139 protein-coding genes (1 of these 139 running past the window's edge) are annotated in these 114,296 nt (G+C 40.2%); 4 read left to right on the top strand and 135 right to left on the bottom strand.

Going from position 1 to position 114,296, the window contains the following annotated elements:
- The 91 genes from BM377_RS00685 to BM377_RS00250 all read right to left on the bottom strand — a co-directional run.
- Positions 1-484, bottom strand: partial view of a GH25 family lysozyme gene (locus tag BM377_RS00685; RefSeq protein WP_092242171.1) — the 5' portion only. Its footprint begins 317 nt before the window's first position; the window shows 484 of its 801 coding nt (coding positions 1-484); it begins with the start codon at positions 482-484; the stop codon falls past the left edge of the window.
- Between the two features lie 20 nt (positions 485-504).
- Positions 505-828, bottom strand: a complete 324-nt coding sequence (locus BM377_RS00680; RefSeq protein WP_143104441.1) for a hypothetical protein — start codon at positions 826-828, stop codon at positions 505-507.
- Positions 758-1,057 (bottom strand): hypothetical protein, encoded by a 300-nt coding sequence (locus BM377_RS16100; RefSeq protein WP_143104440.1) that lies wholly within the window; start codon positions 1,055-1,057, stop codon positions 758-760. The genes BM377_RS00680 and BM377_RS16100 overlap by 71 nt, the downstream gene beginning before the upstream one ends.
- A gap of 231 nt (positions 1,058-1,288) precedes the next feature.
- On the bottom strand, positions 1,289-1,654 hold the full coding sequence (locus BM377_RS00670) for a hypothetical protein (RefSeq protein WP_092242161.1): 366 nt from the start codon (positions 1,652-1,654) through the stop codon (positions 1,289-1,291).
- Positions 1,655-1,670: 16 nt separating this feature from the next.
- Positions 1,671-2,132, bottom strand: coding sequence for a hypothetical protein (locus tag BM377_RS00665; protein WP_092242158.1), 462 nt, complete (start codon positions 2,130-2,132; stop codon positions 1,671-1,673).
- A 12-nt stretch (positions 2,133-2,144) separates the two neighbouring features.
- On the bottom strand, positions 2,145-2,894 hold the full coding sequence (locus tag BM377_RS00660) for a hypothetical protein (protein WP_092242157.1): 750 nt from the start codon (positions 2,892-2,894) through the stop codon (positions 2,145-2,147).
- A 14-nt stretch (positions 2,895-2,908) separates the two neighbouring features.
- Positions 2,909-3,118, bottom strand: a complete 210-nt coding sequence (locus BM377_RS00655) for a hypothetical protein (RefSeq protein WP_092242154.1) — start codon at positions 3,116-3,118, stop codon at positions 2,909-2,911.
- The gene (locus tag BM377_RS00650; protein ID WP_092242151.1) at positions 3,111-3,551 is read right to left on the bottom strand and encodes a hypothetical protein; all 441 of its coding nucleotides are present in this window, start codon (positions 3,549-3,551) and stop codon (positions 3,111-3,113) included. Before BM377_RS00650 ends, BM377_RS00655 begins: the two co-directional genes overlap by 8 nt.
- Before the next feature lie 20 nt (positions 3,552-3,571).
- Positions 3,572-3,874 carry a hypothetical protein gene (locus tag BM377_RS00645; protein WP_242948055.1) on the bottom strand — a complete coding sequence of 101 codons (303 nt, stop codon included), beginning with the start codon at positions 3,872-3,874 and terminating at the stop codon, positions 3,572-3,574.
- Positions 3,875-4,027: 153 nt separating this feature from the next.
- Complete coding sequence (locus BM377_RS16210; RefSeq protein ID WP_177223751.1) at positions 4,028-4,186, bottom strand: hypothetical protein; 159 nt, start codon at positions 4,184-4,186, stop codon at positions 4,028-4,030.
- The gene (locus BM377_RS00640; RefSeq protein ID WP_092242146.1) at positions 4,179-4,586 is read right to left on the bottom strand and encodes a hypothetical protein; all 408 of its coding nucleotides are present in this window, start codon (positions 4,584-4,586) and stop codon (positions 4,179-4,181) included. The genes BM377_RS16210 and BM377_RS00640 overlap by 8 nt, the downstream gene beginning before the upstream one ends.
- Before the next feature lie 84 nt (positions 4,587-4,670).
- On the bottom strand, positions 4,671-5,447 hold the full coding sequence (locus BM377_RS00635) for a hypothetical protein (protein WP_092242145.1): 777 nt from the start codon (positions 5,445-5,447) through the stop codon (positions 4,671-4,673).
- A 1-nt stretch (position 5,448) separates the two neighbouring features.
- Complete coding sequence (locus BM377_RS00630; RefSeq protein WP_092242144.1) at positions 5,449-6,168, bottom strand: hypothetical protein; 720 nt, start codon at positions 6,166-6,168, stop codon at positions 5,449-5,451.
- A 15-nt stretch (positions 6,169-6,183) separates the two neighbouring features.
- Entirely contained in the window at positions 6,184-7,257 is a 1,074-nt protein-coding gene (locus tag BM377_RS00625; protein ID WP_092242141.1) for a hypothetical protein, read from the bottom strand.
- Between the two features lie 4 nt (positions 7,258-7,261).
- A complete protein-coding gene (locus BM377_RS00620; RefSeq protein ID WP_092242138.1) occupies positions 7,262-8,338 on the bottom strand; it encodes a siphovirus ReqiPepy6 Gp37-like family protein in 1,077 nt (358 codons plus the stop codon).
- Between the two features lie 3 nt (positions 8,339-8,341).
- Complete coding sequence (locus BM377_RS00615; RefSeq protein WP_092242135.1) at positions 8,342-9,265, bottom strand: phage tail family protein; 924 nt, start codon at positions 9,263-9,265, stop codon at positions 8,342-8,344.
- Positions 9,262-16,272: a hypothetical protein gene (locus tag BM377_RS00610; protein ID WP_092242133.1), complete on the bottom strand. Its 7,011-nt coding sequence runs from the start codon at positions 16,270-16,272 to the stop codon at positions 9,262-9,264. Before BM377_RS00610 ends, BM377_RS00615 begins: the two co-directional genes overlap by 4 nt.
- Complete coding sequence (locus BM377_RS00605; protein WP_143104439.1) at positions 16,269-16,634, bottom strand: HK97 gp10 family phage protein; 366 nt, start codon at positions 16,632-16,634, stop codon at positions 16,269-16,271. The genes BM377_RS00610 and BM377_RS00605 overlap by 4 nt, the downstream gene beginning before the upstream one ends.
- Before the next feature lie 7 nt (positions 16,635-16,641).
- A complete protein-coding gene (locus BM377_RS00600; protein ID WP_092242125.1) occupies positions 16,642-17,202 on the bottom strand; it encodes a hypothetical protein in 561 nt (186 codons plus the stop codon).
- Between the two features lie 11 nt (positions 17,203-17,213).
- A complete protein-coding gene (locus BM377_RS00595; protein ID WP_177223750.1) occupies positions 17,214-17,732 on the bottom strand; it encodes a hypothetical protein in 519 nt (172 codons plus the stop codon).
- Positions 17,733-17,818: 86 nt separating this feature from the next.
- Entirely contained in the window at positions 17,819-18,529 is a 711-nt protein-coding gene (locus BM377_RS00590) for a hypothetical protein (protein ID WP_092242122.1), read from the bottom strand.
- Between the two features lie 283 nt (positions 18,530-18,812).
- Entirely contained in the window at positions 18,813-19,163 is a 351-nt protein-coding gene (locus BM377_RS00580) for a DUF7253 family protein (RefSeq protein WP_177223749.1), read from the bottom strand.
- A gap of 77 nt (positions 19,164-19,240) precedes the next feature.
- Positions 19,241-21,151 carry a hypothetical protein gene (locus tag BM377_RS00575; RefSeq protein WP_092242111.1) on the bottom strand — a complete coding sequence of 637 codons (1,911 nt, stop codon included), beginning with the start codon at positions 21,149-21,151 and terminating at the stop codon, positions 19,241-19,243.
- A 20-nt stretch (positions 21,152-21,171) separates the two neighbouring features.
- Entirely contained in the window at positions 21,172-22,404 is a 1,233-nt protein-coding gene (locus BM377_RS00570; protein WP_242948060.1) for a phage portal protein, read from the bottom strand.
- A 56-nt stretch (positions 22,405-22,460) separates the two neighbouring features.
- Positions 22,461-23,279 (bottom strand): hypothetical protein, encoded by an 819-nt coding sequence (locus BM377_RS00565; RefSeq protein ID WP_092242095.1) that lies wholly within the window; start codon positions 23,277-23,279, stop codon positions 22,461-22,463.
- A gap of 11 nt (positions 23,280-23,290) precedes the next feature.
- Positions 23,291-25,021, bottom strand: coding sequence for a terminase TerL endonuclease subunit (locus tag BM377_RS00560; RefSeq protein ID WP_092242092.1), 1,731 nt, complete (start codon positions 25,019-25,021; stop codon positions 23,291-23,293).
- Positions 25,022-25,034: 13 nt separating this feature from the next.
- Entirely contained in the window at positions 25,035-25,616 is a 582-nt protein-coding gene (locus tag BM377_RS00555; protein WP_092242089.1) for a hypothetical protein, read from the bottom strand.
- Between the two features lie 18 nt (positions 25,617-25,634).
- Complete coding sequence (locus BM377_RS00550) at positions 25,635-25,955, bottom strand: hypothetical protein (RefSeq protein ID WP_092242086.1); 321 nt, start codon at positions 25,953-25,955, stop codon at positions 25,635-25,637.
- A gap of 21 nt (positions 25,956-25,976) precedes the next feature.
- A complete protein-coding gene (locus BM377_RS00545; RefSeq protein ID WP_092242083.1) occupies positions 25,977-26,324 on the bottom strand; it encodes a phage head-tail connector protein in 348 nt (115 codons plus the stop codon).
- A gap of 60 nt (positions 26,325-26,384) precedes the next feature.
- Positions 26,385-26,771 carry a hypothetical protein gene (locus BM377_RS00540; protein WP_092242080.1) on the bottom strand — a complete coding sequence of 129 codons (387 nt, stop codon included), beginning with the start codon at positions 26,769-26,771 and terminating at the stop codon, positions 26,385-26,387.
- A 2-nt stretch (positions 26,772-26,773) separates the two neighbouring features.
- The gene (locus BM377_RS00535; protein WP_092242079.1) at positions 26,774-27,193 is read right to left on the bottom strand and encodes a hypothetical protein; all 420 of its coding nucleotides are present in this window, start codon (positions 27,191-27,193) and stop codon (positions 26,774-26,776) included.
- A complete protein-coding gene (locus BM377_RS00530) occupies positions 27,186-27,533 on the bottom strand; it encodes a hypothetical protein (protein WP_092242078.1) in 348 nt (115 codons plus the stop codon). Before BM377_RS00530 ends, BM377_RS00535 begins: the two co-directional genes overlap by 8 nt.
- Positions 27,534-27,801: 268 nt before the next feature.
- On the bottom strand, positions 27,802-28,074 hold the full coding sequence (locus BM377_RS00525) for a hypothetical protein (RefSeq protein WP_092242077.1): 273 nt from the start codon (positions 28,072-28,074) through the stop codon (positions 27,802-27,804).
- 75 nt (positions 28,075-28,149) lie between these two features.
- Complete coding sequence (locus tag BM377_RS00520) at positions 28,150-30,948, bottom strand: terminase gpP N-terminus-related DNA-binding protein (RefSeq protein WP_092242074.1); 2,799 nt, start codon at positions 30,946-30,948, stop codon at positions 28,150-28,152.
- A gap of 4 nt (positions 30,949-30,952) precedes the next feature.
- Entirely contained in the window at positions 30,953-31,537 is a 585-nt protein-coding gene (locus BM377_RS00515) for a hypothetical protein (protein WP_092242071.1), read from the bottom strand.
- On the bottom strand, positions 31,473-31,799 hold the full coding sequence (locus tag BM377_RS00510) for a hypothetical protein (RefSeq protein WP_092242064.1): 327 nt from the start codon (positions 31,797-31,799) through the stop codon (positions 31,473-31,475). The genes BM377_RS00515 and BM377_RS00510 overlap by 65 nt, the downstream gene beginning before the upstream one ends.
- 105 nt (positions 31,800-31,904) lie before the next feature.
- Complete coding sequence (locus BM377_RS00505) at positions 31,905-33,125, bottom strand: hypothetical protein (RefSeq protein WP_092242062.1); 1,221 nt, start codon at positions 33,123-33,125, stop codon at positions 31,905-31,907.
- Between the two features lie 3 nt (positions 33,126-33,128).
- Positions 33,129-33,614, bottom strand: coding sequence for a hypothetical protein (locus BM377_RS00500; protein ID WP_092242060.1), 486 nt, complete (start codon positions 33,612-33,614; stop codon positions 33,129-33,131).
- A 20-nt stretch (positions 33,615-33,634) separates the two neighbouring features.
- Positions 33,635-37,591, bottom strand: coding sequence for a DUF5906 domain-containing protein (locus BM377_RS00495; RefSeq protein WP_092242057.1), 3,957 nt, complete (start codon positions 37,589-37,591; stop codon positions 33,635-33,637).
- Between the two features lie 207 nt (positions 37,592-37,798).
- Entirely contained in the window at positions 37,799-38,308 is a 510-nt protein-coding gene (locus tag BM377_RS00490) for a hypothetical protein (RefSeq protein WP_092242056.1), read from the bottom strand.
- Positions 38,309-38,474: 166 nt separating this feature from the next.
- Positions 38,475-39,239: a hypothetical protein gene (locus tag BM377_RS00485; RefSeq protein WP_092242055.1), complete on the bottom strand. Its 765-nt coding sequence runs from the start codon at positions 39,237-39,239 to the stop codon at positions 38,475-38,477.
- 4 nt (positions 39,240-39,243) lie between these two features.
- Positions 39,244-39,441, bottom strand: a complete 198-nt coding sequence (locus tag BM377_RS00480; RefSeq protein WP_092242047.1) for a hypothetical protein — start codon at positions 39,439-39,441, stop codon at positions 39,244-39,246.
- A gap of 26 nt (positions 39,442-39,467) precedes the next feature.
- A complete protein-coding gene (locus BM377_RS00475; protein WP_092242040.1) occupies positions 39,468-39,965 on the bottom strand; it encodes a cell wall hydrolase in 498 nt (165 codons plus the stop codon).
- Positions 39,966-40,006: 41 nt separating this feature from the next.
- A complete protein-coding gene (locus BM377_RS00470) occupies positions 40,007-40,966 on the bottom strand; it encodes a DUF6353 family protein (RefSeq protein ID WP_092242037.1) in 960 nt (319 codons plus the stop codon).
- 15 nt (positions 40,967-40,981) lie between these two features.
- Positions 40,982-41,278, bottom strand: coding sequence for a hypothetical protein (locus BM377_RS00465; RefSeq protein ID WP_092242034.1), 297 nt, complete (start codon positions 41,276-41,278; stop codon positions 40,982-40,984).
- A gap of 21 nt (positions 41,279-41,299) precedes the next feature.
- Complete coding sequence (locus tag BM377_RS00460; protein WP_092242031.1) at positions 41,300-41,872, bottom strand: hypothetical protein; 573 nt, start codon at positions 41,870-41,872, stop codon at positions 41,300-41,302.
- Positions 41,865-42,113 carry a hypothetical protein gene (locus tag BM377_RS00455; protein ID WP_092242028.1) on the bottom strand — a complete coding sequence of 83 codons (249 nt, stop codon included), beginning with the start codon at positions 42,111-42,113 and terminating at the stop codon, positions 41,865-41,867. Before BM377_RS00455 ends, BM377_RS00460 begins: the two co-directional genes overlap by 8 nt.
- Positions 42,114-42,125: 12 nt before the next feature.
- On the bottom strand, positions 42,126-42,305 hold the full coding sequence (locus BM377_RS00450) for a hypothetical protein (protein WP_092242025.1): 180 nt from the start codon (positions 42,303-42,305) through the stop codon (positions 42,126-42,128).
- A 96-nt stretch (positions 42,306-42,401) separates the two neighbouring features.
- The gene (locus tag BM377_RS00445; protein WP_092242022.1) at positions 42,402-42,707 is read right to left on the bottom strand and encodes a hypothetical protein; all 306 of its coding nucleotides are present in this window, start codon (positions 42,705-42,707) and stop codon (positions 42,402-42,404) included.
- Positions 42,708-42,775: 68 nt separating this feature from the next.
- The gene (locus BM377_RS00440; RefSeq protein ID WP_092242019.1) at positions 42,776-42,988 is read right to left on the bottom strand and encodes a hypothetical protein; all 213 of its coding nucleotides are present in this window, start codon (positions 42,986-42,988) and stop codon (positions 42,776-42,778) included.
- Between the two features lie 200 nt (positions 42,989-43,188).
- Positions 43,189-43,722 carry a hypothetical protein gene (locus tag BM377_RS00435; protein WP_092242016.1) on the bottom strand — a complete coding sequence of 178 codons (534 nt, stop codon included), beginning with the start codon at positions 43,720-43,722 and terminating at the stop codon, positions 43,189-43,191.
- A 12-nt stretch (positions 43,723-43,734) separates the two neighbouring features.
- A complete protein-coding gene (locus tag BM377_RS00430; protein ID WP_092242013.1) occupies positions 43,735-43,962 on the bottom strand; it encodes a hypothetical protein in 228 nt (75 codons plus the stop codon).
- A complete protein-coding gene (locus BM377_RS00425; RefSeq protein WP_092242010.1) occupies positions 43,962-44,810 on the bottom strand; it encodes a DUF6353 family protein in 849 nt (282 codons plus the stop codon). The genes BM377_RS00430 and BM377_RS00425 overlap by 1 nt, the downstream gene beginning before the upstream one ends.
- A gap of 223 nt (positions 44,811-45,033) precedes the next feature.
- Positions 45,034-45,168 (bottom strand): hypothetical protein, encoded by a 135-nt coding sequence (locus BM377_RS16605; protein WP_278289924.1) that lies wholly within the window; start codon positions 45,166-45,168, stop codon positions 45,034-45,036.
- Between the two features lie 100 nt (positions 45,169-45,268).
- On the bottom strand, positions 45,269-45,607 hold the full coding sequence (locus tag BM377_RS00420) for a hypothetical protein (protein ID WP_092242007.1): 339 nt from the start codon (positions 45,605-45,607) through the stop codon (positions 45,269-45,271).
- A gap of 61 nt (positions 45,608-45,668) precedes the next feature.
- Entirely contained in the window at positions 45,669-45,947 is a 279-nt protein-coding gene (locus BM377_RS00415) for a hypothetical protein (protein WP_092242004.1), read from the bottom strand.
- Positions 45,948-46,511, bottom strand: a complete 564-nt coding sequence (locus BM377_RS00410) for a hypothetical protein (protein ID WP_092242001.1) — start codon at positions 46,509-46,511, stop codon at positions 45,948-45,950.
- Positions 46,512-46,513: 2 nt separating this feature from the next.
- Complete coding sequence (locus BM377_RS16205; RefSeq protein WP_177223748.1) at positions 46,514-46,657, bottom strand: hypothetical protein; 144 nt, start codon at positions 46,655-46,657, stop codon at positions 46,514-46,516.
- Positions 46,654-46,974, bottom strand: coding sequence for a hypothetical protein (locus BM377_RS00405; RefSeq protein ID WP_092241998.1), 321 nt, complete (start codon positions 46,972-46,974; stop codon positions 46,654-46,656). The genes BM377_RS16205 and BM377_RS00405 overlap by 4 nt, the downstream gene beginning before the upstream one ends.
- A complete protein-coding gene (locus tag BM377_RS00400; protein ID WP_092241995.1) occupies positions 46,964-47,866 on the bottom strand; it encodes a DUF6353 family protein in 903 nt (300 codons plus the stop codon). Before BM377_RS00400 ends, BM377_RS00405 begins: the two co-directional genes overlap by 11 nt.
- On the bottom strand, positions 47,859-48,044 hold the full coding sequence (locus BM377_RS00395; RefSeq protein ID WP_092241992.1) for a hypothetical protein: 186 nt from the start codon (positions 48,042-48,044) through the stop codon (positions 47,859-47,861). Before BM377_RS00395 ends, BM377_RS00400 begins: the two co-directional genes overlap by 8 nt.
- A gap of 2 nt (positions 48,045-48,046) precedes the next feature.
- A complete protein-coding gene (locus BM377_RS00390) occupies positions 48,047-48,265 on the bottom strand; it encodes a hypothetical protein (RefSeq protein WP_092241989.1) in 219 nt (72 codons plus the stop codon).
- A gap of 3 nt (positions 48,266-48,268) precedes the next feature.
- Complete coding sequence (locus BM377_RS00385; RefSeq protein ID WP_092241986.1) at positions 48,269-48,517, bottom strand: hypothetical protein; 249 nt, start codon at positions 48,515-48,517, stop codon at positions 48,269-48,271.
- Between the two features lie 224 nt (positions 48,518-48,741).
- Positions 48,742-48,984 (bottom strand): hypothetical protein, encoded by a 243-nt coding sequence (locus BM377_RS00375; protein ID WP_092241980.1) that lies wholly within the window; start codon positions 48,982-48,984, stop codon positions 48,742-48,744.
- Between the two features lies 1 nt (position 48,985).
- Positions 48,986-49,162: a hypothetical protein gene (locus tag BM377_RS16200; protein WP_177223747.1), complete on the bottom strand. Its 177-nt coding sequence runs from the start codon at positions 49,160-49,162 to the stop codon at positions 48,986-48,988.
- On the bottom strand, positions 49,162-49,326 hold the full coding sequence (locus BM377_RS16195; RefSeq protein ID WP_177223746.1) for a hypothetical protein: 165 nt from the start codon (positions 49,324-49,326) through the stop codon (positions 49,162-49,164). Before BM377_RS16195 ends, BM377_RS16200 begins: the two co-directional genes overlap by 1 nt.
- A 25-nt stretch (positions 49,327-49,351) precedes the next feature.
- Positions 49,352-49,540 carry a hypothetical protein gene (locus BM377_RS00365; protein WP_092241974.1) on the bottom strand — a complete coding sequence of 63 codons (189 nt, stop codon included), beginning with the start codon at positions 49,538-49,540 and terminating at the stop codon, positions 49,352-49,354.
- Positions 49,537-49,893, bottom strand: a complete 357-nt coding sequence (locus BM377_RS00360) for a hypothetical protein (protein WP_092241964.1) — start codon at positions 49,891-49,893, stop codon at positions 49,537-49,539. Before BM377_RS00360 ends, BM377_RS00365 begins: the two co-directional genes overlap by 4 nt.
- A complete protein-coding gene (locus tag BM377_RS00355) occupies positions 49,886-50,101 on the bottom strand; it encodes a hypothetical protein (RefSeq protein WP_092241961.1) in 216 nt (71 codons plus the stop codon). The genes BM377_RS00360 and BM377_RS00355 overlap by 8 nt, the downstream gene beginning before the upstream one ends.
- Positions 50,098-50,535 carry a hypothetical protein gene (locus BM377_RS00350; protein ID WP_092241959.1) on the bottom strand — a complete coding sequence of 146 codons (438 nt, stop codon included), beginning with the start codon at positions 50,533-50,535 and terminating at the stop codon, positions 50,098-50,100. Before BM377_RS00350 ends, BM377_RS00355 begins: the two co-directional genes overlap by 4 nt.
- A 220-nt stretch (positions 50,536-50,755) precedes the next feature.
- On the bottom strand, positions 50,756-50,911 hold the full coding sequence (locus BM377_RS16190) for a hypothetical protein (protein ID WP_177223745.1): 156 nt from the start codon (positions 50,909-50,911) through the stop codon (positions 50,756-50,758).
- Complete coding sequence (locus BM377_RS00340; RefSeq protein ID WP_092241954.1) at positions 50,908-51,204, bottom strand: hypothetical protein; 297 nt, start codon at positions 51,202-51,204, stop codon at positions 50,908-50,910. Before BM377_RS00340 ends, BM377_RS16190 begins: the two co-directional genes overlap by 4 nt.
- Before the next feature lie 124 nt (positions 51,205-51,328).
- A complete protein-coding gene (locus BM377_RS16600; RefSeq protein ID WP_278289923.1) occupies positions 51,329-51,463 on the bottom strand; it encodes a hypothetical protein in 135 nt (44 codons plus the stop codon).
- Between the two features lie 178 nt (positions 51,464-51,641).
- Positions 51,642-51,887: a hypothetical protein gene (locus BM377_RS00335; RefSeq protein WP_092241951.1), complete on the bottom strand. Its 246-nt coding sequence runs from the start codon at positions 51,885-51,887 to the stop codon at positions 51,642-51,644.
- A complete protein-coding gene (locus BM377_RS00330) occupies positions 51,868-52,155 on the bottom strand; it encodes a hypothetical protein (protein ID WP_092241948.1) in 288 nt (95 codons plus the stop codon). Before BM377_RS00330 ends, BM377_RS00335 begins: the two co-directional genes overlap by 20 nt.
- Positions 52,142-52,597: a hypothetical protein gene (locus BM377_RS00325; protein WP_092241945.1), complete on the bottom strand. Its 456-nt coding sequence runs from the start codon at positions 52,595-52,597 to the stop codon at positions 52,142-52,144. The genes BM377_RS00330 and BM377_RS00325 overlap by 14 nt, the downstream gene beginning before the upstream one ends.
- Before the next feature lie 241 nt (positions 52,598-52,838).
- Positions 52,839-53,654, bottom strand: coding sequence for a DUF5688 family protein (locus BM377_RS00320; RefSeq protein WP_092241943.1), 816 nt, complete (start codon positions 53,652-53,654; stop codon positions 52,839-52,841).
- A gap of 23 nt (positions 53,655-53,677) precedes the next feature.
- Positions 53,678-53,899: a hypothetical protein gene (locus BM377_RS00315; protein WP_092241940.1), complete on the bottom strand. Its 222-nt coding sequence runs from the start codon at positions 53,897-53,899 to the stop codon at positions 53,678-53,680.
- 99 nt (positions 53,900-53,998) lie between these two features.
- Positions 53,999-54,190: a hypothetical protein gene (locus BM377_RS00310; RefSeq protein WP_092241937.1), complete on the bottom strand. Its 192-nt coding sequence runs from the start codon at positions 54,188-54,190 to the stop codon at positions 53,999-54,001.
- 422 nt (positions 54,191-54,612) lie between these two features.
- Positions 54,613-54,906 carry a TFIIB-type zinc ribbon-containing protein gene (locus tag BM377_RS00305; RefSeq protein ID WP_092241934.1) on the bottom strand — a complete coding sequence of 98 codons (294 nt, stop codon included), beginning with the start codon at positions 54,904-54,906 and terminating at the stop codon, positions 54,613-54,615.
- Positions 54,899-55,156, bottom strand: a complete 258-nt coding sequence (locus BM377_RS00300) for a hypothetical protein (protein WP_092241931.1) — start codon at positions 55,154-55,156, stop codon at positions 54,899-54,901. The genes BM377_RS00305 and BM377_RS00300 overlap by 8 nt, the downstream gene beginning before the upstream one ends.
- 415 nt (positions 55,157-55,571) lie before the next feature.
- The gene (locus BM377_RS00295; RefSeq protein ID WP_092241929.1) at positions 55,572-55,934 is read right to left on the bottom strand and encodes a hypothetical protein; all 363 of its coding nucleotides are present in this window, start codon (positions 55,932-55,934) and stop codon (positions 55,572-55,574) included.
- Positions 55,935-56,018: 84 nt separating this feature from the next.
- On the bottom strand, positions 56,019-56,243 hold the full coding sequence (locus BM377_RS00290) for a hypothetical protein (RefSeq protein ID WP_092241928.1): 225 nt from the start codon (positions 56,241-56,243) through the stop codon (positions 56,019-56,021).
- 62 nt (positions 56,244-56,305) lie between these two features.
- Positions 56,306-56,647 carry a hypothetical protein gene (locus BM377_RS00285; protein ID WP_092241927.1) on the bottom strand — a complete coding sequence of 114 codons (342 nt, stop codon included), beginning with the start codon at positions 56,645-56,647 and terminating at the stop codon, positions 56,306-56,308.
- Positions 56,648-56,739: 92 nt separating this feature from the next.
- On the bottom strand, positions 56,740-56,958 hold the full coding sequence (locus BM377_RS00280; protein ID WP_092241926.1) for a hypothetical protein: 219 nt from the start codon (positions 56,956-56,958) through the stop codon (positions 56,740-56,742).
- Positions 56,959-57,025: 67 nt separating this feature from the next.
- Positions 57,026-57,253, bottom strand: coding sequence for a hypothetical protein (locus tag BM377_RS00275; protein WP_092241925.1), 228 nt, complete (start codon positions 57,251-57,253; stop codon positions 57,026-57,028).
- Positions 57,254-57,290: 37 nt separating this feature from the next.
- Positions 57,291-57,722: a hypothetical protein gene (locus BM377_RS00270; RefSeq protein WP_092241924.1), complete on the bottom strand. Its 432-nt coding sequence runs from the start codon at positions 57,720-57,722 to the stop codon at positions 57,291-57,293.
- Positions 57,723-57,921: 199 nt separating this feature from the next.
- Positions 57,922-58,989: a dual-specificity RNA methyltransferase RlmN gene (gene rlmN, locus BM377_RS00265; protein WP_092241921.1), complete on the bottom strand. Its 1,068-nt coding sequence runs from the start codon at positions 58,987-58,989 to the stop codon at positions 57,922-57,924.
- Positions 58,990-58,991: 2 nt separating this feature from the next.
- A complete protein-coding gene (rsmB, locus tag BM377_RS00260; protein ID WP_092241918.1) occupies positions 58,992-60,389 on the bottom strand; it encodes a 16S rRNA (cytosine(967)-C(5))-methyltransferase RsmB in 1,398 nt (465 codons plus the stop codon).
- Positions 60,390-60,397: 8 nt separating this feature from the next.
- The gene (locus tag BM377_RS00255) at positions 60,398-61,180 is read right to left on the bottom strand and encodes a histidine phosphatase family protein (protein WP_092241916.1); all 783 of its coding nucleotides are present in this window, start codon (positions 61,178-61,180) and stop codon (positions 60,398-60,400) included.
- A gap of 18 nt (positions 61,181-61,198) precedes the next feature.
- Complete coding sequence (locus BM377_RS00250) at positions 61,199-61,906, bottom strand: 4'-phosphopantetheinyl transferase family protein (RefSeq protein ID WP_177223744.1); 708 nt, start codon at positions 61,904-61,906, stop codon at positions 61,199-61,201.
- A 307-nt stretch (positions 61,907-62,213) separates the two neighbouring features.
- Here BM377_RS00250 and BM377_RS16185 point away from each other — a divergent pair, with 307 nt between their 5' ends.
- Positions 62,214-62,354, top strand: a complete 141-nt coding sequence (locus BM377_RS16185) for a hypothetical protein (RefSeq protein WP_158588862.1) — start codon at positions 62,214-62,216, stop codon at positions 62,352-62,354.
- Positions 62,355-62,469: 115 nt separating this feature from the next.
- On the opposite strand, the gene BM377_RS00245 is transcribed toward BM377_RS16185, so the two are convergent.
- The 27 genes from BM377_RS00245 to lepA all read right to left on the bottom strand — a co-directional run bounded on the left by BM377_RS00245 (position 62,470) and on the right by lepA (position 99,643).
- Positions 62,470-63,384 carry a helix-turn-helix transcriptional regulator gene (locus BM377_RS00245; RefSeq protein ID WP_092241907.1) on the bottom strand — a complete coding sequence of 305 codons (915 nt, stop codon included), beginning with the start codon at positions 63,382-63,384 and terminating at the stop codon, positions 62,470-62,472.
- Between the two features lie 16 nt (positions 63,385-63,400).
- Positions 63,401-64,213 (bottom strand): hypothetical protein, encoded by an 813-nt coding sequence (locus tag BM377_RS00240; protein ID WP_092241903.1) that lies wholly within the window; start codon positions 64,211-64,213, stop codon positions 63,401-63,403.
- A gap of 33 nt (positions 64,214-64,246) precedes the next feature.
- Positions 64,247-64,954 (bottom strand): zinc metallopeptidase, encoded by a 708-nt coding sequence (locus BM377_RS00235; protein ID WP_092241900.1) that lies wholly within the window; start codon positions 64,952-64,954, stop codon positions 64,247-64,249.
- Between the two features lie 35 nt (positions 64,955-64,989).
- On the bottom strand, positions 64,990-65,955 hold the full coding sequence (gene fmt / locus BM377_RS00230) for a methionyl-tRNA formyltransferase (protein ID WP_092241897.1): 966 nt from the start codon (positions 65,953-65,955) through the stop codon (positions 64,990-64,992).
- Positions 65,952-66,452 (bottom strand): peptide deformylase, encoded by a 501-nt coding sequence (gene def / locus BM377_RS00225; protein WP_092241894.1) that lies wholly within the window; start codon positions 66,450-66,452, stop codon positions 65,952-65,954. The genes fmt and def overlap by 4 nt, the downstream gene beginning before the upstream one ends.
- A gap of 98 nt (positions 66,453-66,550) precedes the next feature.
- Positions 66,551-68,809 carry a replication restart helicase PriA gene (priA, locus tag BM377_RS00220; protein ID WP_092241892.1) on the bottom strand — a complete coding sequence of 753 codons (2,259 nt, stop codon included), beginning with the start codon at positions 68,807-68,809 and terminating at the stop codon, positions 66,551-66,553.
- 45 nt (positions 68,810-68,854) lie between these two features.
- A complete protein-coding gene (locus BM377_RS00215) occupies positions 68,855-70,348 on the bottom strand; it encodes a UDP-N-acetylmuramoyl-L-alanyl-D-glutamate--2,6-diaminopimelate ligase (RefSeq protein ID WP_092241891.1) in 1,494 nt (497 codons plus the stop codon).
- Between the two features lie 284 nt (positions 70,349-70,632).
- Complete coding sequence (recJ, locus tag BM377_RS00210; RefSeq protein ID WP_092241886.1) at positions 70,633-72,456, bottom strand: single-stranded-DNA-specific exonuclease RecJ; 1,824 nt, start codon at positions 72,454-72,456, stop codon at positions 70,633-70,635.
- Positions 72,457-72,565: 109 nt separating this feature from the next.
- Entirely contained in the window at positions 72,566-74,863 is a 2,298-nt protein-coding gene (gene secD, locus BM377_RS00205) for a protein translocase subunit SecD (RefSeq protein ID WP_092241883.1), read from the bottom strand.
- A 30-nt stretch (positions 74,864-74,893) separates the two neighbouring features.
- Positions 74,894-76,324, bottom strand: coding sequence for a thioether cross-link-forming SCIFF peptide maturase (gene scfB, locus BM377_RS00200; RefSeq protein WP_092241881.1), 1,431 nt, complete (start codon positions 76,322-76,324; stop codon positions 74,894-74,896).
- Between the two features lie 94 nt (positions 76,325-76,418).
- Positions 76,419-76,565 carry a six-cysteine ranthipeptide SCIFF gene (gene scfA, locus BM377_RS00195; RefSeq protein WP_092241878.1) on the bottom strand — a complete coding sequence of 49 codons (147 nt, stop codon included), beginning with the start codon at positions 76,563-76,565 and terminating at the stop codon, positions 76,419-76,421.
- An 87-nt stretch (positions 76,566-76,652) separates the two neighbouring features.
- Positions 76,653-77,924: an HlyC/CorC family transporter gene (locus BM377_RS00190; RefSeq protein WP_092241876.1), complete on the bottom strand. Its 1,272-nt coding sequence runs from the start codon at positions 77,922-77,924 to the stop codon at positions 76,653-76,655.
- A gap of 12 nt (positions 77,925-77,936) precedes the next feature.
- A complete protein-coding gene (hisS, locus tag BM377_RS00185; protein ID WP_092241875.1) occupies positions 77,937-79,235 on the bottom strand; it encodes a histidine--tRNA ligase in 1,299 nt (432 codons plus the stop codon).
- A 71-nt stretch (positions 79,236-79,306) separates the two neighbouring features.
- Positions 79,307-81,265, bottom strand: a complete 1,959-nt coding sequence (locus BM377_RS00180) for an EAL domain-containing protein (protein WP_177223743.1) — start codon at positions 81,263-81,265, stop codon at positions 79,307-79,309.
- Between the two features lie 2 nt (positions 81,266-81,267).
- Positions 81,268-83,109: an EAL domain-containing protein gene (locus BM377_RS00175; protein WP_177223742.1), complete on the bottom strand. Its 1,842-nt coding sequence runs from the start codon at positions 83,107-83,109 to the stop codon at positions 81,268-81,270.
- Positions 83,110-83,283: 174 nt separating this feature from the next.
- A complete protein-coding gene (locus BM377_RS00170) occupies positions 83,284-85,479 on the bottom strand; it encodes a beta-galactosidase (RefSeq protein WP_092241864.1) in 2,196 nt (731 codons plus the stop codon).
- Between the two features lie 53 nt (positions 85,480-85,532).
- A complete protein-coding gene (locus BM377_RS00165; protein ID WP_092241861.1) occupies positions 85,533-86,555 on the bottom strand; it encodes a LacI family DNA-binding transcriptional regulator in 1,023 nt (340 codons plus the stop codon).
- A gap of 46 nt (positions 86,556-86,601) precedes the next feature.
- Positions 86,602-87,453, bottom strand: a complete 852-nt coding sequence (locus tag BM377_RS00160) for a sugar ABC transporter permease (protein ID WP_092241858.1) — start codon at positions 87,451-87,453, stop codon at positions 86,602-86,604.
- Entirely contained in the window at positions 87,453-88,829 is a 1,377-nt protein-coding gene (locus BM377_RS00155; protein ID WP_092241855.1) for a carbohydrate ABC transporter permease, read from the bottom strand. The genes BM377_RS00160 and BM377_RS00155 overlap by 1 nt, the downstream gene beginning before the upstream one ends.
- Before the next feature lie 93 nt (positions 88,830-88,922).
- Positions 88,923-90,155 (bottom strand): extracellular solute-binding protein, encoded by a 1,233-nt coding sequence (locus tag BM377_RS00150; RefSeq protein ID WP_092241848.1) that lies wholly within the window; start codon positions 90,153-90,155, stop codon positions 88,923-88,925.
- Positions 90,156-90,349: 194 nt separating this feature from the next.
- A complete protein-coding gene (gene dprA / locus BM377_RS00145) occupies positions 90,350-91,606 on the bottom strand; it encodes a DNA-processing protein DprA (protein WP_092241843.1) in 1,257 nt (418 codons plus the stop codon).
- The gene (locus BM377_RS00140) at positions 91,603-93,177 is read right to left on the bottom strand and encodes a YifB family Mg chelatase-like AAA ATPase (protein WP_092241840.1); all 1,575 of its coding nucleotides are present in this window, start codon (positions 93,175-93,177) and stop codon (positions 91,603-91,605) included. Before BM377_RS00140 ends, dprA begins: the two co-directional genes overlap by 4 nt.
- Before the next feature lie 543 nt (positions 93,178-93,720).
- A complete protein-coding gene (locus BM377_RS00135; protein WP_092241835.1) occupies positions 93,721-94,782 on the bottom strand; it encodes a type IV pilus twitching motility protein PilT in 1,062 nt (353 codons plus the stop codon).
- Between the two features lie 15 nt (positions 94,783-94,797).
- On the bottom strand, positions 94,798-95,919 hold the full coding sequence (locus BM377_RS00130) for an HD-GYP domain-containing protein (protein WP_092241833.1): 1,122 nt from the start codon (positions 95,917-95,919) through the stop codon (positions 94,798-94,800).
- 77 nt (positions 95,920-95,996) lie between these two features.
- Positions 95,997-96,590 (bottom strand): 5'-deoxynucleotidase, encoded by a 594-nt coding sequence (gene yfbR / locus BM377_RS00125; RefSeq protein WP_092241831.1) that lies wholly within the window; start codon positions 96,588-96,590, stop codon positions 95,997-95,999.
- Between the two features lie 58 nt (positions 96,591-96,648).
- Entirely contained in the window at positions 96,649-97,791 is a 1,143-nt protein-coding gene (hemW, locus tag BM377_RS00120; RefSeq protein ID WP_092241828.1) for a radical SAM family heme chaperone HemW, read from the bottom strand.
- A 43-nt stretch (positions 97,792-97,834) separates the two neighbouring features.
- Positions 97,835-99,643, bottom strand: coding sequence for a translation elongation factor 4 (gene lepA, locus BM377_RS00115; protein ID WP_092241827.1), 1,809 nt, complete (start codon positions 99,641-99,643; stop codon positions 97,835-97,837).
- A 220-nt stretch (positions 99,644-99,863) separates the two neighbouring features.
- Here lepA and rpsT point away from each other — a divergent pair, with 220 nt between their 5' ends.
- Positions 99,864-100,127, top strand: coding sequence for a 30S ribosomal protein S20 (gene rpsT, locus BM377_RS00110; RefSeq protein ID WP_092241825.1), 264 nt, complete (start codon positions 99,864-99,866; stop codon positions 100,125-100,127).
- An 80-nt stretch (positions 100,128-100,207) separates the two neighbouring features.
- Here the strand turns inward: rpsT and BM377_RS00105 are convergent, their stop codons facing one another.
- The 4 genes from BM377_RS00105 to BM377_RS00090 form a co-directional block, all read right to left on the bottom strand.
- Positions 100,208-101,239 carry a putative ABC transporter permease gene (locus tag BM377_RS00105; RefSeq protein ID WP_092241822.1) on the bottom strand — a complete coding sequence of 344 codons (1,032 nt, stop codon included), beginning with the start codon at positions 101,237-101,239 and terminating at the stop codon, positions 100,208-100,210.
- 57 nt (positions 101,240-101,296) lie between these two features.
- Positions 101,297-102,238 (bottom strand): TIGR03943 family putative permease subunit, encoded by a 942-nt coding sequence (locus tag BM377_RS00100; protein WP_242948054.1) that lies wholly within the window; start codon positions 102,236-102,238, stop codon positions 101,297-101,299.
- A gap of 17 nt (positions 102,239-102,255) precedes the next feature.
- A complete protein-coding gene (locus tag BM377_RS00095; protein WP_092241820.1) occupies positions 102,256-103,554 on the bottom strand; it encodes a GTP-binding protein in 1,299 nt (432 codons plus the stop codon).
- Positions 103,555-103,674: 120 nt separating this feature from the next.
- A complete protein-coding gene (locus BM377_RS00090) occupies positions 103,675-105,801 on the bottom strand; it encodes a hypothetical protein (RefSeq protein WP_092241818.1) in 2,127 nt (708 codons plus the stop codon).
- A gap of 268 nt (positions 105,802-106,069) precedes the next feature.
- On the opposite strand from BM377_RS00090, the gene BM377_RS00085 reads away from it, so the two are divergent.
- Together BM377_RS00085 and BM377_RS00080 are read left to right on the top strand one after the other, a co-directional pair.
- On the top strand, positions 106,070-106,453 hold the full coding sequence (locus BM377_RS00085) for a NusG domain II-containing protein (protein WP_092241817.1): 384 nt from the start codon (positions 106,070-106,072) through the stop codon (positions 106,451-106,453).
- Positions 106,454-106,476: 23 nt separating this feature from the next.
- Entirely contained in the window at positions 106,477-106,986 is a 510-nt protein-coding gene (locus BM377_RS00080; protein ID WP_092241814.1) for a Gx transporter family protein, read from the top strand.
- A gap of 33 nt (positions 106,987-107,019) precedes the next feature.
- On the opposite strand, the gene BM377_RS00075 is transcribed toward BM377_RS00080, so the two are convergent.
- From BM377_RS00075 to BM377_RS16175, 13 genes are all read right to left on the bottom strand, one after another.
- Entirely contained in the window at positions 107,020-107,619 is a 600-nt protein-coding gene (locus tag BM377_RS00075) for a hypothetical protein (RefSeq protein WP_092241811.1), read from the bottom strand.
- The gene (locus tag BM377_RS00070) at positions 107,620-107,988 is read right to left on the bottom strand and encodes a DUF7674 family protein (protein WP_092241810.1); all 369 of its coding nucleotides are present in this window, start codon (positions 107,986-107,988) and stop codon (positions 107,620-107,622) included.
- Positions 107,989-107,999: 11 nt separating this feature from the next.
- Positions 108,000-108,263 (bottom strand): hypothetical protein, encoded by a 264-nt coding sequence (locus BM377_RS00065; protein WP_092241809.1) that lies wholly within the window; start codon positions 108,261-108,263, stop codon positions 108,000-108,002.
- 99 nt (positions 108,264-108,362) lie between these two features.
- Positions 108,363-108,605: a hypothetical protein gene (locus tag BM377_RS00060; RefSeq protein ID WP_092241805.1), complete on the bottom strand. Its 243-nt coding sequence runs from the start codon at positions 108,603-108,605 to the stop codon at positions 108,363-108,365.
- Positions 108,606-108,675: 70 nt separating this feature from the next.
- A complete protein-coding gene (locus BM377_RS00055; protein WP_177223741.1) occupies positions 108,676-109,893 on the bottom strand; it encodes a PoNe immunity protein domain-containing protein in 1,218 nt (405 codons plus the stop codon).
- A 79-nt stretch (positions 109,894-109,972) separates the two neighbouring features.
- Complete coding sequence (locus BM377_RS16180) at positions 109,973-110,395, bottom strand: hypothetical protein (protein ID WP_177223740.1); 423 nt, start codon at positions 110,393-110,395, stop codon at positions 109,973-109,975.
- Between the two features lie 388 nt (positions 110,396-110,783).
- A complete protein-coding gene (locus BM377_RS00045) occupies positions 110,784-111,062 on the bottom strand; it encodes a hypothetical protein (RefSeq protein WP_092241800.1) in 279 nt (92 codons plus the stop codon).
- A gap of 20 nt (positions 111,063-111,082) precedes the next feature.
- Entirely contained in the window at positions 111,083-111,448 is a 366-nt protein-coding gene (locus BM377_RS00040; RefSeq protein WP_092241797.1) for a DUF7674 family protein, read from the bottom strand.
- A gap of 3 nt (positions 111,449-111,451) precedes the next feature.
- Positions 111,452-111,727 (bottom strand): hypothetical protein, encoded by a 276-nt coding sequence (locus BM377_RS00035; protein ID WP_092241791.1) that lies wholly within the window; start codon positions 111,725-111,727, stop codon positions 111,452-111,454.
- A 512-nt stretch (positions 111,728-112,239) separates the two neighbouring features.
- Positions 112,240-112,671, bottom strand: coding sequence for a DUF600 family protein (locus BM377_RS00025; RefSeq protein ID WP_143104437.1), 432 nt, complete (start codon positions 112,669-112,671; stop codon positions 112,240-112,242).
- A gap of 11 nt (positions 112,672-112,682) precedes the next feature.
- Positions 112,683-112,982: a DUF6572 domain-containing protein gene (locus BM377_RS00020; RefSeq protein WP_074461400.1), complete on the bottom strand. Its 300-nt coding sequence runs from the start codon at positions 112,980-112,982 to the stop codon at positions 112,683-112,685.
- Positions 112,983-112,987: 5 nt separating this feature from the next.
- Positions 112,988-113,491 (bottom strand): hypothetical protein, encoded by a 504-nt coding sequence (locus BM377_RS00015; protein ID WP_092241781.1) that lies wholly within the window; start codon positions 113,489-113,491, stop codon positions 112,988-112,990.
- A gap of 1 nt (position 113,492) precedes the next feature.
- Positions 113,493-114,296 (bottom strand): hypothetical protein (locus BM377_RS16175; RefSeq protein WP_092241778.1); only part of this gene is annotated, 804 nt, incomplete at its 5' end.

The raw sequence follows: 114,296 nt of genomic DNA, 5'->3' as shown, positions 1-114,296 counted from the left end.
CGTTTGAAGGATACCTTGCAATCCAGAAATCATAATCCTGGGAAAGAGAATATCCATCAAGTACATTATTGAACCAATCCTTGTTGCAATAGATACCAACATAGTATCCAGCTGCCTTGAAAAGGTTATCGTAGATATGAACTAGTCTAGTAAAGTAATCTTTACCGATGGCTTTTATGTTCTTATCCTCAAGATCAAGCCATATGCCATATTCAAGTCGTCTACCTTTAAGCTTTTCAAGAAGCATAGTAGCATCTTTAACGGGATCTGCTACCGAGTGTCTTGCTATGTATATATATACTCCCCTTGCAAGACCGTTCTTTCCTGCCTCAGCGTAGTTGTATTCGAAACATTCGTCGATACGATGGCTTTGAGCCTCGTACTGTGCTTTCATTACGACGAACTTCTTTCCTGATGCAGCCACCTGCTTCCAATCGATTTTACCGTTGTGATGGCTTACATCTATTCCGAGTACCTCTCCCATATAATTCTCCTCTTTTGTTCTTAAACACCTGATACATAATCAAAGAGGTTCTTATTTGTCTCAATAAGATGTCTCATCTCTTCGAGCGCAATGTCAACCATCTTTGAAAACTGGTTAAATGTGATTATTGCAGACATGATTGGATACTTAGATGTAAACCAGTCATATACTTGTCTAAGCTTGATTGTTCCAGTCTTAGAACCGTACTGCTTTTCTGCTTCAAGGCATACATAAACAAGAAGGTTCTGAATGTTTTCTTTCTTAGACAGAAAACTAGTCAGCCCTACTATTGCCAACAGAATTATCAGTATCATCTCCCAGTTGTTTGCCAAAAATACCATCATCGCCAATTTCTCCTTTCTTGAGTTTTAATCTTTTTATCATTGCAAGCATTAGTAGTTCTCCACCAAAGCATGAAAAAAAGCAGGTTATTAGCGTGCTGCTAAGTTCCTGCTCCATAAGTACTTGAACTACTATTGCTACAATTGTGAATATAATTAAGCTAGATAAGCTGAAAATGACATACTTATCAAGTGCTGATACTTTCTTTTTTGGTTTTTTCTTACTTTTCATATTTATTTCCCCCATTTTGAGATAATAAAGGACATACGAGTATTTCATTCTGAGATTAAGGAGTTTGGCAAGTAGTAATCTATATTTGTAGGAGGTCGGTTGATTTTGGCAGAAATCAAGAGCGCACATGAGGGGTAGTTTGACTCTCGCATGTCCTTTATTAGAAAGAGCCACGTCCAAATGAATGAACGCAGCCCTAGCGCTAAGACACTTAGCGTCTTCTATCAAAAATTATCTGTAATTCTGATTAATCAGCTTACGGATTGCTTCTCTTTCTTGATCAGAGCTAGCATGTTTCATTGCCTCTTCAAGATGAGAATAACTTGATTCGTCACTATCCATGCTATATCCGCCATTTCCATATCGATAGCTCATATTAGAACCTCTTCTAGAGTATCCTCTATTACCACCACGATATGAATTTCCGGATTGATAGTCTCCCATCATATTCATCTCTTTCTCCTCGATTTCAAATAGATCCTTCTTAATATCGACGAGTTTATAGAGATTAGCAAGGAGCGTATCGTTTAGCTCTTTATGATCTGATATTTTATCAATCTCGCAATCTACGAGATCATGTAATTTATCATAATCCATGTCATACCTCCTTTCCTCAGTCTAAATCAGGTCTTGCAAATATGATGTTTGCATTCTGAACCTGAATCGCCTGATCTGATGTGTTTCTGACAGTTACTGTTTCACAACAGCCATTCCATATTTCAACATTTGCTGCTCTGCTTACATTGAAATACTCATCTACTGCTGCAGGAGTAACAATCATTGTAGTTGCAGGAAGTGTTGCGCCGTCAATTGCTATCGCAAGAGAGATTGGTCCAACTGTTCCACCTGTAGGGATAGAAACGTTAGCACCAAAATCTACAAGATATGATGCTGAGCTATTCCTACAACAACCACAATTACATCCACTTTGAGGTATGAAACCGGATAAAAGGAAGTTACCTGTATCGTCTCTGTGTCTTACAAGGCCATTCCTGTTAGGCACAGGAGATTCTGTAAATATTACAGATTCACCAGGGTTAACAACCTGAATAGCATTTGCGCTAAATTCAGACATGTAATCACCCCCTTAAGTCAAGCTGCATCCGCAACCGTTATAACCATAGTTAGTCCAAGGTGCTGGAACCACGTATGCAGGACGAGGAGTAGGGGATAAATACTGCTCGAGAGCAGTTGTCTGTGCTTCGTTATTAGCAAGTATAGCTGCCGTCTGAGCATTCTGAGAGGCTGAAAGCTGTGCCATATTGAGCTGTTGACGGAGATTTTCAATCTGCTCGTTCTTAGCGTCAATCTTATCCTGACACATCTGATCTAATATTCTCTGTGTTGAAGCGTTATTTGCTTCGAGAACATCTCTAAGTGCGTCTGATACTGCTGCTCTGTCAGCGCATGCCTCTCTAGCAATATCTGCTCCAAGGTTTGCAGTTGCTAGTCTATTCTCACAGCAGCAATTAGCGAACTGTGAAGAGAGACTATTCATTGACTGGATATTAGCAATCTGGTTCTGGTATCCCATCTGTATGTCAGCAATCTGTCTTGCATTAGCCGCTGTTTCTGCATTTGCAAATCCGGCAGCCTGCGATGCAGCAAGAGTATTAATACCACTCATAACTGCAGCCTGATCAAATCCCTGCTGAACGAGAGGATAAGCGTTTCCACCAACGCCTCCATTACCATTCCATCCGCCCATAAGTGCGAAAAGGAACAGAACAATAATCCAGATTCCTCCATCACCGGTTAGACTTCCAAAGCCATTTCCATTGTTTCCTACTACTGCCGCAACATCGGCCGCGGACAATTCACCACTTGATAAGCTCATAGATAACACCCTCCTTACTTGAGCACTCCAGTCAGGCTCTTAGCCATATTCTGAAGATAGTCAAATTGTTCCTGTGTCATCCTGCCAGAATTCAATAATTCCTGAACTTGCTGTCTCGGATCTCCTATGAAGTTTTGTTTGAATTGTTTAAAATTGGAAACTAAATTTCCAAAAGGATTGCCCCCATTTTGAGGCATCATCCCGTTAAGCAATGGATTAGCCATTTTCGTCTAATGCCTTTCTGCTTCCTTGTTTGTTACCGTTGTAATTCTTTTGCTTGTTTGAAGAAACCATGGCTTTTAACTCACCAAGCTCCTGAGTCAACTTATCGAATTCCTCCTTAGTAACATAGGAAGTGGTGTCTACTGATATGTTTTCTTCATCGGGTTCCTCAACAAGCTTAAATACTTTAAATTCTTGAGTCTTACCCAATTTGTCAGTGACTTTCCTATATACATATGGTTTCTGATCGTCCAAAAACAATCCAGTTTTCTCAGGAGCCATAGGATAGACCTTGGCGCCTTCCTTTCCCTGCACCCATACGAAGTAGTTATCACCTCGTGGTTGATTAGGGATCTGTTGTGAAGTTGGCATCATTTGGTTTGGTATCAATCCCATATTAGGATATGGATTGAATCCGTAATCGTAATAACTCATACGAAATGCCCTCACGCTTTTTAGGTATGCAGTTTCTTATTTTCCGGTACAAAGAAAAAAGACACCGGAATATCTGCTCCGCTGTCCCATGTATCATAGTAGTTACCATCTATAACAGTTACTAGATGTGTACCCGTAACGACTATATCATTAGCCTTCGTGTAGTCACATGTTGATAAGATGTAAGTCCCTTTATTATTCATTCTTGAGAACCTATCTACGGTTAAGCAGTTCGGACATTCGTTATCGACAAGTTTCTCACGAAGGCCTAGTGACCTTAAATATTCTTTCCAAACTCTGTTGGAAGACGGCATATCTGCCATATCTCTTGATAGAAGGCACAAATCATCATGTACTTTGTACCAATCCATGTTAAGTGCCGTAGATATTGCCCGTATGACGCAATCTCCAACATTTAACATTCGGGGGTTGGCGTTATAGTTAATGAACATGATTTTTAGCCCCCTATTTTGATATTAGTCGTTATCCCAGTCCCTGAAGTCGGGATAGTTTTCTTTAAGGTACTGACGAATCTCCTCTCGCCAAAGCTTTGGAATATCATGAACGTGCCAGATATCACCGGTCATTGGATTGACCTTTCTCTGAATAATTTTATGCACATAATAATTAGTCATTATTCTCGCCTCCAATCACGCTAGCCAGCATGGCAACTGCATCGTCAACGTCACTTACCACTGAGGATAAAGCGTTAATTGTTTCTGCCTGCGCTGATATCTGATCGTTTAAAGAGTTAAGTTGAGTAATGACATCAGCATTACCCAGCTCGATCGAAATAACTGGTGTCTCAGAATCAATATAATTCATAGTGTAGGCAAGAGGTTGTGTATAGCCAGTATACTGACCAACAATCTTACCGTCATCGAGAACTTTTATAATATTACAGTCTTTTGTTGAAGCAACAATCTGTTCCATTGTGTAGTTGCTTGGATAGATTGTAGCTTGGAGTCTGGTAAGATCAACATTTAAATCGTTCACCAGATTAAAAGAAACAGAATTAAAGTTAATGGTTTTCATAAGTAAAATACCTCCATTGGAGAGATGTTTGTTAGGTAATAGATATAATACTGATTAAACTGTGCGTCGCGGTAAGTATTTTGATTAGTTGGCTATTAACTGAAGTGTTGTGAATTTAGCCCATTGCCCCTGACCATAGCTACCAACTTCAACATATAGACCACCGCAATTTGTTATTGCCCATGAACCGCCAGCTACATCATTATACGTCTTTGGATTAGACCATAGAGTAACCCATTGACTGCCGTTATGTACTTGTATATTTGAATTTTGCGCTTTTGGATAATCGCCACTACAGTGATATGCGCCTAGACTCAACGTCTTATAACGACCGGTTGGCCAGTAAAACCACATTTTTGTTGAAGTCGCTCCGTTACCAGACCCTGTACCTTCGCAAGCGATTGACTCCCAGTACACATTAAACTTGGCATCTGCTTTACCTTTGTTATACACATTTGTGGCATTGGCATACCTATATGTATTAGTCGCGCCGAGGTCTTTTGTTCCACCCGTATCATTTGCGGGGAATGTGTAAGTTCCACTGTTACTGTTGGGTACTGATGTGGTTGTTACATATCTATAATTAGATTCCGCACCCATATCGATGTTTGCAGCTCTAGATGTAGGAGTATATGTACCAGTCGGCAATAATGCATTTACAGTAACCTGGTCTAAATATTTTCCTGAATCTGGCGTTACTATCTGTGAACTTCTAGAGCTAGTAACTGTCTTTTGCTGAGCTTCAAAAGTTCCAACCAAATCTATGTCATCCTCATTTGAGAATGTGACCCCTGCTCTTACATCGCCCGGAAGTGCATTACCTGTAGGGCTAACGCCGCCCACACATTCAAAAATAGCCATATCACACCTCCTCAATGATAAGATACACAACCATAGATGCAGTCTGTGCTTTAAATGTCATTGTTACTTCATGTGCTGCCGTAAGTGTCATAGTAAGTGGCATCTTACCAAACGCATTTGTAGCAGGTCTTAATATTTTTGTATTGTCTGACGCATCAGCCGGAATTGCATTGTCGGTAAACACTACTGTTGTTTGATTTGACTCCAATAACTGTTCTAATCTAACAAGTTTTTTCTGTTTGCCCTGCTCTAATGCAAGAATGAGATCAGTAATTGTGTCTGAAAGCTCACAGTTAGTTCCTATAGCCCACGTTGTGCCTTCATACACCGTATCTGTAACTCTGCAAAATGTTCCGTCCATTAAAAATATTCTATCTCCTGCATGGAAGGTCTTAGATGCTGTTTCCGTTCTTTCATATGTAGCAATATCTTCCATAACTTCTTCTGGAGATTGATTGAAAAGGCGATACATAAGATCGGCAAGAGTAGCTTCTTCAACATTTATACCGGGCATAAATGCATGTCCGATTTCTATCTGCTGCGTTGCCCTGTACAATTTTCTGTCTTCCGCCAAATAGAATACCTCATTAATTCTATGCGGTTGACTAGCAACATCTAAAGGTTCAGTTGGTCCAATAGAGCTCCTTGTAGTTGTATCGCGGATGTCCTGATCAACACCGCCGACAGTAATAATATCAACTTCATTATTTAATGATGGCATTTTTCATATTCCTCCTTATGGTGTTGATAAGATAAGTCTGCTTCCAGAAACTGAGCCTGCAGTATTCGGTAAAATAACCCTATTTTGACTTACGTAGATATATTTGATTGCGTCTATCTGATTCTGCAGATTTGTTGCGGCATCTTGCGATAGCTGACCCTGAATGTGCTCATACCACGCTGTGATATCAGCCTGTGTTCTAGATAGATATCCATTCATTCTTGCTTGGAAGTCTGTCCAGAACGAATCAAACTCTGAACCAAGATTAGAAAGCATATCGTCAATGCGAGCATCCCCAGCCTCAACAAAATCTTCGAATCCAGCATCTATTCTTTCCATGAAACTATTAAATGCTGCATTAGACAGATACATGAAATCGTTATAGCTATTCTCAAACTGAATAAGCTCTTCCGATGCATTGTTAGTAAATGCTGTCCACCACTCATCATATGTTGCTTCTGATGTAGCCATAAACTCATCAAAAGTAGCATGACTATTGGACATAAATGTCCTGAACTCATTATTATTTGCATTAAACCATTGCGTGTACTGAGATTCCCATCGAGCAACCAAATCATCAATGTTCATATTCTGAACAGCACCGGTAACGAACGGACAAGCCGATGTACCAACCGTATTTACAATATCTGCTTGGGTTATATATGTAGCTCCTGCTCTTACACGACAATATGCTAAAGGATGCTGATGAATGAGATCAGAATTGACTAGGCTTGGGTATGTTGGATTTGTTGATGGGGTTCCTGCAACGAGGACTAAACTATTTCTTCTAGCCTCATTTCTCTCATCAATCTCAAGACACACAGCGACGTATTTATCAAGTAACACCTCCGGTTGAGGTAATAACATTGCATAAATAGAATCATTAAGTGTCCAGGTATGATCGAACCATGCTCTACCAGTTTCTACATTTACCTGAAATCCATCACCGGAAGCTTTAACCATCATTTTTCCGCCAATCTTCATAAACACTCCATCTTCAATTACACCATCAAAGATAGAGCCGAACTGTTTAGCGGAATATCTCCTATCTCCCTCTCTGGAGTTGAAAAACCCGTATGTCAGTGCCATTTAGTTAATCCTCCGTTTTATAGACTTCGAATGTCGGGTAGTATTTAGACCCATCAGAAGTATTATCTGAATACACGAATTCTATTATTCGCGATGCAGTTTCGAAGCCATATTCATTTCTTATTTGAACTAAATCTCCCATAAAGAAATCTTCCCCATATATGAAAGACTCAAAAGGGTCAGTCTCACCATCAAATTCTTCAGTCATTTTTGCTTCAGATAGTTTTTCTACTCCCCTTTGATCGAGGAGTGCGTTATACTCTGCATCTGATAAATCGTTTCCATCTTCATCTTTAGACTGAATATCTCTTGCGTCTGTGAATAGTTCTCTTCTATTTATTCCAGATGCAGAACCTACTGTTCTAGTCTTTCTTTCCACACCTTCGCCTTCTCCCGCGACAAGTGTTACATTTTTATAAGATTTATCATCTTTTGTATAATTGGAATTCAGTAGATTCTCGAATTTTGGTGAAAAGACAACATAATTATTTGCAGTCTGATTATATGACCGGTCTGCGCCCATATATAAAGAAAATACAAGTTGCTTATTATCGTTCAGAACAAGTTTATATCCTATCTTATTCTGTTCACAGATTTCATTAATAACGTCTAATAGATTATCCCCTGTATACTGAGCAGTTAAAGTTAATGATGTTATTCTTGGATCTGAGCTATCCTGAAATATAACATTTGGAATTCTTCTTGCTGCTATTGATGGCGAAATGACATTCTCATTTAAAAGTCTTTTTACCGCATTTTGAAGATTTGCGTTATTGAAATCTGTTTGTCTCCATATGATACGTCTATCGAGGATAGACTCTAAGCTTCTCCCAGTAACGGTTACCTTATTACCATCCTCGATATCAGTATCAATCTTAATACTCTCGATAATCATAGTTTTATCAGAGTAATTATTTGATAAAAATGCTCCACACTGTATGTATGAAAACAGTTTGGATTCTGCCGGAATATACAGCTCAAATTCTCCAGGCTTGTTATACCTATCAACCCATAAAGCTGACTCGTAGTGATCCATAACCACGATTTTGTCGTAGTTTGAATTGAGCACGTAAAGAATCATAGCTTATACTCCTTGTAATAGTATGTCTGCTTTTATCGTGAATTCCACATCCAACTCTCCTGCCTGACAGGTATAAGAGAAAATATTATCACCAGGGTGAATAGTAAACCAGTCTGCATCCTTATCTATTGTGTTAAGAATATTGGTTGTCCTACCGTCTCTGATAAAATGAATGTATTTATCGTTCTGATAAGTTGAGATTCTAATCTCGTCGCCGTATTTAATAGGCGACCCTATAAGAGTCTCGACTTTATTCGTATCTATTGTCATTCTTTCTCTTGTTGTATTGTTGTAGATTGTCGGGTGTGTAAATCTGCCATAAGCGAACATAGACATAATGATTCCAGAATCAGCTTCTCCTTTATACCTGATAACATTCTCCCTCTTAACCTCAATAGCTGAGAATTCAAGAGTAGGACTTAAGTCATCAGGGTCCTCAAATTCAAACTCAAATCTATGATCTACATCAGAGAATAATATTTCCTGTGAACCTTCAAGACCATGCTTTTTAAGCCATGGGGATTCACATTTTACAGTTATGGCTGTATCAGAATCTTCCCTGAATATATCAGGTTCATTTTCCTCTACATACCCATCTACTTCTGCAGATCGATTATCTGTTTCAAATATGAGATGCACTTTCCTCTTTAAAGGAAAGTATTTATATGTAAGCTGTCTAGAATCTTCTACTGATAAATCATTAGAAGGGATAAATAAGAAATGAAAGATAATATCCCTTTCATTACCCCTTGCTATTTGAAACTTCTTACCATCCATTGTGGCGATGCTTTTCATAATAACATCAGCCTTAGGAGGCCCGAGGCCCTCTATCTCTGTGATAAAGAGCCCCGTTCTAGGTTCAGTGTCGTTAAGAGTAATAGTTATACTTTCACCAAACTCATTGGTGATTGTCACGCCTTTAATCATGCCATTACTCCTTTAAGCTGAGATATTTGATTTTTAGTCTGCCTATAGATTTCATATCTAGACAAAGACTTAGGTGAATAGTTATTCTGAGTGAAATTGATCTGGCTAGGTGAATTCTTTGTATTATTGGCCTCATTTTGACTAACAGCTGCATCGACAGGAATAGCCATGATATCGCTAAGTTCTTCGAGCTGCTCTCTTACATAAGTAAGGTCAAGAATAGGGGTAATAACAGGATTAAAGTCAAATTCTGAATTTAAGATATCCTGAATTCTACCAGAAGAAATTCCATCAATAGCACTTTCTGCTACATTCCTTGCTGCATTGTAAACATTGCCTGCTCCATCTTCAATACCAATTGCATATCCCTGTGAAATAAATCCACCGAGCTTTCTGGTTACCTTTGAAGGTGAATTGATATCAGGAATTGACTCTAATATAGCAATAACTGCTTCAGCCATAGCTCTAGCAGCTGCAATTGCTTCTTCAGCATAGTCATTAATACCGTCTCTAAGACCAAGAGCAATGTTCATACCAACATCGTATGCAATCTGAGGAAGTGTCTTTCCTTCATCACCAAATGGTCCACGAAGTGTATTCATGATTCCAGTTCCAAGCATAAGAAGCTGTGTAAGAAGGAATACCTCATTAGCAACCAGTGCATTAATCATAGACTGAATAATGCCGAAGTTAGCGAAGTTATAGAACCACATAGACTGTCCGCCTTCACCCATTTCAAAGAGTGTATTAAACATCTCTTTCATATGCTCGACAAAGAGTGTAATTGCTTCGTCAATTAAGTCAAATGTGGTGAGTGCTTCACACATTGCTGTGATAATAGGGTTAGGTTCTTCTTCACTTGTCTCTAAGATGCTCGCAAAGAGATTTCCAAGCATTGTAGTTCCAACCTGCTCAAATACTTCAGGCCCAAGTCCAGTCTCAAATGCTTCAACAATTTCTCTGCAAAGCATTCCAATAATGTTTATTGTTATTGGTTGACCCGCTCTAAAACCATCTCTAAATCCAAGCTGTGAGTACCAACCTCTCTGCCACATTACTTTAGAAGGTGAGTGAATCTGAAGTGTTTCATCAACTCCCTCAATAGCAGCCTTTGCAAGACCTTGGGCTGCTGCATGAGCTTGCTTATGATCATCAAGGGCAGTTGAGAATCCCTTAGCCGCCATTTCTCCGGCATAAATAAAGCCAGCCTGAACAATAGATGCTTGAGACTCTGGAAGAGACATTGATGTTGCAAAGAGCTGATTTGCTTCTTGAAGCTGCTCATCTGTCATCTGAACAAACGCTGCAACCGTTTCATAACCCTTAGGTCCCATTTCGGCAAGCTTCTGATAAAGAGCCTGATCAATGCCACGCTCAGCAAGAACAGCAAGACGATGTGACCATGAAGCAAAACCATCAATGTTTGACTTCATGTTTTCAAGCATCTGATTTGCTGTGATTCCTTGCTTAATCTCAAACTTGTTAAAGATATCAAGCTGATTTGTGATGGTGTCTTTGAGGGTCTCGCCAAAATCTTTAAGGTCTTTACCGGCTTTACCGGCTTTACCTCCAGCCCCCTCAAGTGCATCACCAAATCCATTAGCAGCATCAGTGCCACCAAGTAAATTATCAGTTAGATTGCTTGTTTCATCATTTATGAAATCCATGGGATTAGCAAGATCGCCAAAAAGCTCTTTGCCTTTATCAAGTCCTGAGTTAACCTTCTCTTGGATATTAGCGAATAGGCCTGCTTTCTTAGAAGTGCCATCAAGTTGTCTGCCAAACTTCTCAGCTTGAGCTCCTGCTGTTCCAAGGTCTTTACTCATATCATTGGTAGCACCAGAGACACTCGTGCCCATTCCGCTAAAAGCAGAACTAATCATATCACCTACACCGCTAAGCCAAGACGAGAGACTTGATAATAGCGATTTTCCAAATCCATCACCAATCTGTTCTCCTGATTGTTGAGCGGCGGATACAGCCGTTTGATTATTGGCAAATGCTGTTCCTGTGTCTGTAAGTAAATCGTCTACTACACCCGGAGGTGAATGCCACTTTAATACTGAGGCAAGACCACCTATAAATCCTGTATCTGGATTCTTTCCACCAGCTATTTTCTGTGCAAGTGTTGTTGCTGCTGCTATTACTTGAACTGCAGCACCACCTTGGAATGCTGACGCCATATCACTTAGTAAACCATTTATTGCTGTTTTTATATTTTCAACAACAGTAACTATGGTGTTACCAACAAGTGTTATTCCATTTGCAAGCACCTCAAAGCCTGTTCCTATACCAGAAAGCGCAACCGTTAATAGCATAAGAGCACCACTAAACGTAGCAATTCCAATACTTGCAGTTATCATTGACGGGGCAAGCAGAGCAAGAACTACTGCTGTACCACCAAACAATAGTAATTCGCCTGCGAGTTTCACGAATGGAACATTTGCTAAGTTTGTAAGCGCAGGAATAAGTAAATTGATTCCGTCTGCTAAAGCAGGTAGAGCTGCCGCAAATACATTAAACGCAACAGCAATTATAAGAAATGAACCAGATGCCATAAGCATTGCTGCTCCAACTACTAATAGAGCTACTGCAAATAAAGGACAAGCAGCTGAAATACCTGCAAGTATTCCAAGGACTCCACCAAGAACACCAATGGCTGCTGCAAACATACCAAATGTGCCCCAGTCGATACCTTCCATCATGCGTAGGGTATTTCCTATTGCAAGCATTGCCGTTGAGACTAGTAAAATAGCACCAGCTGCAACCACACTATCTATAGGATCGACTTTTCCCAATATCAACAATGCTGCCGAGATTGCCAATACTGCTGCTGACATTGCTCCTCCAGCTGCAGCGATGCTTTCCCAAGGTTGCTCTGCTATTTTGGCTAGTGAGATGCCTACAGTTAATAACATAGCAACCATTGTGATTGCTGTTCCGATGTTTGTTGCTTTAGTAGTCATATTACTGATCTTATCCACAACTACGGTAAACATTGTCATTACCCCGGCCATAGCTATCATAGCACCTATAACACCCTCAAGCGGCATATATGATAGAACGGCAAGCGATGCGCCTATTATTGCGAGTGATGCTGCAAGAGCTATCATCGGACCAGTTTTTACATCTTTTATCTTCTCCATAGTAGCCATTAAAACCACCAAGGAAAGCATAACTCCGCCCATAACTGCTAGTGACTCGTTAATATTTGGAGCAGATGAAATTAAAATGGACATTATAGCTATTTCGCCAATGAGTATACCTATGGCTGTACATGCACCAATAAGTGCTGCAACAGCAGGTATGGCCTTTTTAACGTTTCCAGCGGCATATAATATAACCCCTAAAACCGCTCCTATTCCTATAATAGTTGCGTTTGCTGCTACAAGCCCGTTCATATTAGTTTTTGCAATTATATCAACTGCCTTTGCAATTAATATGAATGACCCTCCGAGACCTATCATAGCAACTGCCATAGATTTGAAATCTTTATCAAGCGTTCCTGTAGTATCAAAACTATTAATAGCTGCTATTCCGGCAAAGAATGACAGTATACCAAGCACCATACCCAAAACTGTTGAAAGTGTTGCTGCCCACTGATTTCCATTCATAGATGAAACCATGACACTTATTTCTTTTATAGCTTTTGTTATTAGGTATATGCCGATACCAAGTCCCGCCATTACACCGCCAATACCTTTAAACACGTTTCCTATTGACGGTTTTGCTTGTGATTTCATCTTTGCACTTATAATTGACACAAATCCTATAAAGCCTATTGTTGCTGCGATAAATGTTTTATTAGCATCCATCTTTTTAAGTGCAGTATCAAGCATTTCTGTAAGTGGAAGTTTATTTATTTCATCCACTATGTCACTAAATGCAGGTAATATCATCTGGAGTGCCTTTGCAAGAACAAGAATTCCTAATGCACTTCCAAGCTTAATCTGACCTGCTGCAGCAATAACACCAGCAAGTCCTGCAAACATAGATATAAATCCAGCCCAATGCTTATCAACATCTTCATACGGAAGTTCTGAGAATTCAGCCAAAGCCTTAACAAGCTGTCTCATAGAAAATGCAAGTGCTAATAAAAGCACAGATCCTTTAGGCAAGGTTGCTGAATATTTACTAAGTGCTATCGCGGCTGCAGTTACTCCTCCAAGAAGTACCAATGCCATTTCAACTTTCCACCAAGCTTCATTTGCACTTTCTATATCTATCTTAGATAAAATAGCAAGTGCTGCTGCAAGCACGGTCATTGAAGCTGACAACATAAGAATTGAACGACTTATACCTGAGAAGTTCTTTCTAAACTGGGCACCTTCAATTTTCTTAGATAATGCGCCAATTACAATTGAAAGGACTGTAAATACTCCAACAAAAGCCGCCATTATTCCTGCTGCATTCTTGAGTTTTGTCTGGTCAACTAATGTAAGGAGTGCTAATGAACCAGCAATCATAGCAAACGCCTTCGCTATATCTGTGATCATTGATGTTTTTGAAAATTGTTTCTTCAGAATCTTATTAAGGCTTGTAAATACTCCTGATATAGCAGCTGCCATATCTCTAAATTTTGATGCAACATCAACAGCAGCTCCAACAAGAGCAAGAAGTGCGACAGATAAAGCAATTGCCAGTATTCTACCTGGTGTAAGATTCTTTATAAGATTAGATAAGGCTCCTGTAATAGTATCGAATGCACCTTTTACTTTAGATGTATCGATTCCGAGACTCTCGAAGAATTCGCCTATCTTTTTGGCTGCATCGCTAAGAAGTCCACCCAATACTACAAACACAGATTTTATATAATCAAATATCGTAGTTGAGTTTTTATTAGCTTCTGCAAATCTGGCTCTCAAACCATCAAATAGTTTGGAGAAATTTGTAAATAGTGTGATTATTCCTTTTCCTATAGTGAGTGCCGCTGCGCCTATTACTGTTGCAACGAGTTTTACGGCATTGCCTAATTTTTGGATTGGTGTAAGTGCTTTATTTGAGTTATCACCTACTCCTTTTGTTACTGTTCCGAATATCACACCACTAGAAGATGCAGATGCAAAATTTTCATCCATCTTCTTTATTACAGTATTTACTTTTTCAATTGGTCGCTCTGTTCCTGATATAATCCTCTTTAAAGAATCAAACCCTTTCTTTATCTTTGAAAGTACTGATTGGATAGTCTTTGAATTCTTTATAAAGTTATCTGTCGCAGAAACCAATTTACCAATTATGCTTATAAACTTCTGTGTACCGAGATATACACCGCCAACAAATAAACCACCAAGAAGCTTTAGTGCGCTTATAAGCTTTTCAAATATTCCTGAAAGTGCTTCTGTTATTGTTCTGAATATGCCCATTTCTTCTGCATATTCGGATATGGCTGTAATAAATGCACCTATATACGCAGTAAATGTCGTGAACATCTCGAGAAGCGACCCAAATGGTCTTGCCGCTGGTATAATGGCTTTAACAATTGCGGTGAATGCGGACGCGACAAGTTTTCCTGCATTAAACAATCCTTGGAATGTCAAATATAAATTTCCAAGCATCTTTTCTGAAGGGATAAGGGTCTTTGTAAATTCCTTAAATGACCTTGTAAGCTTATCCAAAGTTTTTGCTCTTTCGCTTGCTTGGTCTGCAAATAAAGAATACCAAGCTTCTCTTACAGCATTAAGTGGTCCTATTACGACATTAAGCAGATTAACGAATGCTTCGATTAAAGAGTTTCTCTCGCTCCATAGTCTTAGCGTCTCATTTCTTCTTTCTCCACCAGCAGCGAATACATCCCACATTGTATTAGCAAGGCCTGTCCAAAGTTTCTTAGCCTGCTCATAGTTACCAAAGATAAGCTCGAATGTATTCATCCAGCCGGTTGAAACTGCATCCTTTACAGAATCAATTGCTTCCCTGAAAGTCTTCGCTTCCTGACCAGCTCTAAATGCTTTGTTACCAAGCGCAAGAGCATCATCAGATAATGATTGCATGGTACTTTCAAGTTCTTCTGTTGATATATTTAAATAATCTGCAGTTTCTTGTAAATCCAGAACTCCATTCTTATAATCATCGACATAATCAAGAAGTTCTGAAGTTGTAAGGTTGCTTTGTGTTTTTCTTAAAGTATCGTATACTTCATTAAGCCTAACTGAGAAGTCACCATATGTTTCCAAAGCTTTAGACATTACTTGCGCAGTCATCCAACCATCTTTCATGTTCTCTTCAAAGTTGGTTAGTGTTACTTCATGACCTTTAAGGGTTTCAAAGTATCCATCAGCAACCTGCGTAAGTGTTCCAGCTGCTACACCGGCTTCTATTAGTGACTGCTTGAACTGCATTGTATCCATTCTTGCGGTCTGAATCCACTTCCAGTTCTGCCTATCCATTTTTCCCTTGGCGATAGCTTTAGAGAAACCTTCCATCGCATGCGAAGCAGATTCTGCATTACCTCCTGCAAGTGCTGCAGCATTCGCAATACCCATCATCTGTGTTACAGCATCATGTAGCGCAACGCCATTTGATGTGAACTTAGCGATATTGTTTGTCATGTCGACAAGATTATATGAAGTCTCGTCGGTAAACCAGTTAAGCTTATTAATTTCATCTGTTACTGTCTTTATATCTTCTCCTGTTGCGGCAATAATTGTCTGTACTGCCTGTGTCTTCATGGCATATTTATCGAAGCCCATAGACACCTGATCAACAGAAAGAGACTTAACAAGTGCTGTTCCCATGTCCATAGCAGCAGATGTAATCTTAGCAATTGCTGTGATACCTGCTATCTCAAGAACAGAGAACTTGCTTGTTGCTTCTGTGATTGTTTCTGTAATTCCGGCTAAAGAAAATCCCTTAGATGCTTTTCCAAGCTCTTCTAAGGATTTTGCCGAGTCAAAGTTAAGTGACTTTTTTAAACTATCCAAGGTGCTCATACTTTGAGCTACATTTTTCTCAAAGTCAGCGTTATTGAACCGCATCTCAACAACGCGTTCATCAATAACTGTTGTCATGAAGTCACCTCCCTTGCTATTTGTGCAATTATGGGACTAATGGCGTCGTCTATGAAATGTTGTCCAGGAACCCAACTTCCAGATTTTGTACAGTGTCCCCTATCGACAAGTACAACAACATTTATTCCACCTTCTATGTCATCATTAGTCCATATGAGCCTTACCTGCCCATCCTCATTAACTATTTCATAGTTCCATGAGCTTGATGCTAAGCCGGTATCGACAGGAGTAGCTGCACGAAGTGCTTCTACCCCCATCTGACCGTATTTGCTTAAAATTGACGTATAGTCTTTATTTAGAAGTGACTTAAAATACTGATCGGTTTTACTAAAATCCCCTTTTCCTCTAAAGTAAACCCCCATTTTGAAGTCATCCTCCATACCTCTTTCTTGCTGCTTCCATTTGTTTTCTTCTAGAAGCAAGATCCGAAGAAGTCATCTTCTTTTTCTTGTTATCCTTTGGTTTGTTGTTAATTGCGCAAATCTTTACTAGAGTTATAAGTCTGTTTAAATGCCAATATTGACATTCAAAAGGAATATTCTGAGCTGTCATCCAATAATAGATTTCTTCAGACGTTATAAACTTACCTTTCTTAGAACTCTTTGTTGCTTCTTTTTCCTCTTCTTCAGAAAAAGTTGTAGCGGTCATTGGATCGTTTATGTACTTACCTATCTCTTCAACTTGTTCTTTAGAGAGGAGCCTTAATGCTAAAGGGTTTTTTGGCTTCTTACCAATAATCATCATTTCGATGTAATCTAAAGACTCTTCAGCCGTTTTTTCAGATGAAAGAAAAGGTTTATGATACTTTGATTCCCATTTAGATATAGAAACAAGTGAATGTTCTAAAATTAGGTCAACTGCATCAGTCTTAATGAACTCTTCTTTTGTTTCATCCCATAACTCTTTTGCGTCAATATGTAGCGGTAACATTTATTTAATCCTTATACAGTAGGAAGTGGTGAAATAGGTGTCATAACCTCCTGTCCCTCAACCAAAGGAACAGTTGACTCAGCCTGAACCTGAGCTGTATCTTTTGCTGTATCTACAAGTGAAAGACCAGCTTTCTCAGCCATCTCACGCTGCTTATGTGCGGCTTCTACTGCTTCCTTAGGGAATATTCCATTTATAAATGCTGCTGCAGCCTTATCATCGGTTGCAAGGAGCATATAAAGATCAGAATAAGCCTCTGTAAACTTGAAGTTATTAAGAACCTCAGGTGTCTTGATGAATGTTCTTCCATCGGGTCCCTTAACACCATAAGACTTATCAACAAGCATCTTGAATGTGTCTGCGAGAGCCTGTCCATCCATCATAGACATGATGTGTTTCATATAGTTCTCAAGACCTCCGGGTGTTCTCCACTCAAGATCAAGAAGCTCACCTTTTGATAAATTAAAGTAGAATGTTTCTGTTCTTTCATTACCGTTATAGTCGGTATATGTGTGATCCCATTTGTACATAAAATAATGTCTCCTTTCATTTTTCCTTACAAAAAGGGAGCCTAGCTCCTTATAGGAAAGCTAAGCCCCCAATTAAATTACTTAAATTAGCCCTGAGCTGAGAAGAAAGATGCAATCTCATCAGGAAGAGGAAGACGTGCAGGAACTGCATCTGCTGCTTCGATTTCATTAACTGCGTCAGCTTCAACTGCTGCCTTACCATAGAGAATCTCCTCGAAAGCTGTAAGCTTCTCAGAATCAACGTTAGTTGATATAATCTGAAGATGAGCTGTAGGCTTCTTTCCTGCAACATTTACAGGTGTTGTAGCAACTGTCCATGAGAATGTTGTAGGCTCGGGTGACTCATTAACAGTTCCGCGGCTCTTCTCAGAAGGCTGAGCCTTGCAACCATAAGCAATGTGGATAATATATCCTGCATCACCAAGATCATTTACATCATCACCGATAAGTGTTCTCCATGAGAACGCAAATCCCTTTCTTGACTGCTGAGAAACAAGTACTCCAGGAGCAATCTCTGCTGTTCCATCGCACTCGTCGAACTCCTTAGGAGACTGGAAAGCCTCAATTGTAAATCCGAAGTCCTCGGCAGAAAGGATTGATGCATACTTAATATTATCTGCGTAATGCTTGTTCTCCTCTGCACCTGAAGGAGACTCATTAACTGCTGTAAGACCATTCCATACAACACCAGCATCATATGTTCCTGCTGTTGTGCCAGTCTTGAAAAGCATTCCTCTATCTACGCCGGCTTCAAACTTCTTCTCGCCGACAGCATCCCATACTGCAAGTATAGCCATTTTCATTCCTCCTTGTTAATATACCAATCTGAACTGGTCGTAATGTTTGTTATCTGATTGATAATGCCTTTGTTGCACGCTCATAGGAAGTTGTGCAAGTTTCAAAGGTAAATCAGAATCTGGATCGTCATAGATGCATGTAACGTAGTACACTTTATCTATCTTGTAAGGTAAATTGTCTGCGTAATCAGGCTCTAGTTTTGCCCTTTCATATACGATGCATGGAAACTTCATCTTAAAATCTGAAGGCGGTTCAAAGTAAACATTATTTGAGCCTAATAGATTACGGAGTAGATTGCTCAGGTTCAACCGTTGGCCCATTGTATACCTCCCCTAGGTTAAGAATTATTCTTGGATAGTTAGTCTGATCAACAGAAGTAACTTCCCAATAATTATTGTTCCATTTCACATATTTAATTGAAGGGAAATGCTGATTGATATACGGATCTGCGACTATACTTATCCGGCTGTTAATGACAATATTGTCATTTGTTGATGTTGTCACTTCAACTGAACGATTGGTTTTCTGCAACACTTCGCCAGAGTATTCTTTCTCTGATGGAACAGGTTTCCATACATCTGGAGCTGTTTCAGTCTGAATACAAAAGCCTACAAAACCGTGAAATCTCATCATTTCCCTCCAATATTTTTAGGCAAAAAAATAAGAGCTTAAAGCTCTACCGATTTACCCTTATTTTGACATTTCCTTAATTAGCCCTGAGCCTCGTTATTAGCCTGGGTCTCATTGAGAAGGATTGTCATTGCTGAGAAAGGTCTTGTAAGTGCACCAGACATTCTTGTCTCAATGAGGTACTGATACTCATTGAACTTGATGTCGAAATCATCGAACATGCCCTTCTCGCGGTTTGTATCTCCACCTACTGTATAGTCGTTAAGGTTAACGATTACACCAAGGAGATCCTTATTATCAACCTGCTTGCCTTCCATAACTTCTACAGTTACAATTCTAGCAACACGAAGTTTTGTAGCAAGTGCATTGATATCGTTGTAAAGAGGGTGACCCATCTTATCTTCAAGAAGGAGGCACTCTGTGAGAACATCCTCAGTTGTGAAGAGTGTGGGGTTACCTGATCCCTTATACTGCTTACGAGCACGAAGAGTTGCCTTAATGAACTCCTTGTACTTTACATCTTCGTCAGCATTAGATGCAACGTTAACGTTAACCTTGATGTTGTAAAGAGGTACGTCGTTAACGATAGATCTGATGTGATCCTCTTTGATCTTATACTTGTTGTTGGCTGTTCTGCCATCACCGATAAGGATTGCACGAGCCTTCTCCTCATCAAGCATGATCTGCATCTCTTTCTTAATCCAAACTACAACATCGAACTCCTCGATATCAAGGATGTCATCTCTGTCAAGTGTCTGGAACTTATAGATTGTCTGAGGGTCAGTTGTTCTTCCCAAGAGCTCGAATACTTCGGGATCTTTCTCATCACCCTTTGTGTAACCCTTTGCTCTAGCCTCATCTTCAGTGATGTTAGCATACATTGACTTGATTCTCTTGAAAGGAACCTTCTTAACACCACCCATAACAACATCAACCCAAGTTGTATCTCTCTTGATAAACTCAGGAATAGCTGACTGAGCCTTGTAATCAGGGAAGAGCATATCAAGGTCTCTTACACCATAAGTCTGGCTTGCTGTTGAGTTGCTGGGAAGTAAGTTCATTCCTGTTGTGTCAATTGAGTGTGCAAGGCAATAATCGTTGAAAGCCTGCTTGAGTGATCCACCGGTCTTAGCTGAATCGAAGATAGCCTTAACATCTGAGTGCTCAAGAACATTCTCCTGCTTCTTCTCATCAACTTCAAACATATTCTGTTTCATTATTTCTCCTCCTTCGTCTGAGTGTTCTACTTCGTCGTCGGAATCATCAGATGTAACCATTCCAACGAGTGCTGCACATACTTTCTTGTACTTTTTTGGCATCTCTTCGTATGCCTCGGCAAGGGTCTGTCCGCCTTCAGATTCCTCTTTGTTGTCATCTGAGTGCTTCAATTCGTCATCTTCCTTGTCTTCTTTGGAATCTTCTTTATTTTCAGTCTCATCTGCCTGTTCCTTAGATTCCTCTTCTTTAGATTCATCTTTCTCGTCCTCATCTTCCTCATCGTCATCTGAGTGAGAAATGAAATCTTCTGTGAATTCACAATCGCCTTCTGCGTTGTAGAAGAACATTCCTGTTTCTCCATCCACACCATGTTCAAAGAACTCATCTATAAGAGCTTCTTTGTTAGCACCAGCTAACACAAGGCTAACTTCTTTAATATCTCCGTGCATAACGTCACCATTCTGTTCAGAAAGGTTGTTTGCAAAGATTGAGAAGCTTACAAGAGATCCTGAATGAACAAGTTCTTTGGCAGTATTACCCATATCGGTATTAGCGCATTTAGCATAGCCGTATACGCCTTCGTCTCTGTTTTCAAGGTCTACATAACCAAGCACATTATCAAGATCTTCGTGATTATGGTTGTAGACGAGAGAGACTCTCTTACCATCCATGTGGGCAAAAGCATTGTGACGGATTGTTCTGCCATCTGAGCATTTAACGTCGTTCTTCGTTACCCATCCGGCAAAGTCATAATCTTTGGTTTTTGCTCCCATTTTGACTTTTTTCCTCCTTCTTAAAATAATCTGGGTTCCTGAGACTCGTCGTTAACGGGAGCCTCCTCTACTTCATCTGATTCAGTTGGTATCATTGGATTTTCCAGTTCCTGATTAGAAACATTTAGATGCTTATTTCTAAGTTCATTAGCCTTCGGATCATCAATAGGCTTATAACCCATGACAGCTCTGAACTCATTTGAAGTCATTATCTCCGCTGTAGTAAACTTATCAGCGATATCAGCAATCTGAGATACCGGAACAATGCCAAATGGACTATTGAAGTACATTATTGACTGTCCTCTTGTTCTGGCGTTCTTTGATAAGAACTTGCGCTTCATCTCTGTTGTAATAACTTCCAGAATAGGTTTTATTGTATGCTGCTGATAATTAAGAAGTTCCTGCTCTGTGGCAGTACCATTTAAGATACCCTCTGTAATACCCAGCTCTGTAAAAAGCTGTAACTGAAGGTCTTTAACCTGTTCATATAGAGTATTCTCTACTGGACGATTAAGCTGTATTACTCTTTCTGTGGCATCAATGTAACCGATACCATATGGAGAATTCTGCATCTGATCTTCAAGAGCTTTCTTTCTCTTCTCAGCTTGCTTCTCTCTTGTTTCTCCCTTTATCTGATAAGGAAGCTGTACAAGAATATCGAGTCTGTTCGAAGAGTAGTTCTTGCTATCGGCAGAATCTAAAAGTGCCATTTTAGAAACAAGTCTTTTTAATGTTGAATTTGGTGCGTTCATTACTTCGTAGAACGGGTTGTTAATAATAGCCACAACCGATTTAGGCGCGTATAACTCTTCCTTTTTACCTGTTTTCTCGTTATATGCCCTTGCTTTAATCCAATCAGGACCCCATTCTATTATTTCTCCGACTCTCATCGTGTATATGTCAAATGAAGCCGTCTCTGGATTGATGTCAGTATCAATTGGAAGTAATGCTACTGCTCCTTCTTCGCACATTGAATAGACTGCATCTTTAATAAAATCAATGCCTATCTGATCAATGTTTGCTGATAACGTAAGACACTCATTTAATCCATCATTTATAACAGACTTAAAGTTTCCATCTTCATCACACTGGACATGTTGGATTCTATTTGCTGCTACATCTAGAGCAATACGATTATAAATAGTAGAAACTAATGTCTTTTCTGTGGTAGGGTAGAAAACATGTCTATCCTCCCTAGTATATGACCCGCCATAATACGTTCCAGTATAATAATTAGTCGGATCTCTTCCCATAAACGCGTTCCAAGCGTGTTGGAGTCTGTCTCTAACGGACATATCTTCTCCTCCCATTATTTCTTCTTTTTATCAATCCTAAACTCTTGAATATCTTTAAGAGCTGAACTGATCGTTACCTCTTTGTCTGTGTCATAATCCATGAAGGTAATCTGTCCATCGCTCTTTGACCATTTGTAGACTTTATCTCCGGCTAATATATATCCATAGCTATCTTCATCATAAGATTTGAGTTTGTCTAAGAGCTTTGACGTATCTTCATGGGTACGAATATCTTCATCTTTCATACCAAACATCTTCTTTAGAGAATCTGTATTAAATACTCTTGTTGATTGTTTCTTTTCCTCAGTCTTCTTTGCCTGCTTATCTGCTTTAGCTTTGGGCTCGGCCTTTGCTTTCTTTGATGCTCCAGCTGCAGCTTTCTTACTAGCCTTATCTTTTGCAGCTTTTGCAGGCTTAAATTTCTTAGTTGATATATCAGATTTCGATTTCTTAGACGAAGATCCTTTACCTTTCTTTTTGGATTTAGAATCCTTACTTAAAAGTTCTTGAATCTTCTTTTCCCCGTTTTTTATGCTTGTCTTAAGGTTTTTTGTCTTCTCTTCAGTAGTCTTACCCTTTACACCACTACTAATAAGCTTCTTAAGCGTTGGATCACTTTTTGCTTGTTCTTCAACGAGCTCTTTATCGGGGTTTGCCTTTGCATATCTTCCTGGTTCTTTACTCTTGTTTAAATAATTCTGATAAGCTTTGGCATCGTAAAAGTAAAACCATTTGCCCGAAGCGAGTTTAACCTTTGCTATGTATCTGTGATTAGCCCAGGTTTTCCCTTTAGCTGAATGCTCTAAGTAACCGGGGCAAAAATCATTTCGCATGTATTTCTCCTTTACTCAAAAGCATCTAAGTTTGCCTTGTATGCAACCCAGGCATCCATCATTGCAGCTACATTATCGATTTTCTGATCGTAGCGCTTCTTATGGAGTTTACGGTTACCATTTGTATCTTCTATTACGATGCAGTTACCCATTGCAAATTTCATAAGCTCTTCATCAAATAGAAGCATTCTTTCTTCTGAGAGTTTCTTAAGTTCTCCAAGAGGAACGGACTCTGTCTTAGCTCCCTGAATAACCTTAACTATTCCAAACTCTCCATTTTCTCTTCCCCATCTCTCAACGAACTCTTGAGCATTGTACGGGTCGTATCCAAAACAGATAACATCATAATCTTTAGACATTATGTACTCGTCTAAATCTTCATAAACGCTCATCATATTAAGGACTATTCCATCAAGCACAATAAGACTTCCTTCTTGCATAAAGTCGTCATACTTCTGCCTCATGGCAGTTGGAAGTTTCTCAAGTGTATTTGATGATATGTAGCTTCTTGTCTTGATACCAAAGCATCCATTTTTAAGCGGGAAAAGGAATGTGAATGCACAGAAGTCATCACCTTGTGAAAGGTCTGCACCGAGTGCGCAGGGCATCTGCCAATAATCTTTCTTTCTGTGCGGAAGTGTTTCTTCATAAGTAAAGAAATAAGTATATCCCTCCATAGGGATTCCAAATCTCTTTGCCAAAATATCATTTCTCGCCTGAGGAGCGTTTTCTGCTCTCTCAACGTCAAGCTGATACGTCTCATAACTTACAGTCTTGCCAATATTAGGATTTGCTTTAATCCACATATCGGGCTTTGCTACTTCATCTAAGGAGTCAAGCTTATACCACCAAATAGAGATATGGGGTGCTTTAAACTCTCCCTTAAGTATGGACTTAAGCTCCATTTTGATGTCGTCGCCAGCACCATTTCTAACGCACCCCTCAGAACTCATCGCTATAATTAAATAATCATCAAGCTTCGAAGCGGATTGCTCAACGGCACCAATAACATCTTCTCTAATATCGCCAGAAAGCCACTCATCAATAGTTGCATATTTACATCTAAGACCCTGAAGTTTATCAATCGTCATAGGTCTAATCTCAAGTAGAGATCCTGTAAGGAAATTCTCAATTCCTTTCTTAGTAGATGCGAGCTTTACTCTATTTGCCTTGCTTCCTGTGGTATTTTGTAGAGATCCTTCAGTTAAGAATTTAAACAGGGCTCCTCTGGCACGTACAATAGCAGTTCTAATTGGCGAAAGTACTTCGTCAGCCTGCTTCATTGTAGGTGCTGTTGTTATTCCGTGAGTAGTATCTGGGTCGACATTAAGTCCATAAGACTGATGGCAAGAGCCATACATAGATTTCGCAGCGCCTCTGGCCACAATAAGATATTGCTTCTTTGTAAGTCTTCGTTTTAATACTTTTCGCTCATACTTCTTTGTATCTGGATCGTATACAGACCTTTCTTCAAAGTAGTACCAGCCAAAAACTTGTTCTGCCCAGAGTTTAAATGAATCTAAGAGATGTAAATCACTACCATCAGTAAGTGTCATCTCCTCTTCACAGTAAAGAATCCATCCCTCTACTGCATCTTCATCATAATAGACTCCGGGGTTGGCTATGAGCTCATCTATCCTGTTCATTTCGAGCGAAATTTCCTGACATACAGGTATTTCTCCACGAATTACAGCATCCCTAAACTGTCCGTAGTACTTCGGAACTGCTGTATTGGATAACATGGTTTATAGCTCCTTAATCGTCGTCTTTCTTCTTTTCTTTATTACCCTTCTTGATATATCGGATTTGATTATCGGGGTGTCCAAAATTATATAATGTTGCTATTGTGTCGTAGACATCCATACCTGTATCAGCCCAGTTCTTAACGGTTCTTGCCTTAGACATAAGCTGATCAATCTTGTTAAAGCTACTCTTTTCTTCAGCAGCTGTCATCCTATCAAGTTCTGACTCCCACCTAATTCTGTTAAGTGCTTCGCTAAGCTGCTGGTTTGTCATCTGACCTTTATACTTAGCAACTTCAGATGCTTTACCAGATTTGAGTACTTTGTCCTTCTTTTCCTCAAACTCTTTCTCAAGCTTAGCCTGCTTTGCTTTTTCAGCTCTAGCTTTTCTTGCTTTCTCAAGCGCAGCTTTCTGCTTTTTAGCTTTCTTCTTAGCTTCAGATTTAGCTTTTAAAGAACTTCTCCATCCGGCTTTCTTTTCAGAAGAAGAATGGTCTTTTGAATCAAGTGGATACGGAGGTCCATTCTGCTGTCCCCATTTCTGGCCAAGAACACCATGATGGGCTAGATAATTAGAACTATAGTCGTTTCTCATCTTAACCCCCATTTTGAATTATTTTTCTTTACGGTGTAATGGTAACTTGTTTACTTCTGATAATGCTCTTTCTCCAGTGCCATTACCGCCTAGATCTCTGTATGGTTCATAAATGTAATGTTGTAAATCTTCATAATCTTCCACTGAAATCCATCCCTGGTTAATGTAATAATTACATTTCCCCATAAGATTTTCGTGTAAAAGACCAAGAAGCGCTCTTCTTTCTGGAGTCTCCTTGGGTTTTCGTTTCTCTTGATATATATTATTTACAAGTGTCCAAAATCCTGTACTTGCAAACATTGCTACTACGAATGTAGTGAGCAGTTCCGGTGTCAACATAGTTTCTCCTCCTGATGTTTATTAAGAGGACCATTTATCTACAGCTACACTAAGTCTCCATTCGTACTCTGCACACTCTTTGTTCATCTGATCAATCAAATATGAGCTTGCGGTTGATATATCGAATAAGAGCTTAACCTTAAGCACTATATAGGATTTGACCATATTAAGAATTTTATTATCCTGTATGTATTCGCTCCACTCTGTTGTTTCATCACTGATTTCAAAACCATCTTCAGGTCCGACACCAAGCTGTTGAAGTGTAGCAAATGCAGTATTAATATGTAAAATAAGGTCTGGATCAAAGTATTCGTCAGGTCCGAGGAGCTTTCTTACTGATCCTAAAATACTATTTGTGCTCTCAGCCATATTAGTCCTTTCTGAATATGCACGTAACATACTCTTTACTGTTTATATCTGCTTATACTTTTAAAGAAGCTTAATATACTTCTTCATTGCATATCCAACGTTGGTTGGGTCTTTATCATCCGCGCTCTTTGAAAGCTTAACTTTATACCACTTCTCGCCATCGCCCTTGAATTCCTTGTTTGGCGACATAACGATAAGCTTAGTTCCTTTACCGAGAATTGCAATCTGATTGTTAGGCTCAATCTTTGGCTTGCTTCTGATATTAAGATTCATCTTTACTCCATCAACAACTGCTTCAACTTCATCTTCTTTCTTAGGTTCCTCAACAGGAACTTCAGGAAGCTGATCTTCAACTTTACTCACGTCTTCAATAAAGCTCTCAGCAACTTTCTCGGTTGTAACTTCCGGTAAAGGCTGAACGTCTTTGAATTTCTTATTTCTAGCCATTATTATTTCCTCCATAAAATTGTGTCATTAGGTCTTCGTTCTACGATTTCATCAATCATTAGTAGTTCTTCATCACCATAATGAATTGCATTGTGTGTTCTTATAGAAACACATATAACATTTTCTGGATCAAATACTGCAGGACTTTTATTTATGACGTCTTCAACTGTAATTGGATTGATGTGATGAATTATTATTGTGCCTCTAATATCTCTGCCTTCAACACCTAAATCACATCCCATATCCCTGATAATCATCTTCCTGCGAAATGTTTTCCATTCAAATGATTTGTATAGTATCTGATTTAAATATCTTTCATTACCAAAGGTAATCTCTCCAGCTTTCCCACCAAGTCTTAAATATCTATATCGTTCTATATATGAGGGAATCTGGATTAACTCGGAATAAGATCTCTTATTCATCTTTTGAATCGCCTCTATATTTCTGCATGGCACTAATAGCATCTGCATAAAGTATCTCCATTTTCTCTGCAGACTCAATTGCAGATGTCTTAGCAGCAAGAAGTTCATTCTCACGTCTAAGTTTTTCAAGTTCAATCTCGTTCTTGACTGTGCCAAGCTTTAAAAAATGTGTGATAACTTGTGATGAAGCTGTTCCATCACGAAGTTGTTGTTCAGCTCGATCAAAAGCAAGAGCTATCATCTGATTCTCTCGCTCTTCTGGTGTTGCTGCTGGGTGAGATTTGCCTTGTTTTAATTTTTCATCCCCACTTTGTTGTGGGTCTTTGGCTCTTCTACCCATATTATTTCTCCTTTTGTTATACTTCTGGGTGCTTCTCTAGAGGTTTCACTATACTTTCATGAACTTTTTCACTATTGTTTATTGGGTTAGGAAACATTTAATGAAAGAAAGGAGACATCTACAAATGTCAGAGGAAAGAAGTGAAGCCTCCAAAGAAGCACCCAGGGTAAAACCAAAAATATAATTATTCCCTCGGGGAATTTTTAAGGACAGGCGCGAAATCAGGTGGGGGGTGTTTTTCGCCGACCCCCCGCCTCTGTCTTTAAACTCATTTGCGTGCTATCCTATAAAGACCTGGAAATAAATTTAAAATGTCATTAACAGCATGATTAATTGCTAATTCATTTTCTTCATCTGTTAATTCATTTGATGTTACTGCCATACGAGCCAGTAGACCATTAGTGTTGTAATTGTTTTGTTCATCAAAAGCAAGCCAACTTTCATAGTCCTTGAAAGGGTCATAAGGATTGTCCACTGTTGTAAGCATGTATTCACCTTGAATTAATGGGTCATGGGTATCTATGATGTCTACAGTATCCATGTATGACTTCTCCTTTCTTAAGATTAATAGATATTAATAAATAGAAACTGTTAATCAATTCAATAGTTTACCTTGTCAAATGTATTTTGAAACAGTTGAAGGCGAAACACCAATTGCATCGGCTATTTCACGAAGCGAATAACCAGAAGCTGACATTGCTTTCATACGGGATACCTGTGAATCACGTATGGTTCTAGTTTCATGAGGCATGGCAAGTTCTTTGAATTTGTCAGAATCTGTATTGTTAAGTATCTGGATTAGTTTATTATTGGTTATTGCTCCTGCTTGTATAGCTTCCCATTCCTTTTCATTAATATCTACGCGTTGTTTCTTTGCATTGACCTGCTGTCTTGCATCTTGAATAGCCTGCCCCCTAATCTTCTTTTTCTTATCATTAGAAGCTTCCCACTCAGGGTGTGCTTTTAACTGAGCGTTATACCTCTCATTAGCCAGTATAAGGGCCTGCCTCTCTCTTGGTGCATTCTTCTGGGCTATAGCAAGTTTAGCATTAAGTGATTCGACTTCTTTAGCGTATGCCTTTCTTGCAGATGGGTTATACTCTAGATTAGGGGTATCAACATACGACTTACGGGCTTTGTTTGCAAGGTCTTTCATGCTGTTAGCATAGTCGGCATATATGTTCTCTATCTTACTTCCAGAAGAGAGCTTGTATGCATCTTTAGCTTCAGCCATCTTAGTTGATGTGGTCTTTCTTGTAATAACCTTTCCTGTATAAACGGGGGTCTTTGCTCCTGTTTCGGGATCGGTTTCAAACTCATATACATTCTTACCCGTGTCCTTATCCTTATGTTTCTTTACCTGCTGGTATGTTAAATCTTTAATAGGTTCCCATATCTTCTCACCAGTCTTCGGGTCAATCTTGTAGTTGAGTTTTCTTGCATCTACATATTCTTTAGACTTGGCTTTAGAAATTAATGTAGAGGCTCCGCCCCCCTTATCTTTACCTGCTTTTGGCTGCCACTTGTCTTTTAGCTGTTGAATTCCATTGTCTTTCTCAGACTGCTTATAGTTAAGGTTATGCTTCTCTGCATCAATAACAACCATTGAATGTTTAACCGCTCTAGCAATCTCATCCCAACCTGCACCACCAATAGTCATATCAGTAATAAGGTTAGATACTTTACCCATTTCTGTCTGTTTAGTCTGTGCCTTCATCTTTGGCATTCCTTCATAACCAGGGTAAGCTGCCTTAGGGTCGAAGTCTTTAAGCTGTGACAGTGGTGAATGTGTTCTTATCTTTACATTCTTTGTTGGTATTACAAGTACAGTATCTCCATCAAAGTCTGCTCCAGATAATCTTTCTGCAACCTTAGAGTTTATGCCTACAGCATCCATAGCATTATGCATTACTTTGTTTGCTGTTGCCTGTCTGTTATTTACAGTGAGTTCGGGTATTTCAAAGATTCCACCATGAGGATAACGAATGAGTACAACCTTTTCGCCATCTTTATATGCGGGCGCATAGATCTGGTTGTCTTTCATATCTGAGATTGGAAGTATTACTTTCCATGATTGTCTCGGAAGAGCTGCTGCATGAAGTTCAACAGCGGCTGCATCACAACTATCAGCAAATTCTTTAAGGAGTTTCTTCTTGATAGCAGGGTTTGTCATCTGCATGATTGTTTCATACTCATCACGCTTATTGGCTGCCGCAAGATTAAGCTGTTTCTTTGCAAGTTCAGGATTCTGTTTGGATAAGAACTGAGAAGCTAATCTATCTCTCTGTTTATCCCAGTCTCCTTCTTCTTTACAAAGATTCAGTGCTCCTCTTTGTTTTGAAATGGTTGCACCGAAAGGATTTATTGGATCGTCTTTGTCTGACATCTTCTTAAATACTTCTTTTCCATTTGGATCAGGATTTATTCCAGGTGTTCCAACATGTTTGTTAGTATTAAAGATAATATCTACGCCCTTTGGCATTATACTTTCATCAGCAGCATACATTGCCATTCCTTTGAGGTAGTGTGTTCCGTCAACATTTATTCTGACCTGACCATACTGTTTCTCTCCAAGGTCTAAATCTTTCACTCCTCGACGAAGTTCAATAACTCCATCTTTCTCAGTACCGCCTTCTTCAGCATAACGTATCATTACTCTCTTAGACGATACTTCATCGGGATAGTGCAACTTCTCTGTTACTGCTCCCTTTTCAACAAATCTATCATCCATGGTTTTAATGTTAGTCATGTTGTTGACTACATCTTTATATGTTGTTCCGGGTTCGGCAAGTACAGTAATATAAGTCTTCTGATTTGGATGAAGTCCCATCTGAGGAACCTGAACTGTAATTCTTTGATAACCTTGCTCTTCCAGCATTGCAACTGCTGTGTTAAGCTTTGTTCTAGTTACTCCCATATCTAGTTCAGTTCCGGGACTGATATCAATATATCTTCCATCCTTATCAACGTTAGATTTTAGGGTGTTTGATACATTGGTAAGAACATCTGTCTTGTGCTCTTCATAAGCTTTCAAATATGATCTTATGCTTGACTCGTTCTCACCCATTCTTCTTCCAATTTCTGTATTGGAATATCCATGCTCTTTGAGTTTAACAGCATATGCCTGTTTGGCTGCCATTTCCTCATTCTTAGCAATGGAAACTTTTGCTCTCAACTTTACAACGCTTGGATTTCCAAATCTGTCTGTAATGTTGTATAGCTTTGCAATATCTCTTTCAGAATATAATTTCCCTGTATCTGGGTTGATTGTTTTCTTGAGTTTCCTAACAGCAACGTTAAATCCTTCTTCTCGCTGATAAGGGTCCTCTCCAGAGCCTAAAGGATATCTTCCAGAACCAATAATAGCTCCATCCTTTTTGCTTCTTCCGTAATGCATCAGAACGCCGGTTGACATTAGTTTATCCCTCCAACTTCATTTTTTGCGCTACTTTGTCGAACAATACTATTTTGTTCATGATCGGTTTTATATCCTTCGCTGTTGGATTACCAACCATAATGTCATCGTTTTGATAGATTCTAAGTTCTATCTCAGTATCCTCTGGTTTGATTTTGTACTCTAAAAAGAATAAGGCCGCATAAACTTCCAATTGCCTAAGTTTGGCTGGAATTTTACCGGTCTTTAAATCGTGAATTCTTAAGAAGTACTTATAGCCAGATTCTTTGTCTGGGTGATTTCTGAAATTGATAGCATCTGTAGTGCCAAAGAAGAACTCAGAATAATATAATGGAACTTCGGCATCCATCTTAAATCCGATTGCGTCATTAATATGCTTTGCGAGTGTATCTTTTCCATTGATCTTTCTTCTCATCATGATACACTGTGCAGCAAATTCATGTAACATTGTTCCTTCTTGCTTAGCAAGGTTACTCTTAAATACTTCTTTGAATTTATCTTCATCATAATTTGTCCAGTGATAACTACTTGCTCCGAACAGAGCGTGTGCTCCTTCTGGAACCTCTCTGGAATGATCGTTCCATTGCATCTAATACCTCCTGTTCATTCTCAGGAAATATAAATGAGCTGAACGACATCTTGTTCATCTTGTCCACATAGTAATCTTGATTGGGTCTATGCGAAGCATCTTCTGAACGCTTAGTCTCTAGAGCAGCCCATTTGTTCCCATTGAGAATAGTTAAGTCTGGGATGCCCTGCTTATAGTTCGGATCATTCTTAAGAACAATTGCATCTGGGAATCTTTCTTTGATTTTCTTAATAAGTTTAGATTGATATTCATTCTCACGCATAAGAAAACCTCCCAAAATGCAAAACTTAATAGAATATGTACCCAAAATGGGCGCGATATTCTATTCCTCTCTATGATAGGGCATGTTTTTTTTGCGAGGGTGTTTTTAGCTATTCAAGTATGATTTCTCATTAAAATTCTTCTTCAGAGCGAGCGCTCTCTTGATCGCAAGGTCGATTTGTGAATAGCTTCGAAGATGATAATAATAAAGATTCTTGTACGGTGTGTTCATTCTATTAATTCTTCCAGCTGATTGAGTCATGACTTTATAAGAATAGTTTTGTGAATAGAATATAATTACATTAGTTGTGATACAGTTCCATGCTTCACATCCTGCCGCATACTGAACAAGATAAGCCCATCTATCTATATCCGGAACAGGTTCATGTTTGTGTCCGTTCCACTCATTGAATGGCACTGACATGTTAGAACAAATATCTCTTAGAATTTCAAGTTCATAATCAAAGTTATAAAATATGATTACTCGGTCGTTGTTTTCTAGTAATCCTCTTATTGCTTTGATTCTACTTGGGTCTTCGTTGGCAACTCTTCTTTCGAGATAACATAACTTTCCGGTCTCTTCTATTGGCTTTCCTTCATACGGGTCCCATCTGTCTTTCTTAACAGTTCTATATATTTCTTTGTTGTACTCGCATATGATTTCAACATGATGTTCTACGGCTTCACGCTTATCTTTCATGTTTACTAGAATCTGTCTTCTATATTTGACAAGGTCTCCAGTATCAACATACCTTTCAATCTTTGGATATTTTGCAAATCTTGAATAAACTGCGTGACGCGTATTGAACTCTGTCTTATTCCTATAGAATCCATTAGCAACAAATACCGGAATATAATCAGCCCAAGTATCGCCGGGTGTTGCTGTAAGGAGAATCCATTGATTCTTCTTTGCAATCTTATAGAAAGCTTTAACCCATGCTCCTGAGCCAACAACTCTTTGTTCATCAAATATAAAAAATGCTCCGTAATGATTTACGTACTTCTTTATATTGTTCCATGAGTCAATTGTCACTCTTACATGAGAAGGATTATCAATGTCGTTCTTTGTTATGCAGAATGGGGCAAGCTCATCATACCAACTTTCATCATCACGCTTCTTAGCTGTTGTAATAATAAAAAGGTCTCTAGGAGATTCCATTTCTCTTCGAGACCCTTTATCATTAACTTTCACCATTCCTTTACATACTTGAATATAATAGTACGCAAGTGCCGTTCTTGATTTACCGCTGCCAACATCACCTCTTAAGATACAACCGTTGTGCATCTTCTTCAGAGCATCTATCTGATGCTGTGCTAGCTCAACCATATATTAATCCTCCAAAGGACCAAAAGGCAGTTCCTCTTCATCAAAGTTTGCATACTTCTTTGCAAAATCATCTTCGTGAATAGTTACATACATTGTGTCAACATATGCTGTTATTCCAGACTTTCCGCCAACAGACCACTCATAAGGAGATACTATAATATCAACATTCTCAATCTCTGCTCTATCAAGTTCTCCAATAAGACTCTCATCAAGAAGTGTCTTGTTGCGTGATGTAACCATGTAAATCTTAGGTGGGTAATCACCATACTTAACCTTAACCTGGATATAAGGTGTTGGCTCATCTCCTTCCTCTCTTGGATTTGAGTACTTTACATTCCAATTATCGGCTTTTAATCTATCTGCTGTTTCGTTATCGAGCTCTAAGCAGAAATTACGAGAGCCCTCAGAATTAAACTGAGAGCCCTTTCCTGCAAAGTTCTTCCAAAATATCCTTGCACCTTCTATCTGAAGTTTTCCTCTTCTAGGCATAATATAATGTCTCCTTTCATTTATGCTGGTGGATTCATAGCTGTAAAACTTTCATCCCATGGAAGCTCTACTCTATTATCATCTGTAATACCTTTACTTGCATCGAATGGTATAGTCTTATCGTCAGATACAAACCATTCAAAGTCTCCATATTCTTTGATATGATCTACAGCATTATCGACCAGTTTGTCAAAATACGATTTGTCAATATGTGACTCATATCCTGCTGCCTTAACGGTTTCAGAATCAAGCCATCTATAACCTTTAGTTCCTGTTGCTGCATAGTACTTATCGTCTGCAACTCTGTAAAGAATTCCGCCGCCTTCTCCAGGAGTAATTGGAACAAACTCGCCAACTCTTCCAACAAACTTATAGTTATGTTCGTCTTCAGGAAGATTCTCATTCATATCCAAATATAATGCTCCCTTTGTAACTGACTTCGTCTCACAGTAATCTCTAAACTGAAGAGGCTTATCTGCAAATACTGTCTTGAAAATATAAGGTATCTGGAATTCAGTTCCTGTTGCAGTCCATGGCGTCATAACCTTCTCTCCGGTTGAGAGTTCAAATTCATGGTCGCCGTCAGCATACTTAGCAATATAAACTGCATCGTTAACAAGACACATCTTCTCATATGTAGCCTCATGCTCGAAGTCGTATCCGTACTTCTTGCCGAACTCCATAACAAAGTCAATAATCTCTTGTGTTGCATTAGGAATCTTTATTGAGTCTGTCTTAACATGTGCTACAGTAAATCCTCTCTTCTGAACTTCATTCTTAAGAGTAATCATAAAGAGAGCTCCGCGCTTAGCAACGATGTTATCAACATTTCTAGGATCACGAAGCTTATTCGGGAACTTAGCACTTGTAAGGCCGTATACAGAGTTGATTGCAATCTTAAGTGCGAATGAAAGGGCTTTAGCATCTTCATCGCTTGTAAGGTACTTGGCAAGCTTTCCATCAAACATCTCTCTTACCTTGTCGTATTCCTTATGCTTGATATGAATTCTTATCTGCTTGATCATTGCAAAGTTGGCTGTATACTCTTCACCAAATACTTTTAATATAATTGCACTTGACGGATGCAGAGATGCAATGTCAAGTAGTGCAACATTAAAATACATTCCGGGCTCAGCATATACATAACCACCTTCAGAAGGATCTTCACCCATATAGATAGATTTACCATTTACAATCTGGCTCTCGTCTTTATACTCTTCTTTTGGAATTCCTTTAGAATCATATCGATATCCTTTAAACTCCTTAGAAAGGTCAGTATAGATGAATTTCTCTTGAGGGTTCTTATCTTTACCAACAATCAGTCTTGTTGTGTGGCTGTTAGTTGTATCATTAGCAGTAAGTCCTGAAAGCTCAGCCAGAATAAGTCTTGCTTTAAAGTCTGCTTCTGTTTCATTGAATACTTTCTCAGTTGCAATTACGTCATTACAACAATAATCAGCAATTTCTTCCCAGTGACTTTCATCTACAGGCTGATCCCAAGCATACTCATTCTCAACATGGTGGATACCAAGTTCAATCTCCCACTTCTTTAAAGATTGCTTCTTAGATGAGTAGTCATAAATATCTGTGTAGGAAAGGTTATATGCTTCTGCAAAGAAACAGTTCCTATTCTCTTCTTTCTTATCTCCTGCAACAATTCTGCTTGATAATGTAAAGAGTTCCTCATTAGAATATCCAAGACTTCTTGCATAGATAATATGATTGTCATATCTACGGTTGTTGTACCCAACTAGTCTAAACCTAAAGAGTTTTTCTACATCTTCAGGTGTTGGATTAATCATCCTAACAACTGTCTTATTATCACCCTGGTACTTCCAGCAAATAATAAACAGATTAGGGAAGACCTCAACATCGTAAAATATAATAGGAGCCTCTTCATCATCTATTGAATCCGAAGGCTCCTCTGACTTGAATTTCATATCGGCTACAAGTTTAAGACATTGTAGTGACTGATTATTACTATTTGCAGCAAACGCTGTTATGTCTGGTCTCATGTCTGTTACATCATAATGCATTCCTTGGTTATAACACTTCTCAAGTGTATCATGAATATAATAAACCTCTGGTGTGGTTGCACCATGATGCTTCTTAAGCAGGCAATTCTTTATGAGCGCTCTAAGCTGCTTCTCATTCTTCATCGCCTCTAAATTAACCATAGGCTTGTCTCCTTTCAATTTGAGCCCAGAGCTAATCTTAGCTATTGGTAAATTATTGCATTTAGTAACCATTCTCCTTAGAGAACTATTACCGGTAAATACTTTGACTTCAATATCTTCATCATGCATATGGGAAAGCTGGGATACATCACCCTCATAAATATAATAAAGGTGAATACCACCGCCGCTCTTTGAAAGCTCTGCATATGTAGCTGGCCATTTAGAAGCTGCTGCCAAATTAAGTTCAAAGTCTTTCTCGCCCTTCTCATTCTTAATATCAAAGTCAATACATATAATTGGATATCCGCCCATAAGAACATAATGAAGCTTATGCGTATCAATATCCTTAAGTGTTGTTGTTACATTCTCCCACTTCTTAAGTGGCTTTCCATCTTTATTAGCATACTGAGCAGGAGCATCAGGATATAATTTATCAAAGATACTCTCTGTCTCATCAAAAGTAAGAGAATATGTTGTAGTGTCTTCAGGTTCCTTTTCAAACTTATAATCAAATATGTCAAATTGGAAACCTATATACACATTTCTTTCACCATTTGTTCTCTCATGGAACTCAGCAAAGTAATTCTTAAGCTCTTCCTTAAACGCTTTCTTCTGGAAAGGATATTGTACGTTTGCATCTACAACATAATCCTTATACATCTGCCAAGCTCTCTTAAGCTGAACATAGTCTTTATGCTCTATAAAGAAATCAAGATTATCATCAACAAAGTTATAAAAGTCGTTGGTAATACCAATCATATTCATTGGCTTATATGTATCGTAATATCTTTTACCAAGTTCCTTATATACTTCATAGCAATGGTTAGCGATGCCACTAAGTTCAAAATCAAGTTGATCCATTATGGCGTCGTATCTCTTTCTCTTAAGAGTAATTCCTGTTGGTGAAATATCGATAAGTCTTCTTATGATTCCACTCTTAGCATCAGTAATCCTTACAGGCTTATTAGTACCTATAAACATTATTGTGTTGAATCTTGCTGAATATGTTGACTTATGTTTTTCGTTAATAACAAGATACTCGTGAGATGCAATAGAGTTAAGTCTTTCGTTACTATCTATCCTTGATAAGTCTCCGTCGTCTTGGATAGCAATAAGAGGATTATTCTTAAAAGGCTCAAGCGCAAATGCAGAGTTCGCATTACCAATTGCTCTTGCATCAAATGTTGTGCAGTATCCTTCAAAGAGTTTCTTAATAATCTTAAGAACTGTTGACTTACCACTTCCAGGCTCACCATAGAATACATAGAACTTTTGAATATCTTTAGAGTCTCCTGCTATAACACTTCCTATAGCCCACTCAATCTTCTGTCTTTCTTCTTCAGAATATAATGTGGACATCAGTTCATCATAGTTAGGAATATCTACATTATCCATTGCGTACTCTAAACGCTTGGATCTATAATCCTCCTTTCGAACATTATCATTTATGAAAGTTACATCTGAATCCAGAAACTTAAAGTTGTCCGGGATTGCTTTACAGTAACTTTGCCATTCTGCAAACTGTCTTGACTTGTAATCAAGAAGCTTCATAGTGTGAACATCATAATCAGGTCTAGCTTCTTTTAGCTCTTCAGCCTTTAAATCTATCTCCCTATCTATGAGTTCACATGCCCTGGTCTCTTCTTCTGACCAAAGGCCTGCTTCTTCATCCCAAATTGCATAGAAAGATTTACCTTTTGTCATTAGGTCTTTGGACTTACGGACTAGAAACGATGGATAAACTGATATAGTTTTCTTCTTATCGTCTCTCTTTGATTTAATATTTACAAAGTCGAACATATTTTCCTCCAAAATATAATTTCATACCTCGATGTCGTTTTGCCACTTTTTTTTCTACAGTTTATTCTCTATATATTATTTATATTTATTTTTATTTTTATAACTAATAAGAAAGGAAAAAGTGACAAAGTGACATAATGGCTCAACCATGCGGGTTAAATGATGTCTTTTTTCTAAAAAAAGCGACATAAAAACGCAAAAGCGACATTAATTCCCGTATTTTTCGACCATATATCGTTGCATTTGCCACCAAAATTCCACGTCTCTTAAGTCCGTGTCACTTTTTGATGTCGAAAATATATTTCCATGTCCTTTTTTTGTAAACTTTCTGTCCATCCAAATATCTAAAATTCTATTAATTTCTTCCTCAGAATCGTAGATACCATCCTCTAACAACCCTAAATTCTCAAGCATCACCCAAAACCAACGCTCAATTCTATCCCTATCAGGGTCGTCAGACATAATTTCAGTCTCTATTCTGCGACTAAAAGCAAGTAAAACCTCTAAAACAGATGCAGTATCTCCGACGTCACCTCTATCAAAGTACTCTCGACGAAGATCTATAGCATCAAACACCCTGTTTTCGTCCATGGGATGTATATATCTAAACTCAACTTGGTATAAATGCCTTAGAAGTCCTCTATACTTTCTATATCTTTGGGAGGAAAGACGCGCCATAGAGCATAAATACTCAAAATAGTTAGTATCAGCTTTCATTTTCCTCCTTTCTTGCAAATAGATAGCAACACTAAAGAGTCCATGTAGTTTATACGCTACATAAACCCTTATAAAAGTTGTTATCTATGCATATATGTTTATTTCCCTTCATTTTTCTTTTAAATACACGAGTTAATTACCCATATAAACAACTGTTAACACGAGTTCATTCACCAGTGTACTCACTAAATATTTTCTGAATCTCGAAATCAGATGATAGAATGTCGTTTCTTACATACATAACTTCTTCTTCATCCTGATCAAACCCAGTCTCAGCTATAAGATTACCAATAAGTGTTCTCACATTACCTTCAATTTCATTATCTTCGTTAACAACAATATCGTCAGGAAGGTAATATAATAAGGAAATCTTATCGTAGTTATCGCATGTAAGGTCGTAGTCCCCTTTATCTATTAAATAAGGAGGCTTACCATCTTCTTTTGCTTTCTTATGCTTACCGTTAAGCTCATGATCTTCGTAATTAAGTGTTTCGTCCTTATCTTCCTCATCGGTATAAGGCTCATCATCTTCTGGACCTTCGAGCTCAGCCGGATCAGTATCCTCATCAATTTCGTCGTGAGGATCTCTAGTCACCTCTTTAAGATCAAGCTCTTCGTTTGACTTACTTCCTACAAAATACTTTGTATAATCCGTAAGAGGTGGTTTATTGTTAAGTTGCCTTGCTATAGATGATTTATGCTCATCAAGGTGAACCTTTTCGTCTATTGTCTCTGGGCCCTCAAGCTCACCATCCATAGATGATCTAAATTCCTCAATCTCGGCAAGACGGTTATTATATGCATCTCTTACAGACTCTACTTCGAGGTCTGCTTTAAGTTCAAATATCTTTTTTACAGCAAAGAACGTAGATACTGACCCCACTGCAGTTCCTGTAAGAAATATAAGTACATTCTTAAAAGACTGGTTCATGTTTTTATACCAAATCCTTTCCGTTTTCTTTCCTCATCCTTATAAGAAAATCCGCTTTATGCTCTTCCCAAGCTCTTGCACACGAAGGACAAAGATCTCCAACTTCTGATGGAATAGTCCATGATGGTACGTTTTCGCTATTAGCTACGCACTCATGTTTTCCACATACATCACATGTCTGTCTTACTACTGTGTCAATCATTTGTAGATGTCTCCTTACTATGTTTTTTAATTGTTAAACCAGTGATCTCCGACCTTAAAAGGTTTTCCAGATCCACTAACATTCTTGGAATTGTTGAAATATAATATGTCTTCGTTAGTTTGGTTATCCCACTCAAGACTTACTGCTTCGTAGTCAGTATCTTCCATGTTGTATGCGGCATCATCAAAAGCACCATTTTTTACAACAGAGAACTGACCATCTTGAAATATAACTTCCTCTACTGTGTTAGGGAAATCTTCAGATTTAACGCGGTTTATTACCACGCAAGCTACTAGTCTTTTTCCATAAAGTGATTGGTTACCAGCTTCCGCATGAACAAGCTGAGCAAGGAGCTCCATTTCCCCAAGTCTTATTTCCTCGGCTATATCTTCTTCAGTATAAAACCAGGGTCTGTTGTATTCGCCCTGCTCAACTATTTGTTCTGCATAAGCTTCTATATCTAAATTTAGGCATAATAAAAGAGCCGCAGTTAAGCCTGCGACCCCCTTTAAAAACTTTTTCATCAATTTCCTCCAATATTGTTAGCATGGATGTTTAAGTATCATCAGATAGGTGCTACTTCACTGTTAACTCTAGGAAGATCTGTTAAGATGTCGTCTTTGATGTTTACAAAGTTAAGAAGAACATTTCTGTTATAGCCATTCATAAGGTCTCTAACAGGTTGAGAAAGATCATTATCGCTTGCAGTAAATCCGTCGATAAAGAACTGTGTGTTCTCCTTGTTGTCAAAGTCATAAATCCAACCAGCTGTCTGTCCAGCCTGAGAAATCGGGAAACCAAGTGCTTTATAAACATCATTAAGGAATAGATAGCCGTCACGAATAAGATTATTCTGAAGGTAATTAATCTGAGACTTTATAAAGAAATAGTTGGAGTATCCATCTTTTTCCCAGTTCTTGTTAGCCTCATCAAAGAATCTTGAATAAATAGATGTCTTTGTAGGAACCTGAACCTTCTCTTTCTTCTTTTTGGTCTTTCCAGTCTCAGGGTCAGTAATCTCTTTTTCAACCACTTCTTCAACGGTATCATAGAGAAAGTGGTTATCCATTTCTTTTCCAAGGTCACGGACAACCCTTCCTCTATACTCGTCAAATGCTGTTCTTACTGTTGCGAGAGTCGCTGCAAGTGCCACGTTTCTCTTCCTCATAATGCCGTGAGAAGCGAGGATACATGTAAGTGATACAGCACCAAATATAATTGCAGGAGCGTAGATCTTAGCAAATGATGCACCTGTCTGTACATAAGTCTTTACAGTATCAATCTGAGCATCCTTAGCAGAATACTCTTCCACTGTTGCTACTTCTGTAGCTTCGTGAATTTGATCCATTTTCTCTTTGTGAGCGTCAATTACTTCTCCAGCTTTAAGCGTCCCCTTAGCTGCAAAGAAGATTGTAGCAGCGCCACTAATAATGCCTGCTGCCAGAAGTAATTCTGGAGAATGCTTAATGGTTGAAAGCTTTACTTTACCGATTCCCCTAGTCACTTTGTTAGTTAATTCGGACATTTCTTATGTCTCCTTTCAAAAATCATATATTCCCGACATCGGGTTAATTCTTCTTTTAACGTTTTTATCTTTATAATGCGTACATTCATCTGGCATACAACCTCTTGACTTACCTGCTATACATAAATAGTCGCAGAATCTATCACATGCCAGCTTAAATGTGGAATTTGATTTTTTTAAATAACCAGAAGAGTGAACAAACTTCACATAAGGACATTTGTGCTTAACACAAACATTCTTTGTTATTTTTGCTATTTCTTCTGGCGAATAATCACTAAATTTATCGTGATGTGGTAATTGTGTTTTGCCCATATGACCTCCCTCAAAAGTCACTTAGTCAAGATAGATAGGCCGTGCAAAGTCTAAGATATAACCTCTACCTGATCTTTTATAAGAGAAGTCTCTGCAATCAGTCCAACCCCATCTATTATCAGTAAACTTAGATGTTACCCCAACAAGCTGACAAAGGTCCGCCACAGACGCTTCGCCGTAGCGCTTAACGAGTTCTTCCATCGAAGATATAACTTCCTCTGCTTCGCCTCGTGAGTCAAGCAGTATATTAGAGAAATCGTAGTTAGAAGAAGAACCACCACGATCCACTCTAGAACGGCCACCCACAGAGCGATCAGAGTCATAATAGCTCGAATAAGATACATAACTGCCACCTCTACTTCCGCTGCTCTTTCTACCCCTAGTAGAACCAAAGAGCATCATCTCAATTCCGCCAATAACCACATCTGCTACTGCATTCTTAATACCCGGGATAAGTACATCCCACAAAATATAATTCTTTACGTTCCTTGTATCCTCAGAAAGAAAGGCCTCAGCAGCTTTCTCGCCGAGACCCTTTTCTTTAATTCTTCCATGAGCTACAGGACGTATTTCCTTTTTCTGCTCATCAGCCATCTTTCTTCTCCTCTCCGTTATATGCATCAATTGCATCTTCTACAGCATTAACAGCAAAATCTGCTGCCTTTTTACCAATTAAATATCCAACAGAAAGGCCAGCTATGTTATTACCAAGTCTATGAATAGTTTGGCTTGATCTTGTTGGTGCATAAAATCCAAGAAAATCATTAACTGCAACCATAGAACTTACTGTGATAACAGCCTTTGCTATGATCTTGATAAATCCCTTATTTTTCATAAGATGCCTCCTTTACTCTTCATAATGCGCGTCAGTAATATCAACACCTTTTCTCATACCACCAAAGTAACTAGCAGTGATAATAGCTATTGTGCAAATCCCCTGAACAAGGAGTCCACCGTAGATAATAGCTCTGTTAAACTTCTCGTCGTTCGCGAGTTTCTCATTGTACTTGTTAATTAGATTACCCATTAAAATAGTCTCCTTTCAAAAAATATAAGAGCGCATGTAAACGCTCTCATATTTGGTTTCAATATTCAGTTTTCATTAAGTGTCTCTAAATGAGTCTCACTCTTCAACAGGTGCTTCTGTCTCTACCTCATCAACCTCTGTTTCAAAGTCTTCAACGTCATCAAAGTCCTCATCATCTTCGTTGCCACGAACCTTAGAGATAACCACCAAAGCTGTTCCAGCTATTGCTGCTGCGGCTGCTACGCCACCTGCAATAAACTTAACAGGCTTCGGAACCTTATTTCCAAAATCCTTAACTCTCTCGATAATGTTCTTCTTTTCTGTCATTTCATTATCCTCCATACCTTCGATCTCATTAACAGTTTCAACATTAACATTCTGATTTTTGTGCTTTTTGCTCATATTCGATTCCCTCCTATAGAAATCCAAATTTGTTTATTCCTATAAGAGGATGTGTAATTTTTGCGAGGTTAATTAATATCTCTTGTCGCTGACGCTGCAAGCATTACTCCTCTAGCACATTGAGGGCAGATTACATACCTTCCGGTATATACAGATGGTATGCCAAATATAATCTCCTCATCTCTTGTATGGTTTATATCCTCTTCCTCATAAGAAAACTCGCATCCGCACTCATCACATGTTGTGACAGCCTTTGTCCCCCGCTTAATAATTTTAATCATTGTCATCCTCCCAGAAAATTTATTAATCTTCTTATTATTCTCATTGGCCAGGTTACTATAGTAAACAAGGCATCCGTGACAAAATAGCATTCAAGTCTTGTTGATATGTAGGATTAGCTTTAATTGTATTTGTTATATCAAGCCAATAGATAAATCCAATGGTTAGATACCATAAAAGAAATATAATAACCCCCATAATATTAGTCTCCTATTGACTGAATCTTATTTGCTACTGTTTCGTAGATACTGGTCATAGACTCGATCTGTTCTGTGTACTTATCTGAAAGATCATCAATATCGTTCTTGAGTTTCTGAACGCAAGCATCCCTAGCTTCAATCTTCACTTGGCGCTTGATTTCCTGAATATCAATGTCGTCAATCTTTTTTTTAAGAGTCTTAGCAACATCAGCCTTCTGGAGTTTAAACTCATCTTCTACAACATTCTCGATTTCGGTTGCATACTTTTTAACTACATCTTTTCTAGCATCAGCCATTGCACGCTCAACCTGATACTTAGCTTCTTCTCTAACAGCTTTTTCAACCTGCCTATTTACAAGCTCTGTAGGAATCTCGATCTCTACATCAGATGTAAGCTCTTTAACCGATTTATCAAGTTTAGATGCCACAGTCTTAAGCTTTGACGATACATCAATTGCGTAGATGATAGTTCCAAGGAATCCTAATATAATTCCGCCTGCCAAGATATCACTTTTTGTAATTTGGTTATTACTCATATTTTGTCTCCTTTACTCATCAAATATATTTTTAAAATCTGCTATTTCCTTACTTTTATTTTCGTAATAGTAAGGGTCTATACGCCACGATTTCTCGTATCCACACTCTTTAAGTAAGGATTTAACCGTAGATATCATTTTGTACATTTCTACAACTGAAGAGACAGGCACCACTAGGATGCCCGCCTGTTCAAACGATTCAATGCCGTTTTGCTTCAAGAACTTTATCGCTCTTTCCATTACCTATTAAACCTCCCAGAGAAATCTCCGAAACCATACTTAGGCGACACGTCATAATTAAGCACAAGGCAAGGAATATTATCTCTATCACCAAATGTTGCACCAGTGAATGAGAATGATACATTAAGATTTCCATCTTCCATACAGAAGCCTATATCAGAACCAAGCTTAATATCAGCGAGACCAAGCATTCCATAGAAATCATTTAATGATACATAATACTCATCTCTAAGCTGTTCATTAAGATCATTTACGCATTTTCTGATAAATTCAGGGTCTGAGTAGAAATATCTTCCAGAATAGTCGTCAAGACAAAGTACATTTCCGTGTCCTGTGTGGAATACTGATCCTTCCGTAGGAGGATTGTTTTTAACTTTATCCTCCGCTATTGCGTCGGTTACTGCAGTTGCCTTCTTATCGCCAAGAAGTTCCTTAGCCTTATCTTGATAATCAATAAGTTTCTTCTCTGTAAGGTTATACGCTGCAGTTATAGCCGCAAGCTGTTTTGTTGCTGACTTATAACCTGATACCGCGGACCAGATAGTTGCTGCTCCAATTGCAACAGGAGGGATAACTACCGGTGCCATCTTCTTAACAGTATCAATAGTTACTTCTTTCTTAGCCTCCATAAACTGCTCTTCGTTTAAATCGCTATCTTCCTCTAGTTCCTCGACTCTTCTCTTCTGCTCTTTTAAAATTTCGTTTGCTTTAATGCCAGCATTTGCTGCTGTAATACCTGTAAGTATTACTCCTGTGATAGTGAGACCAAGTTTGATCTCCTTCTGATGCTTCTCCGAAAAGCTCGAAATGAATTCAATCGCCTTTCCGATTTTTCCAGTTCCTTTCATTAATTTGTCTCCTTTCAAATATAATTTGCTTTGCAAAACAAAAAATAAAGAGACCATGTGTCTTGTAGGGAGTCGAACCCTAGATAACCGCTAAAAGCGGCATCGTACCAAACTCAAGAACACAGTGGTTCTCTATGATAGGGTATGTTTTTTTCGCGACCCTAAAATAAAGAGCCTAAGATATGCTCCTAGACTCTCTAAGTGTTTGGATATATAATGCTAATTAGTAGTTTGGATTTAAGACTCTAATTACGTCTACAAAATTTATGTTTAGCTTTTTTGCGATCTCATAGTCCTTTAAGCCATTCATATATTCTCTACGTATTTGGAGTCTTATATCTTTGTGTACTTTTCCCATAGCACTATCCTCCTTTCCTACTATAGGAAGTGTTTAAATTGCGTAAAAAATAGAGACCATGGATTATTCATCCACAGCCCCTAAGTTAGGAGGAGAACCTTTATCTAAAGTTTCGTTTATTATCAAATGCTTTCGAGGTAATAACGTCCTCTTCTTCGAAGTGCATTACATCCTTATTTGTCTTCCTCTGCATCAGAATTCCGAAAAGCGTAACTCCGGCTGTCAGAGCGCCTATTGCAACCTGTGCAATGTTAGTAAGAATCTGACCTTTCTTAGTCTTTACGTCAGCTTCCGCCTTCATATGCTCAGCTTTTGCTTTAAGCATGTCTGATATAGCCTTTGCTTGCCTTTCATAATCCTCTGATCCAGGATCAAGATTTTCAAGGTTTGTAAGTGCATTCTCATATACTTCATCAAATAACTCTTTTTCATTATCCATAAATATAATTCTCCTTTCAAATATTCTCGTCTCCTACTATAAAGCGTGTAAAAACTGCGAATTAAAAATATCTTTCCTCATTAGCTAGCCATATGTCTACATCCACACCTAAAGGTAAGATAACAGTCTCATTACGAGGGGCTTCGTATGAGATGGCCTCAAGAACCTTTTTGCAAGTATCAGTGTCCTGATATGTACCAAGATTAACTTTTAGACCCTCACCATTTAAGCCAGGTTTAAGAACTGCTTTGATGGTGTTAGTCTTAGATTCAATATAAATATAACTGCAAATATTAGCATTTACTGACAGTTTTCCTGTCTGATCCATTATCCAAGCCATTTAATTACCCTCCTTTTTCTTAGACTCATCTTTTTCACACCTCTCGCAGAAATCAGATTTGACCTGATTGTAGGTTTCGAGACTAATCTCTTCAAATCTAGCACTAGATGCCCCAACAGGATTAATCTTAAAGAACTTCTTAGCCTGAAGCATATTTCCGTCTTCTTTCTCTTCCCTGAAATATAATATTCCTACTGTATCGGGGTAGTTTTTATCAAATCCAGGGAAATTCTCTATAAAGCAGGTAAGATGTTCAGGTACATAAGGCATTGATATTGGCTTAATCCCATCCAGTATCATATTTGCCAATGAGAGAAATCTTTTTTTATTTTCATCTTCATCATCAGATTTAGTTAGGATTTTATCGATGTCTTTGATTGCCTGCACCCTAGCAACATCAGAAAAAGTAATAGTTTGATTTGCTATATCAACTATTCTATAAAGAGACTTATGAACTTTATTATTAAATATAATTACAGACTGCTTTTTTCCTCCTCTTTTAGGCGGATTGACACATTCCCAGTCTTTTTCAAAGTCATAGATGGGCTTTAAATCTTCATTCATTCTCACTTCCTCCTAGATGCAATATTTCCCGCGATATTAAAAAGAGCTGCGACTGCAAAGCAGCCCAGCGTCTCATGAATGTCTTTCCCTGCAAATATGCCCATAAATCCGATGATAACAAATAACGCTTCAAGTAAGTAGCTCATACCTTAACCTCCTCTAAACATCCAAGTAGTCTGTTAGTATCCCTTCTTTTTTTGTATTCAGATTTAAAGAAACACTTAAGTACCTGAGCCTTGTATGCCTTTAAGATATTGTCAACTATCTCCTCAACAGATACGCCCTTATAAATCTTCTCGTCAACATCCTTTATAAGTGCCTGATGAGTGAAATCCTTGAAAGAAATATTAAATGAGATACTATTCTCTGACTCGTAGATAACAAATCTAATACTTCCATTCAGTTCATCATAGAGTCTGTTTCTTATCTTCATCGCAAACTCTCTAAGTTCTTCAAAGTTCATTTTTTTCACCCTCCGTTTCCATCGGATTACCAAGTGGATAATAGCTATCTTCGCATTCACCAGGATCAAATCCGTATTCAATGATGTAGTATTGCTCGCCAGTTTCGGGATCTACTTCATCAGACTTTGTAAAGTCAATATCAATCCACACATAACCATCTTCAGCCAAGATGTCGCAGTCCCATTCACAGTACTTGTATTCTTCCGGGAGCTCTATACCAAGGAAGTTATAGAACATCTCAAGAGGAACATTACCGCCAAGAGCGAAATTGCGGTTAAGATAGTACTTTGCCCCAAAGACAGCAAGCTTTGTTGATCTAAATTTAATTTTTGTAAATGGGTCAAAGAATAAACACTCCTCATCCCCGTCTTTAGGGTCAAACTCTGAATAGCTAACTGCGCCACTAGTAGATATACAAGGTGGATTTGATTCTTTTAAAGTCGCCTGCGCCACCGCCTTATCAATCTCTTTTAAAGGCTCTTCGCCAAACCTCTCTACTATCTGCTTTCTGTATTTCTGAACTAGTGCTCCACCCGAAGCCACAGCAGAAGAAAGTAGAGCAACCTGCTTTGCAGTTAGCCTATTGGATGCAATAAGAGCTGTACATGTAAGAATCGTAGATACCAGAGTTGGTATGTAGCATTTCCACGTAGCCTTAACTACTTCCTTTGCATACTGTGGCTTTGTAGTACACAACACCGTTACTTTAGCATTGTCAGCATAAGGCTCTGGGCTATCGTCATCAGCCATCTTGACCTTTATTTCTCCTGTAAGCACTTTCTCAGCCTTCAGCGTATCTCTCGCCGCCATAATTTCAGACACAAAAATACCGGCGATACCAGATATAAATAGTACCGTCGGCATTGCTTCACGTATTTTGTTTTTATTCATTTTTTTCCTCCACCATACATTTATCAAACAATTCGTATATAGTATCAAATGCTTTGTTAAGCCGTTTCAAATCTTTACATGTAAGTGTTTCCGGATACATCTTACGTCCGCTGTTAGATAGAGCAAGTATTTTGTTATCTACCTTGGCAGCTCGATCAAGTAAATCAATTTTTCTCATATTTACACCTCCTCCGAATGAATCAAACGCCATTCCGGATCGTCAAAATATCTCTCATATTCATTACCCGTCTGAGTAAATACGAGTTTTTTGGAACGTTCATTATAGTAAATGCCTTCCATATCCGTAGCCCAGCATTCCCATCCGCTATCGCTAAGCATTGTAACATCATCAGGAATATTATACACTTTAATAATTTTCGCAAACTCACCTATAGTCATTTTTTATACCTCCTTAGACTTATTCACCTGATATCGCAATTTTTCATACGAATTTAAAATATCGACCTCGTTCTCAAGTTCAGTTTTTTCAGAAACATCGGGACGTTCCATGAAGACACCGCAGTCAGGACAAGATATAATCCATTTTCCTGAACTATAGTACCCTGTAACATTTGGACTGCCACACGCTGCACAGGTGATTTTCGGCATATTACTTACCCTGGTTTCAAACTTTGATAAGTCATTATCCATTATTTTTTCTCCTTTTTCTTACAGTCCTATAAAGATATTTCCACCAATATTTTGTCATTGTTCGTCTGTAACACATATACCGAAGAACATCAAATTCGAACTCAGCATTATAATGCATCATCCTGCAAGACGGTGATATTATTCCTAAACTCCGGTATAATGGGTTAGGCTGGTACTCTTTTGGTATTTCAGGTAACTTTTTTACCATGAACCCCTCATCAAAGTTATTTTTCATAGTTTGAAAAATCATACTTCGTATACCCTGCGTCCTTTCTGATATCCTCTACAGTCTTACCTGTGAGCATTGAATACACTTTAACCGCATCCTCACCAGTAATGACCTTCCTGACGTTTACACTAGGATCGCCAAAATATCCACCGCCAGATGTCGAATATACTACAAGTGCTGCCTCATCTGGATACTTATAGTCAAATGAAATTCTTATATTGTTATCGCTTATTCCCATATTATTTATCCTCCATCTCAATAGTCCACCTATCTATACTTCCAAGTCTGTAGTATTCGATATATCTATCATCATGCCCTAATGTAAGAAGACCTGGACCTATGTCATGAACATCAAATTTATTGACATTTATATAACGATGAGACTCACCCTTCCTTGTGTATATTGTTATTTCCATTATTTATCCTCCTTTTCACTAGCAATCTTCTCAAGGCTATCAGCAATAGACGCCAAGCAGTCTACGACCATAGGTAAATATGATATTATATAATACGCCTGTAGATCATCAGGTCGTACATCTTTAGCGTGATTAATAACACTTTTTGTCACTTCTTCTGCCATTTCTACTCTATTCATCATAACTGTATTATGTTTCCTCACTTTCTACTCCCAGTATCTCTTTTCCAAAGTCCGATAACATATTATCTTTAATCTTAATCGGTGGAATATAATCTAAAACAGACTTTTCCCGATAGAACTGAATTGATTTCTCTTTTAAATTTGGAATGTATCCATCAGCATAAAAAGATTTATTGCCGATTACTATTTGTATCATTTCTTATCCTCACTTTCTGCTTTGTATTTGTCGATAATCTGCAAACACTTCATAATCGCTTTATAATATCCTGCGCTTGGTGGATAACCTAGTTTTTCTAATTCTATCTTTGCTCTTATCTTGTCAAGCACCCTTTCTCTTCCGCACTCTCGACACCTGTCAGCAAATTCGGTAACTGTTTCAGTCTTAGTATTCTCCTTTATCAACTCTATAGAAGTTAATTCGTCACAAGTTTTTCTAGCTATGGATTCATCACTAAACCATTGGACATGCTTTCCATTACAAGATAATTGCCATGCAAATGCTAAATTACCATCATTTGTACCTTTGCTTACTGTATATTTTTTAGTCATTCTGTTCTACCTCCGAAAATTTCCCAAACAGTGCTAAATAATTAGTTACCGTGATAAGAGGTACGTAGATAGTATCACTTTTCTTATCTAATACGGCCGGTGCGCCAGCTTGTCCACTAGCGCACATGCCAAGCATCATGTTAATATAACCATAGTCCGGCTGAAGCATATTAAGTTCTAAATCTATTTCTTTAAATCGATCACTCATTTTGTAAGCTCCTTAGTAATCTTCTGCAAATCTTCTAATATCTGCATCTGTACATTTCCGAGTTTATGCATCGTGATGATAATCTCATCAAGCTTATCTATAAGAAGAAGTCCTGCCTCGTTAGATTTACCATCAGGATTATACTTAATAGTAGCCTTAGGCTTTTCTTCTTTTACTTCAGGTATGGGCTCAGGAATAATAAGGTCTACCTTATAAAGTGCTTTAAGTGCAAGAGCATCCACCTTAGCCATTGTGCCTCTCTGCATACAGTTGAAAAACCAAGTATTAGATCTACCGATTGTCTGTGCAAATTCCTGCTGAGTCTTAAACTTTTTGCACAGCTTAGCAAGCTTAGACTTATCAATATAAACTCCTGTAGTTGCTCCTTTTACCTTCTTATCCATTGTGATTGCAGGTCCTGTTACTTTACTCATAATTTTTGTCTCCTTTTCGTTTTCAATATTTGCAATTATTCATCTCTACTGCCTATTCTCGTGCAGCAGCTACTACCAACATATGATGTATAGTCCTCATCATAAAACGGGCATTCACTTTCCATACACGGTGGGAATGTCTCCTTTTGTGATACACATACCGGAGGATGATTACCCATTTCAGCAAATTTAAATTCAATATCTACTCTAAACGGACAAATCATTTAGTATCCTCCTCGTACTTTACAGGCTTTCCATAGGTGTTTACAGATTGTGAAAGGCACTCCCAACAAGGATCAAACTCCTCAGGAAGTGCCTTATGTTTACATGTCTCACAATAGTCCCCAAACTTAACTATTTTCTCAAAGTCAATCATTCTTTATCCTCCTTAATACCCATTAGCACATTCCATTCTTCTTTATGTTCAGCTTTAAAACAAGTAAGAGCTCGGATAAGTAATTGCTTAGGGATTCGTATTTCCTCTTCTGGAGTATAAAGTTCGTCATTACAGTACTTTACAAGCTTTTCAAATATAAATTCGTCTTCATACTCCTGAAAAATCGTCATCTTCTTTTTTATATCTGTAATATAAAACTCAATTGAATCTGGCACCTCTAAATCACAATCGATTGGAGGAAATGCACGTTTTAACACCTCTTTATCAACCATTATTAATCACCTCTCCTTATAATTTCCTTTGCATCCTACGTTTCTTTTTGTAAGTTTACATGTCATGATCTTTTTCTTAAGTATAGGGGAAAATATCATCACATAGTTCTTACACATATCACATTTACTCGCCATCTTTCTTCTCCTTATTTAGCTGATCTTTAAGCTTCTCAATTTCCTTACAGTTGTGCAGCGTAAGTATGCTATTAGCAATAAATGCTATAAATACTGTCCAAAAAGCTGTCTGCGCACTAAACATTTACTTATTCTCCTTTTCTAATTTCTTAATCAAGTCTTTAATTTCATCACATCTTCCAATGTCGATACATCTCTTACATGGAAGACACTGAGCCCTGCATAATATCATTCCTGCAGCGTCTTGCCTCCAGTCGCAAGAGTTGATCGTATTTTTATCATCGCTTCAAACTCTAATTCGTTCATGACTCTCCTTTCATTGAAAGTAAATATTCAAACATATCAATTTGGTGGTATTCATCAGTTTGAGGCATAAAAATAGCACCGGAGTCTTTAACCTTATTCTCCAGTGCTTCCTTGTTCTTTATATTTCTATATACTGCCGCTACTTGCTGAGGTTTCATCTTAAATACCCTTTCGCGCCATCTCATGCCCGGATATTTTTCTAAGATGAATAACCGCATATCGTTAATTGTTGGTTTGCTCATCTCTCCTCCTATCATTAAGAAGTTCACAGACCTGGCTATGTAACTTATCAAGCTCGGCAGGGTCTTCCTCTCCTTTTATCAGTTTGATTATGTCATTTGGTGTTTCTAATACCGTAAAAGATTTAGGATAGGTAGTGGCTATAACAGTATATCGACCAACTAAACTAGAAGAGTCATCACTAACCTTAGTATAAAAATCATCTATGTGGTCTGGGTTAATGTATATAAATCTTCCTGTAAAAGCATCATGTAATTTAATTATTTTCATCTAGTTTCCTCCTTATCTCATTAAAAATCTCTGAACGTGAACACGGCAACCCAAGCTCTTTCTTAAACCAATCTTCCATATATTCTATTGGTAGTTCACCAGAAGCAACTAATTCGTTACATCGTTTGGTCAACAATTCTAAGAACACCTTATTCTCAACACTTATTGATTTAAAATCAACATCTTTAGCATCGAAATCTATAAGTCGCTCACCTTCTGTATCTTGTTTATCTGTTAGCATTTCGCTTATAGCAATCATTGATTCTACGGAATTTCCATAAGCCGCCCAGTGCTTTTCTATTCCTATTATTTCCTCTAACACTTCAATGGCTTTTATAGCCTCGTCAATATCTGCCCCATAACTGCCATTGTGGAATGATTTAAGCTTTTTGAGGCGATCTGTTATGGTTGTATTATTTCTTATCTTTTCTTCTAATCCCATACGGTATAACCTCCCTTAATATTTACACTTACTAATCTTTTTCAATTCCTTCCTGATTGCACAGATATCCTGGTTATAGCGTTGCTTTTCTTTAGGATTGTCTGTGTTCTCCTTTCATTTATCCATTAGTTTCAAAAAATATAAGAGAAGCATTTCTACTCCTCTCATTATCGTGTATGTATTTTTTGCGAATTACATACAAAAAGAGCTCAAGGCTGTGAAACCATGAGCTCCTGAAATATTAAGCCTCGACTAATTTGTTGTCATTCAGAATATAAGGTCTATCCGACAATAACTCTTCAGGCTTTATCGTTGTGTTATTTATTTCTTGAATGATATTAGTCATAACTTCAATATCTCCATACTCGTGAGGTACTATTATCCACTCATGAATTGATGATGGTAACAGCAAGAAGTCCTTACCCACTTTACGTTCTATTTTCTCTTGGATTCCTTCATACAAAACAGCTCCTGCTCCGTAGATACTATCGCTGTTAGTAAGAACAAATAAATCCGACTCATGTTCTAGCATGGGAATAAACTCACCAATATTCTTTATCACTGCAGGCATTGTCTTTTTCATATTATTGCTTGCCACGGAATTTAATTCGTCTACCCCAATTCCCAATTGTTTTAGATGTATTTCATTAAGAGAGATACATGCGTTTTTTATTATGTCCGACACATCAAGTTTAAAATGCTTCTCTAATGTGTTGCATACAGGAACCCTTACAATACTTCGCCTCTTTGAATTAAGCTCTCGATTAACCAAAACATAAATACTTCGTTTCAAGAATTCATCTTTATTACATACAACGTCTCGAATGATATCTGCATCTAGACTATCGGTTGCGTGTTTCTTGATGAATTCCGCAAACTCTTCCGGTTCGATTTCTTCATTATCGCCAACGTTAAATACCGGAGATACGTTGGTATCATTCTTTATAGTAAGAGAGATACATGCAGAGTTATTTTTAGTGTCAGGTGTCAATATTACTTCATAACCATCCTGCTCTAAAATATCTTTAACAATACTTGCATACACGGTTTTATTCATTGTTTAGACTCCTTTCTGCTGAGTTATTCAGCGTAGAATTTGAGTCTCCCACCATCAATATGCCTTTCTTCAGTATTGCCCTCCTGATCAGTCCTTTGATCTGATATCCCGTCAAGTTCTAAAACCATAACTTTTCCGGTAGCGGTTATAAGTATAGTAGTAAGAACGGTTACTAGAACCAGCGTAGATACTATGAATATCTCGTCTCCATGATCTAGTATTACTCTTTTTGTCTTCTCTCTCATTTGATAACTCCTTTCTATGTTTTGGTTAATATAACATCCTTACATCCCATTGGAATCACCCGCCTTTCTTATGGTGCAAAAAGAAAGAGCCTGTGCGGCTCAGTCTTTGTGTTTCTTTGCTTCTGAGTAACCAATTGCTATTCCTGCTATAATAAGTGGCAAGAATATGATCATAAGAACTCCGACAACCGGACCAATAATTGAAAGCGCTATTCCGATAATTACAAGTAATATCGGGATAATAGCTATTCCTATTGCCCAACAAATTGTCTTTAAAATTGCTTTAATCATTTTTTCTATCCTCCTATAAATGTGCATAATATTTAGTTCCTCTATAATAGAGTTTGTAAATTATGCGAAAAAGCTATAGGAGATGTAACCCCTATAACCTTACTTTCTGTTACTTCTTATCGCCCCCGGCAATTAAAAATGTGCCAATAGCAATAAGTAAAATTCCAGCTAGTATTGTCATTTAAGCTTTACCTCCTTATAGTTTTTATTCAAGTTTGTACATTCGCTGTCCATCCTTTCTACTATAAGAAATGTAAAAAATGCGAAAAAAGAAAGAGCTGATGTTACTCAGCCCCTTCCTTAAGCTCTACTATGTTCATAGTTACATATAAAATTATTAAACTCATCAGTACATACATCATAAGTTCATCCTCTTATAAATATAGATTCTCCTATAAGAGGATGTGTAATTTTTGCGAAGATTACCCAAATACAGCAAAAGCAATAAATATAATAGCTACAATTGCTGCAAAAACAATCCATAAAACATTCTCAGTATTTTTCTTTACCGTATCCTGCTTTACCTGTTCAATAGCAATCTCTTTATTTGTATCGAGTTTATGCTTTTCAAGTTCCACCCTTTTGTCAAAGTGTGTATCTTCTTTAAAAACCTGAGTTCCGCAATGAGAGCAGAACGCATACTCCTGACCCTCTGTATCAAAATATACCTGTCCACCACAGCTAGGGCACTTCATTTCCTGGATTGTGTTATTCATTATCTTTTTCCTCCTCATCTTCTCTCTCAAGATATTCAGAAAGCTTTTCAGTAGCTATCTTTTTATCTTCTTTTGTCTTTTTTACATGTTTAATTATTATAGGCGCAAAAAGAGCAGTCAACGTTGTTAATAACCCTATGAGCAATCCTTCTTTTTGACCATCTTTATGAACCTTATCAATATAATTACCCGGCCCACCGGCTTCTTTTGCGTCATGTGTCAAGTTAGCATAATCCCAATCTTTACCCATATAACTATCCTCCTAAGAAATGATAGTTATATGATACGCCTATTTGCGAAAAATAAGAAGAGCTGTTAACCCTTCTTAAATATGTGGTATAGATAATAAATCGACATTCCAATATCAACCATTACAACTATCGGCCAGGCAATTATATGAAATATAATACTTTTCCATGAATATATAGCAAACTCGGCTATATCTTGATTTCTATTGTCTACCGCGCCATTAGTTACGGTATCGAACTCATCGTATCCGAGTTTTTACATATTCTGGTTTTGCTATTATTTGCAAAATTAATCGCCTCCCAATACCAATAATTAAATAAAATAATATAATATTCATTCTTATCTACCTCCTTCTATAATAAGAGGTGTAAACTTTGCGAAAATATAGAGCCTACGTTTCCGTAAGCTCATATACTTTATAACATCTTCATATCACGTAAAATTTCACCTTTATTTCTTCCTGCTTTGTACTCATTTTCAAGATTCAGTTTCTGAGTATTAGATAGGGGTCTCTTTGTGTAATAATGTGTGCCAGTTCTTGGATCGTAGATATCACACTCATTATAACGCGTCTCCTGATTCTGAGAATGTGCTCTGATAGCTGAATTAACTACCCTAAGCACTCCCGGAACCGCAAGACATGCTATAGTAAATGTCTCCATCGGATGATCCTTAACTGTGCGCTTTATATTATATACGCAAGTGTCAACCTTTCCTTTTGCTTTACTCGTGAAATCATGAACCTTCTGTTTAAAAGTTCTGTTATCTACAGTTTCCATAAATGTTCTCCTTTCATCGTAGATACTATGTTTTCTATAATCACCTGTGTAATATATGCGAAAAGAAAAGAGCGCATGAAACGCTCAATTCTTAGTTAAAATCATAACGCCATACTCGTTAAGTAATAACCTTTTAAGTCTGTACTGCTTAGCAAGCAAATCGATTGTTGATACGCATAAGGCCGTTACTCTATCTACATCTTCAATATTTACTTTTTCACCCTCGTGTTTATCAAAAAACTCTTTTGCATTGCCAAGATAGTTATCAATTTCCTCAATAAGTTTTATTAACTCTTCTTTACTAGGCATAACGATTTCCTCCTTTTCTACTATAAGCGTTGTATTATTTGCGAAAAAATAAGAACCCAGGATTAAATCCCGAGCTCTTTGTATTCGTTATAAGCCTCATAGATTTGAGCCTCATTTACCTGCGGCATCCACTCTATATAAGCATCGTAGATATCTGCATTCTTCCGAACTCTCATAGCATTTCTTCTCCTCTCCTTAATATCACGATCAAGATCATCATGAGCAAACTCAATAACTTTTTCTCTATAGTTATCAACATGCTCTACAACAGTCTTGTTCGCCATATTAAGTGCGAATTGTTGTTTTGCTAAAAATACGCTCGGCATCATACATAATGCTGCCCCCGCCAATATAGTTGGTGCACATCTTCTAGATAATTCAATAATTTTCTCAATATCTTTCATAGTCTCATACCTCCTATAAGAGGATATGTAAATATTGCGAAGAAAAAGACCCTGCATTTCTGCAGAGCCTTCGCCTTCGTAGATACTAACCCTTATAAATTCTTCTGAATCGCCGATGCAAACAGCATAACATCGTCATTATCATATGCACTATCCGTATGATAGTTCGTACCCTTAAATATAATTCTGGCGGAATAAGTAGAATCACCACAGTTACAATCAAGATTTATTACATTACCGTCGATATTATACCCTTTAATCGTGCTAAAACCGCCTTCAAATGCTTTTTTACATGCCATGTCTAACATCATATCAAAACCCTCCTTAAAACTTAAATTAAGGGTATTATAACACAAAAAGAAAGAGCGCATGTAGCGCTCAATCTTCATCAAAGTAAAAACCAATTTCTTTCTTGATCTCTTCGATTTCATCACTATCTTTACCAATGATTTCAATCTTACAGATATAATTACCCTCAACGAATCTAGCATAAGCCTTGTGTTCAATCTGATAAGCTACCATATAGCCAATCCATTTAACAAACTCATGATAGTCGTTTGTGCTAATATATCTTTTGATCTCTTCATAATGTTTAGGTTTTGTCATCTTCTAATCCTCCTTAAAATCGTGTTTTTAGCTTCTACTAGAACACATGTTTTTCTTGCGAGAGAATAAAGAAGAATCTCCTATAGCTTTCATAGTACTGATTTTTACCACGAGGTATACTATAAAGCATTTTAAGCTCTGTAAACGATAAGTCTTTTGTAACAGCATTTACTATATAAGTCCATAGTTCTTTGTCTGCTTTCTTTGCGCAATTGATGATCATATCAATCTTTTCTTTAAGCTCAGATTTCTTTGTAACAACGTCTAAAACCGGATCATCATTATTTGCTATCTGACTATCTTCCAATGTGATGACTGAGCTTGACTTTACACCATCATTAAGTCCCCTAAGTTCGTCAATCCACTCATCATACTGCAAGCAATAGTGCTTAAGTTCGTAGAAACGGTGTTTCGAAATGTGATAGTTGTTTTTCTTAGATACTACTGGCCTTACCTTCATGCTGCCCATTTTATTATCCCCTCCTTTTATAAAAATGTCGTTGAGGAAATAATAAAATATAAATTTGTCGTCCGTGTGCCCAAAATATTAATAGGGACGTAGACGACAAACAGTTAACTAAGAAAAACATATATAAATAAAAAGGCCTACGAAAATTCGTAGACCAAAAATTGATATCTCGTTCCAACCTGGGCACCGGTGCCCACCATTAATTTTTCACGTCGTCTAAAAACCGCTTCCTTAGCTGTCCACAGGCTCCATCAATATCCCTGCCCATTTCTCTTCTTATAGTAACATTTATTCGATTTTTTTCAAGTTTATTCTTAAATGCCAATGCCCCGGAACGGTCTGTAGGTCTGTAATCTCGCTCTTTTATGGGGTTAACGGGAATAAGATTAACAACACAATTTATTCCTCTTAACAATTCCGATAATTCCGCTGCGTCTTCATCGGTGTCATTGACGCCCGAAACAAGCGAATATTCAAAGGTAAGCTGCCTTCCTGTCTTGTCAAAATAGGTCTTGCAGGCATCGAGTACCTCATGTATCTCGTATTTATTGGCGATCGGCATAAGCTCTTTTCTCTTATCGTTGTTGGAAGCGTGAAGTGAAAGAGCCAGATTTATGGAAAGCTTCTTGTCGGCAAGTTCCAGGATTTTGGGAACTATACCGCAGGTAGAAACCGTGAGGTTACGCTGCCCCAGGTTCATTCCGTGCTCATCTGACAAAAGCTCTATGAATTTAAGAAGGTTGTCGTAGTTATCAAGCGGCTCTCCGCTACCCATGACAACAACTCGGGATATCTTTTCTCCGAGATATTCGGATATTGAATAGATCTGATCCAGCATCTCCGAGGGCAAAAGATTCCTCTCAACGCCATCGATCGTAGAAGCACAGAATCTGCAGCCCATTCGGCATCCTACCTGAGAAGAGATGCACACGCTGTTTCCGAATTTGTACTTCATAAAAACGCTCTCTATAACGTTGCCGTCATAGAGGCCAAAAAGAAATTTCTTGGTATCGTCAATGTGAGATTCCTGAACCTGCACCACCTCAAGGCTTGTGTAGCTGCATTTCTCGGAAAGCTTCTCTTTAAGTGTCTTGGGTATGTTCTTCATCTCATCGTAATTTCTTGCTCTCTTGACATGCATCCAGTCATAGAGCTGCTTCGCCCTAAATGCGGGCTCACCGATATCCTTGATGAAAGCCGTGAGTTCATCAAGGTTAAGGGATTTAATGTCTGTTTTGTTGTCTTGACCTAATATATATTCACTCATAATTATCTATCAACTCTTTTAAGCTTTGCGATGAAGAATCCGTCGGTTCCGAATTCTCCGGGAAGAAGCTGAATATAGCCTTTCTTGGCTGTATCTTTTATGTTGTATTTGTCATTGTCGAGAATATATTGAGGAAGTTGTCTTGTTATATCAACGGGTTCAAACGGAAACTCTTCACAGATTCTCTTGACCATGTTCTCGTTCTCGTCCTTGTTGACGGTGCAGGTAGAATACATAAGAGTTCCGCCTACCTTAACGTAGTCCCAGCAAGACTTTACGATATCCCACTGAAGCTTGGTAAGATCGCTGAGCTTTTCTTTCCTGATGTTCTGCTTGATATCGTTCTTTCTTCCGATGATTCCAAGTCCGGAGCAGGGAACGTCAAGATAGAGAATATCGCCGTTTTCTTTCATATTCTCATCATGAATCTTGGCATCTATTATCTCGATTGCGATGTTATTTAGACCAAGTCTGTCTGCGTTTTCTGCAATTAGCTCTTTCTTTGCGGCAGAGACGTCTCGTGAAAAGACCTTTCCTTCCTCTCCCACTGCCTGTGCAGCATGCATGCTCTTTCCGCCGGGTGCGGCGCAAACATCGATAACAGTCTGGCCTTTTAAAGGATTAGCGATCTCTGTAACAAGCATTGAGCTTACATCCTGAACCGCGAATTTCCCTTCGGAAAATCCCGGAAGATATTTGATGTTATCTGTTTTTTCAAGTTCGAGCGCATAGGGAAGGATCGGGTTTTCTTTTACAACAACTCCCGCATCCTCGAGCTCTTTTTTTAGCTCCGAAACAAATTTGGGACCATTAACACTGTCTCCTATATCTGTTCCGGCACAACGAATTACCGTGGGTCTGGGCTCAAGGAAGAATTTCAATATATTCTCCGTGCGCTCAAAGCCGTAGTCATTGAGCCACATCTTACAAAGCCACTTAGGTACGGAATAAAGGACCGAAAGATAATTAGCTCCGCCATCCTCAGTTCTATCGGGATATTCTATATTATCTTTATTTCTTGAAACATTTCGAAGGACGCCGTTTACAAAGCCCTTAAGCCCCGTAAATTTGTGCTTTTGCGCGAGTTTAACCGCCTCGTTGCATGCAGCACTGTCGGGAACCAAGTCCATGAACATGATCTGGTAAACGCCCATTCTCATAAGGCTTCTGATAAAGGGCTGCATCTTTTTTACTTCGACTTTGGAAAAAGAATCGAGCACATAATCAATCTGTATGTTTCTCTCTATGCAGCCTTCGGCGACTCTCTTTATAAATGCCTTGTCCCTGGTTTCAAGATAGTCGTACTTTTCAAGAACATCTTTAATAAGACCTGCCTTTTTACTGCCTTCCTTGTCGTATTCGATTAGTATATTTAAAACGATCTCTCTGATATTTGCCATTATAATTATTAGTGCCTTTCATCTTCATTCTCGAATACTTCACAGAATCTGGCTGAAAATGAAGGCTTCTCCCCTATTAGATTAAGGTGTGAGATGTCTCCCACCCTGCTTGTTCGGAATGTTGCGATTCCTTTTTCTCTTTCCTCGGTAACAACTACGGTAACCGCGCTCGGTGCTATGCATAAGAACTGAAGCGGAACCATCGGTGATATATGCCACAGATATGACAGCATAACGCTCGTGATACCGTAATGGCAAAAGAAAGCTATGGTCTTGTCATTTCCCTCTTTTACCTTATAAGCACAGCCGTCTCTGACATAGCCGTAGGACTCAAGGAGCTTTGAAAACTCCGAAGTAACCCGGTCATAGACCTCGACGGCATTGCTGTATTTCATTAGTTCTGCGTCTCTCCAACCGTTGTAGTCAAAGAGCTCGGGATGGCTTCCATAGTAGGATGGAAGGATGTCCCAAACAACGCGCTTTTCATATTTTCCTGTTTCCGGATTTATCTTGCGATCCTTAGAATAAGCTCTGCGGACTTCTTCCGAGAGATTAGGATCTATAAGAGCAGGGAATTCACGAAGCCACTCGCAGGTTGTCACCTTCTTTCCAAGTACCTTCAGCGAATATTCCGCTGTTTCAACCGCTCTTCCAAGCGGAGACTGATACACATCGTCAATATTGTAGCGCTCTATCATATCGGCCAGCGCCTTGGCCTCAACTTTTCCCTTTTCGGTTAGTCCGTCTCTGGCATAGTCAGGGTCACCATGCCTGATAAAAATCAGTTTCATATAATCAACTCTCTTTTTTTAATGATATAAACCCATTATACCATCATATCCGATCTGACTGAAATTCTTGGGAAAAGAGTCATCTTTTGAACACGCGCAAAGGCTGTAATTCTCTGCGATATCGTATTTTTTAAAATAATAATCATTAAGCTCAGCGTCGTCTTCGTACAACTTATAAATACCGTTTTTCTTGATAATGCCAAACTCATTCAAAGGTTTGGAAAGTCCTATACCGATGCACTTGATATAAGCTTCCTTGAGACTCCACAGATCATAAAAGAGCTTTCTCTTTGCATCCTCGCTTGTCTCCAAAGCCAGAGCTTCTTTTTCTTCCTTGGAAAAAAATCTGTCGGCAATGTTTAAATCCGCGCTCTTATGCTCCTGAACATCAATGCCCACCGGGCTACTGCCGATCGCGCACACTACGTAATTACCCGAATGAGAGATATTATAAAAAATATCATCACGGTCTTTTACAAAAGGTTTTCCGTATTTATTCTTGTCAAACGTTATGTCTTTCGGAGCTAGTCCAAATCCTGTAAAGATCGCATAATAAGACAAAAGAAGTCCCGCAAGAGACCTCTTTTTATCCGCATCAAAATGAAAACGCAGAATATTTTCTCTCTGCGCCTCATCCACATATTTCAAAGCTTCTTCGAATCTTTTATCGCTAAATTCTTTTAATGCATCTAATACATAAACCTGCATCATGATATGTTCAATCAACCCTCTTTTAAAATTGCCATGCAAATTATACCACATATCAGATATATACGAGAAATTTGCAGGTACTTGACCGAAAGTCTGAAATTTTGGCACAAAAAAAATGAGGGGTCCAAGCAATGACTTAACCCCCATTATAATCACCGCTTGGCTTACCTCTCACCCATCTTTATAAGAAGACCTTACCACTATCCCCCCTATACTAAAAGGGCGTATTTCGTACAAATTTTATTGCACGATACGCCCTTTTGATATGAATTATCATGAATATAATTATACTTAATCAGTAATAACTGAAAGGAGAAAAGATATGAAAAAGATGTTAGTTTCAGCAGCTTTACTTGCAACACTTGTACTTGGACTCGTAGCAAAAATCAAAGAGCCTGATGCAGGAATCTATCCTCCTCCGGTAAAATATGAGTTAGCTTGTATTCTTATTGCTCATCGTTGAGCTATTTGAATAAATGTTTTTTCATAGAATAGTTTGGGGGAGAAAAAACATCAAAAAACGCACCACACATTCTTAGTAATGTACGGTGCGTTTTTTATTTTGTAATATAAAGAACTTAGGTAAAATTCTCTTTATAATATCCTTCTATCGTTGGTGTGTTGATCGGAGACTCATCAAAATACTTAGCCAGTGCCAACGATAATCCCACATATTCTTTGGCAGCCTTCTTATATTTCTCGTCATGATTGTCCATCCATATTTGATCATATAGCCAGCCTATATTAAATACCAATGCATATAGTAGCTCCTGACAAGAGTTTTTCTTTTCCAATGCAATGCCTTTTTTACAAATCTCTATAGACTTCTCATATTCTCCGCTAAGGCCAAGAGTATTCGCATAATTGAAATATATCTTCACAGCTATCATGCTGTCCTTATTATCTTCAGCCTGTCCAAGATAAACATCGAGTTTTTCAAATATTTTTACAGCCATTTCGGTACAACCGATCTTATCATTCGTTATGGCTATATCATTCAAAAGATTTAACTCAGTGTCATTATATAAACGAGTTATGGAAAACTCTCCATCCTTATAATCAGGCACGGATTTTTTTAATAATCCTTCTTGGATCTCCAACATCTCTTTTGTATAGTCATAATAAGTAAGAGTTTCCAGCCTGGCAAGGAACTGCTCTTTTTCAACAGATTCTACATTTTTCAGCCCCTCTTTAAGTATTTGCATCTTCATACGAAGCTCATCATACTTCTGATTATTCAAAAGATTCTCATACTCAACGTACCTGTCACCATCAACAAAGAGCCCCATATCATAAGACATTATGATCTGCTCGGGTCTTCCGCCCATCTTCTCCTGAAGCAGCCTGTAGTTATCCTCGCTTGGGAGCATCCCCTCATTTTCATATCTCTTGAGCGTAGTGATATCACAGATTCCTTCGGAAAGCTTTTCCCTGGAAAAACCCTTTTCAACTCTATGTGATTTTAATAACTTAGATTTTTTGTATACGCTCATAGCATCTTGTTCCCCATCAATTCCAGCCGAGAAGATCGTCAAATTTAAGTATTGTCTCTTCTTCCTCGCTAAGCTCTCCGGCGTATTTTTTCTTAAGCTCCAAAAGTCTTACCACACCTTTACTTTGTTTGATAAGCCTCTTATATTGCAATGCGCTCTCAATATACTCAAGCTGCACCTGCTTCATCCATCTGTTCTCGGATTCACTTACCAGCTCCGAGATCAGTTCCCCATAATAAACAACCTTCAAATAATGATTATCATTCAGCTTTTTAAGGAAATAACCAAGCTTAAAAAGCAGATTATGATCACTGATACTTGCAATCTTATACAACAGTCCAAATTCTCTGACCGTATAAAGCGAATTGTCTATATCGTCAAGCTTTTTCTTGCAAGTCAGCTCAAATGCTTCCTTGTAAAAAGACAAAGCACCTTTCGTATCACCGCTCATTCGGCACAGTTCACCACGCACCTCAAGTTCAAGCTGCTTATGAATATTCTTGCTCCTTGTTTTGGGAATAGAGGAATACTCTTCAAGATATTGCCTTGTCTTTTCGGAATCTTCATTCTCGATGGACTCCAAAAGATTTTTTTTGATATCAAGAAGTCTATGTTCCTCATCGGTTACCGTATATAAAACTCTGTTTGAATTTTTACCCATTCGCTCAAGGAGCGCGGACAGCATAAACTTATCAGGCAGCATCTTGCCGCCTTCATATCTGTTATATGTAGATGCACTACAAAGGCCATCACATACTTTGCTGATCGTAAGCGAAAGATTCGTTCGCTCCGTGCCAAGTATCGCCCCTATTACATTACTATCATTCATCGCAAGCCTTATCCCTCAAGTTTAAAACAACTTTCAGTCTCTTCTTCTGCCGTTAAGAAGTACGAGTCTAAGTAGCTGTACTACTGCCGATGCGGCACTTGCAACGTAGGTCATTGCCGCAGCGGAAAGAACTTTTTTGGAGTGTGAAAGCTCTTCCTGATCGAGGATACCGTATTCATCAAGCATCACAAGAGCTCTTCTTGAAGCGTCAAACTCAACGGGGAGTGTGACAACCTGGAAAAGAACAGCAAGTGAGAATACCCAGATTCCAATCTTAATAAGAAACGGTAAGCTTAAGAGCATTCCCAAAATAAGAATCGGAATTCCCGCCTTGGAACCGATACTCGCCGCAGGAACAATAGCTGTTCTTATCTTTAGCGGCAGATATCCGAATTCATGCTGACAGACGTGTCCGCACTCATGCGCCGCAACTCCGACAGCAGCAACGCTCGGTGAATCATAGGTAGCATCCGATAAATTAACCGTTTTGGTTCTCGGATCGAAATGATCGGTAAGATTACCTGAGACATGTCTTACGCTCACATCGGTGATACCGTTTCTGCGAAGGATCTCCATGGCAACCTGAGCTCCGGTCATATTGCTCCTGCTTCTGATCCTCGCATACTTCTTGTAAACGGAAGATACTCTGCTGCTTGCAACCATGCACAGAATACCCATGATAATAACCAAAATATACAATGGATCGAATCCGTATCCATAAAATCCTCTTGCGTAATACATATACTCATCTCCTTTACCGCATTAATTCTTTATTGTCAAAAAAGCTTGCTTCCGGCTTCCAGCTTATATCCGAGAAGGAAATCCTTAACAGCCATACGCTTCTTTCCTTCAAGCTGTACTTCGTTTACCGAAAGATAGTCTTTTCCTGTTGAAACCACAAAGGCTTCTTTCCCTGTAAATACGACCGTTCCGGGCTCTGCCCCTGTCAAAAGAGCTTTCTCATTCGAAAGTTCTTTTACCTGAGACTCATTAAGAACCTGTGCTTTCCAGATCTTAAGGAGTTTGCCGTCAAGGTGCGTAAATGCACTAGGCCAGGGATTAAGGCCTCTTACAAGATTCCTTATCGTCTTGGCGTCCTTGCTAAAATCAATCTTACCCATATCCTTGGAAAGCTTGCCGCATTTGGTGGCAAGAGCTTCGTCCTGAGGAACGGGTGTGAGTTCGCCTCTCTCTATCTTGGGAAGAGCGTCTACTATGAGCTCCGCGCCAAGATCGGAAAGCTTATCGAAAAGTCCGCCGCCGGTCTCTTCTTCATCAATGGGGATTTCTCTCTGAATAAGAATATCTCCCGTATCCATGCCTATTGCCATCTGCATGATGGTCACGCCGGTCTTTTCTTCTCCGTCAATGATCGACTGCTGAATAGGTGCGGCACCTCTGTACTTCGGAAGAAGAGATGCGTGTATATTAACGCAGCCGAATTTCGGGATATCCAGGATCTCTTTTGACAAGATCTGGCCGAAGGCCGCAACCACATAGATATCAGCGTCTATATTCTTAAGGTAAGCAACGTTATCAGCTTCTTTTATCTTAACGGGCTGAAATACAGGGATGTTGTACTTAAGCGCACAATCCTTGACATCCGAGATCTGAAGCTCGCCGCTTCTTCCCTTGGGTTTATCGGGTTGTGTCACAACAAGAACAACGTCGTGGCCCGCATCTATTATCTTCTCAAGTGCTGCCCTCGCAAAATCGGGCGTACCCATAAAAACTATCTTCATTCCTGTGCTTCCTCATTCTGTGCGATCAGATCCTCGTTATTAATTAGCTCGCCTTCTACCTTTTCCACATACATATGTCCGTCGAGGTGATCGTTCTCGTGAAGGATGGCTCTGGCAAAAAGCTCCTCGCCTTCTACCACAAATTCCTCGCCGTCGAGGTTGGTAGCCTTAGCTTTAACGTAATTGGGTCTCGTAACGATTCCGGATTTACCGGGAACGGAAAGGCATCCTTCGTAGCCTGTCTGCTCTCCGCTAGTCTCAAGAATCTCGGGATTGATGAATACCATTGGTGAATCCCCTTCGGGTGAAACATCGATAACAAAAATTCTCTTAAGTACTCCGACCTGAGGAGCGGCAAGTCCCACGCCGTCAGCCTCATACATAGTTTCTATCATATCCTGTACAAGCTCTTTGATTCTTGGTGTGATCTCTTTTACCTCTTTACAACGGCGTGCAAGTACTTCATCGCCGAATTCTCTTATAGTTCTAAGTGCCATTATGGCCTCCTTTAATTTATATATTGTGTTCCTGCTTATTATAAAACGTTGCCCCCACACTTATCAAATACTTTTGATAAATATGGGGGTTTTGGAAACTAATATCCATTTACGGGATCAAAATCAAATTGCACGGAAATATCCCTTATCTTTCCGGCATCATTAAGTTCTCTTACAAATTTCTCAAGAACATCCTTAAGTTCCACGAGCATCTCGTAGTCATCGAGTTTAACGTACACGGCTATCCTGAATACATCGTTTATCTTGCCGACAGATGCAAAGGCAGGTCCGATAAACACTGCGTTTTTGATCTTTTGCTGTTCCATAAGAGCCCGAAGTCTGTTTGCAAACTGCATACCTCTTTCTTCGCCTGCGCTCTGCACCTGAACGCACATCATATGCGAGATCGGAGGGTATCTTAATATATCTCTATAAGCGATCTCCTCTTCGTAAAAAGCCTTGTAATCCTGCTTGGACGCAGTGATTATGCTGTAGTGCTCAGGCTGATAGCTCTGGATAATGACGTTGCCGGGCTTTTCTCCTCTTCCCGCTCGTCCCGCCGCCTGTGTAAGGAGCTGGAAAGTTCTTTCACTCGCCCTGTAATCCGAGGCATAGAGCGACATGTCGGCTGCCAGGATTCCCACCAAAGTAACATCGGGGAAATCATGCCCTTTTACGATCATCTGTGTTCCCACAAGAACATCGGCTTCCTTGTTGGCAAAAGCCGACAATATCTTTTCATAGCTTCCTTTTGTTCTCGTCGTATCCGCGTCCATTCTGAGGACTTTCGCATCGGGCCAGAACTTTTTGACCTCGTCCTCTATCTGCTGCGTACCCGCTCTGAATGAAGATACAAACTTAGAGCCGCACTTGGGACAGATCTTCTTGGCAGGCTCCTCGTAGCCGCAGTAGTGACAGACAAGGCGTCCTCCCCTATGCTCGGATAGTGCGACATCACAGTGCGGACACTTAAACACATGTCCGCAAGCCCTGCATGAGACAAAGCCCGCGTAGCCTCTCCTGTTGATAAAGAGCATCACCTGCTCTTTCCTTGAAAGCCTGTCCTCGATAAGCTCCTGCAATCTTATTGAAAAGATAGAACGATTGCCTTTTCGAAGCTCCTCTCTTAGATCCGCGATCTCAACCATCGGAAGCGTTCCGCCCGTTAGTCTTTTATTAAGCTCAAAGAGCTTGTACCGACCGTTATGAGCCTTGTAATAAGAATCAAGAGAAGGCGTCGCAGAGCCAAGTACAACACTTGCTCCGTCCGGTACAAGTCTTGCCAGCTCTATCGCAGTTTCTCTCGCATGATATTTGGGCATTGTTTCGCTCTTATAAGTGGTCTCATGTTCCTCATCGATAATTATTATTCCGAGGTTGGAAAACGGGGTAAAAAGAGCCGATCTCGGGCCTATGATTATATCTATATCGCCCGTCCTTGCTCTCTCCATCTGATCGAATTTCTCTCCCGGAGACATCGATGAATTCACGACGGATACCCTGTCTCCGAAATGCCGATAGAAGCGCATCAAAGTCTGATATGTGAGCGCGATCTCAGGAATGAGCACTATCGCCTGCTTGCCTCTTTTGATCACATCATCTATAAGTGCGATATATACTTCAGTCTTTCCGCTACCCGTGATCCCGTGGATCAGGTAGGTATCTCTTTTGCCCTCGTCATAATCCTTGGAAAAAGAGCTTACAACAGCCTGCTGCTCATCGCTCAAGGTCTTTTTCCCATATCTGTCGGAAGAAGCCGCGATGGGATTTCTGTAATACTCCTCGCTCTCTATCTTGATGATTCCCTTATCGGAAAGAGCCTTAAGTGTAGCCGACGTAACACCGAGCTTACCCGTTATTAGCTCATAAGGTATTCTGTCTTCGGGATTATCGAGAAGCTCTTTTATTATCCTCTCTCTTGCGGACTGCTTCTTTCGAACACACTCATAGTAGTATTCCGTTGCTTCTCTCAAAGGAAGTCGAAGCGAAACATACTTATGAACCTGTCTGTTTTGCTTCTTGGAAGAAGGAAGAACCGTTCGAAGCGCCGCTATCATGGTCGAGCCGTAGTGATGCTTCATCCATGCGGCAAGTCTTATCGAGATATCCTGCGCGGAGATGTTGTCTTTAACGATCCCCTCTATTTCTTTGATCTTGGCAGGGTCCCAATCCGCTTCGTCGGTAAAAGAAATTACGTAACCCTTTCTTCTGGTATTGCCCCTTCCGAAAGGCACATAAACAGGATCCCCGATGTCGATACTGCTTCGTAAGCTTTCGGGAACCCTGTACTGAAAAGGCCTGTCGACCTTCTCGTGAGATATATCTATTATGACGTTTGCATACTCACATGCTGTCAAAAAATCTCTCCTTTTATCCTGTATGATAAGAGATCGAAACCCAGATCACTTATCACTGTTTTCTTTAAGTATATCAGCAATGAGGTCTCTTTCATCCATGGGATATTTAACTCCCTTGATCTCCTGATAGTCCTCATGTCCCTTACCCGCAAGCACGATGATATCTCCGTGCTCACCGTTGTTTATCGCATAACGGATCGCTTCTTTTCTGTCCTCGATCATAATGTACTTACCGTCGGTCTTGTTCATTCCGGTCTCAATGTCCTTCATGATATCAAGAGGCTCCTCAAATCTCGGATTATCGGATGTGATGATAGTAAAGTCCGCGTACTTACCGCTCACTTCACCCATCTCGAAACGACGGAGCTTACTTCTGTTACCGCCGCATCCAAAGACACTGATAAGTCTGTTGGGATGATAATCCTTGAGTGTAGAAAGAAGGCTCTTAAGCGCCATTGCGTTGTGCGCGTAGTCGATCATAAGAGTGAAGTCATCGGATACCTTGACCATCTCTATACGGCCCTTAACCTTAGCCTCTTTAAGCGCTTTCGCTATCTGCTCGTCGTTGCAGCCAAGATGCTTGGCAACCGCGATCGCACAAAGAGCGTTGTACACACTGAACTTACCGGGAGTTCTGACTTCGGCATGCATATTTATGATGCCTTCCGTGTCAAAAAATACTCCGAGTTCGCCGGGCTTATGAATATAAGCAAGGTTGATCGCTCTGATATCAACTCCCTCGGAAAATCCGTAGGTCATGGCCTCACATGTATGATCCTTCAAAATATCCTCAACATGCGGATCGTCGCCGTTTAATATTCCCATCTTACACTGCTTGAATAAGAGACTCTTGCAGTGAAGATAATCATCAAAGTCCTTGTGCTCGTTGGGTCCGATATGATCGGGCTCGATATTTGTAAAGATGCCTATATCAAAGGTAAAGCCCTGGCTTCTGTGAAGCATAAGTCCCTGTGAAGATACTTCCATAACCACACTGTCACAGCCGGCTTTAACCATTCTATCCATATATTCCTGAAGATTATAGGACTCAGGTGTCGTATTCTCTGCATGAATGTGCTCATCGCCTATGATAACTTCAATCGTTCCGATAAGTCCGACCTTATGTCCTGCGTTCTCAAGCATACTCTTAATCAGATAAGTTGTTGTAGTCTTACCCTTGGTTCCCGTGATACCTATAGTTGTGAGCTTATCCGCGGGATGTCCGAAATATGCTGCCGAAATGAACGCCATTGCATATCTTGTATCGTCCACTCTGACAACCGCCATCTTACAATTTTCCGGAAGTTCAACATCATGTTCCGCGACGATCGCAGCAGCTTTTTTTTCATAAGCTTCTTTGGCACATGAATGTCCGTCGAAATTGGCTCCCTTTATGCAAATAAAAAGTGAACCTTCTTCGATTTTTCTGTTGTCATTAACAACATTTTTAATCTCAACCACTGATGGATCAAGGGTTTGTGATGAATTTCCCTCAGTGACCTGTGACTTAATATCACTTATCAATTCACTTAATTTCATAATAAAGCCTCCGTGTTTTTAATTAAAATTATTCTGTTTAACCAATTATTTTAATACTTATTTTAGTTAAAAAAGATTAATTCTAATTTTTATAGATTTTTCACATTTTGTTCATATTTTTACGGTATTATAATAATCAAGAAGTAAGTAATTCATTTACTTACTATCTCCCCCTCATAAGAAACCGCAGACACACGCTTCGCGTGTGTTTTTGTGGTTTATGGGGTTTTTTCTTTTTCCGGAGTCTTTTTCAAAGGCCGGAACCCGCGCCCGCAGGCGCCTCCTTACGTAAAATCCTCCATAATTATCTGCAGACTCTCTCTTCCCATATAGGAATTGATATCGGGGTGATAAGCTATGCTCACCTTGACCATACCGTCTTCTCTACCATTATTATACAAGTCATCAAGTATGCTCTGTCCATATCTTTCAGTTAGGAAATCGTGCCATCTTTCCATATCCCCGAAATACATCATGTCGTATATCTTGCCGCCGTCGGTAACTCTGTACTTTCCGCAGTTCTTGTTCTTTCCGAGTATTCTTCCCGATAATAAAGACACATCCTTCTGTGCAAAAGAAGGCTTGGGATTGCCCGTTCCAAACGGTTCGAGCTTCTTAAACTCTTTTACAAGATCCATACTTGCCGCGTTTAAAGGCATCACCATATCAAGATGAAGTATCGGCTCAAAATCCTTTTCCTCAAGCTTGCAATCCGCATTGAGCCTTTCTCTTAGTACATCTATATTCTCAACGGGAAGAGATAACCCCGCCGCCATCTTATGTCCTCCAAACTTGGTAAAGAGTTCCTTGCACGCAGAAAGACCCTCGTACATATCATAATTCTCAACAGATCTTCCGGAGCCCTTTGCTCCTCCGTCGAGAGCTTTGGTCAGAATGATCGTGGGTCTGTTGTACTTTTCTTTTATTCTCCCCGCAATAATTCCCGCAATAGATTCATGAACATCGGGCATATATAGAACTATAACCTTTGGAAGTCCGCTTTTCTCCGAAGCTTCCTGTACAATAGAAACCGCTTCGTCCACTCCGTTTTTGGTCTTGTCCTTGCGGCTGTCATTGAGGCTCTTAAGGTCGCCTGCTATAACTGCAGCCTTTGCTCTGTCTTTTTCCATAAAAAGAGAAAGCGCTCTGTTCGCAAGGTCGAGCCTGCCTGTAGCGTTAAGACATGGCCCTATGATAAAGCCGTAGTGATATCCCGACAGACTTGAAGCATCAAGTCCGTTTACATTGATAAGAGCCTGAAGTCCCGCATTATGCGTATCCTTAATAAGCTTAAGAGATTGCTTTACTATAACTCTGTTCTCATCCTTAAGCTCCATAACATCACAGACCGTGGCTATTCCCGCAAAGATCATCATCTCGGTAAAAAAGTCTGTTCTCTGCTCATCGGTAACTTTCGCATCGGTACTGATATCAGAAAGCACCTGAAGAAATTTATAGGCAACTACAGCTCCGCATATCTCTTTAAAGGGATACTCTCCCTCAGCTCTCTTTGGATCTATAACAGCATCCGCGGGCGGGAGAAGCTGAGTCTTTTCGCCGTTTTCATTTTCTTCAAACGGAACTTCATGGTGATCCGTCACAACAACGGTCATTCCCTTTTCTTTGGCATGTGCGATCTGCTCGGAAGCGGCAATTCCGTTGTCACAAGTGATTATCGTGTCAACGCCCGCATCAAAAGCATCATCCACAAGCTTGACGCTGAGTCCGTATCCGTCCTTGATCCTGTCGGGAAGGACACAGTCCGCATCTGCTCCAAAAAGCAAAAGCCCCGATAAAAGAATATATGAAGAACAGATACCGTCGACATCGTAGTCGCCGATAACTCTTATCTTGGCGCCTTCCCTAATCTTATCAAGGATGATCTGTGCGCCCTTCTCCATATCCGCCATTAGTCTTGGATCGTGCAGGAACGAAGGTCCTGCGTTAAGATAGTTGTTTACTGTCTCGGAAGTGCAATCGATGCTTTCCGTTGCCTTAGAATTTATCAGTCTGTTCGCGATAAGTCTCGCTGTAATGTTACTTATATTAAATTCACGTGCCAATCCGTCGAAATCCGCTTTCTTATTGGCAATCATCCATTTCGCCATGAAATATACCCCTGTTCAAACTTAATTCATTATGAACAGTATAACACTGTTTGATATGAAAAAACCGCCTGAAACTTTTCAAGTCTCAGGCGGCTTATTATAATTCTTATCAATCCTTCTTAGCGAAGAATGTCTTGAACTTAGTCTTAAGGTCAAACCACATCGGTGAAGCGATGAAGATTGATGAATATGTACCGCAGATTACACCTACCATAAGAGGAAGAGCGAACATCTTGATATCCGCTACACCAAAGATGTAAAGCGCAAGTACTGTAAAGAAGGTTGTAGCTGATGTGAACAAGCTTCGTGTGATAGTCTGTGACACACTGTTATTAACAAGCTGAGCCATTTCCTTCTTACCTGTTGCAATGTGCAAGTTCTCACGGATACGGTCGAAAGTAACGATAGTATCGTTGATCGAATAACCAATGATGGTAAGAACAACCGCGATGAATGTGTTACCTACGGAAATTCTTGAAATAGCATATGCAACAACTACTATAAGTGCATCGTGTGCAAGAGCTATGATAGCGGCTGCACCGAACTTGATATCCTTAAATCTGAACCAGATGTAGATAAGCATAAGGATAAGTGCGATAAGAAGTGACTTAACAGCATCTACTCTCATCTCGCTGCTTATTGTTGAGCTGATTGTCTCAGCAGCGATATTCTCAGCACTTACACCATACTTCTCTTCAAACAACTTCTCAACGGCTTTTCTCTGATCGATATCCATTGTAGCGCTCTTGAAGATAACCTGGTTGGTTCCGGAAACTCTCTGATGAAGAACTTCCTTAACTCCTGTTGCCTCTTTGATAGCAGGGATCATGTCGTTCTCAATCTCTGCAACAGTGTACTCTTTATCAAATGTAACGTTTGTTGATGTACCGCCTACAAAATCAAGACTGTAGTTAAATGCTCCCTTACCCTGTGAAGAGTTAACAGCCATGAATACGATACCGATAGCAATAACGATGCAAGAGATCGCATAGAAGAGCTTTCTCTTTCCAACGAAATCAAATACCTTAACGGGCTTAGCCTTACCGTAAAGAACAGGGCTCTGAAGTCCGAGACCGTAGAAGATGTTGGTAATAACTCTTGTTACAACAAGTGCTGTGAACATTGAAAGGATGATACCAAGCATAAGTGTCTCGGCAAATCCCTTGATAGGTCCCGTACCGCCTGCTCTAAGAACGATCGCTACGATAAGTGTTGTGATGTTACCGTCAAGGATTGAAGAAAGCGCTTTGTTATATCCGCTCTTTCTTGCTTCATCAACAGCCTTACCTGATGCAATCTCCTCTCTGATTCTTGCAAACACAAGAACGTTGGCATCAACCGCCATACCGATTGAAAGGATGATACCGGCAATACCGGGAAGTGTAAGTGTTATATCAAATGCGGAAAGTAAGAATACAATAAGTCCGCTGTAGAATCCAAGTGCAAGCGTAGCTGAAAGACCAAGTATTCTGAAGAATACGATCATGAAGATTGCGATAAGCGCAAATCCTACAGCTGCAGCAATAAGTGATGTATTGATAGCCTCAGATCCAAGCTGAGCACCTACTACGTTTGAACGAAGCTCTTTAAGCTCAAGCTTAAGTCCACCGATACGGATCATAGAAGCAAGATTCTGAGCTGCCTCAAATGTCTTCTCACCTGTGATGATTGCCTTACCGTCTGTAAGAGCAGCCTGAACAGCGGGAACGCTTATAAATCTTCCGTCATAGTAGATACCGATAGTATCTCTATTGTTATTGAATGCCTTGGTTGTTGCCTCGGCAAATGCCTTCTTGCCTTCCTCGTTAAACTCAAGAGAAACAACGGGCTCTGATGCACCGTGCTGATCCTGCTGAGCCTTAACCTCAGATACTACTACATTTTCACCCTTAAGGATGATAGAACCTTCGGCCTCAAGCTCTTCAATTGTCTTGTTGAGCTGATAACCGGGCATAACACCTTCTTCAAGTGTCATGTTACCTTCCTCGTCGGTTGTAATACCTGAATGATATGTGTAGTTCTCATTGCCGTCCTTATCAAGGTGAGCAATGAAGTAAAGCTTACCGGGCTGTCCGAGATCCTTAAGGATAGTGTTGGCATCTGTCACACCGGGAATCTCGATGTTGATTCTGTTAGAACCTTCCTGATAAACCTGAGCCTCTGTGCTGTAATTATCTACACGCTGCTGGAGCTTGTAGATAGTATCTGCCATATCCTCTTTGCTCGGATTTTCTTCTCCGTCTACTTCATACGTGATACTTACGCCGCCTGCGAGATCGAGTCCCAAATCGATACTGGACAATGAGCCTGACTTATCTGCTCCGAGTCCGAATACTGCTGAATAACCGATTCCCCCTAAAAGAGCTAACATAATGATCAGCGCAGGAATCCACTTTAAGCGTTTCATTATAATATTCCTCCCATATAATAATTGCTATTATTCGGCCAACGCCGCTTTTATCATAATCGCACACTCAATTCGCTTCCTCTGAAGCTCACATCCGTGCTTATATGTTGCATTGATATCCCCGTTGAAATTATATGCGTTGGCAGCACATCCGCCGCTGCAATAATATCTGGCAAAACATTTTTCACACTCGGGTCTTGAATAAACATTGCTCTTCTTGAATTTATCGCGAATGTCATTCCTTGTGATACCGTCGTATACGTTACCCATGATAAAGTCTTCGTTACCAACGAACTGATGACAGGGATAAAGATCTCCCCAAGGAGTAACTCCAAGGTATTCACATCCCGATCCGCAGCCCGACAATCTCTTGGCAACGCAAGGGCCTCCCTCAAGATCTATATTGAAATGGAAGAAGTTAAAGCCTTTTCCTTCCTTGTGTCTCTCAATATAATACTTGGCAAGCTTGTCATACTCATCGCAGATAACCGGAATATCCTCATCCTTAAACGAATACCAGTCTTCGGGCTTAGCCACAACGGGCTCAACCGAGATCTGCTTGAAGCCCAGTTCTACAAGGTGCTTAACATCCTCGGAAAAATCGAGGTTGTTATGAGTAAAGGTTCCTCTTACAAAGTATCTGAGCTGGTGTCTGCTCTCCGCAACCTTTTGATACTTGGGAACTATATCATCATAGCTGCCCTGTCCGCCGCGTCTGGGACGCATCGCATCGTTAACTTCTTTTCTTCCGTCAATCGAAAGGACTATATTGCCCATCTCTTTATTGACGTATGAGAGTATCTCATCATTAAGAAGTGTACCGTTGGTTGTTATAGTAAAGCGGAAGTTCTTGTTATGTTCTTTCTCAAGGCTTCTTCCGTACTCAGCAAGCTTTTTGACAACTTCCCAGTTAAGAAGAGGTTCACCGCCGAAGAAGTCTACTTCAAGGTTTCTGCGACTTCCCGAATTCTTAACAAGGAAATCAAGTGCAGCCTTACCCACTTCTTCACTCATGAGAGCTTTTCTGCCATGATATTCGCCCTCATCGGCAAAACAGTATTTGCATCTAAGATTACAATCATGTGCAACATTAAGGCAAAGCGCCTTAACTACCGTCTCTCTGTTCTGGAAATCATCCACATAATTCTCATATACATCGTCTGTATAAAGAACCTGGGAAGCTCGGAGCTCCAAGAGTTCTTCGATGGCTTCCTTAATATCATCCTCGGAATATCTTGATGAAATATCCGTATCCTTCAATATATCTGTAAAAAGAGAATCCTTAAGCTCCGCAGAAACTTCCGTTTCATCCTCGGGTGCTTCCGCTGTACCGAATCTGCCCTTAAGCTTCTCCTCTACGACCTTAACAAGATCAAAAACTACATCATCAACAACGTGAACCGATCCGCTGTTTACATCAAGAACAATGTTGTAGCCGTTGTTCCTATATGCGTGAATCATAAAATCTCCTAGTCATTAAAAGGGTAAGCGCAAACATAGGGCAGCGACCTAGGCCGCTGCCCGTTAAACGTCTACCCGATAAATCTTTTGCAAATTATTTGCTAAACTGCTCGCAGCTCTGATTTCCTACTGTGCAGGAAGTCTTGCAAGCTGACTGGCATGATGTCTGGCACTCGCCGCATCCGCCCTTCTTCATAGACTCTTTAAGATTTCTTGTAACCAATGACTTTACGTGCTTCATAATATGCCTCCTACTTGAAAACGCAATGTATAATAAACGTTTTTCGAGTTTTTTCGTCGTCCTAGTATATCATATATTTTGTAATTATTAAAGCGTTTCTTCTTCCTTGGGCTTATTTACTACAAGAAGAACTTTGGTGATACGATTCCGCTTGATTCCGCGCGCCGTAAGAGTAATTCCGTTATCCAAAGTGGCGGTTTCACCGTATCTGGGAAGCCTGTCGAGATTCTCGATCATAAGTCCGCCGATGGAATCGTAATCCTCCGAAGAGAGCTCCGTTCCAAGTGCGTCATTGATATCCGTGAGCTTCATATTACCTTCAACAAGATATCTGTTTCCGCCAAGGTCTTTAATAAGCTCAGCTTCATCAAGATCGTACTCGTCTCTGATCTCTCCTACGATCTCTTCAAGGAGATCCTCAAGAGTGATCATTCCTACCGTCGTTCCGTACTCAGACAATACAAAAGCAACGTTCTGAGTCTTTTCTCTCATCTCCATCAAAAGATCCGCAGTCTTTTTATACTCGTAAGTATAATAAGCTTTTCTGAGGTGATCTTTTATCTTGAAATTCTCCTTATCCTTGATAAGAAGAAGGTCTTTGACATTTATAAGTCCGATAACATTGTCCTGATCGCTTCCGTCGTAAACGGGGATTCTGGTGTACATATCCTCTTTAAAAGCTCTCATAACTTCGCTGTAATCAGCATCCGAGCTTACACAGCTCATATCAATTCTCGGTATCATAATGTCTTTTGCCAGAGCATCGCTGAAATCAAATACGTTGTAGATGATCTCTTTCTCTCCGCTCTCAATGACACCGTCCTCATGGCTTACGTCAACGTAAGTCTTGAGCTCGTTCTCGGTCATGGACTGTCTGCTTGTCGTATCGACTCTGAAGAGCTTAAGTATCGCCGTCGCTATGCCGTTTATCACAAAGGAAAAAGGCTTCATCACGGCCATTACAAAAATAACGCTGCCGGCATACCAAAGTGCCATGTTCTCCGCATAAGCGGTGGCAACCGTCTTGGGAATGATCTCACCTAAAATAAGAACAATAAGTGTAAGTATTCCCGTTCCCAGTCCTATGGCAAAGCTTCCGAAAAGATCTGTCACAAACACTGTCATAAGCGCCGAAGCACTTAAGTTAACAATGTTATTGCCAATAAGAATGGCAGAAAGCATCTTCTGCGTATCTTCACATATATCGAGAACCTTTTGTGCTCTTTTATTGCCTTCGTCAAGAAGTGCTTTGATCTTGACTCTGTTCACGGTCATAAATGCTGTTTCTGCCGATGAAAAAAAGGCAGATAAAAGAATCAGCACGATCAGTATGATGACCCTGATAACATGAATATTCAAATAGAATCCTCCTTATCCGATAGGATTGCTGTAGAACTCTTCAAACTCTTCGTATCCCTGCTCTGTAAGCTGCTGCTTCTGGAATTTCTTGTTCTTGTTCATTCTGACAACAAGAACCTGCTTACCTGCAGCTCTATCCTTCTGTGCCTTGGAGATGATCTCCTGAAGCTTCTCTCCGCGGATTCCTTTCTCAATAAGGAAAGCAACTTTGGAACTCTCACCGGGAATCTTGAAGCCTTCATCCATCATGATCATGATGATACGCTCAAATCCGATTGAGAATCCGCATGCGGGTGTATCCTGTCCGAGGAACTTACCTACCATCTTGTCGTATCTTCCGCCACCGCCGCAGCTTCCGCCGTACTGAGGCATTGATACTTCAAATATAGTTCCGGTATAATAGCTCATTCCGCGCACAAGTGTGGGATCGAATACCATTTCAAACTGCGCAGCCTTGGTACCCTCTACGCTGTTAATTATCTCTTTCAGACCTTCTCTTACGTCTTCCTCAAGGAAGTCTCCGAGTTTATCGGCGAGAATGCCGATAGCTTCTACACCGCTCTTACCTTCGATGATCTTAAAGAGCTCAGTGTATTTCTCGATCATTTTGTATTCTTTATTAGTATCTCTGAACTCGTCTCCATCTTTGGAAAGATACTTCTTAAGCTCTTCCTCAACGCCTTCAAGACCGATCTTGTCCATCTTATCCAAGATAATGAAAACATCGTCGTACCGGTCCTCGGTAAATCCGCTGTAAGCAGCCATAGCCTTAAGGATTCTTCTGTCGTTGATACGGATCTTGAAATCCTTAAAACCGAGTCTTCCGAGTGTGGTTGTAGTTGCAAGGATAAGCTCGATCTCTGCAAGATTACTTGCTTCTCCCAAAATATCTATATCGCACTGCATGAACTGACGATATCTGCCCTTCTGAGGTCTGTCGGCTCTCCAAACATTTCCCATCTGAAGCGCCTTGAAAGGTGCGGGAAGTTCATTGGCGTGATTGGCATAAAAACGAACGAGCGGAACAGTAAGGTCGTAACGAAGACCTGAATCCGTAAGATCGTTTTCTTCCTTGGCCTCTGCAAGATTGAGTTTCTCTCCGCGCTTCATTACTTTGAAGATGAGTTTCTCGTTCTCGCCGCCCTGCTTACTGTTGAGGTTGGCAAGTGACTCTACGCAGGGAGTCTCTATAGATGTAAATCCAAATTCAGCATAAGTCTTTTTGATGATACCTATGCAATAATCTCTAAGTTTCATTTCTGAAGGGAGTATATCCTTCATTCCGGTAACCGGTTTTTTAATAAGTGCCATTTCTAACCTTCCTTATCGTATAATCAAGCATAAATTTTACACTTATAAACAAACCTTTGCAATGTTTTTAATCATGAGAAATTATGCTCCTGCAAGAATTCGATAAACTGTGCTTCAGGCATGGGCCTTGCATAAAAGAATCCTTGTATATGATCGCAGCCAAGTCTTATCAGCTGCTTGGCCTGCTCGCCTGTTTCCACACCTTCTGCCACGATCTCTTTTCCGAGTGACTTGATCAGCTTTATCATATTCAGCATTACCATATATGATACTTCCGATTCAAACGCCGCCTGAACAATGCTCTTATCAAGTTTAAAGAGATTAACGGGCACAGTCGCTATTCTTGAAACGTTGGAATAACCGCTTCCGAAATCATCCATGGAAAAAGCTATTCCGGCTTTCGTAAGCTTCTTGACATTGTCGTCTACTGCAGACGTGATCTCTTTTTCCCAGGTCTCAGTAATCTCAAAGTTGATCTTATCGGTACCTATGCGATATTTCTTCAAAGTACTGAGGACACTGTCCGCAAGGTTGGTCTGAATGCAGTCAACTACAGAGAGATTGACTTCTACATATTTAATACCAAGGTCAAGTACATTGGTCGCAGCAAGCATTTCGCAGACCGAACTTAGTACGAATCTGTCTATACCGAGGACTGTTCCGTTTCTCTCTGCGATCGGAATAAAGATGGCGGGAGAAATAAATCCGAATTGATGATCGCGCAGTCTTACAAGCGCTTCGCAGGTATCGAACTTACCTGTAAGCGGTGAATAAATCGGCTGATAATAAACTTCCAAAAGTCCGTTTTCAACGGCTCTTCTTACTATACCGTCAATCTTTTTGTCATGCTCTGCGTACTTAAGATTAAGATCCGAGACGCGAAGAACTTCTCTGTTCTGGCGTATCAGCATCTTTTTCATCTCATCTCTTACTTCCGTATACTTCTCCATGTCACCGACTTCATCGGGGAAGCCGATGGCAAAAGGACTTTCCGTAAATCTTATATCATCATCCTTAAGTTTCCACGGGTCTTTAAACCTTCTTCTTATCTGCTCCGCAAGTCCCGCTATCACTTCATCTTCGGGATTGATATCTTCAAGAAGCAGAATGAACATTCCTTCTTCCGGATAAAAGAGCGAAGCATCGGGATATATTCTCTTAAGATATGTCGCCATCTGTCCCAGCAGATTGGAGGACGCCTCAACGGATTCACTTCCTATTATCTCGGGAAGTCTGTCTATATTGATTCCGAAAACGGTAAATCTTTTCTTCTGTAAAAGATTGGTATATACCGCGAAATTAAGCGCGTTTCTTGTTCCCGTTCCGGAAGTCCTTTCGATAAACTCACTTGGATTTTGGAAAGTATAAACGCACAGCAAAAGCGCAAGCGATGTACTAAACTCAAACACCGCATAAGAACAGAAAAATATCTTAAGCGGAATTCCGGCAGCCATCATCGCATAATAGGTAATAAGGACTATAGCTTTCTCGCTGCTGACAGTCTTATAGAATCTGTAGATCAGATACGCCGCAAAAGCAAGATAAATAGCAGTGGAAATATTAACGGCGCCGGAGAAATAGCTTGTAAAATGCATATCTCCTTTTTCATCAAAGTAAAAGACATTTCCGGTAAACAGCGCAGAAAACGTCGAAATGATAGAGCAGGTCGAAGGAATAAAAATGATCACGGCCTTCCACCATTTATCAACCTCTATTCTAAACAGCGTCATGAGATAGCACATGGAAACAAGCGCTATCAGATACATGAACGACTTCTCAAGTACTGCAAGGAAGCAGTTGAAATTGTAGCTTATAAGTGTCTTGGCCCAATCTGAAGCAATCCAAAGGTTATGAAGTCCGCCGACGATATTTGCAAAGAGCACATAAAAGATGAGCATACCAAATATACGCCTTTGTCTGCCGTAATAATCCTCTTCCGATGAATGGATGATGAGTGTTATCACGCCAAGCACAATGGCGGCCATATTAAGACATATTTTAAAATCATGTGGTCTTAGCAGTTCTTCCATGGTCATCCCTTTTCAAAATAATCATCGATAAATCTCACATAAGAGCTGTCGCTCATGGGCTCGCCCAGATAATCTCCGATAAGGAAATCGCACCCGAGGCGCTCCGCCATCTCTTTTTCCTCCTTGGATCTTATATCCGAGGCGCATACAAAGATGCTGATATCATGGAAAAGATTGACGATGCCCTGTGCAAGCTTATACATCTGCTCTGAGCCGATCGCGTTTCTGATAACCTCAGGCGAGATATTTACCTGCAATATGGGAAGCGAGATTATTCTGGAAAGATTACCGTATCCGCTTCCGAATCTGTCGACTATTATCGAGACCTTAAGGTCTCCGAGCATTCTGATATTTCTTTCCGCGATGGTATTCATCGTGGTAAGGCAGGTCTCTGACAATTTAAGGCTTATCCATGACGGTTCGGCCTTTTCTTCTCTGAGAATCCTCTTAACTCTTCTCACAAAGTCGTTTCTTGATATCTCACCCTGGCACATTCCGACGATCGCTCTGTATTTTCCGTTCTTGTCTCCGCCGTTCCAGAATGCAAGCGATCTCGCCGCCATGCGAAGTACGTACTCATCGGTATCCATTATCGTCTGTGTTGTGCCTATATCGGGGATGTGGCTTCTTACATCAATCTCTTTTCCGTCCTTGTCATATAAAAAGCAGATCGCATCGGCGTTGTAGTTTATCTTATAAATCTTGGACATAAGAGGCTGGAACTTGACCACTGCTTTCTTCGCATCAAGGTTCTCTCTCGCCATATAATCATAGTCTCTGAGAAGCATCTTTTCACCGTGATTCAAAGAATCCACATCGACCACAATGTCATTAAGCTCCTCTATCTCTTCCGTGATCATATCAACCTTGGCCATGAGCTCCGCCGCGCTCTTATAGTGATCCGGATAATTCATTACAAAGCAGTGTCCGTCGATCTTAATGGTCATTCCGGATACATCAAATGACTTCTTTGTTCTCTGTGCAAGTTTCTCTGCAAGCGCCTTCGCATTTTTAACGTTGTCACTGTGAACCATTATCGCAAAGACATAATCGGAATATCTGTAGGTGTAAGTTGTGATCCTAAGTTCTTTTCTTCCGGCACGTTTAAGGTAATCGGCAATCTTTTTAAGCACCGCCTGAGCCTGCGAATATCCGATCTCCGAGCTGAGCGCTCTAACGTTGTCGATCGAAACAAAAACCGTATAATACGGGATATTTCTTTTTATCTTAAGATCTATTCCCTCAAAAAAGGCTTTCCTGTTGAGAATATTAAGATTCTCATCAACAAGCTCTCCGGGATTTTGAAGCGTTATGAATACAAGCGCAACACTGATCGCGCTATAGAAATTCTCGATAAGAATTTTGGGATTAAAGTATTGGAAAAAGACTCCGAAAAGAGAAAGTCCGACGTAGGCAAGAACTATCACCTTGGTCTTTAATCTCATAAGCTTGTCATATTTGAGTACCAGCAGGATACCAACACCCATGTAATAAAACGCAATGAAATAGAACATTATGATAAGGTTGTCTCTTTGATACAGACCCTCTTTGGTGTAATGGAAAAGAATAGGATGAAACCAGTTAATGACAACAAGAAGTATTCCGAGCATGAACCCGAAATAAAGTCCGAAAAAGCCTTTTAACGTCCTTATATCAAAGAAAATATCAAGGACTGACATTATATACAAAAGATAACAGATACCCGATCCCAAATGCGCAATGAAATATACGGATCCGCATACCATCTCAAGCGGATTGTACCATGGGGCATCGAACGGGTGAATCTGAAGCGTCGATTCTATACATTCGGAAAGCGTAGAAGCCAAGACAGCAAAAAAAAGCAACGAGTATGCCCTCTGTCTGTAAGCGGGTACTCGCCGTCTGGACAGAGAGGTAATTGCGATCGTTGCTAAAGTACACAAGGCGCATATATCAAAGTAATAGTTATAATGCATGCTTGGTCCTCGACACTAAAAGCATTCCGTCACTAAAATACGTTACCAATATTATACTTCTTTTTAGTCAATATTGATACGATATTGAGCAAATAAATCTATACTTTCAAGCCTATTTGCAAAGTCGCCGTTTGCATTCATCTTGGGCCAATCTTGCAGATAGATCTTATCGTCCTTGTTAAGGGGCTTAATATCGATCTCAAATGCTGCGCAGCCGTTGGCGCCCATGAATCTGTCGAGCCCAACTTCCCACTTTTGTCCGGTGTAGAAATTATCGGCTATTATCTCGCCGTCTTTCTTGATGACCGCGCTGTCTCCCGCATAAGCTATGTGCATGAAAAGTTCGTTCATATGCGGCATTTTACCGCTGATCTTTATTATGCCTTTTCCGTTTTCGAACTCAAAAGAAGCTTCTGCGTCATTTCCAAACGATTCCTTGCACTCATATATCGCAAATGCATCACCGTCCGTAAATGTACTGCCGGCATCGCTTTTTTTGCTGCATGTAAAATTAGCGGGCTCCTTTTTAAGCTCGGGATATACTCTAAACGAAGGCTTTTTGTTTTCGCCTTTTGCCACATCAAAATAAAGCTGCACTTTGCCGTCATTTCCGGTAACGGGCATACCCTCCGAGATCACAAGGTGCTCTTTTTTACCTATAACAACTTTGGACGATGCAAGTGCTTCGCCTCTTGTAAGAACAATTATCTTATTTCCTTTGGCATCTCCTTCAATGTCAAAAGAAACTTCTCTGTCAGTATCGGTGTAAAAGACATATGCTTTATGTCCTTTGCCGTCGACATCGTTTATTATGCACATGGGAGTGGCATCTATCGTAATAAGCGCACTATCGCCTATAGGCATACCAAACGGGTAAAAGAAAAAGTCACCGTCTGCGATATCTCTTTTGGCAAAAGAAGCAAGCTCGGTTCCGTCCTCTTTGTATGCAGTCGGAGCGATATCTTTGTGAAGTGCCATCTTATAGCGTCTTTGATAATTATTTACAAAAAGATATCCGCTGTTATAGGTATTACCCTTGGAATCTTTTCTCTTTTTGTATCTTACGGAAGTTCTGAGGTCAGTCAGATTGCCGGGCTTAAGAGGATTGCCGGGCTGCTCCGTGTAAGGCATATCGCAGAGATCGTCACCAAAATCATGAATGAAGCTTGCGATCATCCTTACTTCCTTGTAAGCGTCCTCCATCTGTCCGTACTCGCGAAGAGGCGCGTTAAAATCATATGAATATGCGGGAAGATCGTTGGGATAGCCTGTCTCTCTGGTTTCCTGAAGAGTCGTGAGCTTACCCTTTGGATTGGTTCCGCCGTGGTACATGTAATATCCCAGAAGATTGGCTCCGCATCCTATCTTGGTCATTGTCATCGCTGCTGTATCAAGCCCCGTGGCAATGGGTCTTCTGTGATGAGTAACCTGAAGTCCGCCTCCAAGCTCAGCCGTAAGGAACGGGAATTTATCCTGATCAAACGTGATACCTACGCCAAGTCCGTAGTCGGATCCTATATTGTGATCGTTTCTCTCTCTTGTAAAAATATAGTTGCCACTCGGCTCAATCTCAGTAAGTCTCTGATCCCACGGAGCCTCGCAGTAACCTCCCATAACAGGCACCATTCCACCTGTAACGGCGCCGCCCCAGCCTGTTGCCGTATATAAAGGCGCATCAAAACCGATCTCCAAAGCCATAGCCTTAAGAGTCTTCATATGCTGCTCGCCTTCTTCGCCGGTCTTACCGCCGCAGTGGCCGTATTCGTTTTCTATCTGGATACCGATAACGGGACCGTTGTCCTTGATAAAAAGACCTTTCGCCTGTTCATAGGTCTTTTCGTAAAAGGCTCTTACATGCTCAAGATATCTTGTATTGTCGGTTCTTACTTCGTAGCCGTTTTCTTCTCCGTCCTTTAAGAGCCAGTCTGGGAAGCCACCGTTTCTTGCTTCGCCGTGCGCCCAAGGACCGATCCTTAAGATGCTGTAAAGGCCGCACTTTTTGACAGTCTCAAGGAAATCCCTAAGACACCTGTCGCTCGTAAAATCAAATTCTCCTTGAATCTCCTCATGGTGAATCCAGATAACATAGAGTGAAACTATATCTATGCCGCCCGCTTTCATCTTGAGAAGCTCCTGCTCCCAATACTTCTTGGGGCACCTTGAAAAGTGCATCTCTCCCATCATCGGGAACCATCGTTTTCCGTCTACCATAAGGCTTACAGGGTCAAAAGAAATCTTGGAGTTTTTATCTATATGCATATAACAAACCTCATCATAAAATCAAACTAACGCTAATTTGCCTTCTCTTTTTGTCACTCTGTCTCGGTACTCTTTCGCAACATTATCTCGTGATTTTTGAGCCTCTGACTCGGAACCGTCTCTCCTTCAATACTTCTTATGAGAGATGAAGCCGTAACCGCACCAAGATTTCTGTCGTTAAATCGCAGCGCAGTGACGGGAGGCCTGGAATTTTCCAAAAAAGTGCTGTCGTAAAAAGATGCTATCTTGATATCTTCCGGAATACGAACACCGGCTTCAGCACACTTTGTAAGAACCTCTCCGACAAATCCGTCGTCCATGCAGATAATGCCCTCGACGTCCTTGGATAAAATATCTTTTATCGCATCATCAAGCTTCTGTGTGTTCTCGATATCAAGATATACCAGTCCCTCATCGATCTTAATATCATGCTTTTCATGAGCATCCTTAAAGGCCTTGAACCTTGTCCTGGTTATTATATGGTTCTTGGAGCCTCCGATAAGCGCAAGTCTCTTGAGACCTTTCCCCAAAATATACTCAATCAGCTCAACGCAGGCATCATAGTTGTCATTGTCAACCCAGAGTATATCCTGATAACCGGTACTTCCTACCACAACAAACGGTACTCCGCGCTCTTTAAGATACACCAACGCAACATCATCAACCAGCGTTCTTGTAAGGATAGCTCCGTCAACCTTATGGTTTTCAATTATCCTCTTCAAACCTGTGATGTTGTCGTTAGCTGCCATTGTGAGCATGACGTCATAGCCGTAATTGGCCGCGATCTCCGCGATACCGACGATCAGCTTTTGGAAAAAAGGTATCTCCATAGCACTGTAATCATCGGGCCAAACAACGGCAAGGTTGTGCGTATGTTGACGCTCGGAATACCTTTGTCCCGCAAGCGCCTTTGCCATCATATTGGGCTCGTAGTTGTTTTTTTCAACATAATCCATCACCCTGTCCTTGGTACCGGAGCCTATCCTTCCTTTTCCCGATATGGCTCTGGAGACAGTTGTCTTGGATATTCCAAGTGCTTTGGCGATGTCTGAAATTGTAATCTTTTTACCGGACATTTTTTTACCTCGTGGGGGACGAAGCATGTGCGTAGGCTCTGTTACATCAGCCCTTTACAGCACCGCCCGTAACACCTTCAACATAGTACTTCTGAAGGAACATGAACAGTAAAGTAACGGGAATGGATATAAGCACGCCGCCGGCGCAGAATCTTGTGAAATAACCCTGATAGTCGTTAGTCCACACCCATCTTGTCATCGCAACAGCTACGTTGTAGCTGGGATCGTGACCGAAAGCAACATATGAAGCAAATACATAATCACACCATGGAGCCATGAAAGCTACCAATGCAGTGTAGATAATAATAGGCTTGATTATCGGAAGGATCATGGAAACAAAGATCTTTGCTCTTGTAGCTCCGTCAATCCTGGCAGCTTCATCAAGCGCCTTCGGGATCGTATCAAAAAATCCTTTGCAGACATAATACTGCATTCCGGAGCTTGCTACCGATACAAGAATAAGTCCGGGAACCGCGCCTTCCTGAGTAAGTCCGAACTGCTTCAAAAGGAAGTACAGGCAGATCATTGTAAGGAAGCCGGGGAACATTCCGAGTATAAGCCAGAATTTCATAAGGAATGTACGTCCCGTAAATCTCATTCTTGAAAGCGCATAGCTTACGCAAAGAATGATCAGCGTTTGGAAAAGGGCTACAAAAAACGCGATAATAAGCGTATTTGCATACCATCTTACATAATTGGTCTCTCCCGAAAACAGGAATTTATAGTTATCAAGCGAAAATGACTTAGGCACAAGATAATTAACCATTCCGCCGTATTCCGTGGCATAGCTTCTAAAGCTCTGAAGCACAAGTCCAACAAACGGGAACAGCCAGATAATACTTATAAGTATAAGGACCACATAGGTCACTGCATTTTCGATCGCTCTTTTCTTTTTCATTATTGGAATCCCTCCTCATCACGTACAGACGGAAGCCTGTTGTAAACAGATAACATAACAACGGCGGTAACGATAAATACCATGATACCGATTACGGCTGCCATCTTGTAATTGGTCTCGTTTACGGTCATCTTATAAAGCCATGTAACAAGAAGATCCGTATTTCCCGCGTTGCCCTTAAGGCTCATGGACTGCGGTCTTCCCTGAGTGAGAAGATAGATTACGTTAAAGTTATTTAGGTTACCCGTAAACTGGGTAAGAAGATAAGGACCCGTTACAAACATCATGTACGGAAGCGTGATGCTCTTAAACATCTGCCAGCCACTGGCTCCGTCTATCCTTGCGCTCTCATAGAGGTCCTCGGGGATATTCATGAGAATACCCGTTGTGATAAGCATCATGTAAGGAATACCGATCCAGATATTGACTACAAGGATAGTTATCCTTGCAAGCATCGGATCTGCCCAGAACGGGATGTAACTGTTTATGACACCCCATTTTATGAGGTATCCGTTTATAAGTCCGTCGGGCGCAAACAATCTCATGATATACAAAAGAGATACGAACTGCGGAACGGCTATCGTAAGTACGAGGATCGTTCTCCACAGTTTTTTGAATTTAATGCCTTTTTTGTTGATGAGCATTGCAACTCCAAGTCCGAGGAAATAGTCAACGAACGTAGCAAGAAATGCCCACACAAGTGTCCATGCCAAAACTCTTACGAAAGTATAGCCCATTCCCTGACTTCCGAAAGATAAGATATTCTTAAAGTTATCCAGTCCTACCCAGGTAAAAAGATTGGACGGCGACTGGTGATTCTTGTCGTAGTTGGTAAATGCGACGAGGATCATAAATGCTATGGGAAGCACCGTAAACACAAAAATTCCCGTCACCGGAATGGCGAGAAGTGTCTTATGAAAATTCTCATCCAAAAGAGACATGAAGACGGCTTTATTCGTAGGAAGAGTTTTTCCCTCTTTTAGCAAAAGCTCCTCTTTACGATTCTCTTTTACATTCAGATACCATACGATTATCAGTGCGATAACCGCAAACACACTTAAGACACCGAACAGCAGGATCAGGAAACTGTTGTCTCCGTATACGGTCTTTCTTCCTACTTTCTGTGTCAGGGTTGTTCCGAGAGTATTTATCTTGGAAATATATCCCCATCCAAAGCCTGCCATGTATACGACAAAAGCAATCTCGCATAACAAAAGCACAGCTCCTATAAGAATCTGCCCCCTAAGAAGCGGACCAAGGCCAAATATAAAGAATGACAATTTGGTCTTTAGATCTCCTTCTTTAAAAGTAACTCCTATCTCCCTAAACCCTGAAAGAAGCGCGTTCTTTTTCTTTTCCTTGGTACCCCGTGCCATATTCAGCTCCTTTTCTCTAATCTGACTCTAAATTATTATATAGGCTCGGAAACATTACGAATCCGAGCCCACATAGTCTTTTTATCCGTTTAATTATTTAACGTAACTCTCACATGTTGCCTGGAAATCTGAAAGAGCCTTGTTGAGATCGTCATCACTTGATGCTGCTGAAATCTCACCTGCGATTACAGAATCTCCGAGTGACTTTGCAAGATCCCAATACTCTCCGGGATACTGTCCCTGAGGAATTGTGTACTGAAGCTGATCTGCAAGTGCTGAAAGAGCTACATCGGCCTTTACAACGTCTGACTGCTGAGCTTTAAGGTTTGAAGGTCCCCAGTTAACTGCTTCGTATCTAGCAAGCTGAACCTCTTCGCTTGAAAGGAACTCTGCGAGTGCATCACATACAGCGAGCTTGTTCTCATCTTCCTGAGGCTTAACACCGAGAAGCTTGAATCCACCGAATCCGCTCATCTGATATGTCTTGCCGTCTGCTCCCTCAAATGAAGGAAGCTTAGCGCATGCGTAGTTGTCACCGAATACTTCTTTAACTGCTTCTGCATCCCATGTTCCGTCAACGATCGCACCAACGTCAGTTGCATTGCTGATGGCTGATCCGTTCTTGAAAGCCTTTGAAGAAGTAAGCTCAATGATCTCCTTAAGAGCTACGACACCTTCGGGTGATGCATAAGAAGCATTACACTTAGTGAAGTTACCTTCATCGTTTGTCTCATATGAGAGCTCAGCACCTGTTCCGAAGAAGAATGCTGTCTGATACCAACCTGAATTAGCCTCAAAGTAGAAGTTCTTTCCTGCTGCCTCACAATCTGCAACGATGCCTTCGAGTGTTGAAGGATCCTTTACAACACTCTTGTCATAGTAAAGGAAATATCCGTTATCTGATGTGATGGGATAAGCATAAAGCTTGTCACCTACAGTTGCGGCTGCTACAGCACCTGTATCGTTCTCAGCCTTAACCTTCTTGGCATTCTCAGGCTCAACTTCCTCAAGTGCTCCTGCAGAAACAAGTCTTGCGATCTGGTCCTGAGCAAATACAAATACGTCCGCACCTGCCTTAACGTCTGTGATCATGTTGCCGGCTGCATCGCCTTCACCGGTAGCTTCGACGTTAAATGTATATCCTTCAAATTCGGGATGAGCTTTTTTGAACTCATCGATCTGAGTGTTTGTAAAATCTACTACATTATCAGCCACCCACACTTTAACTTCACCGCTGCCAAACTCGCTCTTCTTGCTACCGCATCCGGTAAAAAGAGTTGCCAAGACAGTGGCAGTCATTAAAACTGAAACCAATTTCTTTTTCATTTTATACCCTCCATAGTTGACATTCCGCTTGCACGTTATTGCGCAAACGGTTGCTCTAAAATTAGCTTATGACCTGGACGGTTTTTTGTCAATAAAGCACATTCTATGATTATTTCATTATCGATTTATATAAAATGCACATTGACTTTTTGGAATTTCGGTATCGTTACCGGGAACGTTTCCTTTTCTTCCGCTTAAAACTCCCTTTTTAAGAAGTAAACCCCATTTTGTGAGAGTTTTCCCATATTGCTCATGTCAAAAAGTTTCTTCATGAGTTCCGGAACGGAAATCTCGATTCCTCTCTCCGAAATCTTCTCCATAATGCCGGAAGAAGAAATCGGAATTACGTCAACGCTTTCAAGAATCGCGGTTTCAAGGGCTTCTTCGGGTTCCGGCTCTGCAAAAGTAGTCTCTGGGGACGGGGCTTGCGTAGTAGCGGCAGGCACCTGCTCGGAGCCGGGGGACGGAGATTGCGATCCGGTTTGAGCAGCCACGACAGGCATGTGAAGTGGTTTGTTCTGCGCATCTGCGGTGGACATTTGAAGTGCTCTGTTTTGCGATGCTGCGCGACTCCTCACATGCCAGAGCCTGTCGATGACATCATTTACATCAATAACTACACCGGCACCCTGGCTTATCAAGTAATTGCAACCATCGCTCAACCGATCCGTCAGCCTTCCCGGGCATGCCAAAACCTCTTTTCCCTGTTCAAGCGCGGTATCCACCGTGATCTGCGTTCCGGATTTGCGCCTTGCTTCCACAACCACAACAACATCCGAAAGCGCACTGATTATCCTGTTTCTCATAGGAAAAAAGTTGGCTTTGGGCTCAGTTCCCGGCGGATACTCCGATATCACTCCTCCGCTAAGGCACAGTTCCTCATACACATCTCTGTTGTCATCGGGATAGCAAACATCCACGCCGCTTCCGACGATCGCATAGGATGCGCCTCCGGCCTGAAGTGCCGCCTTTTGGCTGATCCCGTCAACTCCTCTTGCCATTCCGCTTATAACCTGCACTCCCGCAAAAGCAAGTCCTCTTCCGATCTGCCTTGCCATATACCTTCCGTACTCAGAGCACATTCTGGCTCCGATAATGGCTACAGCCGGCTTATCCGGATTGGGCAATCTTCCCTTCACGTACAGCGCAAACGGCGGGTCTGCTATATTCTTTAGTTTCTCGGGATACTCATCATCTATTCTTGAAATAAATCTAATTCCTTTGTTTTCAAGCTTTCTTCTTTCTTTTTCAAAATCCCAGACATTTCTTGATTTTATAAGTGAATCAACTTGCTTTTCACTTAAAAACATCGAAAGCTCTTTTTTATCCATGCCGTATATTTCCTTGCAGGTTCTGTCTCCGCAAAGGAGTTTATCTATTGATTTATTTCCTATTCCTCGTATGTTAAATAACCAAAGCGCGTAATCATTCTCAGTTAATTTTCCTGTCATTCACTTTCCTCTCTGCTGTTCCAATATTGTCCGTCGGACATTCTATAGCCAAAAGCCTCCATCAGATGTATCTTTTCTATTCTTTCGGAGCCGTCAAGATCAGCGATCGTCCTCGCAAGCTTAAGAATTTTATGATATGCCCTGGCACTTAGCTCCATCGTACAAAACGTATGCTCCATGAACGCTTGCTCAACGCTTCCCAGCTTACAGTATTTATCTATCTCCTTCGGAGTCATCTGCGAGTTAAAAGAAATCCCGGTTCCCGCAAATCTCTCTTCCTGAATCTTTCTTGCTCTCATCACTCTTTCGCGAATCTGTTTGCTTGATTCACCGGCTCTTTTGTATCCTGCCGAAAGATCGGCAATATCTACCTTTGGCACTTCGACCACGATATCTATTCTGTCCAGGATAGGTCCCGAAATGTGTGATAGATATCTCTTAATCTCATGCGGAAGACAGGTACACTTGTTCCTGTCGGGATAATAGCCGCACGGGCAGGGATTCATCGCGCCGACAAGCTGGAAATCCGCGGGATAAGCATAATTCCCCTTGCTTCTTGTTATATTTACAACCTTATCTTCCATGGGCTGCCTGAGCATATCAATAAGCGACCTTGAAAACTCAGGCATCTCATCAAGAAAAAGAACTCCTCTGTGCGCAAGAGAGATGAGCCCCGGCCTCGGAAGTCCTCCACCTCCTACAAGCGCCGATTCCGTCACCATGTGATGAGTGCTCATGAAAGGTCTTTTGGTGATAAGCGCCTTGTTATCGGGCATTCTTCCCGCAACGGAATAAATTGTTGTAACTTCCATGCTCTCATCTTCCGACAACGGCGGAAGAATAGTAGGAATTCTCTTTGCTATCATGCTTTTTCCCGTTCCCGGCGGCCCCACCAGCAAAAGATGATGGAAGCCCGCCGCGGCTATCTCGGCAGCTCTTTTGGCTCCTGCTTGCCCGTTAATATCGGAGAAATCAAGCTTGTCATCGTAGATATCTTTTTCGGTGAAAAGACTCTTTATATCAACCTTCGTCGGTGGAATAAGCTCGTCGCGCTCCTTCTCGTTCGCAGACAGATATGCTATAACTTCCTGAAGCGAACTGATTCCCACAATCTTCATACCGGGCACTACCGCGCCCTCTTTGGCATTCTTCGTAGGCAGGATTATCGTCTTGTATCCCTTGCTCTTAGCCTTAGTAACTATGGGAAGCGTTCCCTTTATCGGACGAATGTCGCCATCAAGACCTATCTCGCCAAGAAATAGGATGCCTTTTACCGCTTCCTCTTTGATATCTCCCGTCGCTGTCAAAATACCAACCGCAATAGGCAGGTCCACAACAATTCCTTCTTTTCTTATAACCGCAGGTGAAAGGTTGACCGTAATCTTTGCAACCGGAACCTTGTATCCCACGTTCTTAAGCGCAACCTTAACTCTGGCGCCGGCCTCCTTCACGTCGCCGCTCATAAAGCCAACCATATTGAATCCGGGCAGCCCATCCGACACATCGACCTCAACCTTCATAATGTAAGAGTCAATGCCCCTAACGGCTCCCGAAGTAATTGAACTAAACATTTACTTCCTCTTTTCTCTTTTTAATTGTTCAAGCCTTTTGTCTTTTAAAAATCAATCTTGGGAAAAATCACCTCGAACGAAGTGACCTTCTTAAAGAATTATCACGAAGAATAATGTATCAAATCTTGGAGGATTTGTAAATATCTGAACCAAAAACAAAACTGCCTCCCAGCGGCATATAATCGGCAATAATTACCGCTGCTACGCTTGTTTTTCTTCTCAGGCGGTGCATTCCTAGACTTTCGTACCGCCGCTGCGCTCTTTTTTCTCTCCAGGCGGTACACCGGGCAGGCCTTGGCCTGCCACATTATTCCTTTCCTGCTTGATCAACGAATTATCAGCCGAGAAAAAGGATTGACAATCCTTTTCCGGCTGATAAACTACGCCCAAGCAGGAGCGGGATAAAGCACTGCCATTCCCTGATTCAGATGTTGACCGCTCCTTGCAGGAAAGCAATAAAAAAAGAGCCCAGCACCTAGTGCTAAGCTCAAATCTTGCCAATATGTGCATGCCGCCAAGAACACTTCCGCGGCACACCACCTATCACCGCAGCATCTTGTTCTGCATGGTCTCGGGGTCCTGAGCAAACTGAAGCGCCATCTCGCGAGATATCTTCTGCGCTCTGTAGAGATCAAGGATGGCGTCGTCCATTGTGATCATGCCCTGCTTCCTGTACGTCTGCATATAAGTAATAAGCTGATGAGACTTACCTTCACGGATGAGGTTTCTCACAGCGCTGTTGACATGAAGCACTTCGAACGCTGCGCTTCTTGAAACGCCGTCTGCCGACGGAATAAGCTGCTGGGAAATAACCGCTTCAAGTACTCCCGCAAGCTGAATCCTGATCTGCTGCTGTTGATGAGACGGGAATACATCGATAAGTCTGTCGACCGTGTTGGATGCTCCGATCGTATGAACGGTAGAAAGCACAAGATGTCCGGTCTCCGCAGCTGTAATGGCCGTGCTTATTGTCTCAAGATCTCTCATCTCTCCGACAAGAATGACATCGGGATCCTCTCGAAGTGCCGCTCTAAGCGCATTGGCGTACGAATTGGAATCCGTTCCGATCTCTCTTTGGTTAACGATAGAGAGTCTGTGCTGGTATGTGAACTCGATAGGGTCTTCAAGCGTTATTACATGCGCTTCCCTGTTGTTGTTTATCATATCGATAATGGAAGCGAGCGTTGTCGACTTACCGCTTCCGGTCGGTCCAGTAACAAGTATGAGTCCTCTTTTTTTCTTATAAAGATCTATTACAGTCTCAGGTATTCCGAGGCTCTCGGCTGTCGGGATCTTGGTTGCAACAACTCTGAAAGCCATAGCGACAGAACCTCTTTGTCTAAAGAGATTTAGTCTGAAACGACCTACTCCCGGGATTGAGAAAGACATATCGTGCTGTCCGTTCTCCTCAAGCTTCTGCCTCTGTTTCTCATTCATGATCTCTTCAGCAATCTCCTGAGTGTCGGACGGCATCATCTTTTCGTAATTATCCATAGCGATAAGATTACCGTTAAGTCTCATCTTGGGAGGAAGGCCGACCGTGATATGTACGTCGGATGCCCCTCTTTCTTTTGCTTCTTTTAAGATCTCTTCAATCTTTGACATAGTACCCCTTTTGAATCAGACATACTCAGGCTCATCAACGGAGAATCCAAGAGCTTTCATCTTGGAAGTATCCATGATATAGCGGTTGTCCATTGTTTTCATGATATCTACTATCTCGAGATTACCATATGCGCCCCTATTGGAGAGGTCGATAATTGTATTATCCTTAAAGCTGAGCACCGTAGGTCTTAAGAAATCAGCCTCGTTGGTTCTTATAACAAGCGCCTTCTCGCCGGTATTAAGCTCGACACTTACGCCGGGGAAAAGAATGTTGAGCGAATCAACAAGCGCTTTTACTACCTTGTGGTCAAAAACATCACTTCTCTGCATCATCTTCCTGATGACAAGCACCTCTGAAATAGGCGCATCATCTACTCTCACGGCTGTCTCCTTATCGAAAACGCCCGCAACAACAAGTACCTTTGCAGAGATAAGAGCCTTGCTCGTATCAACTATATTATTGCGCCAATAATCATAGAGAATCTTTCTCGACTGATTACAAGCACGCCTTACATTCGGCAAGAAAGAAAATGCATCATCAATGATGGGATATCCCGCAACTTCATGAGCATCGATAACTGAAAGCTCCTCCTGTGAACAGTTAAGCTTGGACTGAAGCTCTGCGTTAAGTGTAAGCTTTCCTATGTCGTGGATAACTCCCGCCATAACCGCTTCATTCTGGTCTGACAACGACACGCCGAGTGAATGGCATATCATGGCACTTAAAATACCTACATTTAATGAATGCTTGTAGATATAATCTTCTGTACTTCTAAGAGCCTGCTGGAACGTGATCTTCTTGTTCAGGTTACCGTAGCTCTTGATTATCTGAGCACAAATATTCGGGAAATGCTCCTGTTTATGGGTCTTGACGATATGCTCCATTTCATCCATGATCTCATGGTACATGACCGTCTGAAACCTCTCAAATTCAATATCATCCTGTGTCATAGGCGGAACAGGCTCCGCGGGCTCTAAGATAAAGACGCCGATAAGACCGAAGTTCTTGATATTCTCGATACTCTGCATATCCTTAAGAACATGCGCCCTATCATACAAAAGAGCTCCCTTCTTGCTGTAAATCGGCCTTGCAAGCCTCATCCCCGGTTTCAACTCATCACACTTAATAAAAAGCATGCCTTCTTTCTCCTCCGAAAAAAATCCTTCTATTTACATATAATTATCATTCCTACCAGGTAAAAAATCAATGACAATCAAGTAAGTTCATCCAAAGTATTGCCATATGAAGACAGGAACTCATTTACAAAGTCGAGAACCTCGGGAAGCTCCTGATAAAGGCTCCTTATCGTCTTCTCCGTGCTCTCTTTTGCTGTTCTGAACTCGCTGTTGCCCGCACCTGTCTCAGCCATACATTTGATAAGCGCAGACAGCTTGTCCGCAGCTTTTACAAGTCTTCTCATATAACGCTCATCGTCATTATCATCCGCCTTGAAAATAGCTTCAAAAGATGGCCTTAAGTCATCGGGAAGCTTTTCAAGAAGCTTATCATCTGCGATCGCTTCAACTTCCTTATATGCTTTCTTCAAGTCCTTATTAAAATATTTAACGGGCGTAGGCATATCTCCGGTTATAATCTCCGAAGCATCGTGATAAAGCCCGATAAGAGCGGCCTTATTGGCATCGAGATTCTTGCCGTAACGCACATTTCCTATGGTGCAAAGCGCATGCGCGATCATAGCAACCTCCATTGAATGCTCGCAGAGATTCTCCTGCCTTGTGTTACGCATAAGCGCCCATCTGTCTATGTATTTCATTCTTGAAATAAGTGCAAAGAAATTGTAATTCATCGTATTCCCCTTTTCCCCGATTTATTATATTCGGCTCCGCTTAAGCTCTTTTACCCTGTCAAAAGCAGAACTCCGCCATTACCGTATTGCTGACATCAAGCCCCTTTTCGGTAAGCCTTAATCTGTTTCCGTCTGTCTCTATAAGTCCGAGTGTCTTGTACTTTACAATAACATCTCCGTAGACATCCTCTGCCTTTTTCCCAAACTGCCTGTAAAAAAGATCCATGTCAACGCCCTTTACAAGCCGAAGCCCCAAGAACATGAACTCCTCCATCTGAGATTCCAAAGAAAGCTCTTCTTTTTCCGAAACGACGCTCTCTGAGGCTGAAAGTCTGCCGATATATTCCATTATATCAGTGATATTGCTAAATCGCACATTTTCTATCATCGAAGATGCGCCAAGCCCCAGTCCGAGATAGTTTCCGCGTTCCCAGTAAACCTTGTTGTGATAGCACTCGTTCTTTTCACCGTCTCCCAATGCATAATTGGAAATCTCATATCTGTGATAGCCGCTCTCTGCAAGGATTCTCTTGGTCTCATGGTACATAAGGCGGTCTGTGTCTTCATCCGGAAGATCAAGCTCCATGTCAAAAAAGGGTGTGCCTTCCTCAACAATAAGGCTGTAAGCGGAAATATGCGTAGGCTTAAGCTCAACTGCCTTTTTCAAAGTCGAAAGATAAGTCTCAAGACTCTGCCCCGGAAGAGCACTCATCAGGTCGATGTTGATATTCTCAAAGCCCGCTTCCACCGCATCCTCATAGGTCTTAATAAACGTGGAAAAGTCATGTATCCTTCCGAGCTTCTTAAGTTCATCGTCATTAAAAGACTGTGCTCCTATGCTGAGCCTGTTTATGCCGGCAGCCTTGTATTTTATCAGCTTGTCAAAAGAGGCTGTTCCGGGATTCATCTCAATCGTGATCTCGACATCCTCACTGAATTTAAATTTGGAATGTAATTGATCAAGAATATCGCAGATATACTCGGTATCAGGTAAGGAAGGTGTTCCTCCTCCGAAGAACACCGACTTTACCGTATAATCCTTGTATGTATCCGCATATAAACAGATTTCTTTGGAAAGGGCGTCAAAATACCTATTGATCAGATCCTTTTCCGCCGTAAAAGATAAAAAATCGCAATAAAGACATTTGCGTGCACAAAAAGGAATGTGCACATATATCGACAAATCTTGGCTTGAATGCATATTGTAGAAAACCTCCGGCGCCGATGCGCTTTGGTATAAGGAATCAGTCCCCGCTGTCGAGCTTTAAGACGCTAAGGAAGGCTGCCTGCGGAACTTCAACGTTACCGATCTGGCGCATTTTCTTTTTACCTTCTTTTTGCTTCTCGAGAAGCTTCTTTTTACGGGTGATATCACCGCCGTAGCACTTGGCAAGAACGTCTTTTCTGTACGCCTTAACGGTTTCTCTTGCAATGATCTTGCCGCCGACTGCAGCCTGGATCGGAATCTCGAATAAGTGCCTCGGAATCTCTTCCTTAAGCCTTTCGCACATCTTGCGACCGCGCTCATAAGCCCCGTCCTTGTGAACGATAAACGAAAGAGCATCGACCTCTTCTCTGTTGATGAGGATATCAAGCTTAACAAGCTCAGATCTCTCATAACCCTTAAGCTCGTAATCAAATGAAGCATAGCCTCTGGATCTTGATTTGAGCGCATCAAAGAAATCATAGATGATCTCATTAAGAGGAAGCTCGTATTTAAGAATAGCTCTGGTCTGCTCTATATAATCTGTACTTAAGTATTTGCCGCGTCGTTCCTGGCAAAGCTGCATGATCGCACCGACATATTCCGTGGTAACCATGATCTCGCCGCTTACGATGGGCTCTTCCATATAGTCGATCTCAGTGGGATCCGGAAGATTCGTAGGATTGGTGAGGTCAAATACCGTTCCGTCATTCTTGTGAACCTTGTAAACAACGCCGGGCGCTGTGGTTACGAGGTTAAGATCATACTCTCTTTCAAGTCTTTCCTGGATAACTTCAAGGTGAAGCAGTCCGAGGAAACCGGCGCGGAATCCAAAACCGAGTGCCTGTGAAGTCTCGGGCTCATAGAAAAGAGAAGCATCATTGAGCTGCAGCTTTTCAAGAGCATCTCTAAGATCTGAATAGTGCGCGGAATCTGCAGGGTAAAGTCCGCAGTAAACCATGGGCATAACCTTCTTGTATCCGGGAAGTGCCTCTGCGCAAGGATTTGCTGAATCGGTAACAGTATCACCGACTCTTGTATCCTGAATATTCTTGATCGATGCGGTGAAGTATCCTACATCACCTGCTGAAAGATCGTCGCTTGGAATAAATCTTCCGGGACCGAAGTAACCGACTTCAACAACCTCGGCCTCTGCGCCTGTAGCCATAAAGCGGACCTTCATACCCTTCTTGATAACGCCGTCTCGTATTCTTACAAATACGATAACGCCTCTGTATGAATCATATATACTGTCGAAGATAAGTGCTGTAAGAGGCTTATTTGCATCTCCTGTAGGTGCAGGGATTTTCTGAACGACAGCTTCAAGAACCTCTTCGATTCCGATTCCGTTCTTAGCCGAAATAAGAGGAGCGTCGTGAGCCTCGATACCGATCACGTCCTCAATCTCTTCCTTGACCTCATCGGGCTGAGCGCTCGGAAGATCTATCTTGTTGATAACGGGAAATACATCAAGATCGTGATCGAGAGCCATATACACGTTGGCAAGAGTCTGCGCCTCTACACCCTGAGTAGCGTCTACGACAAGAATAGCTCCGTCGCAAGCCGCAAGGCTTCTTGAAACCTCATATCCGAAATCCACATGTCCGGGAGTATCAATCATATTGAAGGTATACTCTTCTCCGTCCTTGGCCTTGTAGATCATACGAACGGCCTGAGACTTGATCGTGATACCTCTCTCCCTCTCTATATCCATATTGTCGAGAACCTGGCTTGTCATCTCTCTCATTGTGAGAACGCCGGTCTTCTCGATCATTCTGTCGGCAAGAGTAGACTTACCGTGATCGATATGCGCAACAATACAAAAATTTCTTATCTTACTCTGGTCCACAAAAGTACCTCATTTCTATGATAAAAATACAATCACCCGTCGCCTGTTCTCGGGGGACAGAGCGATTTCATCTTCATATGATACCATGACACCGGACAAAAATCTATTGACAGTTTTGGTAATATCATCTAAACTATTTACCGTATGAGCATTAACTGTCCGTGTCCGGCTTAATGCGCACACGAACTTGACAATATTAGAAAATAAATTGGAGGTAACTATGGCAAATATTAAATCCGCCAAGAAGAGAGTACTTGTTAATCAGAAAAAAGCTGATAGAAATCAGATGATCAAGTCTGCAGTTAAGACAGAAATCAAGAAGGTTAGAGCTGCTATCGAGGCAGGTAACAAGGATGATGCTGCTAAGGCACTTCTTTCTGCTACAGCTGCTATCGATAAGGCTGAGTCAAAGGGAATCTTCAAGAAGAACACTGCTTCTAGAAAAGTTTCTCGTCTCGCTCTTGCCGTTAATAAGATGGCTTGATCGTTCTTTGAACAATATATTAGATAATAGCAAAACCTCATGTCTTCTCACCGACATGAGGTTTTTTATTATCTTTTTTCTTATTTTCTTTTCGAAAGTCTTTCGGCTCTCTCTCTCATTTCCTCAAGACTGCTCTTAAACTTCTCCGATACCATCGTAGGGTTTCCTAAGATAGTACGGTTTCTGTACCAGTCGTAGAAGTTCTTGATCGGCTTCGGAGTCATTCTCTCTTTTATAATACGATATTTAGCATAGAGCTCCGTAATCTCATCTCGGAAATTATCCATATATTCCGCTGATTCCGAGATCTTTTCTTTTACCTTGTCAAAAGAATTCTCGAGTACGTCACTGAGCGCATCAAGCCTCTCGGATATTCCGTCTGTTATACCGTTTCCGATATTAAGCGCCATATCACCGATACCTGCTGCCTTCTCACTGATACCTGAGGCAGTATTGATAATACCGTCCTTGATACCGTCTTTGACATCCTCAATACCTTCCATAACCTCTTCTCCCTTGAAGGCAATGATAACATCAAGTCTCTTCTGCATTCTCTGCATCTCACCCTTAGCCTTTTCCATATAGATAAGAACATCTCTGAGGTCGAGAGCGATCTTGAATGCCACCATGAAATCGCAGCTTATATATACAGTAAGGATCATGGTCACGATAGAAAGGATATTGTAGGGTATGGATAAAAGAGCTTGCTCAATAGGTATCTGCAAGAAATGCGTAAACACAACGGTCAGTACACCCCAAAAAAGCGTGGACTCAAGGCAGATATGTCCCTTGTAATTAAGGAATTTATGAGAATAGTCCCAATACCTCACCTTAAAAAGACTCTCCATCGTAACTCCCGTCACGTATTCAAGGACAGTGGCACCGACACAGCCCGCGATATATACGAGCAAAATATTATTGTAGAAGGGCTTGGATACGATAAGCATCATTATCCCGCCGCTTCCGTACAATGGCAAAAAGGGGCCTCTCATAAAGCCCCTGTTCACCGGATGTTTTTGTAATATTGAAACATAGGTTGATTCGAAACACCAACCAAAGAAACAATATGCATAAAATAAGAATAGCCACTGAAGCGGCAGATAGTTGAACATAATCCCCCTCGCTTATATCATGTTCTTTTTTATTTAAAAGCAAATTCCTATGCCCGATCACTGCTGAGGATTGGAAAAATCAATAACAGGATACTCAGGTGCTGTTGTCTTTTCTACTGAAATAGCCTTAAGCACAGGGCCTTCACCGTTATACTCGGGCACGAACTCCTTAACCACTTTGGCTGTAACAAGGACCCAATCCTTCTCCTGCAGTTCATCGGTCTTGTCATAGTCACATGCAAAGCCCAAAAACTGCATATCTTCAGCGCAGCATGTCATAGCCATTCTGCCGGGAACAAATCTTCCCTTGGGGAATTCCGGCGGAATAAGAACCATGCCTTTAAACTTAACGTTCTTGCCCTCGTATCTGTCTACGTGCTCAAGTCCGTCAAGATAAAACATGCCGTAGCCGTAGTTATTAAGCTCGATAGGATCACTGTTAAGATCAAAAGGAAGATCCTCATCGAGAGTTACATCTACCTCTCCGTTTCTGTCTTCAAATATGATGTCTGCCTTTTGATTTATGGCCTTAACGTTTCTCTTATAAGAAGCAAGGTCTTCAATTCCGTCGCAGCGATTGAATAATATCAGATCGGAATTACGAAGCTGCTCAGCCAAAAGAGATTTCATATTGCTAAAGTACAGTTCAAAGCTGGAAGCGTCGATTACCGTGATCTGCTGCTCAAGCTTCCACATAATGGGAAGTCTCATATTCTTGAAATTCCACATACCGTTGTACTCAATAAGAATACGCTCCGGATTGTACTTGGCATCAAGAGCGATCAGGGCATCGGGAGTAAAGTCCTCTTCATCCTCGATCATCTCGATAACGGTATTGGTGGACTTAAGAAGAGCTTCCTCATATTCGTTCTCGCCCTCTTCACATACGATAAGAAGTGTCTTACCTCTTGTCCTGAAATAGGGCTGATTGATCGTATATCGGAAAAAGTCTGTTTTTCCGCTGTCAAGAAAACCATTGATAATATATACGGGTTTCACTTTCTTTCTCCTTAATATCATAATCTGCGGAACATCTTCTCAAGATTAGCTTCATTAAGCTGTGATCCGATTACGCAGAACTTACCTGTAACATCGGCTGATCCTGTTCTGACATCAGCTTCTCCGGGAACATAATCAAACTCAATCCATGTTCCGTCTGTAGAAGGAACAACACCCTTTGTACGAAGAACGATACCGAAGGTCTCTTCATCCTCAAGCTTATCAAGCATGCCTTCGATCTCTTCCTTGGTATATTTAAGAGGAGTTTCCATGCCCCAGCTTGTAAATACATCTGCAGCGTCATGATGATGGTGGTGGTGATGTTCATGCTCATCCTCGTCATCATCGTGGTGATGGTGGCAGCAGTGATGCTCGTGCTCATCCTCATCGTCATCATCGTGGTGATGGTGGCAGCAGTGATGCTCGTGCTCGTCTTCGTCATCATCGTGGTGATGGTGGTGGTGTTCATGCTCATCCTCGTCGTCATCGTGGTGATGGTGGCAGCAGTGATGCTCGTGCTCATCCTCATCGTCATCGTGGTGATGGTGATGACAGCAACAATGCTCATCTTCATCCTCATCGTCGTCATGATCATGATGTGCGCTGTATACTACAGATCCATCCTCAGCTACAGTCTTGTGACTTCCGTGATGATGATGGTGGTGATGATGTTCCTCTTCTTCCATAACAAGCTTAAGAAGCTCTGCCTCAAGGTCATTGTTACCTTCGAATGTATCAAGGATCTCTTTTCCCGTAATCTCATTAAGAGGAGTTGTTATTATAGTAGCCTTGGGATTGTGCTCACGAATAAGCTCAACCGCCTGCTCGATCTTCTTCTGATCTGCCTTGTCTGTTCTTGTAAGAATGATCGTTCCGGCATTCTCAATCTGGTTAACGAAGAACTCACCGAAGTTCTTGATATAAACCTTAGCCTTGGATACGTCCACAACCGTAACCGCGCTGTTAAGTTCCATCTCCTCAGATGTGTCCGCAATATTCTGGATAGCTCTCATAACATCTGAAAGCTTACCTACTCCCGAAGGCTCGATAAGGATTCTCTCAGGTGAATACTGTTCCATAACCTGCTTAAGGCTTGTCTCGAAATCGCCTACAAGTGAGCAGCAGATACATCCCGAATTCATCTCTGTTATCTCGATTCCGGACTCCTTTAAGAATCCGCCGTCTATTCCGATCTCACCGAACTCATTCTCGATAAGAACTACTTTTGTACCGTTCAGTGCTTCCTTTAAAAGCTTCTTGATAAGAGTTGTCTTACCTGCTCCGAGAAAGCCCGAAATAATATCTATCTTTGTCATTTCTTTGCTCCATTCCGCACAATTCAATTGTGCAATAACACTACAACAAAATCTATTCTATTGACCTGTCATCGAAATGTCAAGGAGCTCGAAACAGCGATAATTTCTGGCATTCTCGTGTTATTGACCTTCTCCCGCGTCATCGGCAAGCTCCGTCTCTTCGGACTGTATTTTTGAATTGTCCTTTACCGAATCGTCAATGGTTTGAGCCGATTCTTCCGAAGTTTCCCCGGAAAGATCGTCTGAATCAATATCTTGCATATCGCCATGATCACCTGCATCCGGAGATGTAACAACGTCTGAAGTAGGAATACCTGTACCCAAATTATCATTATTTACATTTATATTTATATCAACATTCCCTTCATTATTCCCTGTACTTGACGTTGTTACTTCCGCGTTAGAGCCGGATGCTCCGGACGTCGCCTGATCCATGACTTCAGATATCGCTGCAGTCTCAGCGCTATCTGCGCCTTTGTTTCCGGACGATAGCTCTTTTACACTATCTGAAGCTCCAGGTCCTGCTGCAATCTCATCATCTCCGCTTCCAAAATCCATTCCGATAAGACTCATCATGCTTTTTCCCATTCTTGTCGAAAGAGATGCGGGTGCGATCGCATTGGATGTATTTATCGCAGCAACCTTGGTGTTGTACTTGGCGTTCTTTCCTTGGAACTTAAGATGTGCGGAAGCAACCTGTCCGTGCGCAAAGCCGCAGCTTACGCAGTAGCCTTCGAGCTGTCCGTCTTTTTTACCGCAGGAAAGAACTGTCGTCTGCTCAACATCCTCGATTTTTCCGTCTCTTTTTTTGGCTTCTTCTATTGAATAAACTTTTTCCCTATGTCTTGGGCTGTTAGCCACAAACTCTGCTCCGCAATACGAGCATCTGTACCTGTTATTTGCTGAGCCATCCGGATCGTCTTTAACCCAACCTCTGTCCGTAACACTCTGTTTGGTAGAAATAATATAAACGGTCTGTGTTTTGTAACAGCTGCTCGTGTGCTTGTGATAAACCGCGGTATTATAGCAACCGCCTTTGTCCGCTGCGCTTACAAGACTTGCGTTAACCGTCTTGCCTTTGCCGTTCTTGTGATAATGATATTCATACTCGATCTCAGCGGCCGTTTCGCCGGAATCCAGAACCATCTGCTGAGGTATGTTCTGAATAGCCTTGGCAAACTCTGCAAACGTGGCATCCTCGCCTATCTTAACTCCCTTTGTGAGCAATGCGGATGCCAATAACTTTTTTCCATTACTCACACGTTGAAAAACCTGGTCAAGCTTCTCGTTTACAGCAGTCGCCTTCGTATCGATATATTCTTTTACCCCGTTTATATCGGTTGTCATCTTGGTCTCGTAGCTGTTGAACTGCTGATCGAAGTTGTTATTTATCTCGGTAAACCTCTTGTCGCTTGAAGCGATGGCCTCATTGATCTTTTTATCATTGGAAGCGATAACTTCGTCATTTCTTTTACCCATCTCTTCTTCAAGGTCTGAGATCATTCCCGAAAGCTTACCGTACAGCTCATCAAATTTAAGATTGCTCTTTGAAAGAAGGTCTTTGCTATTTTGATCCATTTCGTTATTGAAAGCGGTAAGCTTATCAAGAAGCTCTTTGTATCGATCCATAGATTCCTTGGAAATATTCTCGTTTCCGCTGTTCACGGCTTTCTTGATCTCGTCCATGAGGTCCGTTGTCTTTTCCTTGGTGTCGTTGTAATCCTTGGTCAGCTTGTCGAGCTCTGAGTTGACCAAAGCAAACTCGGAAGCAATCTTTTCTTTGTCTGCTTTATTCTCTGAATCGATCATCTCTTTAAGAGTTTCAAGTCTTGTTTTTGTCTCACTTATATTCTGATGAATAGTTGAAAGATTTCCGGAAAGTGCTCCCGCCTTCTCGTTTACAACGTTCTTGTATTCATCACGACTGCCGTCATCTTCTTTGTTCTTCTCGGAAAAAGACTTTATATCCTCACTGTTGTCGGATATAGTTTCATCGATCTGAGAAAGATAATCATGAAGCTCATCAAGCTTCTTGCCGGTATCTTCTTTGTTCACGCGTTCGGATTCCTCGAATTTCTCCTGCGCGTTCGCAGTAACAACCGGCGTACTTAAGTAGATCAAACCTCCGCATAAGATGGTCGCTATAACTACGGACACTGCCACCACTCTCGTGTCGTGTCTTTTAAGCTTCTTAAGCAATAGCTTGACCGAATTGTTTTGTTTGTCCCATTTTTCTCTTAACTTCATATGCTTCCTTTCTGATCCTGCGCATGCAAAAAGGGCATAGAAAAAGACCTACCGCATCCGCAGTATTTTAATAATAAAAAGTGGAAATTTCTCGGATGATTATCCAAGATATGTCGAAAGAACTTCGACGAAAATTTATTATACAGAATCCCGGGCAAATTGCAAGTAAAAATTGAAAAGGCGCTTTCCGTCTACTTTGACAGCTTTATCAAATTGTATATATACTGTATTTGAATCTGACTTTCAGAAAAAAGGTTATTCGATATTTATGATAAAAAGATATTTCACCAAAAACGACATATTGCTGATCATAGGTATGCTCATTGCCTCGGGCCTTCTTATGCTTATCTTGTTGTTATCGCAAGAACGCGGAAGCACGGTTGTTATAAGCGTTGACGGAAAAGACGTTAAGTCTTTTTCATTGGATGAAGATACAAGATTTGTTATTGACGGCTATCACGGCGGAAGCAATGTCCTTGTTATCGAAAACGGAGAGGCTTTTCTTGAATCCGCATCCTGCCCGGATAAGCTGTGCGTAAATATGGGCAAGATCAGTAAAGTAGGACAATCGATCATATGTCTGCCAAACAAGGTCGTTATAGAAATTCGCGGAAAAGAAATTGAAGAGGAATACGACGCAGTCGTTGGATAAAAGAAATTGCTCAAGTAGGAAAAATGGATAGAAGAACAAAAACAAGCAAGATAACTTTATACGGAATATTTGCAGCGCTCGCTATGATACTTAGCTATGTGGAACTTCAGATACCGGCGTTCTTCGCGGTGCCGGGAATGAAGCTGGGGCTTACCAATATCGTAGTTGTTGTGGCTTTATATGTGCTTGGAGAAAAAAGTGCACTCTTTATAAATCTCATCAGAATACTGGTTGTATCGCTTCTATTCGGAACAGTGATGAGCCTTTGGTTCTCACTTGCCGGAGGAGTCCTGAGTACTCTCATCATGATACTTCTGAAAAGATGTGATAAGTTCAGTCCTGTAGGCGTCAGTGCTGCAGGCGGTATCACCCACAACATCGGTCAGATAATGATCGCAATGATCTTATTACAGACAAAATTCATTGTCTGGTATCTTCCCGCCTTGTGGATCTCAGGCGTTATAAGCGGCGTGATCATAGGAATTATCGGCGGCATTGTATGCAGGCATATAGGAAGCCAATCCTTGCATTAAACAAATATGTTTATCTACATAGAATTCAAATATCTACTTTTCATTTAAATGATCGCAAATATCCTTTGCCTGTTCGTAATAATACTTAAGATTTTCAGGCGTCAGATAATCCATTACATGCTTATATGCATCTTTTGATTTTTGTTCATCATCTACCTTTTCTTCTGATATCACTAATGAAGATTCATCGAATTCATCATTACTAGTAAAAAAAGTAGAATAAAAATGATCTTCTTCTGTCCCATCTTCTTTTATCAAAATTCTTGAATCATGAATACTTACATTGACAAAATTATTATCCTTATCCTTTATAGTAATAACTATGTTGCCTTCTTTTACCTTTACATCTTTTTCTTCCACTAAAATATCGCATTTATCAAAAAAAGCGCCGGAAAAATCTACGTTGTAATAAAATTTCGCATTCTGTTTTTCAATAAAAAGGCTGCTATCATCAGCAAATTCTATCATATATCCATTCTTATTTGCATTTTCAAGTATCCTTTCTTTTTCCCTCTTATCAGCGCCCTTTAAAATAAATAAAATTGCTCCTGAAATTAACGTAATAGACATTATAATTAGTAAAACAATTTTTATTTTTTTCAACCTAATACTCTCTCCCATTTCTACAATCATTCATGAAACCGAACGTCCTAAATCAATATCTGCTTGTCTCTGTTTCTTTGAGGTTTCTGGTCCCATATACTTCTTAGCAATTTCAAGGATATCCCTGTCATTTCCAAGCATTTCAAGAATAGTTATAGAGAAAATATTATCAAGATTCTCATCTGCATTTATAGAAACATCCTCAAAATAATAGAAAATATCCCTAAGCTTCTCATATTCAGTATCGGTCATTAACAGGTCAATCACCCTTGGCATAATTGATTCTTCAAAGAAAATTGTTGCCAGCATTTCACCATATTCTTCAATGTGTTTTTCCTTCTCACCCGCAATGTCAGGAAAAAAACGAATAGTTTGTTCAATAAAATTTTGAAGTGTCATATTTGCTCCCCTTAATTGAATAGATTGATTGCATATTCTAAATCATCCCTAAGTGCTTCCGCAATGTCCAAATCATTTAGCCCCAATTCTCCAGATGATATTAGTTTGTTTAAACCTTTTAATCGCTCCTGAGCCTTAATTAAGTGTTTTGAATTACCAGTACTAAATTCTTCAGCTAACTTGGCCGCTGTACCGCCATCTCCAACTTGAGCGCCACGTCGATACAACTCATTAGCAGTCTTCTCCAGTTTAGAATCTTGAATCTTTGAAAGCAATTTTTCTCTGATCGTCCCTTCTAATTCCGGGCAATTTTCAAGAACTTTTTTTACATTTTCACAAGACTTTGCGATATCATCTGTTTCATTGGCTACTTTTTAAACCACTCTTTCAGCATCGTCAAGCTTATCAACAACTCTTTCTACATCATCGATCTTATCGGCTACTCTCTCGATATCGTCTAATGAATTAACTACGGTCTCAGTAGCCTCGCCTGCGACTTCTGCTCCTTTGGCGACTTCTCCGCCCTTTGAAGCTTCTCCGAATTCTCCTCCAACGGCCATAGTTCCTATCGTTGTCAGAAGATAGCCTGCTGATTCATAGACCTCTTCTTTTTGCAATTATCAACAAACACCACCAAGTTCCTACCATTCAGGAGGATTCTTGATGGTGTCAAATAAAGCATTCTCATTAAATATCATTTACAGGAATCTCATAAATCGATTTCACATTGCAATCTGTTGGAACTAATGCATAATACTGCTGATCGTTATCAAGGACGAAGCTTACTACTTTCATCTTTTTATCTTTGTTCCAGTAGTTTTTTAGTTCTCCTTCGTAATCCTCAAAGTCTTCTTTCCAGTCAATCTGAAGAATATATCCGAGCTCCACGAGTTCAAAAACAATCAGCATTCCAAGCATTTCTTCTTTCTTCCTATCTTCAGAAAACTCTTCGCATTCAAACCAAACTTCCCTAAGATTGTATTTAGTCCAGAACTCATTATCGGAAATAGTACTATAATCGCTGATAAGCTCGTTTATCCTATCTTGGAAAATAGGAGGAACAATACCCTCAAGCTCTCTGTTGTTTGTTATTCCATTTGTTGCAACATCAAGATTGATTTCTTCCTTAACTGGCTTCATTATCTCTATACTATGAGCAATAATCTCACCATTCTTATAATGAGCAAGATCATAGGGATAATTCATATCATCCTTAAGTTCACTGTCATCAATCCCAAAGAGTTTTGAGATTGCTGCCGCTTCATAAGACCATAACCCTCTGTAATCCGCCCAGTCATTGGCAGCCTTAGGCCATCCCATGTCTGAATGGGCCTTAAGGTAATTTTTCATATAATCTTTTAGCATCTCTTTTGCTTTGGCTTTATCAGTTACAGCTACTTCACATATCGATGCTGCATTTTCATACGGTGACTCTCTGTAGAACTTTGTTGATCTGAATGATCTTTTTAGTCCGTAGCCTTCAGCAAGATAGCTTAATAAGATATCATCGATTTCATCTTTATCAAGCTTGTCTACTAATGGCTTTAACTTCTCTTTGCCAAGTTCAAGCATTATTCCTAATGAGAAGAATCTCAAAAAAACAATATAACCTACATCCTCAAGATTGAGCTGAACCGCATATTCTAAAAACATATCGAAAAGTTCTTCATAGCTTATATCAATACGGTCCATAGAATACTGTGCATCCAGAATATCTCTAAAATCAACAATTAAATCCTCTTTACAACTATATATAACTTCAAGATTTTTTTTTGGATATCGCTGAATCCCCTTCTGTTCGCATTCTTCTAAATCAATAATTTCACTTCTAATATCAGAAATATCCGGCACAGTCGCCTTCAAAACAATTTCTAAAAATTTTGAAGAACATCTTGTATCTCTCATGTATTTCTCCCTTAAGGCCATTCGCCAATTATTTTTCCAGTTTCATCAAGTCTAAATGTTGTTACTTTTCCAGTCTCATCTACTTTAGATAAAACCGAATCAACATGATCACCGTAAACAGCATCAGAAAAATGTAAGCAATGCTTCCTTTGTACGGATAAACCTCGCTCATCCACCACTGTCTGACATTATTGTAAGTATCGGCGACGTTCTTAAAGCCGACAAACAAAAGCTTCTCCGCCTCATGCTTGACGTTATCGTTCGCAGCACTACTCTCCGTAGCGTTTATAAGCTTTCCGATATTACCTGTCACAAGGATAAATAAATTGAGAACAAAAAGAAGTGCCACGCACACAGCCGTTACGGGCAAAAGACAAAACAAAAACTTAAACCCCTTGGCAATAAGCCCCAAGAACCATGAAAGCATGGAAAACACGGCTTTCAGCACCGATATAAAAAGACCTGCGACGGTTCCCGCCGCCATCGACAATAACGAAATCATCAGATATACTCTGCTCCCTTGCAAAACATTTCTTCTCAAATTTTATACGAAATAAAGCCCCGTGTCGAGCGAAACCATTCTTAAAATAAGGCTTTGCACTAAGCATCTCCCGGCGTAAGTCCGGTTCCAAAAAATATACGCTATACCGTTTTGCGGCATGTAAATCTAATGTTTTCTCTGAAATACATGTATACCCTTCACTCCTGAAAGCACAAAAAGCATGCACTTCTGTAAATTACCTCGAAGTGCATGCTCACGTACTTCCGTTATGAGCCGAAATGCAATTGAAATACCGATAAATCCAGCAAAACAGGCATGTAAAATTGACAAATACCATCATAAACATGCCTAAACTACAAATATTGGAATCATGTCACAGAATCAATCTTTAGTTTTTCTGTTTTATCCATTTATCTTGTTCAATGTCTCTGTAAGCAATCCATCCCAAAGGTAAATCAGCAACCTGATTAACAGTCGGATCGATATTGACCATTTCGTATAGTGAAATAATCATTGCGTCCTCTTCTTTCACCTCTTCGCCTTCTAGGACCTCCCACATTCCGTCGTCTTCATCATGTGATACCAACACTATACTTTTTTCTTTACTAACAATGTTTTTTGTAGTAATTACCATCGTGTTTTTGTCGTCAATAAATTCGTATTTCATATTAATCTTCAAGCGCCGTTTCACATAAAATACTTCTCTACTTCCTCACAGTGTTTTAATGTGTTTAATCCCATGTAGTTTTTACATTGATTGAGAATTTCATGACCTTGATCAGCTATCTTCTCAATTACAGTAAAATCCAACACCTCACATATCTTCACTTCTTCGGATAATGCCATTTTTTCCAAAAAAGCAAATGCTTTTGTTATTTCTGACTCCTTACCATTTTTTATAATTTCTAAAATATAAGGAACCACCACCATACCAAAGGCGACATGCATACCGTCGGTTTCATCAATTAGATTCTCTTTTTCTTTTGTTTCAAAAAACAATTGACCTTCAGAATTTTCCTGTTTGAAGGACTTATATAAATTCATGTATTCCATCTTTTACCTTCCCAATGCATTATGAAGCTCTTCCACTAGTTTTGTGGCCAATTCTCTATCCGATGAGTTTAAATTTTGAGTTAAAATCTTGTTTTCTATATACTTTGCCATATCAATTCCCTTTTGAACATGGGAACCATGATTTCTTCCCAACATCAATCCAGTTTCTTTCTCAAACCTAATAACATCGGCAGTACCCCCATCACCTATAAATGATTTTCCTCTATATAACTCCTTTATAGCATTCTCCAACTGAGGATTATCTACTTGATCTAACAATTTTTCTTCTTCAGCAACTTTTTCAACTCTTTTAAGTACTCGGGAATTACATAACAAAACCAAAAGGAAAACCAGTTTTAGTACCTATTAACGACAAGCGACCTGAATTCAACTTGGCCGCAGAAGATTTTAAAGAATACATGGAGGACAAATAATATGTCAAATAGTAAAGTAATCACAGGCCCTGAAACCAGATTCTCATATGCAAATGTATGGGATCCCAAGCCATTAGCCGCGATATTCTCTGCAACTCCATGAAAAACCTGTCCGCATATAATATCTGCGCACATGTCCATGACGAAGTAATCATAGAGTGCCCTATGGATAAATCCGTTGATTATATCTGCAAACAAATGGCTATAATTCCATCCTGGGCAAACGGCCTCCTTCGAGCTGATGGCTATGAATCAACGTTTTATAAAAAAGATTAAAAGAAAAGCAATCTTCCAGGAATAGGCTCCAATTGCCCAAACAGAAGATTGCTTTTTAGCTCATTATCACTTCTTTTTAACCTAAAGTTCTTCTAGCATCTCTTGATACCACTTTTCAAATATATCATTTGCATTCTCATCTGTATTCGAAAAAATCTCATCATATTGATAATCGGCTTTAAGCTTATTATTCTTAACATCATATACAAGCTTAATTTCTGTTGGCATATCCGCTTCATATTCAGCGCAAGCCGAAATCAACCTATCCATATCATCAAATAATATTTTCATGCATGCCTTTTGCCTATCTATACTTACATCATATCCCGCCGGTAATTTACTCTTTTTATATAATTCTCCATCTACTATATAGAAATAATTACAAGTCATTGCATTTGATTCATATGACCCATAAATAAACATTTTATCTGCTTTTCCTTCAACATATTCTAAGCATATAGCTACCATATCCGCTTGAATATCCGAAAAAACGTGTTCAAATCCTTCTTTCATAATCTTACTACTCACACTAAAAGTTTTACTCCGCTAGATTCAACCCACCTCTTGATTTCATCCAGCCACTTCAATAGCCTTTCAGATGGCTCCACTCGTAATTTCAGCTTAATAAAAATATTATCAGAACTGATACCTGGAAAATCTTTTTTAAACTCTGCCCCTTTAATATAATTCAAGTAGTTTTCAATCTTATCAAGCAACTGAGATTGTAATTCCTCAGAATCTTCAAGCACATCAGGCACTATGATAACTAAATCAATTCCACCATCAACTCTTTTACCGATAATGTCAATTGAATTTGTGTCCATATTTTTCAGCTCCTATTTTTCAATATTTTTATCATACTATATGTTTTCAAATTCTTTGTATCTCTTGTCTCAGCATATAACAATGGCATTTCAGATGCCAATACCGAGTATACTTCGCCATATTCTAAGTCAATATACTTTTCTAATACAGATAATATTGTTTTCTCAATAGATGCATTATAATCATTCTCTTTAATAATAACAGATATATACGAAGCATTTCTTTCACATAAAAAATCATAATCAAATGATGCTACTTTATAATTCTTAGGTAAAGAATATAACGAAAAACTCAAAGGCAAATCGCCTCCATTTATGCTTTCAAAAATTTCTTTTTCTTTACGCTTTACAGTCATTATTTTTCCAGAAGAAAACTTTCCATTTTTTATACCAATGTGAGTGTGCTCATACCCTAAATTATCTATTATTTCTTTAATATCTGTATAAAATTCTATCCAATTTCCTTTTTCTGCTCCCCACATTGTTATTGAAATTTTTATATCTTTCATATCAATCACCGCCTATATTCCTGATTCTAATGGTTCCAGCCCTTTCTTTCCCTATAATTTCCTGATTAGATTTCATCCTATCAATTAAATCTTTTGGATTATCTGTTTTGCTCGGAACTTCTACCTGATCAATTGTTCCATCTGGTCTTACTCCCATAATATCCGGTCTTCTATTAGGCTTTGCATCAGGTATCTCATTACTCAGCCCTTTATTAACATATATTTTTTCATATTCCCCACTCTGCTTCATAGCTTCAACTTCATCAAGTATAGTCTCCCAATGTCCATCTGTACCATTTGTATGCGGCTTGCTAGGCAATATTACCTCCGGATTGTAGTTCTTTGCATACTTTCCTGCCTTTGTAACATCTTCTGCAGTATCTCCAGTAGCTTTTGCAACATCCTCCGCAGTATCGCCGGCCACTTTCGTAACGTCGCTCGTTCCATCGACAGCCTTTTCTACCTTCTTAACATTTTCCGCTTGTATATTTGTTCCAATCCAATCTTTGTATTGACTAGGCAAGGCTTTACCGTTTGGACCAACATAATAATTCGCGTCAGAACCAATTTTTGCCACATCATCCGTAGCACCTGCTGCAACTTCTGCAGCGTCGTCTATCTTCTTTAAGGTGACCTCTGCGGCATCGCCTGCTTTATCTACTACTTTCTCTACATCGTCAAGCTTATCGACAACTCTTTCAACATCATCGATCTTATCGGCTACTCTCTCAATATCGTCTAATGAGTTTACTACGGTCTCAGTAGCTTCGCCTGCGACTTCTGCTCCTTTGGCGACTTCTCCGCC

Origin of the sequence: Butyrivibrio sp. INlla21, from assembly GCF_900116875.1 — a bacterium.
Classification (GTDB): domain Bacteria; phylum Bacillota; class Clostridia; order Lachnospirales; family Lachnospiraceae; genus Butyrivibrio.
The sequence above is the reverse complement of the archived record's forward strand: the minus strand, read 5'-3'. Positions and strand labels throughout refer to the sequence as shown.

Bases quoted from the DNA above. Each gene is read 5' to 3' on its own strand.
- BM377_RS00680 (WP_143104441.1), bottom strand. From the start codon at position 828: ATGATGGTATTTTTGGCAAACAACTGGGAGATGATACTGATAATTCTG.
- BM377_RS16100 (WP_143104440.1), bottom strand. From the start codon at position 1,057: ATGAAAAGTAAGAAAAAACCAAAAAAGAAAGTATCAGCACTTGATAAG.
- BM377_RS00670 (WP_092242161.1), bottom strand. From the start codon at position 1,654: ATGGATTATGATAAATTACATGATCTCGTAGATTGCGAGATTGATAAA.
- BM377_RS00665 (WP_092242158.1), bottom strand. From the start codon at position 2,132: ATGTCTGAATTTAGCGCAAATGCTATTCAGGTTGTTAACCCTGGTGAA.
- BM377_RS00660 (WP_092242157.1), bottom strand. From the start codon at position 2,894: ATGAGCTTATCAAGTGGTGAATTGTCCGCGGCCGATGTTGCGGCAGTA.
- BM377_RS00655 (WP_092242154.1), bottom strand. From the start codon at position 3,118: ATGGCTAATCCATTGCTTAACGGGATGATGCCTCAAAATGGGGGCAAT.
- BM377_RS00650 (WP_092242151.1), bottom strand. From the start codon at position 3,551: ATGAGTTATTACGATTACGGATTCAATCCATATCCTAATATGGGATTG.
- BM377_RS00645 (WP_242948055.1), bottom strand. From the start codon at position 3,874: ATGGCAGATATGCCGTCTTCCAACAGAGTTTGGAAAGAATATTTAAGG.
- BM377_RS16210 (WP_177223751.1), bottom strand. From the start codon at position 4,186: ATGACTAATTATTATGTGCATAAAATTATTCAGAGAAAGGTCAATCCA.
- BM377_RS00640 (WP_092242146.1), bottom strand. From the start codon at position 4,586: ATGAAAACCATTAACTTTAATTCTGTTTCTTTTAATCTGGTGAACGAT.
- BM377_RS00635 (WP_092242145.1), bottom strand. From the start codon at position 5,447: ATGGCTATTTTTGAATGTGTGGGCGGCGTTAGCCCTACAGGTAATGCA.
- BM377_RS00630 (WP_092242144.1), bottom strand. From the start codon at position 6,168: ATGCCATCATTAAATAATGAAGTTGATATTATTACTGTCGGCGGTGTT.
- BM377_RS00625 (WP_092242141.1), bottom strand. From the start codon at position 7,257: ATGGCACTGACATACGGGTTTTTCAACTCCAGAGAGGGAGATAGGAGA.
- BM377_RS00620 (WP_092242138.1), bottom strand. From the start codon at position 8,338: ATGATTCTTTACGTGCTCAATTCAAACTACGACAAAATCGTGGTTATG.
- BM377_RS00615 (WP_092242135.1), bottom strand. From the start codon at position 9,265: ATGATTAAAGGCGTGACAATCACCAATGAGTTTGGTGAAAGTATAACT.
- BM377_RS00610 (WP_092242133.1), bottom strand. From the start codon at position 16,272: ATGACAACAGTTATTGATGAACGCGTTGTTGAGATGCGGTTCAATAAC.
- BM377_RS00605 (WP_143104439.1), bottom strand. From the start codon at position 16,634: ATGGGGGTTTACTTTAGAGGAAAAGGGGATTTTAGTAAAACCGATCAG.
- BM377_RS00600 (WP_092242125.1), bottom strand. From the start codon at position 17,202: ATGTTACCGCTACATATTGACGCAAAAGAGTTATGGGATGAAACAAAA.
- BM377_RS00595 (WP_177223750.1), bottom strand. From the start codon at position 17,732: ATGTACAAATGGGATCACACATATACCGACTATAACGGTAATGAAAGA.
- BM377_RS00590 (WP_092242122.1), bottom strand. From the start codon at position 18,529: ATGGCTATACTTGCAGTATGGGATGCTGTCGGCGAGAAGAAGTTTGAA.
- BM377_RS00580 (WP_177223749.1), bottom strand. From the start codon at position 19,163: ATGATGAGATTTCACGGTTTTGTAGGCTTTTGTATTCAGACTGAAACA.
- BM377_RS00575 (WP_092242111.1), bottom strand. From the start codon at position 21,151: ATGGGAGCAAAAACCAAAGATTATGACTTTGCCGGATGGGTAACGAAG.
- BM377_RS00570 (WP_242948060.1), bottom strand. From the start codon at position 22,404: ATGGGAAGAGATCCGACTAATTATTATACTGGAACGTATTATGGCGGG.
- BM377_RS00565 (WP_092242095.1), bottom strand. From the start codon at position 23,279: ATGCGAAATGATTTTTGCCCCGGTTACTTAGAGCATTCAGCTAAAGGG.
- BM377_RS00560 (WP_092242092.1), bottom strand. From the start codon at position 25,021: ATGTTATCCAATACAGCAGTTCCGAAGTACTACGGACAGTTTAGGGAT.
- BM377_RS00555 (WP_092242089.1), bottom strand. From the start codon at position 25,616: ATGAGAAACGACTATAGTTCTAATTATCTAGCCCATCATGGTGTTCTT.
- BM377_RS00550 (WP_092242086.1), bottom strand. From the start codon at position 25,955: ATGTTGACACCGGAACTGCTCACTACATTCGTAGTAGCAATGTTTGCA.
- BM377_RS00545 (WP_092242083.1), bottom strand. From the start codon at position 26,324: ATGGCTGAGAGCACAAATAGTATTTTAGGATCAGTAAGAAAGCTCCTC.
- BM377_RS00540 (WP_092242080.1), bottom strand. From the start codon at position 26,771: ATGGCTAGAAATAAGAAATTCAAAGACGTTCAGCCTTTACCGGAAGTT.
- BM377_RS00535 (WP_092242079.1), bottom strand. From the start codon at position 27,193: ATGAATAAGAGATCTTATTCCGAGTTAATCCAGATTCCCTCATATATA.
- BM377_RS00530 (WP_092242078.1), bottom strand. From the start codon at position 27,533: ATGGGTAGAAGAGCCAAAGACCCACAACAAAGTGGGGATGAAAAATTA.
- BM377_RS00525 (WP_092242077.1), bottom strand. From the start codon at position 28,074: ATGGATACTGTAGACATCATAGATACCCATGACCCATTAATTCAAGGT.
- BM377_RS00520 (WP_092242074.1), bottom strand. From the start codon at position 30,948: ATGTCAACCGGCGTTCTGATGCATTACGGAAGAAGCAAAAAGGATGGA.
- BM377_RS00515 (WP_092242071.1), bottom strand. From the start codon at position 31,537: ATGCAATGGAACGATCATTCCAGAGAGGTTCCAGAAGGAGCACACGCT.
- BM377_RS00510 (WP_092242064.1), bottom strand. From the start codon at position 31,799: ATGCGTGAGAATGAATATCAATCTAAACTTATTAAGAAAATCAAAGAA.
- BM377_RS00505 (WP_092242062.1), bottom strand. From the start codon at position 33,125: ATGGTTGAGCTAGCACAGCATCAGATAGATGCTCTGAAGAAGATGCAC.
- BM377_RS00500 (WP_092242060.1), bottom strand. From the start codon at position 33,614: ATGCCTAGAAGAGGAAAACTTCAGATAGAAGGTGCAAGGATATTTTGG.
- BM377_RS00495 (WP_092242057.1), bottom strand. From the start codon at position 37,591: ATGTTCGACTTTGTAAATATTAAATCAAAGAGAGACGATAAGAAGAAA.
- BM377_RS00490 (WP_092242056.1), bottom strand. From the start codon at position 38,308: ATGAAAGCTGATACTAACTATTTTGAGTATTTATGCTCTATGGCGCGT.
- BM377_RS00485 (WP_092242055.1), bottom strand. From the start codon at position 39,239: ATGAACCAGTCTTTTAAGAATGTACTTATATTTCTTACAGGAACTGCA.
- BM377_RS00480 (WP_092242047.1), bottom strand. From the start codon at position 39,441: ATGATTGACACAGTAGTAAGACAGACATGTGATGTATGTGGAAAACAT.
- BM377_RS00475 (WP_092242040.1), bottom strand. From the start codon at position 39,965: ATGAAAAAGTTTTTAAAGGGGGTCGCAGGCTTAACTGCGGCTCTTTTA.
- BM377_RS00470 (WP_092242037.1), bottom strand. From the start codon at position 40,966: ATGTCCGAATTAACTAACAAAGTGACTAGGGGAATCGGTAAAGTAAAG.
- BM377_RS00465 (WP_092242034.1), bottom strand. From the start codon at position 41,278: ATGGGCAAAACACAATTACCACATCACGATAAATTTAGTGATTATTCG.
- BM377_RS00460 (WP_092242031.1), bottom strand. From the start codon at position 41,872: ATGGCTGATGAGCAGAAAAAGGAAATACGTCCTGTAGCTCATGGAAGA.
- BM377_RS00455 (WP_092242028.1), bottom strand. From the start codon at position 42,113: ATGAAAAATAAGGGATTTATCAAGATCATAGCAAAGGCTGTTATCACA.
- BM377_RS00450 (WP_092242025.1), bottom strand. From the start codon at position 42,305: ATGGGTAATCTAATTAACAAGTACAATGAGAAACTCGCGAACGACGAG.
- BM377_RS00445 (WP_092242022.1), bottom strand. From the start codon at position 42,707: ATGAGCAAAAAGCACAAAAATCAGAATGTTAATGTTGAAACTGTTAAT.
- BM377_RS00440 (WP_092242019.1), bottom strand. From the start codon at position 42,988: ATGATTAAAATTATTAAGCGGGGGACAAAGGCTGTCACAACATGTGAT.
- BM377_RS00435 (WP_092242016.1), bottom strand. From the start codon at position 43,722: ATGAGTAATAACCAAATTACAAAAAGTGATATCTTGGCAGGCGGAATT.
- BM377_RS00430 (WP_092242013.1), bottom strand. From the start codon at position 43,962: ATGGAAAGAGCGATAAAGTTCTTGAAGCAAAACGGCATTGAATCGTTT.
- BM377_RS00425 (WP_092242010.1), bottom strand. From the start codon at position 44,810: ATGAAAGGAACTGGAAAAATCGGAAAGGCGATTGAATTCATTTCGAGC.
- BM377_RS16605 (WP_278289924.1), bottom strand. From the start codon at position 45,168: ATGGGAAAAGTACACAAAGATATAAGACTCCAAATACGTAGAGAATAT.
- BM377_RS00420 (WP_092242007.1), bottom strand. From the start codon at position 45,607: ATGGATAATGAAAAAGAGTTATTTGATGAAGTATATGAGAATGCACTT.
- BM377_RS00415 (WP_092242004.1), bottom strand. From the start codon at position 45,947: ATGGCTTGGATAATGGATCAGACAGGAAAACTGTCAGTAAATGCTAAT.
- BM377_RS00410 (WP_092242001.1), bottom strand. From the start codon at position 46,511: ATGAATGAAGATTTAAAGCCCATCTATGACTTTGAAAAAGACTGGGAA.
- BM377_RS16205 (WP_177223748.1), bottom strand. From the start codon at position 46,657: ATGAGCTACTTACTTGAAGCGTTATTTGTTATCATCGGATTTATGGGC.
- BM377_RS00405 (WP_092241998.1), bottom strand. From the start codon at position 46,974: ATGAACTTTGAAGAACTTAGAGAGTTTGCGATGAAGATAAGAAACAGA.
- BM377_RS00400 (WP_092241995.1), bottom strand. From the start codon at position 47,866: ATGAATAAAAACAAAATACGTGAAGCAATGCCGACGGTACTATTTATA.
- BM377_RS00395 (WP_092241992.1), bottom strand. From the start codon at position 48,044: ATGAGAAAAATTGATTTACTTGATCGAGCTGCCAAGGTAGATAACAAA.
- BM377_RS00390 (WP_092241989.1), bottom strand. From the start codon at position 48,265: ATGACTATAGGTGAGTTTGCGAAAATTATTAAAGTGTATAATATTCCT.
- BM377_RS00385 (WP_092241986.1), bottom strand. From the start codon at position 48,517: ATGGATAATGACTTATCAAAGTTTGAAACCAGGGTAAGTAATATGCCG.
- BM377_RS00375 (WP_092241980.1), bottom strand. From the start codon at position 48,984: ATGGGAATAAGCGATAACAATATAAGAATTTCATTTGACTATAAGTAT.
- BM377_RS16200 (WP_177223747.1), bottom strand. From the start codon at position 49,162: ATGGAAATAACAATATACACAAGGAAGGGTGAGTCTCATCGTTATATA.
- BM377_RS16195 (WP_177223746.1), bottom strand. From the start codon at position 49,326: ATGGCAGAAGAAGTGACAAAAAGTGTTATTAATCACGCTAAAGATGTA.
- BM377_RS00365 (WP_092241974.1), bottom strand. From the start codon at position 49,540: ATGATACAAATAGTAATCGGCAATAAATCTTTTTATGCTGATGGATAC.
- BM377_RS00360 (WP_092241964.1), bottom strand. From the start codon at position 49,893: ATGACTAAAAAATATACAGTAAGCAAAGGTACAAATGATGGTAATTTA.
- BM377_RS00355 (WP_092241961.1), bottom strand. From the start codon at position 50,101: ATGAGTGATCGATTTAAAGAAATAGATTTAGAACTTAATATGCTTCAG.
- BM377_RS00350 (WP_092241959.1), bottom strand. From the start codon at position 50,535: ATGAGTAAAGTAACAGGACCTGCAATCACAATGGATAAGAAGGTAAAA.
- BM377_RS16190 (WP_177223745.1), bottom strand. From the start codon at position 50,911: ATGATTGACTTTGAGAAAATAGTTAAGTTTGGGGACTATTGTGAGACA.
- BM377_RS00340 (WP_092241954.1), bottom strand. From the start codon at position 51,204: ATGGTTGATAAAGAGGTGTTAAAACGTGCATTTCCTCCAATCGATTGT.
- BM377_RS16600 (WP_278289923.1), bottom strand. From the start codon at position 51,463: ATGTTTAGTGCGCAGACAGCTTTTTGGACAGTATTTATAGCATTTATT.
- BM377_RS00335 (WP_092241951.1), bottom strand. From the start codon at position 51,887: ATGAGCAAACCAACAATTAACGATATGCGGTTATTCATCTTAGAAAAA.
- BM377_RS00330 (WP_092241948.1), bottom strand. From the start codon at position 52,155: ATGAAAATAATTAAATTACATGATGCTTTTACAGGAAGATTTATATAC.
- BM377_RS00325 (WP_092241945.1), bottom strand. From the start codon at position 52,597: ATGGGATTAGAAGAAAAGATAAGAAATAATACAACCATAACAGATCGC.
- BM377_RS00320 (WP_092241943.1), bottom strand. From the start codon at position 53,654: ATGAATAAAACCGTGTATGCAAGTATTGTTAAAGATATTTTAGAGCAG.
- BM377_RS00315 (WP_092241940.1), bottom strand. From the start codon at position 53,899: ATGAGAGAGAAGACAAAAAGAGTAATACTAGATCATGGAGACGAGATA.
- BM377_RS00310 (WP_092241937.1), bottom strand. From the start codon at position 54,190: ATGATTAAAGCAATTTTAAAGACAATTTGTTGGGCAATAGGAATAGCT.
- BM377_RS00305 (WP_092241934.1), bottom strand. From the start codon at position 54,906: ATGAATAACACAATCCAGGAAATGAAGTGCCCTAGCTGTGGTGGACAG.
- BM377_RS00300 (WP_092241931.1), bottom strand. From the start codon at position 55,156: ATGGGTAAAGATTGGGATTATGCTAACTTGACACATGACGCAAAAGAA.
- BM377_RS00295 (WP_092241929.1), bottom strand. From the start codon at position 55,934: ATGGAAACTGTAGATAACAGAACTTTTAAACAGAAGGTTCATGATTTC.
- BM377_RS00290 (WP_092241928.1), bottom strand. From the start codon at position 56,243: ATGCCTAGTAAAGAAGAGTTAATAAAACTTATTGAGGAAATTGATAAC.
- BM377_RS00285 (WP_092241927.1), bottom strand. From the start codon at position 56,647: ATGAAAGATATTGAGAAAATTATTGAATTATCTAGAAGATGTGCACCA.
- BM377_RS00280 (WP_092241926.1), bottom strand. From the start codon at position 56,958: ATGATGTTAGACATGGCATGTAAAAAAGCATTTGAAGGCGGTTTTAGC.
- BM377_RS00275 (WP_092241925.1), bottom strand. From the start codon at position 57,253: ATGACAAAACCTAAACATTATGAAGAGATCAAAAGATATATTAGCACA.
- BM377_RS00270 (WP_092241924.1), bottom strand. From the start codon at position 57,722: ATGGGCAGCATGAAGGTAAGGCCAGTAGTATCTAAGAAAAACAACTAT.
- rlmN (WP_092241921.1), bottom strand. From the start codon at position 58,989: ATGAGTGAATATATATTAGGTCAAGACAACAAAACAGACATTAAATCC.
- rsmB (WP_092241918.1), bottom strand. From the start codon at position 60,389: ATGGCAAATATCAGAGAGATCGTTTTAAATATACTAATCGAATACGAC.
- BM377_RS00255 (WP_092241916.1), bottom strand. From the start codon at position 61,180: ATGAAACTGATTTTTATCAGGCATGGTGACCCTGACTATGCCAGAGAC.
- BM377_RS16185 (WP_158588862.1), top strand. From the start codon at position 62,214: ATGAAAAAGATGTTAGTTTCAGCAGCTTTACTTGCAACACTTGTACTT.
- BM377_RS00245 (WP_092241907.1), bottom strand. From the start codon at position 63,384: ATGAGCGTATACAAAAAATCTAAGTTATTAAAATCACATAGAGTTGAA.
- BM377_RS00240 (WP_092241903.1), bottom strand. From the start codon at position 64,213: ATGAATGATAGTAATGTAATAGGGGCGATACTTGGCACGGAGCGAACG.
- BM377_RS00235 (WP_092241900.1), bottom strand. From the start codon at position 64,954: ATGTATTACGCAAGAGGATTTTATGGATACGGATTCGATCCATTGTAT.
- fmt (WP_092241897.1), bottom strand. From the start codon at position 65,955: ATGAAGATAGTTTTTATGGGTACGCCCGATTTTGCGAGGGCAGCACTT.
- def (WP_092241894.1), bottom strand. From the start codon at position 66,452: ATGGCACTTAGAACTATAAGAGAATTCGGCGATGAAGTACTTGCACGC.
- BM377_RS00215 (WP_092241891.1), bottom strand. From the start codon at position 70,348: ATGAAATTAAGTGAATTGATAAGTGATATTAAGTCACAGGTCACTGAG.
- recJ (WP_092241886.1), bottom strand. From the start codon at position 72,456: ATGGCGAAATGGATGATTGCCAATAAGAAAGCGGATTTCGACGGATTG.
- secD (WP_092241883.1), bottom strand. From the start codon at position 74,863: ATGAAACGCTTAAAGTGGATTCCTGCGCTGATCATTATGTTAGCTCTT.
- scfB (WP_092241881.1), bottom strand. From the start codon at position 76,324: ATGATTCACGCATATAGGAACAACGGCTACAACATTGTTCTTGATGTA.
- scfA (WP_092241878.1), bottom strand. From the start codon at position 76,565: ATGAAGCACGTAAAGTCATTGGTTACAAGAAATCTTAAAGAGTCTATG.
- hisS (WP_092241875.1), bottom strand. From the start codon at position 79,235: ATGGCACTTATTAAAAAACCGGTTACCGGAATGAAGGATATACTCCCT.
- BM377_RS00180 (WP_177223743.1), bottom strand. From the start codon at position 81,265: ATGGAAGAACTGCTAAGACCACATGATTTTAAAATATGTCTTAATATG.
- BM377_RS00170 (WP_092241864.1), bottom strand. From the start codon at position 85,479: ATGCATATAGATAAAAACTCCAAGATTTCTTTTGACCCTGTAAGCCTT.
- BM377_RS00165 (WP_092241861.1), bottom strand. From the start codon at position 86,555: ATGTCCGGTAAAAAGATTACAATTTCAGACATCGCCAAAGCACTTGGA.
- BM377_RS00160 (WP_092241858.1), bottom strand. From the start codon at position 87,453: ATGAAAAAGAAAAGAGCGATCGAAAATGCAGTGACCTATGTGGTCCTT.
- BM377_RS00155 (WP_092241855.1), bottom strand. From the start codon at position 88,829: ATGGCACGGGGTACCAAGGAAAAGAAAAAGAACGCGCTTCTTTCAGGG.
- BM377_RS00150 (WP_092241848.1), bottom strand. From the start codon at position 90,155: ATGAAAAAGAAATTGGTTTCAGTTTTAATGACTGCCACTGTCTTGGCA.
- dprA (WP_092241843.1), bottom strand. From the start codon at position 91,606: ATGACAGGAAAATTAACTGAGAATGATTACGCGCTTTGGTTATTTAAC.
- BM377_RS00140 (WP_092241840.1), bottom strand. From the start codon at position 93,177: ATGTTTAGTTCAATTACTTCGGGAGCCGTTAGGGGCATTGACTCTTAC.
- BM377_RS00135 (WP_092241835.1), bottom strand. From the start codon at position 94,782: ATGTCAAAGATTGAAGAGATCTTAAAAGAAGCAAAAGAAAGAGGGGCA.
- BM377_RS00130 (WP_092241833.1), bottom strand. From the start codon at position 95,919: ATGCTTTTTATTAAGTGTGATGAGTTGAAACCGGGGATGAGGCTTGCA.
- yfbR (WP_092241831.1), bottom strand. From the start codon at position 96,590: ATGAATTACAATTTCTTTGCACTTATTTCAAGAATGAAATACATAGAC.
- hemW (WP_092241828.1), bottom strand. From the start codon at position 97,791: ATGCATTCAAGCCAAGATTTGTCGATATATGTGCACATTCCTTTTTGT.
- rpsT (WP_092241825.1), top strand. From the start codon at position 99,864: ATGGCAAATATTAAATCCGCCAAGAAGAGAGTACTTGTTAATCAGAAA.
- BM377_RS00105 (WP_092241822.1), bottom strand. From the start codon at position 101,239: ATGTTCAACTATCTGCCGCTTCAGTGGCTATTCTTATTTTATGCATAT.
- BM377_RS00095 (WP_092241820.1), bottom strand. From the start codon at position 103,554: ATGACAAAGATAGATATTATTTCGGGCTTTCTCGGAGCAGGTAAGACA.
- BM377_RS00090 (WP_092241818.1), bottom strand. From the start codon at position 105,801: ATGAAGTTAAGAGAAAAATGGGACAAACAAAACAATTCGGTCAAGCTA.
- BM377_RS00085 (WP_092241817.1), top strand. From the start codon at position 106,070: ATGATAAAAAGATATTTCACCAAAAACGACATATTGCTGATCATAGGT.
- BM377_RS00080 (WP_092241814.1), top strand. From the start codon at position 106,477: ATGGATAGAAGAACAAAAACAAGCAAGATAACTTTATACGGAATATTT.
- BM377_RS00075 (WP_092241811.1), bottom strand. From the start codon at position 107,619: ATGATTGTAGAAATGGGAGAGAGTATTAGGTTGAAAAAAATAAAAATT.
- BM377_RS00070 (WP_092241810.1), bottom strand. From the start codon at position 107,988: ATGACACTTCAAAATTTTATTGAACAAACTATTCGTTTTTTTCCTGAC.
- BM377_RS00055 (WP_177223741.1), bottom strand. From the start codon at position 109,893: ATGAGAGATACAAGATGTTCTTCAAAATTTTTAGAAATTGTTTTGAAG.
- BM377_RS16180 (WP_177223740.1), bottom strand. From the start codon at position 110,395: ATGATTTCGTTATTGTCGATGGCGGCGGGAACCGTCGCAGGTCTTTTT.
- BM377_RS00045 (WP_092241800.1), bottom strand. From the start codon at position 111,062: ATGAAATACGAATTTATTGACGACAAAAACACGATGGTAATTACTACA.
- BM377_RS00040 (WP_092241797.1), bottom strand. From the start codon at position 111,448: ATGGAATACATGAATTTATATAAGTCCTTCAAACAGGAAAATTCTGAA.
- BM377_RS00025 (WP_143104437.1), bottom strand. From the start codon at position 112,671: ATGAAAGAAGGATTTGAACACGTTTTTTCGGATATTCAAGCGGATATG.
- BM377_RS00020 (WP_074461400.1), bottom strand. From the start codon at position 112,982: ATGGACACAAATTCAATTGACATTATCGGTAAAAGAGTTGATGGTGGA.
- BM377_RS00015 (WP_092241781.1), bottom strand. From the start codon at position 113,491: ATGAAAGATATAAAAATTTCAATAACAATGTGGGGAGCAGAAAAAGGA.